Source organism: Curvibacter delicatus NBRC 14919 (assembly GCF_001592265.1).
Lineage (GTDB): Bacteria > Pseudomonadota > Gammaproteobacteria > Burkholderiales > Burkholderiaceae_C > Hylemonella > Hylemonella delicata.
Genome location: NZ_BCWP01000004.1, coordinates 1 through 110,897, shown reverse-complemented (window position 1 = coordinate 110,897; position 110,897 = coordinate 1). Strand labels below are relative to the sequence as shown.

The 110,897-nt window shown below is 64.5% G+C and carries 108 protein-coding genes and 2 pseudogenes (1 of these 110 running past the window's edge); 34 read left to right on the top strand and 76 right to left on the bottom strand.

Annotated elements, in window-relative coordinates:
- Both fumC and CDE01S_RS03440 read right to left on the bottom strand, forming a co-directional pair.
- Positions 1-911, bottom strand: the 5' portion of a protein-coding gene (fumC, locus tag CDE01S_RS03445) for a class II fumarate hydratase (protein ID WP_066703909.1). The gene continues 484 nt to the left of window position 1, outside the view; the window shows 911 of its 1,395 coding nt (coding positions 1-911); the start codon lies at positions 909-911; its stop codon lies off the left edge, out of view.
- Positions 912-1,098: 187 nt separating this feature from the next.
- Positions 1,099-2,751, bottom strand: coding sequence for a DEAD/DEAH box helicase (locus CDE01S_RS03440; RefSeq protein ID WP_066703907.1), 1,653 nt, complete (start codon positions 2,749-2,751; stop codon positions 1,099-1,101).
- A 331-nt stretch (positions 2,752-3,082) separates the two neighbouring features.
- On the opposite strand from CDE01S_RS03440, the gene CDE01S_RS03435 reads away from it, so the two are divergent.
- Together CDE01S_RS03435 and ettA are read left to right on the top strand one after the other, a co-directional pair.
- On the top strand, positions 3,083-5,323 hold the full coding sequence (locus tag CDE01S_RS03435) for a DUF1631 family protein (RefSeq protein ID WP_084382678.1): 2,241 nt from the start codon (positions 3,083-3,085) through the stop codon (positions 5,321-5,323).
- Positions 5,324-5,396: 73 nt separating this feature from the next.
- Positions 5,397-7,058, top strand: a complete 1,662-nt coding sequence (ettA, locus tag CDE01S_RS03430) for an energy-dependent translational throttle protein EttA (RefSeq protein ID WP_066703745.1) — start codon at positions 5,397-5,399, stop codon at positions 7,056-7,058.
- A gap of 34 nt (positions 7,059-7,092) precedes the next feature.
- Here the strand turns inward: ettA and CDE01S_RS03425 are convergent, their stop codons facing one another.
- Both CDE01S_RS03425 and CDE01S_RS03420 read right to left on the bottom strand, forming a co-directional pair.
- Complete coding sequence (locus CDE01S_RS03425; protein ID WP_066703743.1) at positions 7,093-9,507, bottom strand: Lon protease family protein; 2,415 nt, start codon at positions 9,505-9,507, stop codon at positions 7,093-7,095.
- A 123-nt stretch (positions 9,508-9,630) separates the two neighbouring features.
- Positions 9,631-10,638 carry a P1 family peptidase gene (locus CDE01S_RS03420; RefSeq protein ID WP_066703741.1) on the bottom strand — a complete coding sequence of 336 codons (1,008 nt, stop codon included), beginning with the start codon at positions 10,636-10,638 and terminating at the stop codon, positions 9,631-9,633.
- 78 nt (positions 10,639-10,716) lie between these two features.
- Between CDE01S_RS03420 and CDE01S_RS03415 the strand changes: the two genes are divergently transcribed.
- Positions 10,717-10,956 carry an SHOCT domain-containing protein gene (locus tag CDE01S_RS03415; protein ID WP_245636099.1) on the top strand — a complete coding sequence of 80 codons (240 nt, stop codon included), beginning with the start codon at positions 10,717-10,719 and terminating at the stop codon, positions 10,954-10,956.
- Between the two features lie 12 nt (positions 10,957-10,968).
- Here CDE01S_RS03415 and CDE01S_RS03410 read toward each other — a convergent pair whose 3' ends face one another.
- The 4 genes from CDE01S_RS03410 to CDE01S_RS03395 form a co-directional block, all read right to left on the bottom strand.
- Positions 10,969-11,325: a hypothetical protein gene (locus tag CDE01S_RS03410; protein WP_066703739.1), complete on the bottom strand. Its 357-nt coding sequence runs from the start codon at positions 11,323-11,325 to the stop codon at positions 10,969-10,971.
- A gap of 54 nt (positions 11,326-11,379) precedes the next feature.
- On the bottom strand, positions 11,380-11,736 hold the full coding sequence (locus CDE01S_RS03405; protein WP_066703736.1) for a DUF1304 domain-containing protein: 357 nt from the start codon (positions 11,734-11,736) through the stop codon (positions 11,380-11,382).
- A gap of 96 nt (positions 11,737-11,832) precedes the next feature.
- A complete protein-coding gene (locus CDE01S_RS03400) occupies positions 11,833-12,219 on the bottom strand; it encodes a DUF488 domain-containing protein (RefSeq protein ID WP_066703734.1) in 387 nt (128 codons plus the stop codon).
- A gap of 59 nt (positions 12,220-12,278) precedes the next feature.
- Positions 12,279-12,731 (bottom strand): cupin domain-containing protein, encoded by a 453-nt coding sequence (locus tag CDE01S_RS03395; RefSeq protein ID WP_281179338.1) that lies wholly within the window; start codon positions 12,729-12,731, stop codon positions 12,279-12,281.
- A gap of 281 nt (positions 12,732-13,012) precedes the next feature.
- Between CDE01S_RS03395 and CDE01S_RS03390 the strand changes: the two genes are divergently transcribed.
- Complete coding sequence (locus tag CDE01S_RS03390; RefSeq protein WP_066703728.1) at positions 13,013-14,101, top strand: PA0069 family radical SAM protein; 1,089 nt, start codon at positions 13,013-13,015, stop codon at positions 14,099-14,101.
- 11 nt (positions 14,102-14,112) lie between these two features.
- Here the strand turns inward: CDE01S_RS03390 and CDE01S_RS03385 are convergent, their stop codons facing one another.
- The 7 genes and pseudogenes from CDE01S_RS03385 to CDE01S_RS03355 form a co-directional block, all read right to left on the bottom strand.
- Positions 14,113-14,454: a copper-binding protein gene (locus CDE01S_RS03385; protein WP_218016496.1), complete on the bottom strand. Its 342-nt coding sequence runs from the start codon at positions 14,452-14,454 to the stop codon at positions 14,113-14,115.
- A gap of 15 nt (positions 14,455-14,469) precedes the next feature.
- Entirely contained in the window at positions 14,470-14,964 is a 495-nt protein-coding gene (locus CDE01S_RS03380; protein WP_066703722.1) for a DUF411 domain-containing protein, read from the bottom strand.
- Positions 14,965-15,580: 616 nt separating this feature from the next.
- A pseudogene (locus CDE01S_RS18965) lies at positions 15,581-16,060 on the bottom strand (cupredoxin domain-containing protein); the annotation flags it as partial.
- An 8-nt stretch (positions 16,061-16,068) separates the two neighbouring features.
- Positions 16,069-17,448: pseudogene (locus CDE01S_RS03370) on the bottom strand (multicopper oxidase family protein).
- 2 nt (positions 17,449-17,450) lie between these two features.
- Positions 17,451-18,875: a TolC family protein gene (locus tag CDE01S_RS03365; protein ID WP_066703719.1), complete on the bottom strand. Its 1,425-nt coding sequence runs from the start codon at positions 18,873-18,875 to the stop codon at positions 17,451-17,453.
- The gene (locus tag CDE01S_RS03360; protein ID WP_066703716.1) at positions 18,872-19,171 is read right to left on the bottom strand and encodes a hypothetical protein; all 300 of its coding nucleotides are present in this window, start codon (positions 19,169-19,171) and stop codon (positions 18,872-18,874) included. The genes CDE01S_RS03365 and CDE01S_RS03360 overlap by 4 nt, the downstream gene beginning before the upstream one ends.
- 90 nt (positions 19,172-19,261) lie before the next feature.
- A complete protein-coding gene (locus CDE01S_RS03355) occupies positions 19,262-19,687 on the bottom strand; it encodes a hypothetical protein (protein WP_084382675.1) in 426 nt (141 codons plus the stop codon).
- A gap of 52 nt (positions 19,688-19,739) precedes the next feature.
- On the opposite strand from CDE01S_RS03355, the gene CDE01S_RS03350 reads away from it, so the two are divergent.
- From CDE01S_RS03350 to CDE01S_RS03335, 4 genes are all read left to right on the top strand, one after another.
- Positions 19,740-21,572: a hybrid sensor histidine kinase/response regulator gene (locus tag CDE01S_RS03350; protein WP_066703710.1), complete on the top strand. Its 1,833-nt coding sequence runs from the start codon at positions 19,740-19,742 to the stop codon at positions 21,570-21,572.
- Positions 21,572-22,204 (top strand): response regulator, encoded by a 633-nt coding sequence (locus tag CDE01S_RS03345; RefSeq protein ID WP_066703707.1) that lies wholly within the window; start codon positions 21,572-21,574, stop codon positions 22,202-22,204. Before CDE01S_RS03350 ends, CDE01S_RS03345 begins: the two co-directional genes overlap by 1 nt.
- 110 nt (positions 22,205-22,314) lie before the next feature.
- Positions 22,315-22,698: a response regulator gene (locus tag CDE01S_RS03340; RefSeq protein ID WP_169802234.1), complete on the top strand. Its 384-nt coding sequence runs from the start codon at positions 22,315-22,317 to the stop codon at positions 22,696-22,698.
- Between the two features lie 19 nt (positions 22,699-22,717).
- Positions 22,718-24,262, top strand: a complete 1,545-nt coding sequence (locus tag CDE01S_RS03335) for a methyl-accepting chemotaxis protein (protein ID WP_066703700.1) — start codon at positions 22,718-22,720, stop codon at positions 24,260-24,262.
- A 51-nt stretch (positions 24,263-24,313) separates the two neighbouring features.
- On the opposite strand, the gene CDE01S_RS03330 is transcribed toward CDE01S_RS03335, so the two are convergent.
- From CDE01S_RS03330 to CDE01S_RS03255, 16 genes are all read right to left on the bottom strand, one after another.
- Positions 24,314-27,037 (bottom strand): bifunctional diguanylate cyclase/phosphodiesterase, encoded by a 2,724-nt coding sequence (locus CDE01S_RS03330; protein WP_169802233.1) that lies wholly within the window; start codon positions 27,035-27,037, stop codon positions 24,314-24,316.
- A gap of 159 nt (positions 27,038-27,196) precedes the next feature.
- Entirely contained in the window at positions 27,197-27,973 is a 777-nt protein-coding gene (gene soxA, locus CDE01S_RS03325; protein WP_066703694.1) for a sulfur oxidation c-type cytochrome SoxA, read from the bottom strand.
- A complete protein-coding gene (locus tag CDE01S_RS03320) occupies positions 27,970-28,290 on the bottom strand; it encodes a thiosulfate oxidation carrier complex protein SoxZ (protein WP_066703691.1) in 321 nt (106 codons plus the stop codon). The genes soxA and CDE01S_RS03320 overlap by 4 nt, the downstream gene beginning before the upstream one ends.
- Before the next feature lie 2 nt (positions 28,291-28,292).
- On the bottom strand, positions 28,293-28,757 hold the full coding sequence (locus CDE01S_RS03315; RefSeq protein WP_066703688.1) for a SoxY-related AACIE arm protein: 465 nt from the start codon (positions 28,755-28,757) through the stop codon (positions 28,293-28,295).
- Between the two features lie 7 nt (positions 28,758-28,764).
- On the bottom strand, positions 28,765-29,259 hold the full coding sequence (soxX, locus tag CDE01S_RS03310) for a sulfur oxidation c-type cytochrome SoxX (RefSeq protein ID WP_245636098.1): 495 nt from the start codon (positions 29,257-29,259) through the stop codon (positions 28,765-28,767).
- Positions 29,256-31,439 carry a xanthine dehydrogenase family protein molybdopterin-binding subunit gene (locus CDE01S_RS03305; RefSeq protein ID WP_066703685.1) on the bottom strand — a complete coding sequence of 728 codons (2,184 nt, stop codon included), beginning with the start codon at positions 31,437-31,439 and terminating at the stop codon, positions 29,256-29,258. Before CDE01S_RS03305 ends, soxX begins: the two co-directional genes overlap by 4 nt.
- A complete protein-coding gene (locus tag CDE01S_RS03300; protein WP_066703682.1) occupies positions 31,436-31,939 on the bottom strand; it encodes a (2Fe-2S)-binding protein in 504 nt (167 codons plus the stop codon). Before CDE01S_RS03300 ends, CDE01S_RS03305 begins: the two co-directional genes overlap by 4 nt.
- A gap of 118 nt (positions 31,940-32,057) precedes the next feature.
- Entirely contained in the window at positions 32,058-32,402 is a 345-nt protein-coding gene (gene fdxA, locus CDE01S_RS03295; protein ID WP_066703679.1) for a ferredoxin FdxA, read from the bottom strand.
- Positions 32,399-33,628, bottom strand: coding sequence for an NnrS family protein (locus tag CDE01S_RS03290; RefSeq protein ID WP_066703676.1), 1,230 nt, complete (start codon positions 33,626-33,628; stop codon positions 32,399-32,401). Before CDE01S_RS03290 ends, fdxA begins: the two co-directional genes overlap by 4 nt.
- Entirely contained in the window at positions 33,621-34,034 is a 414-nt protein-coding gene (locus CDE01S_RS03285; RefSeq protein ID WP_066703674.1) for a group III truncated hemoglobin, read from the bottom strand. Before CDE01S_RS03285 ends, CDE01S_RS03290 begins: the two co-directional genes overlap by 8 nt.
- A gap of 119 nt (positions 34,035-34,153) precedes the next feature.
- Entirely contained in the window at positions 34,154-34,429 is a 276-nt protein-coding gene (locus tag CDE01S_RS03280; protein ID WP_066703671.1) for a hypothetical protein, read from the bottom strand.
- A gap of 8 nt (positions 34,430-34,437) precedes the next feature.
- Positions 34,438-35,400, bottom strand: a complete 963-nt coding sequence (locus CDE01S_RS03275; protein ID WP_084382671.1) for a Bug family tripartite tricarboxylate transporter substrate binding protein — start codon at positions 35,398-35,400, stop codon at positions 34,438-34,440.
- Positions 35,401-35,402: 2 nt separating this feature from the next.
- Positions 35,403-36,146 carry an amino acid ABC transporter ATP-binding protein gene (locus CDE01S_RS03270; protein WP_066703668.1) on the bottom strand — a complete coding sequence of 248 codons (744 nt, stop codon included), beginning with the start codon at positions 36,144-36,146 and terminating at the stop codon, positions 35,403-35,405.
- 6 nt (positions 36,147-36,152) lie between these two features.
- Positions 36,153-37,256, bottom strand: a complete 1,104-nt coding sequence (locus CDE01S_RS03265; protein WP_066703665.1) for an amino acid ABC transporter permease — start codon at positions 37,254-37,256, stop codon at positions 36,153-36,155.
- A gap of 4 nt (positions 37,257-37,260) precedes the next feature.
- Complete coding sequence (locus tag CDE01S_RS03260; RefSeq protein ID WP_066703896.1) at positions 37,261-38,211, bottom strand: amino acid ABC transporter permease; 951 nt, start codon at positions 38,209-38,211, stop codon at positions 37,261-37,263.
- An 8-nt stretch (positions 38,212-38,219) separates the two neighbouring features.
- Complete coding sequence (locus CDE01S_RS03255) at positions 38,220-39,251, bottom strand: amino acid ABC transporter substrate-binding protein (protein WP_066703662.1); 1,032 nt, start codon at positions 39,249-39,251, stop codon at positions 38,220-38,222.
- A 123-nt stretch (positions 39,252-39,374) separates the two neighbouring features.
- Between CDE01S_RS03255 and CDE01S_RS03250 the strand changes: the two genes are divergently transcribed.
- Positions 39,375-41,072: a long-chain fatty acid--CoA ligase gene (locus CDE01S_RS03250; protein WP_066703660.1), complete on the top strand. Its 1,698-nt coding sequence runs from the start codon at positions 39,375-39,377 to the stop codon at positions 41,070-41,072.
- Between the two features lie 8 nt (positions 41,073-41,080).
- Positions 41,081-41,956: an ion transporter gene (locus tag CDE01S_RS03245; protein ID WP_066703657.1), complete on the top strand. Its 876-nt coding sequence runs from the start codon at positions 41,081-41,083 to the stop codon at positions 41,954-41,956.
- Between the two features lie 19 nt (positions 41,957-41,975).
- On the opposite strand, the gene CDE01S_RS03240 is transcribed toward CDE01S_RS03245, so the two are convergent.
- On the bottom strand, positions 41,976-42,488 hold the full coding sequence (locus tag CDE01S_RS03240; protein WP_066703654.1) for a hemerythrin domain-containing protein: 513 nt from the start codon (positions 42,486-42,488) through the stop codon (positions 41,976-41,978).
- A 144-nt stretch (positions 42,489-42,632) separates the two neighbouring features.
- Here CDE01S_RS03240 and CDE01S_RS03235 point away from each other — a divergent pair, with 144 nt between their 5' ends.
- The gene (locus tag CDE01S_RS03235) at positions 42,633-43,385 is read left to right on the top strand and encodes a 2OG-Fe dioxygenase family protein (RefSeq protein ID WP_066703652.1); all 753 of its coding nucleotides are present in this window, start codon (positions 42,633-42,635) and stop codon (positions 43,383-43,385) included.
- A gap of 64 nt (positions 43,386-43,449) precedes the next feature.
- The gene (locus tag CDE01S_RS03230) at positions 43,450-43,887 is read left to right on the top strand and encodes a universal stress protein (protein ID WP_066703649.1); all 438 of its coding nucleotides are present in this window, start codon (positions 43,450-43,452) and stop codon (positions 43,885-43,887) included.
- On the opposite strand, the gene CDE01S_RS03225 is transcribed toward CDE01S_RS03230, so the two are convergent.
- Positions 43,888-44,433 (bottom strand): hemerythrin domain-containing protein, encoded by a 546-nt coding sequence (locus CDE01S_RS03225; RefSeq protein ID WP_066703646.1) that lies wholly within the window; start codon positions 44,431-44,433, stop codon positions 43,888-43,890.
- Positions 44,433-47,315 (bottom strand): adenosylcobalamin-dependent ribonucleoside-diphosphate reductase, encoded by a 2,883-nt coding sequence (locus CDE01S_RS03220; RefSeq protein WP_066703643.1) that lies wholly within the window; start codon positions 47,313-47,315, stop codon positions 44,433-44,435. Before CDE01S_RS03220 ends, CDE01S_RS03225 begins: the two co-directional genes overlap by 1 nt.
- A 149-nt stretch (positions 47,316-47,464) precedes the next feature.
- Here CDE01S_RS03220 and CDE01S_RS03215 point away from each other — a divergent pair, with 149 nt between their 5' ends.
- On the top strand, positions 47,465-47,869 hold the full coding sequence (locus tag CDE01S_RS03215) for a ribonucleotide reductase subunit alpha (RefSeq protein WP_066703640.1): 405 nt from the start codon (positions 47,465-47,467) through the stop codon (positions 47,867-47,869).
- 221 nt (positions 47,870-48,090) lie between these two features.
- Here CDE01S_RS03215 and CDE01S_RS03210 read toward each other — a convergent pair whose 3' ends face one another.
- The 14 genes from CDE01S_RS03210 to CDE01S_RS03145 form a co-directional block, all read right to left on the bottom strand.
- Complete coding sequence (locus tag CDE01S_RS03210) at positions 48,091-48,399, bottom strand: YqjK-like family protein (RefSeq protein WP_066703638.1); 309 nt, start codon at positions 48,397-48,399, stop codon at positions 48,091-48,093.
- 1 nt (position 48,400) lies between these two features.
- On the bottom strand, positions 48,401-48,802 hold the full coding sequence (locus tag CDE01S_RS03205; RefSeq protein WP_084382668.1) for a phage holin family protein: 402 nt from the start codon (positions 48,800-48,802) through the stop codon (positions 48,401-48,403).
- Between the two features lie 4 nt (positions 48,803-48,806).
- Positions 48,807-49,118, bottom strand: a complete 312-nt coding sequence (locus CDE01S_RS03200) for an ElaB/YgaM/YqjD family protein (RefSeq protein WP_218016495.1) — start codon at positions 49,116-49,118, stop codon at positions 48,807-48,809.
- A gap of 106 nt (positions 49,119-49,224) precedes the next feature.
- Positions 49,225-50,451: an NAD(P)H-dependent flavin oxidoreductase gene (locus CDE01S_RS03195; protein WP_066703631.1), complete on the bottom strand. Its 1,227-nt coding sequence runs from the start codon at positions 50,449-50,451 to the stop codon at positions 49,225-49,227.
- An 86-nt stretch (positions 50,452-50,537) separates the two neighbouring features.
- The gene (locus tag CDE01S_RS03190; protein WP_066703628.1) at positions 50,538-51,278 is read right to left on the bottom strand and encodes a carbonic anhydrase; all 741 of its coding nucleotides are present in this window, start codon (positions 51,276-51,278) and stop codon (positions 50,538-50,540) included.
- Positions 51,279-51,418: 140 nt separating this feature from the next.
- Positions 51,419-52,249 (bottom strand): peptidylprolyl isomerase, encoded by an 831-nt coding sequence (locus CDE01S_RS03185; RefSeq protein ID WP_066703625.1) that lies wholly within the window; start codon positions 52,247-52,249, stop codon positions 51,419-51,421.
- 11 nt (positions 52,250-52,260) lie between these two features.
- Positions 52,261-52,995 (bottom strand): respiratory nitrate reductase subunit gamma, encoded by a 735-nt coding sequence (gene narI, locus CDE01S_RS03180; protein ID WP_218016494.1) that lies wholly within the window; start codon positions 52,993-52,995, stop codon positions 52,261-52,263.
- A 2-nt stretch (positions 52,996-52,997) separates the two neighbouring features.
- Entirely contained in the window at positions 52,998-53,687 is a 690-nt protein-coding gene (gene narJ, locus CDE01S_RS03175; RefSeq protein ID WP_066703622.1) for a nitrate reductase molybdenum cofactor assembly chaperone, read from the bottom strand.
- Positions 53,688-53,689: 2 nt separating this feature from the next.
- Positions 53,690-55,213: a nitrate reductase subunit beta gene (narH, locus tag CDE01S_RS03170; RefSeq protein WP_066703620.1), complete on the bottom strand. Its 1,524-nt coding sequence runs from the start codon at positions 55,211-55,213 to the stop codon at positions 53,690-53,692.
- Positions 55,214-55,229: 16 nt separating this feature from the next.
- Positions 55,230-59,033, bottom strand: coding sequence for a nitrate reductase subunit alpha (locus CDE01S_RS03165; RefSeq protein WP_066703617.1), 3,804 nt, complete (start codon positions 59,031-59,033; stop codon positions 55,230-55,232).
- 31 nt (positions 59,034-59,064) lie between these two features.
- The gene (locus CDE01S_RS03160) at positions 59,065-60,705 is read right to left on the bottom strand and encodes an MFS transporter (protein WP_066703615.1); all 1,641 of its coding nucleotides are present in this window, start codon (positions 60,703-60,705) and stop codon (positions 59,065-59,067) included.
- 29 nt (positions 60,706-60,734) lie between these two features.
- On the bottom strand, positions 60,735-61,991 hold the full coding sequence (locus CDE01S_RS03155) for an MFS transporter (protein ID WP_066703888.1): 1,257 nt from the start codon (positions 61,989-61,991) through the stop codon (positions 60,735-60,737).
- A 154-nt stretch (positions 61,992-62,145) separates the two neighbouring features.
- Positions 62,146-62,838 carry a response regulator gene (locus tag CDE01S_RS03150; protein ID WP_066703614.1) on the bottom strand — a complete coding sequence of 231 codons (693 nt, stop codon included), beginning with the start codon at positions 62,836-62,838 and terminating at the stop codon, positions 62,146-62,148.
- Between the two features lie 9 nt (positions 62,839-62,847).
- Positions 62,848-64,752, bottom strand: a complete 1,905-nt coding sequence (locus tag CDE01S_RS03145; protein WP_066703886.1) for a type IV pili methyl-accepting chemotaxis transducer N-terminal domain-containing protein — start codon at positions 64,750-64,752, stop codon at positions 62,848-62,850.
- Between the two features lie 122 nt (positions 64,753-64,874).
- On the opposite strand from CDE01S_RS03145, the gene CDE01S_RS03140 reads away from it, so the two are divergent.
- Positions 64,875-65,114, top strand: a complete 240-nt coding sequence (locus CDE01S_RS03140) for an HP1242/YdcH family protein (protein WP_066703612.1) — start codon at positions 64,875-64,877, stop codon at positions 65,112-65,114.
- Positions 65,115-65,220: 106 nt separating this feature from the next.
- On the opposite strand, the gene CDE01S_RS03135 is transcribed toward CDE01S_RS03140, so the two are convergent.
- The 3 genes from CDE01S_RS03135 to CDE01S_RS03125 form a co-directional block, all read right to left on the bottom strand.
- Positions 65,221-65,976 carry an SDR family NAD(P)-dependent oxidoreductase gene (locus tag CDE01S_RS03135; protein WP_066703604.1) on the bottom strand — a complete coding sequence of 252 codons (756 nt, stop codon included), beginning with the start codon at positions 65,974-65,976 and terminating at the stop codon, positions 65,221-65,223.
- An 85-nt stretch (positions 65,977-66,061) separates the two neighbouring features.
- Complete coding sequence (locus CDE01S_RS03130) at positions 66,062-66,718, bottom strand: RluA family pseudouridine synthase (RefSeq protein WP_066703885.1); 657 nt, start codon at positions 66,716-66,718, stop codon at positions 66,062-66,064.
- On the bottom strand, positions 66,705-68,774 hold the full coding sequence (locus CDE01S_RS03125) for a PAS domain-containing hybrid sensor histidine kinase/response regulator (protein WP_066703601.1): 2,070 nt from the start codon (positions 68,772-68,774) through the stop codon (positions 66,705-66,707). Before CDE01S_RS03125 ends, CDE01S_RS03130 begins: the two co-directional genes overlap by 14 nt.
- An 89-nt stretch (positions 68,775-68,863) precedes the next feature.
- Between CDE01S_RS03125 and CDE01S_RS03120 the strand changes: the two genes are divergently transcribed.
- From CDE01S_RS03120 to CDE01S_RS03105, 4 genes are all read left to right on the top strand, one after another.
- A complete protein-coding gene (locus CDE01S_RS03120) occupies positions 68,864-69,385 on the top strand; it encodes a GNAT family N-acetyltransferase (protein ID WP_066703599.1) in 522 nt (173 codons plus the stop codon).
- A 127-nt stretch (positions 69,386-69,512) separates the two neighbouring features.
- Positions 69,513-69,686, top strand: a complete 174-nt coding sequence (locus CDE01S_RS03115) for a hypothetical protein (RefSeq protein WP_157077025.1) — start codon at positions 69,513-69,515, stop codon at positions 69,684-69,686.
- Between the two features lie 4 nt (positions 69,687-69,690).
- Positions 69,691-72,342: a chemotaxis protein CheW gene (locus CDE01S_RS03110; protein ID WP_066703593.1), complete on the top strand. Its 2,652-nt coding sequence runs from the start codon at positions 69,691-69,693 to the stop codon at positions 72,340-72,342.
- A gap of 103 nt (positions 72,343-72,445) precedes the next feature.
- Entirely contained in the window at positions 72,446-73,441 is a 996-nt protein-coding gene (locus tag CDE01S_RS03105; RefSeq protein ID WP_066703590.1) for a tRNA dihydrouridine synthase, read from the top strand.
- On the opposite strand, the gene CDE01S_RS03100 is transcribed toward CDE01S_RS03105, so the two are convergent.
- Positions 73,377-74,297, bottom strand: a complete 921-nt coding sequence (locus CDE01S_RS03100; protein ID WP_066703587.1) for a MerR family transcriptional regulator — start codon at positions 74,295-74,297, stop codon at positions 73,377-73,379. The two genes, CDE01S_RS03105 and CDE01S_RS03100, sit on opposite strands and share 65 nt — an antisense overlap.
- Before the next feature lie 212 nt (positions 74,298-74,509).
- Here CDE01S_RS03100 and CDE01S_RS03095 point away from each other — a divergent pair, with 212 nt between their 5' ends.
- The 8 genes from CDE01S_RS03095 to CDE01S_RS03060 all read left to right on the top strand — a co-directional run bounded on the left by CDE01S_RS03095 (position 74,510) and on the right by CDE01S_RS03060 (position 81,469).
- Positions 74,510-75,814, top strand: a complete 1,305-nt coding sequence (locus tag CDE01S_RS03095; protein ID WP_066703585.1) for an NAD(P)/FAD-dependent oxidoreductase — start codon at positions 74,510-74,512, stop codon at positions 75,812-75,814.
- On the top strand, positions 75,811-76,608 hold the full coding sequence (locus CDE01S_RS03090) for a DUF1365 domain-containing protein (protein ID WP_066703582.1): 798 nt from the start codon (positions 75,811-75,813) through the stop codon (positions 76,606-76,608). The genes CDE01S_RS03095 and CDE01S_RS03090 overlap by 4 nt, the downstream gene beginning before the upstream one ends.
- Positions 76,605-77,834: an SAM-dependent methyltransferase gene (locus CDE01S_RS03085; RefSeq protein WP_066703579.1), complete on the top strand. Its 1,230-nt coding sequence runs from the start codon at positions 76,605-76,607 to the stop codon at positions 77,832-77,834. The genes CDE01S_RS03090 and CDE01S_RS03085 overlap by 4 nt, the downstream gene beginning before the upstream one ends.
- A gap of 83 nt (positions 77,835-77,917) precedes the next feature.
- A complete protein-coding gene (locus CDE01S_RS03080) occupies positions 77,918-78,388 on the top strand; it encodes a chalcone isomerase family protein (protein ID WP_245636097.1) in 471 nt (156 codons plus the stop codon).
- A 21-nt stretch (positions 78,389-78,409) separates the two neighbouring features.
- Positions 78,410-79,690, top strand: coding sequence for an MFS transporter (locus tag CDE01S_RS03075; RefSeq protein ID WP_066703576.1), 1,281 nt, complete (start codon positions 78,410-78,412; stop codon positions 79,688-79,690).
- Positions 79,687-80,253 (top strand): DUF3833 domain-containing protein, encoded by a 567-nt coding sequence (locus CDE01S_RS03070; RefSeq protein WP_066703573.1) that lies wholly within the window; start codon positions 79,687-79,689, stop codon positions 80,251-80,253. Before CDE01S_RS03075 ends, CDE01S_RS03070 begins: the two co-directional genes overlap by 4 nt.
- On the top strand, positions 80,250-81,044 hold the full coding sequence (locus CDE01S_RS03065) for an SDR family NAD(P)-dependent oxidoreductase (RefSeq protein ID WP_066703570.1): 795 nt from the start codon (positions 80,250-80,252) through the stop codon (positions 81,042-81,044). The genes CDE01S_RS03070 and CDE01S_RS03065 overlap by 4 nt, the downstream gene beginning before the upstream one ends.
- Complete coding sequence (locus tag CDE01S_RS03060; protein ID WP_066703568.1) at positions 81,041-81,469, top strand: nuclear transport factor 2 family protein; 429 nt, start codon at positions 81,041-81,043, stop codon at positions 81,467-81,469. Before CDE01S_RS03065 ends, CDE01S_RS03060 begins: the two co-directional genes overlap by 4 nt.
- Positions 81,470-81,476: 7 nt before the next feature.
- Here the strand turns inward: CDE01S_RS03060 and CDE01S_RS03055 are convergent, their stop codons facing one another.
- Both CDE01S_RS03055 and CDE01S_RS03050 read right to left on the bottom strand, forming a co-directional pair.
- Complete coding sequence (locus CDE01S_RS03055) at positions 81,477-82,400, bottom strand: hypothetical protein (protein ID WP_157077023.1); 924 nt, start codon at positions 82,398-82,400, stop codon at positions 81,477-81,479.
- Between the two features lie 63 nt (positions 82,401-82,463).
- The gene (locus CDE01S_RS03050) at positions 82,464-83,246 is read right to left on the bottom strand and encodes an NUDIX hydrolase (protein WP_245636096.1); all 783 of its coding nucleotides are present in this window, start codon (positions 83,244-83,246) and stop codon (positions 82,464-82,466) included.
- Between the two features lie 178 nt (positions 83,247-83,424).
- Here CDE01S_RS03050 and CDE01S_RS03045 point away from each other — a divergent pair, with 178 nt between their 5' ends.
- Complete coding sequence (locus CDE01S_RS03045) at positions 83,425-84,336, top strand: SDR family oxidoreductase (RefSeq protein ID WP_066703563.1); 912 nt, start codon at positions 83,425-83,427, stop codon at positions 84,334-84,336.
- Between the two features lie 20 nt (positions 84,337-84,356).
- Here CDE01S_RS03045 and CDE01S_RS03040 read toward each other — a convergent pair whose 3' ends face one another.
- On the bottom strand, positions 84,357-84,566 hold the full coding sequence (locus CDE01S_RS03040; protein WP_066703877.1) for an oxidoreductase-like domain-containing protein: 210 nt from the start codon (positions 84,564-84,566) through the stop codon (positions 84,357-84,359).
- Positions 84,567-84,717: 151 nt separating this feature from the next.
- Between CDE01S_RS03040 and CDE01S_RS03035 the strand changes: the two genes are divergently transcribed.
- The gene (locus tag CDE01S_RS03035) at positions 84,718-85,017 is read left to right on the top strand and encodes a flagellar basal body protein (protein ID WP_066703560.1); all 300 of its coding nucleotides are present in this window, start codon (positions 84,718-84,720) and stop codon (positions 85,015-85,017) included.
- A 153-nt stretch (positions 85,018-85,170) separates the two neighbouring features.
- A complete protein-coding gene (gene gshA / locus CDE01S_RS03030) occupies positions 85,171-86,784 on the top strand; it encodes a glutamate--cysteine ligase (RefSeq protein ID WP_084382665.1) in 1,614 nt (537 codons plus the stop codon).
- Here gshA and CDE01S_RS03025 read toward each other — a convergent pair.
- Positions 86,701-86,937, bottom strand: a complete 237-nt coding sequence (locus CDE01S_RS03025; RefSeq protein WP_066703557.1) for a hypothetical protein — start codon at positions 86,935-86,937, stop codon at positions 86,701-86,703. The two genes, gshA and CDE01S_RS03025, sit on opposite strands and share 84 nt — an antisense overlap.
- A gap of 99 nt (positions 86,938-87,036) precedes the next feature.
- On the opposite strand from CDE01S_RS03025, the gene ylqF reads away from it, so the two are divergent.
- Positions 87,037-88,128, top strand: a complete 1,092-nt coding sequence (gene ylqF, locus CDE01S_RS03020) for a ribosome biogenesis GTPase YlqF (RefSeq protein WP_084382664.1) — start codon at positions 87,037-87,039, stop codon at positions 88,126-88,128.
- 41 nt (positions 88,129-88,169) lie between these two features.
- Positions 88,170-89,084, top strand: coding sequence for a DHH family phosphoesterase (locus CDE01S_RS03015; RefSeq protein WP_066703874.1), 915 nt, complete (start codon positions 88,170-88,172; stop codon positions 89,082-89,084).
- A gap of 22 nt (positions 89,085-89,106) precedes the next feature.
- On the opposite strand, the gene CDE01S_RS03010 is transcribed toward CDE01S_RS03015, so the two are convergent.
- Positions 89,107-89,400: a 2Fe-2S iron-sulfur cluster-binding protein gene (locus CDE01S_RS03010; RefSeq protein ID WP_066703554.1), complete on the bottom strand. Its 294-nt coding sequence runs from the start codon at positions 89,398-89,400 to the stop codon at positions 89,107-89,109.
- 174 nt (positions 89,401-89,574) lie between these two features.
- Between CDE01S_RS03010 and CDE01S_RS03005 the strand changes: the two genes are divergently transcribed.
- Together CDE01S_RS03005 and CDE01S_RS03000 are read left to right on the top strand one after the other, a co-directional pair.
- Positions 89,575-90,165, top strand: coding sequence for an NAD(P)H-dependent oxidoreductase (locus tag CDE01S_RS03005; protein WP_066703871.1), 591 nt, complete (start codon positions 89,575-89,577; stop codon positions 90,163-90,165).
- Between the two features lie 80 nt (positions 90,166-90,245).
- Positions 90,246-91,064: an SGNH/GDSL hydrolase family protein gene (locus CDE01S_RS03000; protein ID WP_066703553.1), complete on the top strand. Its 819-nt coding sequence runs from the start codon at positions 90,246-90,248 to the stop codon at positions 91,062-91,064.
- 15 nt (positions 91,065-91,079) lie between these two features.
- On the opposite strand, the gene CDE01S_RS02995 is transcribed toward CDE01S_RS03000, so the two are convergent.
- The 5 genes from CDE01S_RS02995 to CDE01S_RS02975 form a co-directional block, all read right to left on the bottom strand.
- A complete protein-coding gene (locus CDE01S_RS02995; protein WP_066703550.1) occupies positions 91,080-91,733 on the bottom strand; it encodes a glycine zipper 2TM domain-containing protein in 654 nt (217 codons plus the stop codon).
- Between the two features lie 123 nt (positions 91,734-91,856).
- Complete coding sequence (locus CDE01S_RS02990; RefSeq protein WP_084382663.1) at positions 91,857-92,438, bottom strand: Spy/CpxP family protein refolding chaperone; 582 nt, start codon at positions 92,436-92,438, stop codon at positions 91,857-91,859.
- Positions 92,439-92,553: 115 nt separating this feature from the next.
- Positions 92,554-94,524: a methyl-accepting chemotaxis protein gene (locus tag CDE01S_RS19135; protein WP_066703546.1), complete on the bottom strand. Its 1,971-nt coding sequence runs from the start codon at positions 94,522-94,524 to the stop codon at positions 92,554-92,556.
- Positions 94,525-94,759: 235 nt separating this feature from the next.
- On the bottom strand, positions 94,760-95,086 hold the full coding sequence (locus CDE01S_RS02980; RefSeq protein ID WP_066703543.1) for a TfoX/Sxy family protein: 327 nt from the start codon (positions 95,084-95,086) through the stop codon (positions 94,760-94,762).
- A 9-nt stretch (positions 95,087-95,095) separates the two neighbouring features.
- Entirely contained in the window at positions 95,096-95,482 is a 387-nt protein-coding gene (locus CDE01S_RS02975; protein ID WP_066703541.1) for a VOC family protein, read from the bottom strand.
- A gap of 119 nt (positions 95,483-95,601) precedes the next feature.
- On the opposite strand from CDE01S_RS02975, the gene CDE01S_RS02970 reads away from it, so the two are divergent.
- A complete protein-coding gene (locus CDE01S_RS02970; RefSeq protein WP_066703540.1) occupies positions 95,602-96,477 on the top strand; it encodes a DUF3014 domain-containing protein in 876 nt (291 codons plus the stop codon).
- Positions 96,478-96,488: 11 nt separating this feature from the next.
- On the opposite strand, the gene CDE01S_RS02965 is transcribed toward CDE01S_RS02970, so the two are convergent.
- The 14 genes from CDE01S_RS02965 to CDE01S_RS02900 all read right to left on the bottom strand — a co-directional run bounded on the left by CDE01S_RS02965 (position 96,489) and on the right by CDE01S_RS02900 (position 110,873).
- Positions 96,489-97,613 (bottom strand): DUF2855 family protein, encoded by a 1,125-nt coding sequence (locus CDE01S_RS02965; protein ID WP_066703537.1) that lies wholly within the window; start codon positions 97,611-97,613, stop codon positions 96,489-96,491.
- A gap of 93 nt (positions 97,614-97,706) precedes the next feature.
- Complete coding sequence (locus tag CDE01S_RS02960; protein WP_084382662.1) at positions 97,707-98,141, bottom strand: DUF6691 family protein; 435 nt, start codon at positions 98,139-98,141, stop codon at positions 97,707-97,709.
- Entirely contained in the window at positions 98,138-98,605 is a 468-nt protein-coding gene (locus CDE01S_RS02955; protein WP_066703532.1) for a YeeE/YedE family protein, read from the bottom strand. The genes CDE01S_RS02960 and CDE01S_RS02955 overlap by 4 nt, the downstream gene beginning before the upstream one ends.
- Before the next feature lie 26 nt (positions 98,606-98,631).
- The gene (locus tag CDE01S_RS02950) at positions 98,632-99,255 is read right to left on the bottom strand and encodes a DUF938 domain-containing protein (protein WP_066703529.1); all 624 of its coding nucleotides are present in this window, start codon (positions 99,253-99,255) and stop codon (positions 98,632-98,634) included.
- Positions 99,256-99,356: 101 nt separating this feature from the next.
- Positions 99,357-101,447 (bottom strand): tripartite tricarboxylate transporter substrate-binding protein, encoded by a 2,091-nt coding sequence (locus CDE01S_RS02945; protein ID WP_066703527.1) that lies wholly within the window; start codon positions 101,445-101,447, stop codon positions 99,357-99,359.
- Positions 101,448-101,574: 127 nt separating this feature from the next.
- Positions 101,575-101,823, bottom strand: coding sequence for a hypothetical protein (locus tag CDE01S_RS02940; protein ID WP_066703526.1), 249 nt, complete (start codon positions 101,821-101,823; stop codon positions 101,575-101,577).
- Positions 101,824-101,959: 136 nt separating this feature from the next.
- Positions 101,960-103,132, bottom strand: coding sequence for a GGDEF domain-containing protein (locus CDE01S_RS02935; protein ID WP_066703524.1), 1,173 nt, complete (start codon positions 103,130-103,132; stop codon positions 101,960-101,962).
- A gap of 67 nt (positions 103,133-103,199) precedes the next feature.
- Positions 103,200-103,433 carry a hypothetical protein gene (locus CDE01S_RS02930; protein WP_369406354.1) on the bottom strand — a complete coding sequence of 78 codons (234 nt, stop codon included), beginning with the start codon at positions 103,431-103,433 and terminating at the stop codon, positions 103,200-103,202.
- 85 nt (positions 103,434-103,518) lie between these two features.
- Positions 103,519-104,190 (bottom strand): flavodoxin domain-containing protein, encoded by a 672-nt coding sequence (locus tag CDE01S_RS02925; protein ID WP_066703518.1) that lies wholly within the window; start codon positions 104,188-104,190, stop codon positions 103,519-103,521.
- Between the two features lie 116 nt (positions 104,191-104,306).
- Positions 104,307-105,476 carry a GGDEF domain-containing protein gene (locus CDE01S_RS02920; protein ID WP_084382660.1) on the bottom strand — a complete coding sequence of 390 codons (1,170 nt, stop codon included), beginning with the start codon at positions 105,474-105,476 and terminating at the stop codon, positions 104,307-104,309.
- A 76-nt stretch (positions 105,477-105,552) separates the two neighbouring features.
- Positions 105,553-105,879, bottom strand: a complete 327-nt coding sequence (locus CDE01S_RS02915; protein WP_066703515.1) for a hypothetical protein — start codon at positions 105,877-105,879, stop codon at positions 105,553-105,555.
- Between the two features lie 34 nt (positions 105,880-105,913).
- Positions 105,914-106,195: a DUF427 domain-containing protein gene (locus CDE01S_RS02910; RefSeq protein WP_066703512.1), complete on the bottom strand. Its 282-nt coding sequence runs from the start codon at positions 106,193-106,195 to the stop codon at positions 105,914-105,916.
- 30 nt (positions 106,196-106,225) lie between these two features.
- A complete protein-coding gene (locus CDE01S_RS18060; RefSeq protein ID WP_084382659.1) occupies positions 106,226-108,775 on the bottom strand; it encodes an HD domain-containing protein in 2,550 nt (849 codons plus the stop codon).
- Positions 108,776-108,809: 34 nt separating this feature from the next.
- Positions 108,810-110,873, bottom strand: coding sequence for a glutamine--tRNA ligase (locus tag CDE01S_RS02900; RefSeq protein WP_066703507.1), 2,064 nt, complete (start codon positions 110,871-110,873; stop codon positions 108,810-108,812).
- Positions 110,874-110,897: the final 24 nt, after the last annotated feature.

The window sequence follows — 110,897 nt, the reverse complement described above, 5'->3', positions numbered from 1 at the left end:
GAGCGCGGGCCGGAGGCCAGCCAGCGGATGTCGTTGGCGATTTTCATGAGCGCGGCGGCCAGCGTCTTGAGTGCGCCATGCGCCGACACCAGCGCATCATGGGCGGCGAGTGCGGCAAACTTGTTGGCCGCGCTGGTGAAGGGCAAGCCGGTTGCCCGAGCCAGTTCTGCCGCGACACGCGCGCCGAATTCGGGATGCGTGTTCAGCCCGGTCCCGACCGCCGTGCCGCCGACGGCCAGCTCAAGCAGGGCTGGCAAGGTGGCGCGAAGAGCGCTTTCGGCGTGGGTCAGCTGTGCCACGTAACCGGAGAACTCCTGGCCCAGTGTGAGCGGCGTGGCGTCCTGCAAGTGGGTGCGGCCGATCTTGACGATGCCGGCGAAAGCCTGTGATTTGTTTTCCAGTTGCGTCCGCAGCGTGTGCAGCGCCGGCAGCAGCTGCCCCTCAATCTGCAGGCAGGCCGCCAGGTGCATGGCGGTGGGGAAGATGTCGTTGGACGACTGCCCGAGGTTGACCTCGTCATTGGGATGGACCTGTCGTCCCTCGCCCCGCATGCCACCCAACAGCTCGGAGGCGCGATTGGCCAGCACCTCGTTCATGTTCATGTTGCTCTGCGTACCCGAGCCGGTTTGCCATACGGACAGCGGAAACTCGAGGGCATGCTGGTTGGCCAGCACTTCTGTTGCCGCGGCCACGATGGCATCGGCTTTTTCACGCTGCAGCAGGCCAAGTTCGCCATTGATGCGGGCACAGGCCTGCTTGGTGCGGGCCAGTGCCATGAGCAGTTCGAGCGGCATGCGCTCGGACGAAATGTGGAAGTGCTGGAGCGAGCGCTGCGTTTGCGCGCCCCACAGACGATCGGCCGCCACCTCGATGGGGCCGAAGGAGTCGCGCTCAATTCTGCTGGTCGCCATGTCGAGCCCCTTTCGGTTGCGGACCGGGCAGCCCAGCAAAGCCGGCTTGACCCGTCGACAGGACTCATTATGAAGCGGCTTGATGCGCTCAAGGTGCAAGGGGCCAGCGCAGTTTCAGCCAGGGGCCAAAACGATTCAGTGCAGGCGCCAAGCCGCAGGCAATTTCTTGCCCGCGGTGTGTTCTTGCTTAGCGGCCGTAGGAGCCGCCACCGGAGTTGCGGGGACCACGGCCACCGCCGAAGCCACCCCCACTGCCGCCGCCGTAACCGCCGCCACCACCATTGCGGTTGCGCTGGCCTCCGCCGAAACCGCCACGACGACCACGCTCGGCCATCATGTCGACGCTGGTACGCATCGGGTCAGGTTGGGCTGATGCGCGTTGTGCGTTCTGGCGCGGCTCGTCGCTGCGGGCAGGCCGGCCTTGGCCTTGGGAGCCACGGGCGCCCTGGTTGCCGGGTTGACCGCCACCCTGGTTGCGCGGTTTGCCGCCGCCATTACCACCGGGCTTGCGGGCACCACCGTTGTTGCCGCCACCGGTGCGTTCACCCTGGCCGGCCTTGTTGTCGCGGATGCGCTGCATCATCTCGGTGCGAGCGGCCTTGGCGGCCGCCTGCATGACGTCGCGGCTCGGCGGTTTGCCGGCGCCACCCCAGATGGTCTGGCGGCCCATGGCAATCGGTTCGGCCTTTTCGCCCGGCTCGGGGCCGAAGCCCTCGACCACCTGCACCTCAATCTTCTGCTTGGTGAAGCGTTCGATGTCGGCCATGAAGCCTTCTTCGTCCAGGCACACCAGGTTGACGGCTTCGCCACTGGAGCCGGCACGGCCGGTGCGGCCGATGCGGTGCACATAGTCTTCGCTGACGTTGGGGATTTCGTAGTTCACCACGTGCGGCAGCTCGTCGATGTCGATGCCACGCGCCGCGATGTCGGTGGCCACCAGGGCACGGATCGTGCCGCTCTTGAAGCCGGCCAGCGCCTGGGTGCGGGCGCTCTGACTCTTGTTGCCGTGCAGCGCCATGGCGGTGATGCCGTTCTTTTCCAGGAACTCGGCCACGCTGTTGGCGCCGAACTTGGTGCGGGTGAACACCAGCACCTGGCTCCAGTTGTGCTGCTGGATGATGTGGGCCAGCAGGGCCTTTTTCTTGCCGCGGCCGACCGGGTGGATGACCTGGGTGATGCGCTGCACCGTGGTGTTGCGCGGCGTGACCTGCACGCTCTGCGGGTTTTTCAGCAAGCTGTTGGCGAGGTCGCGGATCTCGTCGCTGAAGGTGGCGGAGAACAGCAGGCTCTGCTTTTCCTTCGGCACCAGGGCCAGCACTTTCTTCACGTCATGGATGAAGCCCATGTCGAGCATGCGGTCGGCTTCGTCCAGCACCAGGATCTGCACCGTAGACAGGTCGAGGAAACCTTGTTGCTGCAGGTCGAGCAGACGGCCCGGGGTGGCCACCAGGATATCGACGCCCTTTTTCAGGCGGCTGATCTGCGGGTTCATGCCGACACCGCCGAAGACGACGGTAGAGGTCAGTTGCAGGTACTTGCCATAGGCCTGAACGGATTCTTCCACCTGGGCGGCGAGTTCGCGCGTCGGCGTCAGCACCAGGGCACGGATGCCGGTGCCGCCAAATTTGTTCTGGGCGCTGCGGCTCATGGTCAGGCGGTGCAGCAGCGGCAGGGTGAAGGCGGCGGTCTTGCCGGTGCCGGTCTGGGCGCCGCCCAGCAGGTCGTGGCCTTCGAGCACCAGCGGGATGGCCTGGGCCTGGATCGCGGTGGGAGTCTCGTAGCCTTGCTCGCGCACAGCCTTCAGGATGGCCGGAGCCAGTTTCAGATCTTCAAAGTTCATTGTGATGGCGCCCATCCGGGCGCAGGGATATCGGCCTGTTCAGGTATCGCAATACCTGGCCAGTCAAAGGCAGATAGGATTCAAAAGAGAGGCCGGATCGATGAGTTGATCAGCGGGAGGGCCCACCAGCAGGGTGCTGGCGTTGCGGGCAACTGGAGCGCCACAACAGACCGTATTGTCGCATGCTTCGGGCGTTTGTGTCGGCGGGTGTCCAAATTCGCTCAATTTGACTCTGCGGTAACAAGTTGTTGCGTGGTGGCTTGGTACGGTCTTGCAACTGGGAGAATTGAAACACCGCCGGCTGGTCCGGCTCTGCCATGCGACCTGGTTGATGAAGAAACACTTGATACGGCGACTCGGCGTGTCGGACGATCCGAACGGTCCGCGCCCCTCACTGCAAGACTGCATTGAGGCTGTGCTTGCGCAGTCCGATGTCCTGATCGAGGATGCCCTCCAAGGGCTGGAAAGTGCATCGGGCCAGGCCAAGCCGAAGGTGGCGCAGATCAATTACCGCCAGATCAGCCAGCCGGCAGTGGCGCAATTGCGGCATGACTTCGATGCCGTGCGCGCCACGTTTGGCGTGCAGTTGCGTCTGGCGATCTACCACAGTGGCGCACAGGATTCCGCCCGTGAAGCGAGCATGCGTTTTGACGACCTGCAACTGCTTGACGAGCAGCAGATCGACGCCAACATCGAGTTTGCGCTGGCACAGCAGGAGATCCAGTTCGCCGTTGATGACCTGCTGCCGCAGTTGCATGCGCTGGTCAGCCGCCTGCTGGGCTGGATGACCGTGCAGCCGCATCTGAACCCGCTCAAGCCGGAGGCCTTTGCCCGCGCCCTGCGCGAAACCCTGCGGCAGCATGTGCCGGATGAGCAGGCCCGCACCGGGCTGATCACTCCGGCGGCGGGTTTCATGGGGGCCAGCCTGCATCGCCTGTACAAGGAGTTGCTTGACTGGTTGCGTTCGCACGGCATCGAGCAGGTGGGCACGCCGCATGCGGCGTCCGGGCGCCGCAAGAAAAGCGACAACCCGGTCAGCCGCACCATGCTCACCTTGCGCAAGCTGCGCCGCCTGTTGTCGGGAGAACTGGACGACACGGCAGAGAATAACGGCGCTGACAGCCGGGCGCTGGAGTTCCCCCACACCGTACCGACGCCGCTGGAAGCGCTCGAAGAAATGCAGATGGTCGAGCCGCTCATGAAACGCCTGAGCCAACGGGCGCCTGTGGCCACGCCGGCCGTGCACGAGGATCGCCCCGCTGCGGGTCACGGCCCACAGTTGGGGCGCCAACTGGGCGAGGAGGTGGTGCGCCTGATGCTGGACAACCTGGCCCAGGACCAGCGCCTGCTGCCTGCAATCCGGGGTCAGGTCCAGAAACTGGAGCCGGTGCTGCTCAAGCTGGCACAGTCCGATCCGCGTTTTTTCAACGACCGCAAGCACCCGGCGCGCCAGTTGCTGGACAAGCTGACCCACCGCAGTCTGGCGTATCTGACCGAAAACGACGAAGGCTTCGATGCCTTCTTCCAGTCGGTGGCCGTGTCGGTGCGCGAGCTGGCTGCCAGTGAAGGCGGGAGTGAAGACTTCGCGCGGGCATTGCAGCGGCTGCAGGCGCAGTGGGCACAGGCCGGTGCGGGGCAGTTGCCGCGGCAGGTCGAGGCAGCACGTGCCTTGCTGCATGCGGAGCAGCGCAACCTGCTGGCACAACGGCTGGCCGCCGGCTTTGAGGCCCGGATGCAGTCGCAGCAGGTGCCGGAACGTGTGGCCCATTTTGTTGGCGGCCCCTGGGCGCAAGTGGTGGCCGAGTCGCAACTGACCAGCGCCGGCGGAACCGAGGATGTCGAGGGTTATCTGGCGCTGGTGGACGATCTGGTCTGGAGCGTGCAGGTGCATCAGGCGCGGCGCAACCGGGCCCGTCTGGCACGGCTGGTGCCGACGCTGCTGGACAAGCTGCGCCAGGGCCTGCAAAGCATTCGTTATCCGGAAGATCGTATTGCGCAGTTTCTGGACGATCTGATTGCCCTGCATGAGCAGGCGTTGGCAGGTTCGTCACCCAAGGCGCCGGGCAACGCTCTGATGGACCAGACCACGTCAGCGGTCAATCCAGCCGCCACGCCGGTGTCGTCGCACGAGCGGGCCCCAGAGGCCGATGCCGAGGACCGTCACAGCGAGCGCCCCGACGAAGCTGCCGATGAAGGCTTCTGGGTGGCCGAGGATGAGGCCAGCGAAGCCGGCTACCTGCCTGAGGACGATGTGGTGCCCCCCAGCCCGGTGGGGGTGCTGGCGCATGATTGGAGCGTGGCCGATCTGGCCGTGGGGGCCTGGGTCGAGCTGATGCTGAGCGAGGAGTGGGTGCGCGCCCAACTGACTTGGACCAGCCCGCACCGCACGCTGTTCATGTTCACCTCGGTCAAGGGCCTGGCGCATTCCATGACCCGCCGCACCATGGACCGGCTGCGCAACCGTGGCCTGATCCGTGTCGTGTCCGACGGCCACGTGGTCGACCATGCGCTGGACGCCGTGGCCCAGGCCGCATTGCGCAACGAACAGGCACAGCCTGCAGACGACGCCTAGGCCGGGCGGGGCTGCGCCAAATGGCCCGGCGGGGGATAATACGGGTTTTATTCCCCCGCAGAACTATTACTAGATGGCCCAATACGTCTTTTCCATGAACCGCCTCGGCAAGATCGTGCCGCCGAAGCGTCACATCCTCAAGGACATTTCCTTGAGCTTCTTCCCCGGCGCCAAGATTGGCGTGCTCGGCCTCAACGGCTCGGGCAAGTCCACGCTGCTCAAGATCATGGCTGGCGTCGACAAGGAATTCGAGGGCGAGGCCATTCCCATGGCCGGCCTGAAGATCGGTTACCTGCCACAGGAGCCGCAGCTCGACCCGAACGAGACCGTGCGGCAGGCCGTTGAAGGCGGCATGGGCGAAACCAAGGCCGCGCAGGCGCGACTGGAAGAGGTCTATGCGGCCTACGCGGACGAGAACGCCGACTTCGACGCGCTGGCGGCCGAGCAGGCCAAGCTCGAAGCCATCATTGCCACCGCCGGCGATGCCGGCGACCACCAGCTGGAAATCGCGGCCGACGCGCTGCGCCTGCCGCCCTGGGATGCCGTCATCGGCAAGCTCTCCGGCGGCGAGAAGCGCCGTGTGGCGCTGTGCCGCCTGTTGCTGTCCAAGCCCGACATGCTGCTGCTCGACGAGCCGACCAACCACCTGGATGCCGAGTCGGTGGACTGGCTGGAGCAGTTCCTGCAGCGCTTCCCCGGCACCGTGGTCGCCATCACCCACGACCGCTACTTCCTGGACAACGCCGCCGAGTGGATTCTGGAGCTCGACCGCGGCCACGGCATCCCGTACAAGGGCAACTATTCCTTGTGGCTGGAGCAGAAGGAAGCGCGCCTGGAGCAGGAGCAGAAGACCGAAGACGCCCGCACCAAGGCCATGAAGAAAGAGCTGGAGTGGGCGCGCCAGAACCCCAAGGGCCGCCAGGCCAAGAGCAAGGCCCGTCTGGCCCGCTTCGAGGAACTGTCGGATTACGAATACCAGAAGCGCAACGAGACGCAGGAGATCTTCATTCCCGTGGCCGACCGCCTGGGCAATGAAGTCATCGAGTTCAAGAACGTCAGCAAGTCCTTCGGCGACCGCCTGCTGATCGACAACCTGAGCTTCAAGGTGCCTGCGGGCGCCATCGTCGGCATCATCGGCCCCAACGGTGCCGGCAAGTCGACCCTGTTCAAGATGATCGCCGGCAAGGAAACGCCGGACAGCGGCGAGGTCAAGATCGGCCAGACCGTCAAGATGGCCTTCGTCGACCAGACGCGTGACGACCTGGCCAACGAGAAGACCGTGTGGGAAGACATCTCCGGCGGTCTCGACATCCTGACCGTGGGCAAGTTCCAGATGCCCAGCCGCGCCTACTGCGGCCGTTTCAACTTCAACGGCGGCGACCAGCAGAAGAAGGTCGGCATGCTCTCCGGCGGTGAGCGCGGCCGCCTGCACCTGGCCAAGACGCTGATCGCCGGGGGCAACGTGCTGCTGCTGGACGAGCCATCCAACGACCTTGACGTCGAAACCCTGCGTGCGCTGGAAGACGCGCTGCTGGAGTTCGCCGGCTCGGTCATGGTCATCAGCCACGACCGCTGGTTCCTGGACCGCATCTGTACCCACATCCTGGCTGCCGAAGGCGACAGCCAGTGGGTGTTCTTCGACGGCAACTACCAGGAGTACGAGGCCGACAAGAAGAAACGCCTGGGTGAAGAGGGCGCCAAGCCGCACCGCGTACGCTTCAAGGCCCTCAAGTAAGCGGCATACCCCCGGGCCGGCGCCGGCCCGGTTGTCAGGACTCGGCGGCGTCGGGTTTGCTGCGGGCAAATTCCCGGCGCAATTGCGCCAGCTTGTCCAGGCCGGCGGCAATGCGGGCATTGACCGAGCCTTCCGGCATGTTGCCTTGTGCATCCGGTGCGCCCGCGGGCAGACCGGTCAACAACGCCAGTGCTTCATCAACGCTGCTCACCGCCCAAATGCGGAAACGGCCGGCGCGCACCGCGTCCACCACTTCGGGCCGCAGCATCAGGTGGCAGACGTTGCTGCTCGGGATCAGAACGCCCTGCTCACCCGTGAGGCCGCGCGCCGCACAGATCTCGAAGAAGCCTTCGATCTTCTCGTTGATGCCGCCCACCGGCTGCACCACGCCGAACTGGTTGACCGAGCCGGTGACGGCCAGCGATTGCTTGAGCGGCACGCCGGCCAGCGCCGACAGCAGCGCCGTCAGCTCGGCCAGCGAGGCACTGTCACCTTCCACGCCGCCGTAGGACTGCTCGAACACCAGACTGGCCTTGAGCGACAGCGGCATGCGCCAGCCGAAGCGCGAGGCCATGAAGGCCGAGAGGATCAGCACGCCCTTGGAGTGGATCGGCCCGCCAAGCTTGACTTCACGCTCGATGTCGATCACCTCGCCGTCACCCACCCGCACGGTGGCGGTGATGCGCACCGGATGGGCAAAGGTGCTCTCGCCCAGCACGATCACGGCCAGGCCGTTGACCTGGCCAATGTGTTCGCCCGCGGTGTCCACCAGGATCTGGTCGCGCAGGATCTGCTCCTGGTAGCGTTCCCGGATACGCTCATGGCGCCGCTGGTGGGCGGTCAGCGCTGCTTCCACATGCGCACGTTCAATCAGCGGTGCTTTGGCTTCACCGGCGACATGGTTCGCCTCGCGCATCAGGTCGTCCAGCGGCTGGGTCTGCGTGGACAGGCGCTGTGCGTCACTGGCCAGGCGTGCCGCGTGCTCGATGATGCGGGCCACTGCGGTGCTGGAAAGCGGGCGCAGCTGGTTGCGCCGCGCCAGTGTGGCGATCAGACGGGCGTAGGCGGCGGTGTTGTCCGGGCTACGCTCGATCTCGCTTTCCATGTCGGCGTTGATCTTGAACAGGGCCGGGAAGTCCGGGTCGTACTGGCTGAGCAGGTAGTACACCAGGCGCTCGCCGATCAGCACGATCTTCAGATCGATCGGCACCGGCTCCGGCTCCAGTTGCACGGTGCTGGTCAGGCCGATCAGGTCGGACAGCGATTCGATGCGCACCGAGCCGGACTTCAGGCAGCGCTTCAGCCCTTCCCAAGCATAGGGCTGCGACAGCACTTTCATGGCATCGAGCACCAGAAAGCCGCCGTTGGCCCGGTGCAGCGCACCGGCGCGGATCAGCGTGAAGTTGCTGATCAGCGTGCCCATGTGCACCACGTTCTCGATGCGTCCGAGCAGGTTCTGCAGGGTCGGGTGGTCTTCGTAGACCACCGGACGGGCACCGCTGGCCGGGTTCTCCACCAGCAGGTTGACCAGGTAGCGTTGCACCGAGATCGAGCCGGAGTAGGTGGTGGTTTCGGTGTCGCCCTCGCTTTGGGAGGAGGCACGCAGCGATTCGCCGCTTTCGATGATGTCCTGCAGCACGGCGTCGAGGTAGCTGCCGACCTCGGGCAGATCGGTGTAGGGCGGCTTGAGGTCTTCCACCATGTGTGTCACGGTGGCACGCAGCGCATCGCTGCCCGCCTCCTTCATGCGGCTGAGCGCTTCCTGACGCCAGCGCGGGAACTCGCTCAGGAGCTTGTGCAAGCGCTCATGCAGCATCTTCATGTGCTCGGCGAATTCATTCTTGCGCTCTTCCGGCAGCTTCTCGAACTCCTCCGGCGAGTAAGGTGTCTCACCATCCTTCATCGGCGCCATGACAAAACCGTTCGGTGTGTGCACCAGGCCGATGCTGAGTTGTGTGGCCTCGTCGCCCAGCGCCTTGAGGGCCGCCATCTCGCGTTGCTTAGCTTCTTCCTGCAGGGCCTCGATGCGGGCGCGGTAGGCATCGCTCTGGAAGACGGCGTTGATGGCTGGCGTCAGCGCCTCGACGAACTGCTGCATGTCGTCACGCAGCCGTGTGCCGCGGCCACACGGCAGGCGCAACAGGTCCGGGCGTGTGGCATCGGTAAAGTTGTAGACGTAGCACCAGTCGGCTGGCGGCTGGCCGCTCTGGCGCTCGGCCTCCAGCAATTGCTGGATGATGGCGTGGCGGCCGCTGCCGGTCTCGCCCAACACAAACAGGTTGTAGCCCGCGTGCGGCATGTCGAGGCCCAGGTGCATCGCTTCCATGGCACGGCCGTGGATCTGCGCGGCATCGAGATCCGGCAGTTCCGCAGTGCTGGCAAAACGCAGCGTGGCGGGGTCGCAGGCGGTGTACAGGACCTCAGGCAGGAGCGGCGCGGCAATGGGCATCGTGGGCTTGGCGCAGTTCAGTCGTTGTGTGCAAGCATAAACCCACGATGGCTTTGGGACCACGCCTGTGTGGCCTGGAATCAACAGGCTGTCGCCCGTCTGCCATGTCGGCCTGCCCTGCGCTCAGGAGGCAGGGAGCAGATCGACAGCGGCAGGCCAGGTCTGCTCGTTCACCGTCAGGCTTTGCGCCGCGCGCGCGGCGTTCACGACGGCACGTGCCGTGACCTCGGCCGCCAGCGTGGCCAGCAGCAGCATGCTGGCGTTCTTGCCACTGCGGCCGGTGGCCAGCGCAAACAGCGTGTCGCCGTCAAGCATGGTGTGTACCGGGTTGATGGCGCGCGCCAGTCCGTCGTGGCTGACCTGCGCCAGGCGCTGTGCCTGCGGTTTCGTCAGCACGGCATCGGTGGCCACCACGCCGATGGTGGTGTTGGTGCCGGCCAGCAGATTCTGCGGCAACTCGCCTTTGACCATGGCGTCGCGGCTGCCCAGCAAGGCCTTGCCATCTGACGTGCGCGCGCCGGCTATTGCCTGGCCGGTGCTCGGGTCGATCACATCGCCCACGGCATTGCAGACGATGAGCGCCGCCACGGTGATGCCCTCCACGCAAAGGGAGGCGGTACCGATGCCCCCCTTCATGGCGCGCGGCATGCCGAACAGCTTGCCGACCAGGGCACCGGTGCCGGCACCCACATTGCCTTGGGCCGGCGGCTGGCGGCTGGCCACCAGGCAGGCCTGGTAACCGGCTTGTGCATCGGGGCGAATGCGGGCATCGCCGACGCCGAGGTCGAACACCACCGCGGCCGGCACGATGGGCACCAGGCCGTAGCCCGTGCTCAGGCCAATATGGTTCTCTTCCAGCCAGCGCATCACGCCGCTGGCGGCATCCAGCCCCCAGGCGCTGCCGCCTGACAAGGTGATGGCGTGCACCTTGTCCACCAGGTTGGACGGCTGCAACAAGTCGGTTTCGCGTGTGCCCGGCGCGGCACCGCGTACATCGACACCGGCCACCGCGCCATCGCGTGCCATCACCACGCTGCAGCCGGTAGGGCGGCGTGTCTCGGTGAAATGGCCGACCTCGATGCCGGCGACATCGGTGAGAAAGCCGGGGTAGAGGGGGTGGGCAGTGCTCATGACGCAGATTATGCGCAGTCCGTGTTTCAGGCGTAGAGTAGGCGCTGTGCCACGGTGCGAGGCAAGAGGAGTTCGGACATGTTCAATGGCTATGACTACTACTACGGCCACATGGCCGGCATGCACGCCTTCTGGTGGATCTTCTGGATCGTCCTGATCGTGGCGTTGCTGTTCTGGCGTCGCGATCGTTGGCGGGGACCGCACAGGACATCGCGTGAAACGCCGCACGAGGTGCTGCGCCGCCGGCTGGCAGCAGGGGAGATCACCCCCGAAGACTACGAGCGCCGCAAAACCCTGCTGGACCGCGACGGCGCTTGAACCTTCCGGTGCCTACCGGTTACCCCGGTCTTCGTCCCAATGGAAGCGATGCAACAGCCGGTGCACCACCGGTGTCAGCATGATGCCCATGACGGCAATGAAGGCCAGGCCGGCATACAGCGCATACAGGCCGGCAAAGAGCTTGCCTGCTTCGCTCAGGTCGGCTGTCTTGACCGGCCCCATGCCACCCAGCAGCATGGCGGCGTTGACGAAGGCATCCAGCCACGACATCTGTTCGTAATGGTGGTAGCCCAGCATGCCCGCCAGCAGGGAGACGGCGATCAGTGTTGCGGCCAAGGCCGCATGCCCCAGCAGCCGCAGGGTGAACTGTTTCCTGGGGATGGGGGGAATGTGGCGTGGCTCGTACATGTGGTGGGTGTGTGACGGATGCGTGCGGGTAGCCGGAGCAGATCCGTCGCGCCATCAGGACAGGAGGACAAGGAGCAGTCCGATGGTGGCGGGCACTGCCTGGATGAAGAGGATCTTGCGGCTGGCGGTGGCGGCACCGTACAGGCCGGCCACCAGCACGCAAGCGAGGAAGAACACCTTGACCCCCAGGCCGCCGGCGCCGAGGCTCAGGCCCCAGAACAGGCCGGCCGCCAGAAAGCCGTTGTACAGACCCTGGTTGGCGGCCAGGACCTTGGTGGCTGTTGCCGCCTCCTGGGTCTGGCCGAAGGCACGCAGCCCGGCGGGCTTGTCCCACAGAAACATTTCGAGCACGAGGATGTAGACGTGCAGGAGGGCAATCAGGCCGACGACGATATTGGCGATGAGGGACATGGTGGTTCCTTGGGTTGTTGCGCTTGAGGTGAACGGTGGTTGAAAACAGACGTTGAGGGTGGTCCGGTACGGGGACACGATCGATCCAGGGTTGACCTAGCCGATCTTGGCACCTTTTTCGGCCAGCAGGGCGCGAAGTACCGAGCGATGGCAGTGGGCTTCGTCTTCGCAATAGCAGCCAACGGAAAAGTTGCCGGTGTGAGACAGGGCCGCAAGCACCTCCAGCGTGCGCGTCGCCTCGGGCGTGGCCATCTCGGCCCGGTACTTCTTGCTGAAGGCAGCCCACTGCGCCGGCGTGTCGGCCTGTTGTCCCAGTTTCATGGTCTCGACACTCGGCGCCAGGTTGGGGTACCAGACGTCGTACCAGTTCTGTGACGCAAACTCGGACTTGGGGACCCCGCGTGGCGGGCGGCGCACGGTGCCGATGCGCACGCCTTCGTCGGCGGCACGGTCACTGCCCAGTTGGACGATGCGAACGGTCATGGTGGTTCTCCTGTCTGTGGTGCCTGACGCCTGGCGGGGCCTTGTGGCGGGCGTCTACCTCATGCATACGGTGTGCCGTCCTTGTGGACGAATTGCCACTTCCCGGCGACGAGCATGGCCTTGAGATCGTCATCGGGGTAGCTGACTTCATCACCCGGTGTCCGGTCACCCACCTCAAGGTACACCACTTCCTCGCCAGTCTCATTGACCAGGCAGTGCCCGTTGCCTGTGCCGGCCTTGAACCCTGCGCACATGCCGGGCGACAGCTGGGTTCGCCCTTCGTCGGTGTGCAGCGTCGGCCGCCCCTGCAGGATGTAGATGAACTCGTCCTGCCGGCTGTGCGCATGACAAAGCGCCGACGTGGCGTGGGGTGCCAGACGCGTGAGGTTGACGCCAAAGTTGCCGAGGCCGAAGACATCGCCCAGCTGGCGTTTCTCCCGGCCGGCCATGCGCGAGGCGAAGGGCTCGGGATAGGCCGAGGGTTTGCTGCGTGGCATGACGTCGGTCGCCATGATGGCGACGGGATGCTGCTTTTCTGGCCTGTCTGACATGTGACCTCGCGAGACGAACGGTAAAAACCGGAAGTATGGATTCTGCCGCCTGCGATGGCCTCTGACCTGACGCTGGTCATCATTCGCAGGCTCTTCTGGAAGCCGGCTTGTTGCCTGGGAAGTTGATCGATATACTGTACAAATAAACAGTATCAAGGCAACCATGAAAACCGGTCACCCCTTCCCGCACTACCTCTATCGCCTGGCTCTGACCACCGCGTGCCATCCCCTGCAGTGACGCCATGGCCGAGTTCACCCTCCCGTTGACCGCCCTCAAGGGGCGCGGCGCGGCCGCGCGTGTGGCGCACCGCTTCGAGCAAGAGGCACGCGCGGCGTTCGACGATGGCTGGTTGACCTGGGATGAAACCTTGCAGGGCGAGGCCACCAAGCCGCAGACCGAGGTGCGCTGGGAGGACGCGCGCAGCGCCATCATGGCCAACGATTCGCCGGACATTGCCTTCGACTATTCCATCAACCCCTACCGCGGCTGCGAGCACGGCTGCAGTTACTGCTATGCGCGGCCGACGCACAGCTACCTCGGGCTGTCGCCGGGGCTGGACTTTGAGACGGTGATCATTGCCAAGCGGGGGCTGGCGGCGCTGTTGCGCAAGGAATTGATGCGGCCCGCATATCGACCGAGCATGATCGTCATCGGCTCGGTGACCGACTGCTATCAGCCGGTGGAGCGCGAGCTGAAGATCACGCGCTCGCTGATCGAGGTGCTGCAGCAGGCGCGCCATCCGTTTTCACTCGTTACCAAGTCCAGCGGCGTGGAACGCGACCTGGACCTGATCGCGCCGATGGCGGCCGACCATCTGGTGGCGATCTACGTCACCATCACCACACTCGACGGTGAACTGGCGCGCCAGCTGGAGCCGCGCGCTGCCTCGCCGCAGCGACGGCTGCGCACCATCCGCACACTGGCCGAGGCCGGCGTTCCGGTGGGCGTGAGTGTGGCGCCGCAGATCCCCTTCATCAACGACGACATGGAGCAGGTGCTGGAAGCGGCAGCCGCGGCCGGCGCGAAAAGCGCCTTCTACACCGTGCTGCGCCTGCCGTGGGAGCTGAACGAGGTGTTCCAGCAGTGGCTGGCCGTGCACTACCCACAGCGCGCGGCGCGCGTGATGGCGCGCGTCCGCGAGATGCGCGGCGGCCAGGACTACGACAGCAACTTTGCCACCCGCATGACCGGCAGCGGCCTGTGGTCGGAGCTGATCCACCAGCGCTTTCACAAGGCCTGTGCCCGCCACAGCCTGAACCGCGAGCGTCTGGCGCTGGATCTGTCGCAGTTCCGCCCCGGCCTGGCGGCGGGGCAGGGTTGCCTGTTCTAGCGCGGTGTGCGCTAGTTCTTCACCGGCTCCAGGGTGAGCACGAGGTAGGCGCCGCCCACCTTGTCGGCCGTGAAGCGCACCTTGTCACCGGCCTGTACCTGCTCCAGCAGCGCTGCATCTTTCACCTGGAACACCATGGTCATGGGCGGCATGTCAAGGTTCTTGATCTGACCATGCTTGAGCGTGATCTTCTTCGCCGCCTTGTCCACCTTGCGCACTTCGGCTTCTGTCATGTCGCTGGCGCTGCTGGCAGTGGTGTGGTGGCTGTCATGTCCGCTGTCTTGGCTCTGCGCCAGGGCGTGGCCAGTGCCCAGCAAGAGAGCAAGGCTCAGGGCAAGGGTGTGTGCTTTCATCTTCATGGCGTTCCTTCAACGGTAAGACTGGTAAACGGAGGCGCTGCCGCTGCGCTGCACCAGCAGCACGTCATACGGGTCTTTGCGGCCGCCGTATTCGGGGCCGTCCATGCCGGGAGAACCCACCGGCATGCCGGGCACGGCCAGGCCCAGGGCACGCGGTTTCTCTTTCAGCAGGCGCTGGATGTCGCGCGCCGGCACATGGCCCTCGAGCAGGTAGCCGCCTACCAGCGCGGTGTGGCAGGAGCCGAACTTGTCGGCCAGGCCCAGGCGCTGGCGGTAATCGCGCTTGGCGGCGTCGCTGACGTCGTGCGTTTTCACCTCGTAGCCGTTGCTTTGCAGGTGCCGGATCCAGTCGTGGCAGCAGCCGCAGGTGGGCGTTTTCCAGACCTCGATCACGGGTTGGCTGCCGGTGGCGCTGCGGGCCAGCAGCGGCAGGGCGCCCAGCGCGGCGGCCAAGCCCCCTTGCAGCAGTGTGCGGCGGCGCAGGTGTTCAGTGGTGTTGACCATGGTTCATCTCCATCATGGGGTGGTGTTGCATGTTGTGCTGTTTGCCCGGGTGCATCGGCATGGCGCTGCCGTAGCCGCGCAGCGTCTGGTAGCGCTCGATCTGCTGTGGCGTCAGCAGGGCGGCTTGCGCCAGATGGGTTTGCAGATGTTCCGCGCGCAACTGTGCCAGTTTCTCGCCAGCCGTGCGGGTGAGCTGGTTCAGCAAATCGGGGTTGATGCTGTGGTTGGCAAAGGCCTGGTCGAGCGCGCGCTCGGCCTCGATCAACTCGGCGCCCAGGCGGCGCGCCTCGGCCTTGTGCTGCGTCAGCAGCGCCTGCGATTGGGTGCGCTGTTCGTCGCTCAGCTTCAGTTCGCTGGCCAGCTCCAGCGTGTGCAGGGGGCCGGGGTAGCCATTGAGTTCGGCTGCCTTGGCAAAGCCGTGGCCCTGGCCATGTTGATAGGCTTTCATGTCGTCATCGGACAGCGCCTTGATCTCGCGTTGCTGCTGGCCGGCGTAGGGTTGGCTGTGCATGCCACTCGACATGCCGCCGTGCATGCCGTGCTGCATGCCATGGATGACAGGTTGGGGCACGGCCGCGGCGGGTGGGGTGGCCGGTTTGTTCTTGCCCGCCTTCGAAGCGAGAACGCGGATCGTGCCCTTCATGCCGGCCTGGTAGTGGCCGTCGATCAGGCAGGCGAATTCGAAGTCGCCGGCCCGGTTGAAGGTCCAGACCAGGTGGCCGGTCTTGCCCGGTGCCACGTGCACCATGTGCGGCTCGTCGTGTTCCATGCCCGGGTGCTTCTGCATTAGGACTGCGTGTTCCGCCAGTTCCTGCGGCGTGCCGAGCACCAGCTCGTGTTGCACCTTGCCGGTGTTGCGCAAGGCCAGGCGCACGGTCTCGCCTTCCTTCACCTCGATGCGCGCGGGCGTGAAGCGCATGGTGTCCGACATGCGGAGGGTGATGGTGCGCGTGACGGCCTTGGTCTCGCCGGCGATGCCCCAGGGTTTTTGCTCTGCTGCCGCGTGCATCGGCTGCCCGTGTCGGGGTTCATGGCCAAACGAGGCGTTGGCCCCCGTCAATAATGCGCAAATAGCTATGAATTTGATAGCATTCATGGTGTTCCTCAGTGCTCTGAATGTGAATGGGGTTTGACCGCCTTGAATTCGGCGGGTGCCGTGCTGGCGGCCGGGGTCGTCTGGCGTTTGGGTTCGGGCAGGGTGGCACCCCACTCGTAGGCCCGGGTGCCGGCCGGCTGCTTGAACCAGCCCGGGTCTCGGTAGTCACCGGGCTTCTGGGTCTTGCGCACCTTCACGGTGGTGAACATGCCACCCATCTCGAGCGGGCCGTAGGGGCCGGCGCCGGTCATCATGGGCAGGGTGTTGTCGGGAATGGGCATTTCCATCTCACCCATGTCGGCCATGCCGCGTTCGCCCATCACCATGTAGTCGGGCACCAGTTTCTGGATCTTCTGTACCAGACCGCGGTGGTCGACGCCGATCATGGTCGGCACGGCGTGGCCCATCGGGTTCATGGTGTGGTGGCTCTTGTGGCAGTGGAACGCCCAGTCGCCTTCCTCGTCCGCCACGAACTCGACCTGCCGCATCTGGCCGACGCCGATGTCGGTCGTCACCTCCGGCACGCGCGCGGCCAGCGGCCAGGGTCCGCCGTCGCTGCCGGTCACGCTGAATTCGTGGCCGTGCAGGTGGATGGGGTGGTTGGTCATGGTCAGGTTGCCGACGCGGATGCGCACCTTGTCGCCCAGCCGCACGTTGAGCGAGTCGATGCCGGGGAAGGCGCGGCTGTTCCAGGTCCAGAGGTTGAAGTCCAGCATGGTGTTGACCTTCGGCGTGCTGCTGCCGGGCTCGATGTCGAAGGCATTGAGCAGGAAGCAGAAGTCGCGCTGCACCTCGCTGATGAGCGGATGCTGGCCCTTGGGGTGCGTGACCCAGAAGCCCATCATGCCCATGGCCATCTGTGTCATCTCGTCGGCATGCGGGTGGTACATGAAGGTGCCGGGCCGGCGCGCCACGAACTCGTAGACGAAGGTCTTGCCGACCGGGATCTGCGGCTGCGTCAGGCCACCCACACCGTCCATGCCGTTGGGCAGGCGTTGGCCGTGCCAGTGGATGGTGGTGTGCTCGGGCAGCTTGTTGGTGACGAAGATGCGCACACGATCGCCTTCCACCACTTCGATGGTGGGGCCGGGGCTCTGGCCGTTGTAGCCCCACAGTGTGGCGCGCATGCCGGGGGCGATTTCGCGCACCACCGGTTCGGCCACCAAGTGGAACTCCTTCACGCCCTAGTTCATGCGCCAGGGCAAGGTCCAGCCGTTGAGCGTGACCACTGGGTTGTAGGGCCGGCCCGTCGTCGGGTGCAGCGGCGGCGCCGTGTCGGGTTTGTCCATCACCACCGGCTCGGGCAAGGCGGCCATGGCCACCTTGCTGACGGAGGCAGCCGCGACGGCTGTCATGGCAGCGCCACCGAAAAATTTGCGTCGATTCATGTTCAGTGTCCTTGGGGTGCAGAAGCCATCGATGCGCCACTGCTGCGCGGGCGGGTCAGAGGGCCGGGCGAAGTACCGGTCAGCGTCAGCTGCAGGTCGGCCTCGGCCAGCCAGAAGTCGCGCTGGGCTTCGATGGCGTTGTTCACACTCATCGTCTGCTGGCGCATGTCGCCCAGCAGCTCCCACACGCTGGCGAGCATGCCGTTGTAGCGCAGCAGCATTTCGTCGCTGATGGCCTTGCGCAGCGGCACCACCTCGTCGCGATAGTGGCGCGCCAGGTCGTAGGCGGTGCGCCAGCCGTGGTACGCCTCGCGCGCCTCGCTACGCGCCTTCACCGCCACGTCGCGCACGCGCGTGGCCGACTGCATGTACAGCGCCTGCGCACGTGCATTGCGCGCCGTGCCCCAGTCGAAGATGGGCAGCGGCAGCTCCAGCTCCCAGCCGTGCTTGATGTCATTGCTGCCGGCGACGTTGTCGCTGATGCTGGCATTCTTGTAGCCCAGCGTCAGGCCATTGAGGTAGCCGACCGCCTTGGTCATGCCCAGCGAGTTGGCCACGTAGCCGGTTTCGGCCACGGCCGAGCGCACGTCCAGCCGCTCGCGCAGGGCGCGCGCTTCCATGTCCTGCAGCTCGGCCGCTTGCGGCGGCAGGTCGGGCAGGCGCGGTGCCAGGGTGAACTGCGTCTGTGTGCCCCAAAGGCCCATCAGGCGGGTGAGCTTTTCACGCTCGCTCATGGCGCTTTGCTGCGCGCGTGCCAGTTGGGCCGCAGCATCGGCCAGGAAGACCTGCTCGCGCGCCTGCTGCAACCGGCTCCAGTTGCCCACGCGCGCCATGCGCCGCGCCAGTTCAGCGCCGGCTTCGGCGGCTTCCTTCACTTGGCCCAGGTAAGCCACTGTCTGCTGTGCCGCCACGGCGTTGATCCAGGCCTTGCGCGTGTCGGTGGCCAAACGGATGACTTCCTGTGCGGCCTGCAGCTTGGCCAGCTCGTGCTGCTGGCCCTGCCATTGGGCCTTCCAGGGAAGGAACAGCAGGCCGACCACGTCAAAGCGCAGCACGCGCTCGATTTCCAGCTTGCTGCCTTCGGCGTATTCGGCCACCGAGACATGCGGGTTGGGTGCACGCCCGGCCTGCACACGCTGGGCGTCGCTGATGTCGAGTTGCGCCAGCGCGCTGTGCAGGCCCGGGTTGTTGAGCAGGGCGATGCGCACCGCGCTCTCGGCCGTCAGCGGGGCCTTGAGCAACTCCGCCACGGCTGCATCGATCTCGCGGGTGTTGCGCTGCAGGGTGACGTTGGCGCCGGCCGTGCGGCCTGCGGTGAGTTGCTGCACGTCGTTCAGGTTCTGCTCGGGCGTGAGCGAGGCACAGCCGGCCAGCAGCACGGCCGAGAGCACGATGGGGATGCCGCGCTGAAAAGAGGATCGGCTCATGGTTGGGCTCCAGGTGCTGGCGCATCGGGCTTGGCGGGTTGCCCTTGCGCCTGCTCGGCTTTCAGGATGTCGGCATGGCCGCGTGCGAACTGGCCAACGCGTGCGTTGGCGGCCGCCCAGTCATCGGTGCCCTGTGTCACGCCGCGTGGGCTGTAGACCAAGGCTGACTGGTAGTGCAGGGCGGGCACCGGCGCGGCAGGGTCTGCGGCGGCGGTGGTTTTTTCCGGCGCACTTTGCGCCAGGTTCAGTGCCGGCCAGGCCAGGACGGCCAGGGCCAGCAGGGTGGTTTTTGTCACGAATCTGCTCCAAAACAGCGTTCAGGGAACGGTCTGGCGCCGCCCTGCACCCGGTTTCGGGCCACGGCAGACGCACTACGGCTGTCAGGATCAGAAAATGGGCGGTTTGAAGCCCGGTGCGCGCTCGGCGCTGGCGAAGAAGTGGGAAGAGGTCTGCGGCTGGGCGGCCGGCAGCAAGGCCGCTGCGATGTGCAGCGAGACCGGCGTCAGCGCCACCGTGTGGCAAATCTGGCACAGGGCACAGGTGGCGCAGTCGGCCCCTTCTGTCTGGGGCAGGCTGTCCATCGGCACGTCGGCCCGGCTGGCATGGCCCGGGCAATCGGCATGGGTCATCGCTGCGTGATGTACGTCAATTTCGGCCTCATGGCCCGCCATATCAGCGCGAGGTGCTATTGAATCTGTAGCTATTCCCGGTGCCTGCAGGGTCGGGTTCACCATCTGCATGGCCATGGCATCACCCACCCAGCCGCGCAGGGGCAGCAGGGCGATCATGAGGGCGAGCAGCAGAAAACGCATGGGTGAATGATAAATGGAACAGAAAAAGTTCAGTTCATGCAAAATCAGTTCCATGTTGAGCGATATCCAGCGCACCAAATCGCGCGTTCTTGTGGTCGACGACGGTGACGACAACCGGATGCTGCTGTCAATGATTCTCGAGACGGCCGACTACGAGGTGCAGACGGCAGAGGACGGCCCGACAGCGCTGGAGATGGTCCGGCGTGACCCGCCCGACCTGATCCTGCTGGATGTGATGATGCCCGGCATGGATGGCTACGAGGTCTGTGCCCGCCTCAAGGCCGACGATGCCAGCCGCGCCATTCCGGTGATTTTCGTCACGGCCTTGAGCGAAAGCGAGGCCGAAACCCGCAGCTTCGAACTCGGTGCCGCCGACTTCGTGACCAAGCCCATCAGCATGACGGTCCTGCTGGCGCGGGTGAAAACCCATCTGGCCTTGTACGCACAGCGGCGCAGCCTGGAGGGCATGTTCCGCGACGTCATCGAATTCGCCCCGGACGCCTTCGTCCTGACCAATTCCCAGGGGGTGATCACGCAGATCAACGCCCGGGCCGAAGAGCTGTTTGGCTACCCCCGCAGCGAGTTGCTCGGCCAGCCGGTGGAGATGCTGGTGCCGCAGCGCTTGCGTGCGGGACACCAGGCGCATCGGGAAGACTATGCGCACAAGACGCACAGGCTGAAGATGGGCTCGGGACTGAAATGTTTGCGCAAGGATGGCACCGAGTTCCCGGCCGACATCAACCTCAGTCCCCTGCAAACCAATCGCGGCCGTCTCCTGATGGCCGTGGTGCGTGACGTGAGCGAGCGCCAGCGCCAGGAAGACGAGTTGCGCGAAGCCGCACGCTATTCACGCAGCCTGATCGAGGCAAGCCTCGATCCCATGGTGATGATCAGCAGCCACGGGATGATCACGGATGTCAATGCGGCGGCTGAGCGCATCACCGGACTTGGCCGGGAGCAACTGATCGGCAGCGAGGCGGCCAGCAAGTTCACGGAACCCGAAAGGCTGTACCAGGGTTTCCATCGGGTGGTGCTTGAAGGACAGGTGACCGATTACCCAATGGCGATACGCCATGCGTCGGGGCGGGTCATTCAGGTGATGTGCAATGCCAGCGCCTACCGGGACGGTCGCGGCGAGATCGTCGGTGCCTTTGCCAGCGCGCGCGACGTGACGGAAAGCCTGCGCATCCAGGAGAAGATCAGCGCGTCAAGGCAACGTTTGCGTGACATGGCGGCCCAAAGCGAAGCAATGCGCGAGAAACAGCGCATGCATCTTGCACGTGAGGTGCATGACGAACTGGGCCAGGTGTTGACGGCCCTTCGCATGGACCTCTCCTTCATCGAGAAGCAGACCTGTGCCGACAACCCGCAACTCCAGTCCAAGGTCCTGGCCATGAAAGCCTTGGTGGATCGTGCGATCCAGGGGGTGCGCAATGTGGTTGTCAGTCTGCGGCCCGCAGCGCTGGACATGGGCCTGGGCCTGGTCGCCGCGCTTGAATGGCTGTGCAGCGAGTTTTCCGAACGCAATGGCATTACCTGTGAGTTTCATGCCGGGCAGGAGGTCATCGAAATGAGCGAGGCGCGTGCCGTGGTCCTGTTCCGCATCGTGCAGGAGTCGCTGACCAACGTCACGCGTTATGCGCAGGCCAGCCGGGTGGATGTGTCCATGGGCCAGCAGGACGGCACATTCTGGCTCGAGGTACGCGATAACGGAAAAGGCTTCGATCCGGAGACCGTCAGCAAGACCTCCTACGGCCTGCTGGGCATGCAGGAGCGTGCGCTTGCGCTGGGCGGCGAAGTCGCCGTTGCCAGCGCGCCGGGTCGAGGCACGTCGATCCGTGTCACCATTGCGCTGGCAGATGACAGTACGGAGAAGGACAGTTGATGATCAGGCTGGTGATCGCTGACGATCATGCCATTGTGCGCAGTGGCTTGAAGCAGGTGTTTTCGCTGGCGCCGGACCTGGCAGTGGTCGGTGAGGCCGTCAACGGCAACGAGGTGCTGGCGTTCCTGCGCCAGCAGGTTCCCGACCTGTTGCTGCTGGATATCAACATGCCGGGTCTGAGCGGTCCGGACCTGATCACCCGTGTCAGGGCCCACTGGGCTGACTTGCCCATTCTGGTGCTGAGCATGCACAACGAGGTGCAGGTGGCGGCCCGTGTGCTCAAGGCGGGCGCCAACGGCTATGTGACCAAGGACAGTGAAATGGACGTGTTGCTGGGTGCCATCCGCCGGGTGGCTGGCGGCGGCAAGTTCATCGCCCCGGAACTGGCCGAGAAGTTGGTGTTTGACATGTCTATCGCAGGCGAGAAACCTGCCCACATGAGCTTGTCGGATCGTGAGCTCGAGGTGTTCCGTCTGCTGGTGGCCGGCAAGGGCATCAATGACATTGCCGGGCAGCTGTGCATCAGCAACAAGACCGTGAGCACATACAAGACGCGGCTGATGGAAAAACTCAACCTCTCCGGCGTTGCCGAATTGACGCGTTATGCCATGCAGCACGGCCTGCTGAGCTGACGAGCGGCTTGCGCCAGGGTAGGAAATTTCCTACCCGCTTCATCTTTTCCTGACATTCAAACCGGCGTTGTCCGATGGCGCCGAAGGCATGCACCCGGCACCATGGCGGCATGTTGAACCTGCTGGTCGCCGATGACTCCGAACTGATCCGTACACGCTTGGTGGGTGTGCTGCATGGCATTGCCGGCGTCGACGAGATCGACACGGCCGACACCATGACGCAAACCTTGCGCTGTGTGGAGCAGAAGCCCCCGACGCTGCTGATCCTGGATCTGCATCTAGCCGACGGCAACGCCCTGCGGATCATTCCGACCCTCAAACAGCTCGCCCCTGGCATGGAGGTGCTCGTACTGACCAGCGATGACAGTCCGTTCAACCGTGCCCGCTGCCTGCAGGCCGGTGCCGACTGGTTCTTCGACAAAGCGACCGAATTCGAAAACGCACTGTTGGTGGTGCAACTGAATGCCGCCTGCGAAATCGCATCCAGACATTGACACCTGAAGCAAGATAAAAATGAGAAACAACCACCCCGTGACCCAGCGCGAGTATGTGTTCCGGGATGGCGTGACACTGATGTCGACCACCGACACGCAGAGTCATGTCACCTATGCCAACCAAGCCTTTGTCGAGGTCAGCGGCTACGAGCGTGATGAGATCCTGGGACAGCCGCACAACATGGTTCGCCATCCCGACATGCCCAAGGAGGCATTTGCCGACATGTGGGCCACACTCAAGGGTGGTGAGTCGTGGACGGCACTGGTCAAGAACCGGCGCAAGAATGGTGACCATTACTGGGTGCGTGCCAATGCCACCCCGATCAACCGCGACGGCCGTGTCACCGGCTACATGTCAGTGCGCACCAAGCCGGAAGCCAACGAAGTTGCTGCGGCTGAAGCGCTTTATCAAAAAGTTCGCGAGGGCCATGCCAAGGGCCTGGCTTTCCACAAAGGCATCGTCGTACGTTCCGGCCTGATGGGCTGGACCACGATGTTCCGGGTCATCTCAGTCGGTTCGCGCATCCGGTTGGCCAATGCCCTGGGGGTGCTGGTGGCGCTGGGCGTGGCGCTTGCAAGCGGGATCACCGGTGCACCCCTCGGCATGGTCGCGGGTGGTCTGCTCGCAGGCGCGTTGGTGAGTTGCTTCACGATTGAGCGTCAGATTGGCCGGCCGTTGCGCCTGATCCTGAAACAGGCCCAGACCGTGGCCAGCGGCCAGGCAGGCCAGAACATCAGCCTCAACCGCGTGGACGAGATCGGCATGCTGCTGCGTGCCATCAACCAGTCGGGCCTGAACCTGCGTGCGCTGGTGGACGATGTGGCAGCACGTTCCCAGGTGGTCGCTTCGGCCAGTGTCCAGATCGCCTCGGGCAATCTGGATCTCAGCGGCCGTACTGAAAGCCAGGCCAGCGCGCTGGAGGAAACCGCCGCTTCGATGGAGCAGTTCAGCTCCACCGTCAAGCAGAATGCCGACAACGCACGCCAGGGCAATGAGCTGGCCCAGAATGCCAGCACCGTCGCTGCCAAGGGCGGTGAAGTCGTGGCGCAGGTGGTCGACACGATGAAGGGCATCAATGATTCGAGCAAGAAAATCGCCGACATCATTGGCGTCATCGATGGCATTGCCTTTCAGACCAACATTCTGGCCCTCAATGCGGCCGTCGAGGCGGCACGGGCCGGCGAACAAGGTCGCGGTTTTGCCGTGGTGGCCAGCGAAGTCCGCTCATTGGCCGGTCGCAGCGCCGAAGCTGCCAAGGAAATCAAGGCGCTCATCGACGACAGCGTGCAGCGCGTTGAGCATGGCAACACCCTGGTCGATCAGGCGGGCACCACCATGAACGAAGTGGTGAGTTCCATCCGCCAGGTGACGGAGCTGATGAGCCAGATCACGATTGCCAGTACCGAGCAGGCGCAAGGTGTGGCCCAGGTGGGCGAAGCCATCACCTTGCTCGACCAGACCACGCAGCAAAACGCGGCACTGGTTGAAGAGAGTGCGGCCGCGGCTGACAACCTGAAGATGCAGGCTGACCAACTGGTGCATGCCGTGAAAGTTTTCAAGTAATCCAAGGCGAGCTCAAGGTGCCCGCCAATTCCGCTGGCGACCGGGCAACCCTTAGCGGTCTTGCTGGTCCGAGATGAAACGTGCCATGTCGGTTGCCGGCATTGGTCGGGCGAACAGGAAACCCTGGACTTCGTCGCAGCCGAAGGCGCGCAGTTGCGTCAGCATGTCTTCCGTTTCGACGCCTTCGGCAATCGTGCGCAGGTTCAGGCTGTTGGCCATCTGGATGATGGCGCGCACGATGGCGGCGTCGTCCGGGTCAGTGGCGAGGTCGCGCACGAACGTGCGGTCGATCTTGAGCCGGTCGATGTCAAAGCGCTTAAGGTAGGCCAGGCTGGAGTAGCCGGTCCCGAAGTCATCGATCGAGAGCTGCACGCCCAACCGCTTCAGGTTTTGCAGGCTGACCAGCACGCCATCCACGTTCTGGATCAGGATCGACTCGGTCAGCTCCAGCTCCAGCAGCGCAGGCGGCAGTCCGGACTCCTCCAGCGCGCGCCGGACGGACTGTTCCACGTCGCCACGTTTGAACTGGACGCCGGAAAAGTTGACGGCCATCGTCAAGGGCGGCAAGCCGGCCTGTTGCCAGGCCATGGCCTGGCGGCAGGCTTCAAGCAGAACCCACTGGCCGATGGGCACGATCAGGCCGCTTTCTTCGGCGACCGGGACGAAACGCTGCGGCTCGATCAGGCCCAGTTCGGGGTGCTGCCAGCGCAGCAGCGCTTCAACGCCGATCACCTTGTTGCTGGCTAAGTCAATCTGGGGTTGGTAATAGAGCGTGAATTCGTGGCGCTCCAACGCCCGACGCAGCCCCCGCAGCAACTGCAGGTGATCGATGGTTTCAGCATTCATTGCCTCATCGAAGAAGCGATAGGTGTTGCGACCTGCTTCCTTGGCGCGGTACATGGCCAGGTCGGCCTTTTTCAGCAAGGTTTCGAAATCGTTGCCATCTTCGGGGAAGATCGTTGCCCCCATGGAGACAGAGGTGGTGACTTCGTGGCCATCGGGGGTAAACGGCTCCTGCAGCCGCTCCATCACCTTGGTCATGACCTCGGCCGCGACGTCGGCGTCTGGCAGGTCGCGCAGCACGATCAGGAATTCGTCGCCACCCTGGCGGGAGATGGCGTCGGTGTCGCGAACACACTCCTTCAGGCGTTCGGCAACCTTCTTGAGCAAGGCGTCACCGCAATGGTGGCCGAGGGTGTCGTTGATGCTCTTGAAACTGTCAAGGTCGAGAAACAGCAGGGCGACCCGGCTGTTGTCGCGCTGGGCCTGGGCAATGGCCTGTTCGAAGCGGTCCTGCAGCAGCAGGCGATTGGGCAGGCCGGTCAGGGGGTCGTGGTAGGCCAGGAATTCGATGCGCTGCTCGGCCGTCATGCGGTCGGTGATGTCGGTGCCCACGCCGCGATAGCCGCGGAACCGGCCCTGCTCGTCCAGTATGGGCGTGCCGCTGATGGAGAAGGTGTGCAATTCGCCGTTGTCGGCACGGACCTGGTAGACGAAATTCTTGAACGGTTCGTGCCGTTCCAGTTGCTTGCGGTGCTCGGCCCATTGCACCGGTGTCACGCCTTCCAGAGGCAGTTCCCAGCGGGTCTTGCCGATGAACGGTTCAACATCGGCGCGGATGCGGCCAATCGACATCTGGGTGAAGCGGAATTCGGCATCCTGCTCCCAGTACCAGTCGGTCGACAATTCGGTCAGGCTGCGAAAGCGGGCTTCACTGTCGCGCAAGGTCTGCTGCTGCTGATCCAGCGTACGGACCATGGTATTGGAAGCCAGCATCAGGGTGTCGATCTCGGTGCCGCCGCCGTTGACCGACAACAGGCGATCCGCGCCAGTCTTGCCGGGAAGCTCCTGAACATGCCGCGTGAGCGTCGCCAGCGGGGCCATGAACCGGCGCATGATCAGCCAGGCGACCAGCAGCACGATGCCGGTTCCCAGCGCCAAGGCCAGCAGGAAATAACGTTGGGCCTGGCGCAGCGGCGCTTCGGCTTCGGCAACGGGATAATTGGCCGCGAGGATCCAGCCGGTGGTGGACAGCCGTTTGAAACTGCTGAACATGGCCTGGCCATGGGAGGTGACGGTCGGGCCGCTGCCTTCGAATCCTGCCAATGCCCGATCGTAGAGTTCATTCTTGCCGGGTCGCGCAGCCTCCATCATGAGACGGATGGAATCGGGGTGCATGATCACCGTCCGCTCCTGGTCGGTGATGAAGATGTAGCCCGTGTGGCCGATCTTGATCTGGTTGAGGTTGGCCAGGAAGTTGCGGCCCAGCAGGTCAAAGCTGCCTTGCAGAATGCCGATGAGTTCGCCACGATCGTTCAGCAGCGGTGAGGTCATCATCAGGGCAGGTTGTCCCGGCAGGTAGGACGACAGATAGGGCGAGGAGATGTGCGGCTTGAGGGTGGCTGCGGTGATCTGGAAGAACTTGCGGTTGGTGATGTCGCGGCCGCGCCGGTCGGGCTTGTAGGGGCTCTCGGCAATCACCTTGCCTTCTGCCGAGATCAGAAACAGCCCGTTGTCGAACAGGGAGTGCAATGCGGCCATGCGATCGAGCAAGCGTTGCGCCAGTTCTGGGTCGGACAGGGCTTCGTGTGGGAGGTGCTGCGCCGAGAGGTTCAGCGCGTCTTGTGTGATCCGGATTTTTTCGTCGACGCTGGTGGCCAGCGAGGACACCAGGGTGTATTGCTGGGCGTACAGGCTGTTGCGGAACTCGGCTTCGAAGTAGCGCAAGCCCAGCAAGGCCATGGCGCCGACCACGCCGATGAATAGGACACTCATCGCCAGCGCGACGCGTGTTTTAAGGCTGATATGGCGAGGTTTGGGTCGCGGCATGATCATGCGAGCTGTCATCGAAATCCGTTTGTTGTTGTGATTGGAGTCGAAACAGCTGGCACGAACTCCCCCCTTAGCGGCCGATGTTAACAGCTGTAAGGGCCCTCAAGGCCGAACGGCGGGGCTCTCCAGTGCCATGCCGCTGGCCTGGGCCGCCAGATACAGCTCCAGCTCCACCAGTTCCTGTGCCCCATAAGGCCAGGGTTGGGCGCGCACGCCGCTCAGGCAGTTGCGCAGCCGGCGTTGCAGCGAACCCAGCCCCTGCCATTCGAGCCGGTACAGTGGGTAGCCGGTGGGATGGGCCTGGGGGATGACGGTGCCGCCCAGGCGTTGGCCCCAGCGCTGGTCATGGCATTGGGCGCATGAGAGGTCGAGTTGCCCCAGGCGTTGCTGGTAGCGTGCCCGGCCGCGTTCCACGAAGGGTTGCAGCCGTGCATCGGCCAGCGGTGCCATGGGCAGGCCGCGCGACTGCAGGGCCACGAAGCTTTCCAGGCTCAGCAGGTCCTGGCTTTCCAGTCGCCAGGGGGCGGCCTGTTGCCGGTTCTGCCGGCACAGATTGATACGCTGTGCCAGGTTGACGGGCCGTTGCAGGCCGGCATCGAAGGCCGGAAAGCGCGCGGCGACGCCGTGCAGGCTGCTGGCGGCGCCATGGCAGCTGGCGCAGGCTTTGCCGCTTGTTCCCGCCGGTGTTTGCCACAGGGCCTCGCCCTGCTTGACCCACAGCATGGCCGGGTTGAGGGCATCGTCACGCTGCATGGCCTGCACTGCCGTGCCCATGAAGTCGAAACCCGAATGACGCGGCTCGGTCGGTGCCACGGGCTGTGCCTGCGCATGGCATGCCAGCATGGCACCGAAAAGAAGAGCGGCCCGCCAGTGCTTCATGTCACGTCGAGGGTCACGCTTTCCGTATGGCTGAAGCCATGGTCGCCTTCCCAGCGCATGCGCAGCGTGCCGCTGGCCGTGGCCACGGTGTGGAAGGCAATCAGGGGGTTGGCGGCAATGGCGGAGAACAGTTCGGCACTGAACACCAGTTCGTCGTTGTAGTGGCAGGTGAAACGCCGGATGATGTCGCGTGGCAGTACCTGCCCATCGGCGCCAGGGCGAAAGCCGGTTTCCATCGGATGGCCGATGATGGTGCTGATGGCGATGATTTCGCCGCGCCGGGCGCTGGCCGGCACCTTGATGAGGGTGCGCGCCATGCTCAGCTCTCCTCGCCTTCCAGGCAGGCGGCCAGCGTCACGATCACGTCAACCGTGTGCGACCAGTAGCTGCCGTCGTTCATGCGTGCCACCGCTGCCAGTTTTTGCGTGGTGGCCAGCCGGATGCGTGTGGACACCGTGGCACGGCCGGCACGCGGGCCCAGCGTGAAGCGGGCCACATCACGCTGCGGATTGCGCTCGTTGAAGATGGCAATGGCGGTGACGTGATCAGTCGCAGTCATCGGGCTCTCCACGCTGATGCTGATCGGCACCGTGTTGCCGTTGTCCACCAGCGGCGCGATGTCGAGCTTGACGCGGCCGCGCTGCACCGCGGCGCCGTTGCTCCAGGCACTGATGGCCGCCGCCAGTTCGTCTGGTGCGGCAGCAGCAGGGCGCACCAGCAGCCAGGTGCCCAGGCCTGCGCTGCTGGCCAGCAGCTGGCGTCGAGTTGGGAAGATTGTGTTCATGGTTGATTCAGTCGTTCAACGTGCGCAGGTAAGCCACCACGTCCTCCATCTGCTGCGCTGACAGCAGGGTCTTGCCCTGCCAGGCATTGCCAACGCGGGTCAGCCCCTCGCTGCGGTAATAGGCCGGCATGATGCTGTCGGGGTTGAGGCGACGTGCATCGGCCAGCCGTAGCCGCAGCTGCGCGGCCGTCCAGCGGCGGCCGGCCCCGGCAAGATCGGGTGCCAGCGTGCCCTGGAAGCGCTCCTCCGGCAGGGGGCCATGGTGGCACAGCAGGCACAGGCCCAACTGGCGGTTGGCCACGATGCTGCGCCCGCGCGTTGCATCCCCCGGCTCGCTGCTCAGGGGCTCGGGGATGCCGTCGTCCACCACATGCAGACCGGGTGAGGGCTCGGTTGTCTGGGCGATGGCCGACGTAGCAGTGAGAGACAGCCAAGCCATGACAGCGACCGTCGGGAACAGGCGGCACACCCGTGACAGGCAGGCCGCCATGCCTTGCCTCATGCCCGCTTCAGGCTGTGCTGCTTCAGGGGCAATTCGCGGATGCGTTTGCCGGTGGCAGCAAAGACCGCGTTCAGCACGGCGGGTGCCGCCACCGCGATGGTGGGCTCGCCGACGCCGCCCCAGAAACCGCCGGAAGGCAGCACGATGGTCTCCACCTTCGGCATGTCGGCCATGCGCACCACGGGATAGCCGTCGAAGTTTTTCTGCTCGACCGCACCATCCTTGACCGTGATTTCGCCGAACAAAGCGGCTGACAGACCATACGAGAAGGAGCCTTCAACCTGTGCTTCGATCTGTTGCGGGTTGACGGCATGTCCCGGGTCGGTAGCGGCCACGATGCGGTGGATCTTGAGCTGGCCGTCGTCACTGACCGATACCTCGGCGCAGGCGGCAACATAGCTGCCGAAGCCCATGGTTTGTGCCAGCCCGCGGAACACCCCCTTGGGTGCCGGCTTGTCCCAGCCAGCGCGCTCAGCGACTGCATTGAGCACCGCGAGGTGCTTGGGGTGATTGGCCATCAGCTTGCGGCGCAGTGCCAACGGGTCCTGGCCGGTGGCGTGGGCAATCTCGTCGATGAAGCTCTCGAGGTAGATCGCGTTCTGGTTCAGGTTGACGCCGCGCCAGAAGCCGGCCGGCACATGCGGGTTGCGCATGGCGTGGTCGATCAGCAGGTTGGGAAAGCTGTAACCGATCGAGGCTTCCGGGCCGGATGGGTTCAGGCCCTGGAACACCAGCATGTCGCGACCGTCCTTGATGGTCTGCGGCGCCACCGTGGCCAGGATGGACTGGCCCGAAATACGCATGTGCAGGCCGGTGATGTTGCCTTGCGCGTCCAGGCCGGCGGTGAGCTTCGCACTCGTGACCGGGTGATAGGAACCGTGCTGCATGTCCTCCTCGCGCGACCAGATCATCTTGATCGGCGTGCCCGGCATGGCCTTGGCAATCTGAACCGCCTGGGTCACGAAGTCGGAGCGGCCGCGACGGCCGAAACCGCCGCCAAGGTACAGCTTGTAGACCTCGCATTGGGCCGGCGGCAGGCCCGAGGCCTCGGCCGCGGCAGCCAGCGCCGCCTCGCCGTTTTGTGTCGGCACCCAGACTTCGCAGCGCTCAGGCGTCCAGCGCGCCGTCGCGTTCATGGGCTCCAGGGTGGCGTGGTTCTGGAAGGGGTAGGCATAAACGGCTTCGATCTTGCGCGCAGCCGAGGCAATGGCAGCCGGCGCGTCGCCGTTGCTGTTGCCCACCACGGTCGGTCCGCTGAACACCAGTCCCTCCTTGAGTGTTTTCTGGATGTCCGCTTGCGAGACGCTCGCGTTGGGGCCATAGTCCCATTCGATCGGCAGCGCCTCGAGCGCTGTTTTGGCGCGCCACCAGGTGTCGGCCACCACGGCCACGGCGCTGTCGCCGACCGGCACCACTTTCTTCACACCGGGACGGCCTTCGATGGCTGCAGCATTAAAGCTCTTGAGCTTGCCGCCGAAGACCGGGCAGTCCTTGATTGCCGCGTTGAGCAGACCGGGCAACTGCAGGTCGATGCCATAGTCTTGGGCGCCCGTGGTTTTCTTGACCGTGTCCAGCCGTGCCAGCCGCTTGCCGGCGAGTTTCCAGGTCTTCGGATCCTTCAGCGTGATGCTGGCAGCATCCGGCGGTGTGAGCTTTGCAGCGGCGGCGGCCACCTTGCCGTAGGTGATCTTGCGGCCGGAAGCCTTGTGCGTGATGACGCTGTTGGCCGCCACGCACTCTGCGGCGGGCACACCCCAGCCATCGGCAGCGGCCTGCACCAGCAGGATGCGCGCCATGGCACCGCCCTTGCGCACATAGTCGTGCGACTCGCGGATGCCACGGCTGCCGCCGGTGGCGAAGTTGCCCCAGACGCGCTTGCGCGCCAGATTCTGGCCCGGGGTCGGGTACTCGGTGGTGACCTTGGCCCAGTTGCATTCCAGTTCCTCGGCCACCAGTTGGGCCAGGCCGGTGAGTGTGCCTTGGCCCATTTCGGAGCGGGCGATGCGGATCACCACCGTGTCATCGGGTTGGATGACCACCCAGGCATTGACTTCCGGTGTGCTGTCCTGGGCGTTGGCAAATGGAATGTGGAAGCTCACCACCAGGCCACCGGCGGCAGCGCCCGTGCTGGACAGAAAGCTGCGGCGGGAGAGTTGGGGCTGCAGGGGGCTGGTGCTCATGTGGTGCTCCCGTCGGCGTGCTGGATGGACAGCTGGGCCAGCTTGGTGGCGCCGCCCTTGGCCACGACCTTGATGGCGGCGCGCACCCGGTTGTAGGTGCCGCAGCGGCAGATGTTGGTGACGGCCGCATCGATGTCGGCGTCACTCGGGTTGGGCTTGGTCTTGAGCAGGGCCGAGACAGCCATGATCATGCCGCTCTGGCAGAAGCCGCACTGCGGGACGTCCAGCCTGGCCCAGGCCTTTTGCACCGGGTGCGAGCCGTTCTTCGACAGGCCCTCGATGGTGACGATCTTTTCCTGGCCCGAGAGCGAGGCCAGCGGCCGTACACAGCTGCGTACCGGTGCCCCGTCGATGTGCACGGTGCAGGCACCGCATTGCGCGATACCGCAGCCGTACTTGGTGCCGGTCAGGCGGAGCTGTTCGCGCAGCACCCACAGCAGCGGGGTGTCCGGCTCGGCCTCGAATTCACGCACCTTGCCGTTGACGTTGAGTTTCGCCATGTCGTGTCTCCTCGAATTATTTGCCGGCGTGGCCGGGTGATGCCGGTCCACGACGGTTTATAAATCTTTTCGCACGACCTTGCACAAGGCCCGCAGGGCAGCGGCCTGGCTGAAGGACTCAATCCTTCTGGTTGTCGGCCCGTTCGTCGAGCTGATCCAGCTTGTCCTTGACTTTGGCCCACTCCTCGGCGTCGGGCAGGGCCAGGCGGCTGCGGATGATGACCGGCCATTGCTTGGCCAGCCTGGCGTTGAGGTCGATGAAGGTTTGCTGGTCGGCCGGCACGTCTTCTTCCACGAAGATGGCGTCCACCGGGCATTCCGGAATGCACAAGGCGCAGTCGATGCAATCGTCCGGCTCAATCACCAGCATGTTCTTGCCGGCGCGAAAGGCGTCGACCGGGCAGACATCGACACAGTCGGTGTATTTGCAGCGGATGCAGGATTCGGTGACAACGTGTGTCATGGCCGTTTGCCCCTCACGAGGGTGGCTGGCGCAGCAGCGCGGTCGGGGCGCGGCCGGATCATCCACGGGACGAAACGCCAGAGGTACAGCGCCAGGGCCGAGATCCAGGCCAGTGCTGCACCTTGCAACAGCAAGGCGCTGAGTGTCGAGGGATGCAGTGCCGCCAGTCGCAGCCCAAACGCCACCAGCATCAGCACGTAACTCGTCGTCATGCTGCGGTCGACCGTCAACGGCCGTCCCAGGTGACCGAGCGCCGTGCGGGTGACCATGCCAATGATCAGCACGGAGAAGCCTCCCATGGCGATCACGTGCACATGGACGGCCGTGCGCAGGGGCAGGCCCGCTGCCTGGGCGGCCGCCACCAGCAGGCCGATGCCAAGACCGGCATAACCGGCGTACAAAATCCACAACAGCGGTTTGTGGCGGACGGCCCAGGGCTTCCATGTCAGCAGTTGCCACAAAGGCACGACACCGGCTGCCAACAAGGCCAGTGCCAGGGGCAGCTGCCATTGCAGCAGCACGAACAGCACGGCCAGCGCACCGGCGCCCAGCTGCACCAGACCGCTGCGTTCCTGCATCGGGATGCTGAGGCCGGGCACGGCCCGCATGGCGAAGAAGGGGATGACACGCCGGCTGACCAGGAGGGCGATCACGGCCATGCACAGCAAGCCGGCATTAAAGCGTTGCATCAGCAAGGTGTAGTCGCCGCCCAGAGCCGCCAGCAGGTACAACACGTCCGTGGCACCCAGGCCGAGCAGCAGGACGGGGACGGCATAGTTGCGGCGGTTGCGTGTGCCGTACACGGCGCGCGCCATGGTGGTGCAGGCCAGCAGGAAGAAGGCCGCTTCGGCGCCAAAACCGAGCCAGAACATGGCCGCTGTACCGGCCAGCAGGCCCACGCGGGCGGCCAGCCACAGCAGGCAGGCGGCCAGCAGGATGGGGCCTGGCATCGGGTTGACACCGGTCCAGTTGGCGCCTGCGGTCATCAGGAAGCCGACGGCAATGGTGGCCACGAAGCCCCACATCATCTCGTGGGCGTGCCAGGCCACACCCGCCAGCGGGCCTTGCAGCAGCTGGGGCCAGAAGATCCAGAGCGCAACCGCCACCAAGGCCCAGGCGGTGCCGGCCAGGTACAGCGGGCGAAAGCCCATTTCAAGAAACGCCTGTAGCGAAGGCGCGATGCGTTCAGGCGTTTCGGGTTCGTTGATCTGCAGCAGCTTATTCATGCAACAACTCCTCGATCTGGGCTGGTTCGTGCTGCCTGAGGTTGGCCATCTGGTAGCCGTACCACAGGCTTTGCGCAATGCGTTCGGCCAATGCGGAGGCCCGCTCACGCAAAGCCTGGTTCGGCAATTCGGCAACGGTCGTCTCAAAGAGCTGCAGCCAGTGCTGGAACAGCGCCGCCGTCAAGCCGGGCAAGGCAGCATGCACCGGCATGGGGGTACCGCGAAAGCGCCGCGTGCCACGCAAAGCGGAGGACCAGAAGTCGGTCAGTTTGACGAGGTGGGCATCCCAATCCTGCACATGTGTGTTGAAGATCGGGCCCAGCTGCGCATCGCGCCTTACCCGTGCGTAGAAGTGGTGCACCAGTGCAGCGAGCTCGTCTTCGCTGCACAGTTGTGGATCGGGCATGGGCGACTCCTGGCCGGAGCGGGGCCGGCTTTAAAGATTTAAATTAAATATATCTTATAAAAAACACTGCACCTTGACCAGCATGGGCCTGTCAATCACAGGGTCAAGCGGTGGCGGCGTCAGTGGGTCGCCAGTTGCTGGCTGGCCTTGTCCAGCCACAGCTGCAGGCTGTCCAGCAGGTCCTGCTGGCTGAAGGAGCAGCTTTCTTCTGCAAACAAGGCGCTTGACTCCAGTCGGTCGAGCAACTGGTGCAGGACGTCGGCGTAACGCGGCGGCAGGTTCAATTCCACGGTGTGGGCGCGGGCGGCCTGACTGAAATCGGCCGCCCGCAGTCGACCGCCGCGCAGGGCGTCGAGTTGCGATTGCAAGGCAGCCAGCGGGGCGGGCGTTGACATGGTGCGCTTCAGTCCAGTTTGGCGCCGGATTTCTGCACGGCGGCGGCCCAACGCGGCATTTCAGCCGCCAGGAACCTGGCGAAGTCGTCGGCGCCCAGAAAGGCCGGATCGGCGCCCTGCGTGATCATGCGATTGCGGATCTCGGGCAGTGCCAGCACCTGGCGGAAGGCCTCGCTCAGTTTGGCCACCACATCCTTCGGTGTGCCGGCCGGCGCAAGAAAACCGTAGAAGCCGACAACTTCGAAATCCTTGATGCCGGCTTCCATCACTGTCGGAATGTCGGGCAGGGCCGGGTTGCGTGTGCGACTGGTGACGGCCAGCGCGCGCACCTTGCCCTGCTTGTGGTAGTTGGCGGCCTGGGGAATGCTCTCAGCCATGAACTGGACCTGGCCCGCCATCAGGTCGGTGAACGCCGGGGCGCTGCCACGGTAGGGAATGTGCACCATGAACAGGCCGGTGGCATTCTTGAACATTTCGGGTACCAGGTGGCTGATGCTGCCATTGCCGGCCGAGCCGTAGTTGATCTGGCCGGGGCGCTCACGTGTGTAGGTGATGAACTCCTTCAGGCTGGTCACGGGCAGCTTGGGGTTGACCAGCAGCGCCAGCGGCTGCATGGCCGTGCGTGCCACCGGCGTGAAATCCTTCAGCGTGGCATAGGGCAACCGGCTGTAGAGCGCGGGGTTGATGACCATGACGCCGGTGTTGGCCAGCATCAGCGTGTGGCCGTCGGGTGCTGCCTTCATGACTTCCTGGGCGCCCACAGTGCCGCCGGCACCGGCCTTGTAGTCGATCAGTACCGGCTGGCCGAGGATGGTTTGCAGCTTGTCGCTCAGCAGCCGGGCATGTTGGTCGAGTGGGCCGCCGGCCGGAAAGCCGACCACGATGCGCACCGGCTTGGCGGGAAAGGTCTGCGCCGTGACACCCAGAGCCAGTGTCAACGCGGCAAACAGGGCGGCGAATTGTTTCAGCATGGTCAGTGTCCGAGGATCTTGGAAAGGAAATCGCGGCTGCGCTCGCTCTGCGGGTGGTTGAAGAATTCGTGCGGCGTATTCTGCTCGACGATCTGGCCCTGGTCCATGAAGATCACGCGGTCCGCCACAGCGCGGGCAAAACCCATCTCGTGCGTGACGCACAGCATGGTGATGTCCTGGGCCGCCAACTCGCTCATGACGTCGAGCACTTCCTTGATCATCTCCGGATCTAGCGCCGAGGTCGGCTCGTCGAACAGCATGATCTGCGGTCTCATGCACAGCGCGCGCGCAATCGCCACGCGCTGCTGCTGGCCGCCGGAGAGCTGCAACGGGTACTTGTGGGCTTGTTCGGCGATCTTGACGCGCGCGAGCTGCTCCATGGCGCGTTCTTCGGCCTCGCGCCTGGACAGCTGGTTGACCTGAATCGGCGCCAGCGTCAAGTTCTCCAGCACACTCAGGTGCGGAAACAGGTTGAACTGCTGGAACACCATGCCGACCTGCCGACGCACCGTGTCGATCACTTTCACATCGTCGCCGAATTCCAGCCCGTTGACGAGGAGTCGGCCTTGCTGATGTTCTTCCAGCCGGTTGATGCAGCGGATCAGGGTGGATTTGCCCGAGCCGGACGGGCCGCAGATCACGATGCGCTCGCCTTTGACCACCGACAGGTCGATGTCGCGCAGCACGTGGAAGTCATCGCCGTACCACTTGTTGACTTGTTCAAAAACGATGATGGGGTCGGACATGGAGCTTCAGCGGACCTGGCCGCGGTTGAGTTGCTGTTCCACCCACAGGCTGTAGCGTGACATGGCCAGGCAGAAGACAAAGTAGATCAGTGCGACAAACAGGTAGCCTTCGAGCTTGAAGGGGCGCCAGTCGGCATCGGAATTGAGCGCCAGGCTCAAGGCACCGGTCAGCTCATACAGGCTGACGATGGTCACAAGAGACGTGTCCTTGAAGATGGCGATGAAGTTGTTCATCAGCCCCGGCAGCACCGCGGCCAGCGCCTGCGGCAGTACCACGCGTCGCTGGGTCTGCCACCATGACAGGCCCAGCGCTGCAGCGGCCTCCAGCTGTCCGCGCGGGACGGCTTGCAGGCCACCGCGGATGACCTCGGCCATGTAGGCGGCAGCGAACAGCGTGATGCCCACCAGCACACGCAACAGCACATTGATCGAGAGACCTTGCGGCATGAACAGCGGAAACAGGAACGACGCCATGAACAGCACGGAGATCAGTGGCACGCCCCGCACCAGCTCGACGTAGACGGTGCAGACGGCGCGGATGGCCGGCAGTTCGGAACGTCGGCCCAAGGCCACGAGCAGGGCGAGCGGGAAAGCCAGGGCGATCGAAAGCGAAGACAGCAGGATGGTCAGTGGCAGGCCTCCCCACTGGTCGGTGTCGACCGGGCTCAGGCCGAGAGCCCGGCCGTGCATCAGCAAAAAGAAGACGGCAAGCACACCCAGCCACAGCAGCACCAGCCAGCGCCGCCAGAATTGCCGGATGCAGCTGATCACCAGCAGCGCCATCATCAGCCCGGTGGCCAGCAGCGGACGCCATTGCTCGTCGAACGGGTAGCGGCCCATCAGGATGATGCGGTATTTCTCCGCCACCACGCCCCAGCAGGCACCTGCCCGGTCGGCCAGGCAGGCGTCGGCGTTGGGACGCCAGCTGGCGCGCAGCACGGCCCAGTCCAACAACTGGGGGAGCCAGTACAGCAACGCGGCGCCAATCAGCAGCGAGGTGAGTGCCGTGCCCCGGTCGCAGAACAGGCGGCTGCGCAGCCAAGTCCATGGGCCAGCTGGGCGCGCAGGGGCTGGGCGGGGCGGGATGGGGTGGAAGTGCTGCGGCGTCATCGTGTCAGCGTTCCTTGAGCGCCACGCGGGCGTTGTAGACGTTCATCAGCAGCGAGGTGGCCAACGAGAGGCAAAGGTAGATCGCCATCACGATCAGCAGGCATTCCACCGCGCGGCCGGTCTGGTTGATGGCAGTGTTGGCGATCGAGACCACATCCGGGTAGCCGATGGCCACTGCCAGCGAGGAGTTCTTGCTCAGGTTCAGGTACTGGTTGGTCAGCGGCGGGATGATGACGCGCAGTGCCTGCGGCAGCACCACACGCCGCATGGCCTGATGTTGGTTGAGACCCAGCGCGGCGGCGGCTTCGCTCTGGCCGCGCGGCACGGCGGTTATGCCGGCGCGCACCACCTCGGCGATGAAGGCGGCGGTGTACAGGCTCAGGCCCAGCGTCAGCGCCAGGAATTCGGGGCTGAGGGTGAACAAGGGCTCGGCATCCGTCGTGGCTTGCCAGACCAGCCCGCTTTTGCTGAGCGTCAGCACACCCAGTCGGCCCGGGGCATCGAACGCGGGCAGTGCTTCAGCCAGCAGCAGGTACCACATCAGCAACTGCAGCAGCAGCGGAATGTTGCGGAACAGTTCGACATAGCTGGCACACAGGCCACGCAGCAACGCACTGCGGGAGAGACGGCCAATACCCAGCGCAGTGCCCAGCACCGTGGCCAGTACGCTGCCGACCAGGGCCGTGCGCAGGGTGTTGCCCAGGCCGGTGAGGAACGCGAGCCAGTAGGCCTGCGAGGCCTCGAAGCCGAACAGGCCCTCGCCGATCTCGAAGCCAGCAGGCTGCAGCAGGAAATCGAAGCCGCTCTGGATGCCGCGCTGCGCCATGTTACGCGCGATGTTGCCGGCCAGGAACCAGAGCAGCAGCGCCAGCAAGGCCAGCAGCAGCACCTGCCAGGCCAGGCCGCGCACGGCCTGGCTGCGCCAACTCCAGCGTTTCCGGGACGGAGACGGCAAGGCGGCCATCAGCGAATAGGCGGCGCGTACATCAGGCCGCCCTTGCTCCACAGGTTGTTGGCGCCACGCGGCAGCTTGAGGGGCGAGCCGGTGCCGACATTGCGCTCGAAGATTTCACCGTAATTGCCGGTGGCACGGATGGCGCGGGCCAGCCACTCGCGATCGAGGCCGAGCAGCTTGCCCATGTCCTCGCCACTGCCGACGATACGCTGTACCGCCGGGTCGGTGCTGGTCTTCAGCTTGTCGACATTGGCCTGGGTGACGCCGTACTCCTCAGCCTCCAACAGGCCGTAGACCACCCATTTGACGATGGCAAACCACTCATCATCGCCGCGGCGCACCATCGGGCCGAGCGGTTCCTTGGAGATCAGTTCGGGCAGGATCACATGGTCGGCCGGGTTCTTGGCTTCCTTGGCACGGATGGAGGCCAGACCCGAGGCGTCGGTGCTGTAGGCCTGGCAGCGGCCTGCCAGGTAAGCGCCGTTGGCGGCCTCCAGCTTGTCGAACACGACCGGCTTGAGCTTGAGGTCGTTGCTGCGCGAGTAGTCGGTCATGTTCTTTTCGGTGGTGGTGCCGGCCTGCACGCACACGGTGAAACCCTTGAGCTGCTTGGCGCTGCGGATCTTGCTCTTGGCCGGCACCATGAAGGCCTGGCCGTCGTAGTAGGTCACGGCGGTCGTGTGCAAGCCGAGCGAGGCGTCGCGTGTCAGCGTGAAGGTGGTGTTGCGCGACAACAGGTCGATCTCGCCCGACTGCAGGGCGGTGAAACGTTGTTGCGCATTGAGGGCGACGTACTTGACCTTCTCGCTGTCGCCCAGCACGGCGGCGGCCGTGGCGCGGCAGATGTCGACATCCAGCCCGGTCCACTTGCCCTTGGAGTCGGTGGCGCTGAAGCCGGCCACGCCGGTGTTGACGCCGCAGACCAGCTGGCCGCGCGCCTTGATGCCGTCGAGTGTCTTGCCGGCATGGGCGGGCAGGCCCAACAGGGTGGCCGCTGCGGCCAGAGCCAGGGTGCTGAGCTGGATAAAGGGGCGTTTCATGCGCTGAGCTCCGTAAAAATCGATCGGTTGAGGGCGTCACATCGGCGACTGGCCTTGGGGGCTACCCCAATGCGATTGTGCCCTCGCGGCGCTAGGCTTGCGGCATTCGAGGAGTTTTTCTGCATGCGCGCCCATTACAAATTCTGGCCCCACCGTCTGCCCCATGCCATCACCCCGCCTGCCACCTCGTTGTGGGATAACCTGGCCGTCAGTGCCCGCCGCTATCCCGACAAGGCTGCACTGGTGTTCTTCGGCAGTGTACTGAGCTATGCCGATTTGCTGCAAAAAGCAGAGCGCCTGGCGTCGTACCTGCAAGGGTTGGGGGTCAAAAAGGGTGACCGTGTGGTGCTCAACATGCAGAACTGCCCGCAACTGGTGATCGCCCACTTCGCCATCCTGCGCGCCAATGCCGTGGTGGTGCCGGTCAACCCGATGAATCGGGCCGAGGAGCTGAAACACTACATCACCGACCCGGACGCCAAGGTGGCCCTCACCACCGCCGATCTTGCGCCTGAACTGGCCCGCGCCAGTGACGCCTTGCCGGTCGGTCAGGGGCTGGCCCATCTGGTCGTGACCCAGTTCACCGATGCTTTCGACGCCGAGGTCAGCGGCGAGGAAGCGCCACCGGCAATCTGGCGGGACTGGCTGCTGACGCAGCACGCGCTCCCGATTCTGCAGGGTGGCCAAGTCCATGGCTGGGAGCAGGCCCTGGCCTCTTGCCTGCCCTTGCCCGAGTTGCAGGTCGGACCGGCCGACCTGGCCCTGCTGCCCTACACCAGTGGCACCACCGGCCTGCCCAAGGGCTGCATGCACACGCATGCCAGCATCATGCACAACGCGGTGGCCAGTGGCTTGTGGGGCAATGGCACGGCGGAGAACGTGACGCTGGCGGTGGTGCCGATGTTCCACATCACCGGCATGGTCAGCCTGATGCATGCCAGCATCTACATCGGCGCCACCTTGATCGTCATGCCGCGGTGGGACCGTGACCTGGCAGGGCGCCTGATCTCGCGCCGTCGTGTGACGCACTGGACCAACATCCCGACCATGATGATCGACCTGCTGGGCAGTCCCCATTTTGAGCAATACGACCTGTCCAGCCTGGTCTACATCGGCGGCGGTGGTGCGGCCATGCCGCAAGCGGTGGCGCAGCGTCTGCTGGACCAGTTCGGCTTGCGTTATGTCGAAGGCTATGGCCTGACCGAGACGGCCGCCCCCTCACATACCAACCCGCCTGATGCGCCCAAGCAGCAGTGCCTGGGCATTCCGTTCATGAGCACCGATTCGCGCGTGATCGACCCGGAAACGCTGGCCGAACTGCCGGTGGGCGAGGCGGGCGAGATCGTGACCCATGGGCCCGAGGTCTTCCAGGGTTACTGGAAGCGGCCGGAGGCCACCGCCGAAGCCTTCATCGAGATCGAGGGCAAGCGCTTTTTCCGCACCGGCGACCTGGGCCGGGTCGACGAAGACGGTTACTTCTTCATGACCGACCGCCTCAAGCGCATGATCAACGCCTCCGGCTTTAAGGTCTGGCCGGCCGAGGTGGAGGCGCTGATGTTCAAGCATCCGGCGATCCAGGAAGCCTGCGTCATCTCCACCAAGGACAGCTACCGTGGCGAATCGGTCAAGGCGGTGGTGGTGCTGCGCTCTTCCCACAAAGGGCAGGTGAGCGAGCAGGCCATCATCGACTGGTGCCGCGACAACATGGCGGTCTACAAGGTGCCGCGTGTGGTGCAGTTCGTCGACGCCCTGCCCAAGAGCGGCAGCGGCAAGGTGATGTGGCGGGCGCTGCAGGAGGCTGAGGCACAAACTGGCCCATAATTTCGCGCATGACACCGTCTGCGCCTCAGGATCAGACCGGCTGGCCCCAGAGGGGCTGGCGGCTTCGTCTGTACAACATCATCTTCGAATCCGATACCCGGGCCGGCCGGCAGTTTGACTTCTGGCTGATCGCCATCATCCTGCTCAGTGTGCTGGTGGTCGTGCTCGACAGCCTGCCTGGCCTGCCGGCGCACTACCAGTCGCTGTTTGACCGGTTGGAGTGGCTGTTCACGGCCCTGTTCACGCTCGAGTACCTGGCTCGTCTGGCCTGCGTGCGTCACCCCTGGCGTTATGCCACCAGCTTCTACGGCATCATCGACCTGCTGGCCCTGCTGCCGACCTACCTGGCCCTGCTGGTGCCGGAAATCCATGTCCTGATCGATGTGCGCGTGCTGCGCCTGCTGCGTGTGTTCCGCATCTTCAAGCTCACCGCCTATTTCTCCGAATACCAGGCGCTGGGACAGGCACTGAGCGCCAGCCGGCGCAAGATCCTGGTCTTCATTTCGGTGGTGCTGATGATCGTGCTGGTCATGGGCACCGTCATGTACGTGGTGGAAGGGCCGGTCAATGGCTTCACCAGCATTCCGACGGCCGTGTACTGGGCCATCACCACCATGACCACGGTCGGCTTCGGCGACATCACCCCCAAGACCGAACTGGGCCGCCTGATCTCCTCGGCCATGATGCTGCTGGGTTGGGGCACGTTGGCCGTGCCGACCGGTATCGTGACGGCCGAGATGACAGCACAGCGCATGACGCGGGGGCCGATGACACGCACCTGTCCGGAATGCCTGAGCGAAGGCCTCGCGTTGGAGGCGCGTTATTGCCAGCATTGCGGCGCCAGCCTGACCGCCGTTTCACCCGGCACCGACGCGCAGCATTGAGCTTGCCGCGGCGGGCAGGCTACCAGGTACTTACCAAGGCTGGTTCCTTGCGCGGGGTGTCATCGGTCGAGCAGCTGTCGCCGCAGCCGTGGATCATGTCGGCCGGCAGCGCCTGCGGCGCCGATACGATGCCGGTCAGCGGGTCGTAGCCGACGCGACGCAGATGCAGCGCCAGCGCCGCGTCCATGCTCTGCGCATGCTGCGGAAACCAGATGCCCAATTCGCTGGCCATCTGCCGCACGGTTGCCAAGTCGCCGGTCTGGCCGCGCGTGAGGCCTTCGCGCATCACCTTCAACACCACCTCATGCTGCATGCTGTGGCAGTTGGAGGACGCGAAGCGCGTGTTCTTCATCCACTCGTCCTCACGGCCGAAATGGTCGTCGGTATGGGCGATCAGTGTCTGCCAGGCATCGAGCAGGGTGGCGTCGTCGGACGCCTCGACGCGGGCCAGCAGCTCGACGAATTCGCGGTGGGTGTCGTCCATCAGGGGCAAGTCCAGCGCCAGGGCGTCGGACCATTGCAGGGAAGGCATGTCAAAACTCCGGAGTTGAGCCGGCAGGGTAAGTGCAGTGCCTTCGGTCAGGCTTGACGCAGGTCAGGAAACCGGCGGTAAATCCCACGTACTCACGGCGGCGAAAGACCCATGGCCACGGCACGCGGTAAGCTTGAGGCCGTCATGAGCCATTCCCTGTTTTCGCCGCCCGCTGTTTCTCCCGCTGAACTCGATGCCACCTTGCGCCGGCGCGGTTATGCCGTGCTGGATGCTGCGGGTGTCAGTGCCGCCAGCGGCTGTGCGCCTGACGTGCTCAAAGCCCTGCTGCCGTTCTGGGACGATCTGCCGCCCGATGCCTTCCTCAAGGATGGTGGCCGCTACCGGCGCCGGCGCCATTCCTGTTTCGTGGTCGATGGTGAGCGCGTGACCCAGTCACCGCACCGGGCCCACTGGCAACCGTTGGAATACAACGCCCTGCATGGCGGCATGCAGCGTCTGTTCGCGCCCATGCAGCCGGCGCTGGTGGAGCAAGCGGCCTGGCCGCGCCTGCTGCGCTGGCTGGGGGCTGTGTGCTCGGGCCTGAAGGGGGCGCAGCCCTGGTATGTGGAAGCGCATCCTTTTCGCATCGACACCACCGACGGCATCGGCCGCCCCACGCCCGAGGGGGCGCACCGCGACGGTGTCGATCTGGTGGCCGTGTTCCTGCTGGCGCGTCAGGACGTCAAGGGTGGAGAAACGCGCGTGTTCGAGGCCGACGGCCCCAATGGCCAGCGTTTCACCCTGAGCGAGCCCTGGTCCCTGCTGCTGCTCGACGATACGCGTGTGATCCATGAAACCACGCCGATCCAGCCGCTGGGCACGGCAGGCCACCGTGATACGCTGGTGGTGACGCTGCGCGCTGGCGGTTTCCAGGGCGACGACGAAAAACGGATCTGATGGAATCCCGGGAAGGACAACCGAGGCAGCGCCGATGCCCAGTTAACCAAAGAGAGGTGACCCCATGTTCAAGCACATTCTGATTCCGGTGGATGGTTCCGAGACGGCACAAAAAGCCGTGGAGAAGGCGGCCGGTCTGGCCAAGGCTTTTGGCAGTGCCGCGACCGTGATCTACGTGATCGATCCCTATCCCTTCACCGGGCTGGGCAGCGATTTCGCCTACGGGCAGGCCGAGTACCTGAGTGCGGCCACGGCCGAAGCCGAGCAGGCGATTCAGGCGGCAAAGCAGCTTCTGGAACAGTCAGGTGTCGTGCCGCAGACCCGGGTGGTCGAAGAGCATGCGGCCTGGCGCGGCATTCTGGAGGCAGCCAAGACAACGGGCGCCGATCTGATTGTCATGGGCTCGCACGGCCGCCATGGCATCGAGAAGATCGTGCTGGGCAGCGTGGCGCAACGTGTGCTGTCCCATTCGCACCTGCCGGTGTTCGTGGTGCGTGACTGATCAGCCTTGGCGGCGGGCCTGCATCTGCCGGCCCATGGCCACCAGACCGGTGGCGTCCATCCGCGAGCGAGCCTGCGGAAAGACCAGGCCTTCTTCGGTTTTGAGATGGTCGGCATAAAGCGCAGAAAAGCTCGTCGCGTCCGCTTGTGTGGAGGCCGTCAACGTCGCCGGTGCCTCGGCATCACGCCAGTTCAGCAGCACAAGGCGCAGCCGAAGCCAGAGGTGCCCCATGGCGACGTGATCCTGCTGAAGGGACTGAACGGCTTCGCGCACGGCCGCATCCCCTTGTTCCAGCAGCAGCGGAAAGACGTGCGTTTCCTCATCCAGGTGGTGCAAAGGCGCCGCCAGATCGAAATAGCGCAGCACGTCAGCCGCAGCGGAACGGCTTTGCGCATCGTGCCCGTGGTCTGCAACGTACGCCATCAGTTTGCCCAGCAGCGCCAGGCTGCGCCGCACCCGGTCATGACAGGCTTCGAGCATCTCGAACGGTTGCTCGAAGCCGACGGCGGGTGAGTTGAAGCCAGGGAGTGCGCTGCTGGGGTTCATCAACCACACTGTCCCACAAAACCGCAGGCGGTGCAGAAATCGCAACCGTCCTTTTTGATCACCGTGGGATTGCCACATTCAGGGCAAGGACGGCCGGCCAGTGCGGCGGTTTCCTCGTCGGCGCCCGGGGCTTCGAGCACCCCCATTTCACGCAGCGGGAAACCCTCTTCGTCGAGCACGCCCAGCATGGCGTAGCGGTGGATGATCAGGCGCGCCATGTAGGCCACGGTAGAGGGCCAGATCTGCTGGCGTCGCTCACCGTGTGGCAGACCGGGCACAAAGGCCATGAAGTGGCCCAGCGGTTCCGCGTAGTTGAGCAGCTTGCGCAGCTTCATGCCGATCCAGGCCGGGTCGATCACGCGCATGTCGAGCGAAAGCAGACGCGCCAGACCATCGAGTGCGCGCGGGTAGTTGCCCGACAGGCCGACCGCACAGGGCCGGTTCACCGGGTTGCCGTCGGGGCCAGGCAGGCTGACCTCTTTCAGGGTGAGCGTGAAGGCTTCGCCGGTGGCCGGGTTGTCGATGTCCACGGCCCAGGCCAGCGTCCCGGAAGGACCGGTGATGGGCTCATCCCGGCTGAACATGGCGTCGATCACCGGCGTGGCCAAGGGGTGTACGCGCTCACGCCACACCCCCAGCTGTTCACAGCGCCAGCGGATTACCGCCGCCGTCGCAGCCACAACGCCGGGGAACAGACGGCGCTCACCGTGCGGGGGGAAGGGCATTTCAAACGAGCGCTCCTCGGCCACCGTGGCCAGGGCGTCAAGCTTCAGGCGCAGCCAGGCCGGGTCGTTGGCACGCAGGTCCATGGACAGCGTCTTGGCCAGCGCACCCAGGCCGCGCGGCTGCTCGGTGCCGTTGACCCAGACCTCGAAAGGTTGAGTCGGCGCACCTTGCTCGGCCGCCAATTCGCCGACGAACAGTGCGAACTCGCCGAAGGGGTGGTGCACCATGAAGCTCCAGGCCGGGTTGCCGCCGGGCAACTCGGGCCGGCCTGGCCAGCGCAATGAAGACAGAACCGGTGCCGGCAGGCGCTCCAGGGCCAGACGCTGGTTGGCATCATCGATCTGCAGTGGGGCGGCCGTGGGCGTGACGCTGAGCACCGAACCCAGCACCGCGTTGGGACGGTAGGTGGCCAGGCCCTTGAGGCCCGCCTTCCAGGCCTGCAGGTAAAGATCCTGGAAGTCGGCATAGGGGTAGTCGGCCGGCACATTGACGGTCTTGGAGATGGCGGTGTCGATGCACGGCGCCACAGCCGCAACCATGGCGGCATGGTCCTGCGCGCTCATCTCCAACGCGGTCACGAAGGCGGGGGTGAGCGGTGTGTTTTCGCCCTTGAGGTGGCGATACAGGCGCCAGGCATGGTCTTCCACCGCGTATTCCTTCAGGCTGCCGTCCGGCATGCGCTTCTTGCGCGTGTAGTGCCAGCTGAAGGCTGGTTCAATGCCATTGCTGGCGTTGTCGGCGAAGGCCAGGCTGATGGTGCCGGTGGGCGCGATGGACAGCAGGTGCGAGTTGCGCAGGCCATGCTTGCGGATCTTCTCCTTCAGCGCCGCCGGCAGCCGCGAGGCAAAGCGCGGACTGCTCAGGTACATGTCGGCGTTGAAGAGCGGGAAGGCACCGCGTTCGCGGGCCAGTTCGTTGGAAGCCTCGTAGGCCGCATCCCGCATGGCTTCGGAGATCTTGCGGGCCATGTCGCGCGCGGGCTGGGTGTCGTAGCGCAGGCCCAGCATGACCAGTGCATCGCCCAGCCCCGTGAAGCCCAGACCGACGCGGCGCTTGTTGCGCATCTCCTGCTGCTGTTGCGGCAGCGGCCAGACCGTCACGTCTAGCACGTTGTCGAGCATGCGGGTGGCGATGCGGCAGAGTTCGGAGAAGCCGGCAAAGTCGAAATGGGTCTTGTCGTTGAAGGGCTCACGCACGAAGCGCGTCAGGTCGATCGACCCCAGGCAGCAGCAACCATAAGGTGGCAAGGGCTGTTCGGCGCAGGGGTTGGTGCTGGTTATGGCCTCGCAGTACGAGAGGTTGTTGTCGCGGTTGATGGTGTCGATGAACAGCACGCCGGGTTCGGCGTGGTCATAGGTGGAACGCATCACCTGTTCCCACAGGTCGCGCGCGCGCACCTTGCGGTAGACCCACAGGCCACGTTCACTGGCGTAATAGGCCCCGGCGTCTTTCTGGGCCATACCGGCTTCCGCGCGGTGGACCAGCTCAAACTCGGTGTCGTTTTCCACCGCCTGCATGAAGGCGTCGGTTACACCAACCGAAATGTTGAAGTTCCGCAGGTCACCGCCATCCTTGGCATGGATGAATTCCTCGATATCCGGGTGGTCGCAGCGCAGCACGCCCATCTGCGCGCCGCGCCGGCTGCCGGCCGACTCCACGGTTTCGCAGGAGCGGTCGTACACGCGCATGTAGCTGACCGGGCCGGAGGCGCTGCTTTGCGTGCTGCCCACCCAGGCACCGCGCGGCCGGATGCGGGAGAAGTCGTAACCCACGCCACCGCCGCGGCGCATGGTCTCGGCCGCTTCCATTAACGCCACGTAGATGCCAGGGTGGCCTTCGTCATCGTGCGCGATCGAGTCCCCCACCGGCTGCACAAAGCAGTTGATCAGCGTGGCCGTCAGGTCCGTGCCGGCTGCGGACTGGATGCGTCCGGCCGGCAAGAAACCCTGCTGCAGGGCATGCAGGAACCGGCCCTCCCAGTGTGTGCGTTGCTCCGGTGCCTCAATCTGGGCCAGCGCATGCGCCACGCGCTGGTTGACCTGCAGGATGCTGTGTTCATCGCCTTTGGCGTACTTTTCCAGCAGCACTTCTTCGCTGATGGACTGGGGGGCAAGGGTCTGGGTGCTGACTTGCGGGCTCTGCGTGGTGTCGGTCATGAATCATTACTCCTCATCATTTCTGCACGATGCTAAAGTGAGGTCAGCTTTGCTGTTTGACCTGTCACAAACCTTGTTCGCCTTGTGCGAACAGCCTGTTTTGCGGCGGCCTTTGTGTAAGTGTGGCACTGCCTTGACGAAAATCAAGTATGAATATTTCCTCTTTTGATGACCTGCTGTCCGCTGCACGGCAGCAGCCCGAGCCGCAGCGTCTGCTTTTCGTTTTCGCCTCGGCCGAACTGCCGGAAGACAGCACGCCCGAGCAGTCGGCCAGATTTGAGGCGGGTCAAGGTGGTGCGCTGGTGCCGTTGATGTGCGTGGACAAGACACCGGAAGAAATTGTCTCGTTTACGGCACTGGCCGATGAGGCGCGTCAGTTCGGCCAGCCTTGGGCACTTGTTTTTGTCGCCGGCATGTCGGGCAGTGGCGGCCGTGCGCCCAGCAGCCAGGATGCCGATGCGCTGCTCCAGCGCATGGTGGAAGACGTCAAGCGCGGAGCGCTGGACAGCTACCTGCCTTTCGATGTACAAGGGTTTCCGGTGCGTTTGGGATAGGTCGCCGCTTGTCGCACGTGGCCGATGGCGTGCGAGCCGAGTGACGGTGCCGCATGAATGGATGGCGCCCAGTGGCCTCTGAACGCGGGCGGCAGTGTGACGTTGACCAATACCCGCACTGTTTGTTGCACGCCAAGAGTGCTCTATCCCAAGGGCGGTGACTGATTTTCGGCTGAGCCGATCCGAAGTCTGGTGGCTGGGCTGGTTGCCGTGATTGGACTTCAGTGCTCGCCGCGTGCTAGCCAGCTGCGCGCCCGTTTGTACAGGCCCCAACCCCACCACAGTCGCCCCGCCCAGGCCAGTGCCCGGCGGGGGCGCAAGACCGCCAGCAACAACAGGGCGCCCAACGGCCACTGCGGGTGGCTGCGTAGCCAGCGGGTGCCACTGACAGCCTGGTCGGCCAAGGCCAACGGTCCTTGCAGGGTTTGGGATTGATGCGCCAAGGTGACGCGCAGTTCGGCACTGCGGATCAGCAGTTGCTGCTTGCGTGCCACCAGCTCCGTCTCGCGTGAACGCATCGCACCCGACATGTCATTCCGCCTCATCCAGGCCGGCTCGTTCGCGGGCCAGTTCGGAGTGGTCACGAGCCAGTTCGGCCACGCTGCTGGTGAACAGACCGCCTGGGGCGCGCAGGCGCGCGCGTGCGATCTGCAATACCCAGTAGCCGCAACCAAGAAAGATCACGGTCAGGCCACCCAGGGCGAGCAACCGGTGGTGGTCCCACAGCAGGACCACGATCAGGCCACACAGGAACAGCAGCCCCATGCCCAGCAGCAACAGGGCCAGGCCGGCCCAGAGCACAGCATCGAACAGGCGAAGTTTTTCCTCTTCAACTTCGGTACTCAGCAGTTCCAGCCGGACACGCAGAGTCTCCACCCCGGTCGCCAGCAACTGGCGCACCGAGGAAAAAAGCCCTCCGTCAGGGTTCGTCATGAGGTCAGCGACGGCCGATCAGCAGGCCGATCACCAGACCGATGCCGGCAGCGACACCAACCGATTTCCAGGGGTTCTCATGCACGAATTCATCGGCGGCATGGCCGGCCGCCTTGACCTGGGCCACCGCTGCACCCTGCAGTTGCGCCAGTTCGGCGCGCGCCTGCTGCAGGCGACCCTGGATGCGGCCGCGCACTTCGGCGGCGTTGCCGCTGGCCTGGTCGGCCGTCACGCGCAGCAGTTCTTCCGCATCGGCAATCATGACGCGCAGATCGGCCATCAATTTATCTTTGTGGGCAGTGGTGAGTTGGGGCACGCTCGTTCTCCTTAAGTGACAGGGTGAGAATTCGAATCAAGCATAGCGCGTTCTCATACCACTTTCATGACGAAGATCAAGAAAGGGGTGCCGCCAGAAGCATGCCTCAGGCGTGCTGCAGGGCGCCTTGACGTGTCAACAGTCGTTCGACCAGGTCACGCACGCTTCGAATCTGCTCACCAAACGGCAGGGTGCCGACGCCGCGGAAAAACAGGCCTTTTTTCACATCACCACGCAGGGCGGCTGCCAGCTGATTGTCGATGCAGAACTGTCCCCAGCCCGGCAGACCGTCACGCAGGCCACACTGGGCCAGGCAGTCGAAGTATTTGGTGCAATGCGCCTTGTGGTGCACCACGGCCTGCAGCTTGCTTTCAATTTTCAGGTAGGCGCGCAGCCAAGGCGTGGCCACGGCGCGCGCCGGCAGGCCGGCAACGCTGGTGAATTCCAGCATGTCGTCTTCTTTGGCTTGTGCCAAGACGCGCTTGAACTCGGGGTGGGCATCGCCTTCTTCGGTCACGGCAAAGGGCGTGCCGAGCTGGACGGCCGCCGCGCCGAGCGACTGCAGGCGCGCAATGTCTTCGAAACTGCGAATGCCACCGGCGGCGATCAAGGGAATCTCTTTCTCAATGCCAGCGGACTTCAGGAATTCGATCGATTGCGGAATGACATTCTCGAAGTCAAAGCGCGGGTCGTTCAGGTCGGCGATCCTGGCCGCACCCAGATGACCGCCTGCCAGTCGAGGGTGCTCGATCACGATGGCGTCAGGCAGGCGCTTTTTGCGCTCCCATTTCTTGACGATCAACTGAACGCCGCGCGCATCGGACAAGATGGGAATCAGTGCGGCTTGCGGATGGTCCTGTGCCAGGTCGGGCAGGTCCAACGGCAGGCCGGCGCCCACCACCACGGCATCGATGCCGCTCTCCAGTGCACAACGTACCGTAGGGGCATATTCACTGACGGCGCGCATCACATTGATGGCCAACAGGCCGCGGCCCTGGGCCAGTTCGCGTGCCGCGCTGATTTCCCGCCGCAGGGCTTCTAGGTTGGCAGCGTCAATCAGGCGTTTTGTGTCTTCGCCGGCACCAAGGTGCCCGGTCTGTGCCATCAGATCAGGGTGATGGCGGCGCAGGTCCACCGATGACAAAGTCCCCACACCGCCCAGTGCGGCCACGCTGCCGGCCAACCGGTGGGCCGAGACCCCGATGCCCATACCACCTTGCACCACAGGCAGCAGCGTACGCCCCCCCAGGTTCAGGGCGCGCAGGCCGCTGCGTGCCAGCCAGGTGGCGCTTTCTGCAGAGATGGCGGGGGAGAAGGCGGAAGAAGCATGCATGTGGAGAGCAACCGCTGTGGGCGGCCATGGGTACGTGACAAAGCGCGTAGCTTAGGGACGTCCGGCCGCGCGTGTTTTGAGCGGGGTCAAGTTTTGCCGCATGAGCAGTCAGGCGTGGCGACTGGCTGCAGCTGGCGGTAGCTCTCATCGATTTCGTTGAACAGCGGACTGGACATCGTGTCCTCCGGCATGGCGTACGGGCCGGTACCGCTGTGCGAGGCGCTGGAAGCCGGCACGAACTCGCCGCTCTTGACGTCGAACACATGCACCTCCCCCTCTTCGATCACGTAATGCCAGCCATGCAGGGCCAGTTTGCCCTGTTCGACCCGTTCGCGCACCATGGGGTAACCCATCAGGCGTTCCAGCTGGAGGATGACGGCGCGCTGTTCGGTGCGGCGCAAGGCCTCGGGGGTGACCTGGACCGGCAACGCCGCTTCGCGGCCCAGCTCCAGCCAGGCCGTCAGATTGATGGCCTGGGCTGGGGCACCTTCGTAGAGTGCGCGAATGCCGCCGCAGTGGCTGTGGCCGCACACCACGATGTGCGAAACCTGCAGGTTGATGACCGCAAACTCGATGGCGGCGGCGGTGCCGTGAAAACCGGCAGAACCATCGTAGGGTGGCACGAAGGCACCGACATTGCGGACCAGAAACAGATCGCCTGGCCCGGTGCCTGTCAGCAGGTAGGGCACCAGCCGCGAGTCGGAACAGCCGATGAACAGGATGGTCGGATGCTGTCCTTGCGCCACCAGATCCTGAAACTGCTCCTGGATGCCTGGGAAGGTGTGATCGTGGAAACGGCGCAACCGATCCAGCAGTTCGTCAGGCATAAATTTTCAACTCAGATTTTCGCATGAGGCAGTCTAGCCGCGGAACGCCGTGGAACCGGCTCCGCCGGCCCACTGGCGTTGCCCCCTGCAAGGGGGGGGGCGTAGCGACACGAAGTGCGCGTAGCTTGGGGGTGTGCCACTTATTGCACCAAAGGCGTATCCGCACCGTCAAGGTCAATGCCTTCCACGTGGGCCTGTCCGGCCAGCAGACTCAGGAACTGGCGTAGCGCGGTTACGTAGGATTGCTGGCGAAGCGCCATGGCTACCGCGCCGCGCACGGTTTCAAAGGGCGGGTCTTCACCCGCCTCGCGCTCCAGTACCTCGACCACATGCAGGCCGAAGCGGCTGTGCACCAGGCGCGGCAGCACGCCGACTTCTGCGTGACCGAAGATTTCGCGTGCGAATTCGGGTGCACAGTCCTGCGCTGTCAGCCAACCCAGTGAGCCGCCTTCCTGCCCGCTCGGACAGTTGGACAGCTGGCGCGCCGCGTCGGCAAAGGGGTCGGCCTGGCCGTCGTGGCTGCGCACGTCCAGCAGGGCGCTTTCGGCGCGCAGACGCAATGCCTTGACATCAACGCCGGGTGTGACGGCAAACAGGATGTGGCGCACGTTGGCACGTTCGCCCACCCGGTAGCTGGCGGCATGAGCGACATGATGGCGGCGGCAGGCCTCGTCCGATGGCTCAGGGATCTGCAGGCTTTGCTCCAGCAGTTGTTCGATGGCGCTGCTCGCAGCCTCACTGGCAATGCCGTCAGTGCCGGCCACATCGTCTGCCGCCAGCAGGCCGCGGCTTTGGGCCGCCTGGCGCAGCAGTTCGGTGTAGGCCCGTTGACGCAGTTCGTCGACCGACAGCATCTGATCAGCGCTGTGCAGCGCCACGCCATTGATGCGGGCCACAACAAGATCTGTCACGGCAGTTGCACTGGTCTCAGCGCTGGCGCAACCGCAGGAAGGAGAGCAGGACGCGCTCATGGTGCACTCCTTCAGACGCCGGCGCCTGGGCGGCGCGGCATGTTGTGACCGGCTGGCAGGTTCAGACGGCGGCTGCGCACCACCTGGTAGGGCCGCACCAGATAGGCAACCGAGGCAAAACCACTCCAGACATGGACCAGCCGCGTGAACGGGAAGATCAGGAAGATGCTCATGCCGAGGAACATGTGGGCCCGGAAAACCCAACTGGCTTCCACCAGCAGTTCGGGGGCGCCGGCGCGGAAGGTGACGATGCGCTGTGCCCACTCGGCCAGCTTCATCATCATGCCGCCGTCCAGGTGCTGGGCCGACAGCGGGATGGTGGCCAGGCCGAGTGCGAACTGCAGCCACAACAAGATCAGCAAGACGATGTCGCTGGTTTTGGAGGTGGCGCGGATGCGCGGTTCGGCCAGACGGCGGTGCAGCAGCAGCGTGACACCCAAGAAGCCCAGCAGGCCGAACAGACCGCCTGAGATCATGGCCATCAACTGCTTGGCGCCAGCCGTCATGAAGGGCTCATAGACGAAGTGCGGCGTCAGCATGCCCACCGTGTGGCCGAAGAACAGGAACAGGATGCCCAGATGGAACAGATTGCTGCCCAGGCGCAGCTGGCCGGCCTTGAGCAACTGCGACGAGTCGCTTTTCCAGGTGTACTGGTCGCGGTCGAAGCGGATCAGACTGCCCAGCAGGAAGACCGTGAGGCAGATGTAGGGATAGATGCCGAAGACAAACTGGTTGAGGTAGCTCATGATCACACTCCTTGCACAACGTTGTGGCGTTGGGCTTCGTTTTTGACGATGCGAATCGGCTGGGGCTGGCCCGGCTTGGCCTGGCCTTCCGTGGAGCAGCCACCGAAGACGGCGGGCTCTTCCCAGCTCTGGTCCAGCGGTTCGTCCTCGGCCACCTTGACGGCCTGGGCCTTCTCGCCGGCAATTTCCAGCAGCGCGCCCAGCACGCTGGCGTAGGCGCTCTGGCGCTTCACCAGGGCACTGAAGATGGCGTTGAGAATGTGCGCCATCTCGCCGAGGAAGGCCCGGGCCTCTTTGGGCGGCTGCGTGGAGACGAACTCCAGCACCACCGGCAGGTAGTCCGGCAACTCGCCTTCGGCCAGGTAGAGGCCGGCTTGTTCGTAGGTCTTGGCCAGGTCAATCATGGCCGGCCCACGGTCGCGCGAGTCGCCGTGCACGTGCTCGAACAGATGCAGCGACGTGGCACGACCACGGTCGAACAGCTGAACATACTCTGCTTCCACCTCCAGCGGATCCTGTGCCGTCAAACTGCGCATCAGGGCATCCAGCTCGGCCAGACGAGGCGCACCCAGGGCGGCCTCACTGTGCAGCGCATCCCGCATTTCCGACAGGTGGCTGCGCAGCTCGGCGTCCGGATAGGACAACAGGCGCGCCAGCACCCGCAGGCTGAGTGTTGCGTTGGTCAGTGCCATGGTCAGACTCCTGCCTTGATGGGGATGGTGCGGCGTTTGGTGCCGCCGAACAGGCTGGTCTCGCTGGCGCCATCAGAGCAGCCGTTGCCGAACGAGAAACCGCAACCGCCGCGCATGTCAAAGGTGTTTTCGGCGTACTCGCGGTGTGTGCTCGGAATGACGAAGCGGTCCTCGTAGTTGGCAATCGCCATCACCTGGTACATGTCCTCCACCTCGGCCTGCGTCATCTGAACCTGCTGCAGCGCTGCGGTGTTGATGCGGCCTTCCACGTGCTTTTCACGCTGGTAGGCGCGCATGGCCAGCATGCGTTCCAGCGCGCGTTCCACCGGCAGGGTGTCGCCGGCGGTCAGCAGGTTGGCCAGGTACTTGACCGGGATGCGCAACTGCTTGACGTCCGGGATCTCACCGTTGATGCCGATCTGGCCCGCATTGGCGGCTGCCGTGATGGGCGAGAGCGGTGGCACATACCAGACCATGGGCAGGGTGCGGTACTCCGGGTGCAGCGGCAGCGCGATCTTCCAGTCCACGGCCATCTTGTAGACCGGGCTCTTGCGTGCGGCCTCCATCCAGGCATCCGGAATGCCGTCGATACGGGCCTGCTCGATCACCTTCGGATCGTTCGGGTCCAGGAAGATGTCCAACTGGGCCTGGTAGAGGTCGCGGTCATGTTCCACACTGGCGGCCTCAGCGATGCGGTCGGCGTCATAGAGCAGCACGCCCAGGTAGCGGATGCGGCCCACGCAGGTTTCCGAGCACACGGTCGGCTGGCCGGCTTCGATGCGCGGGTAGCAGAAGACGCACTTCTCGGCTTTGCCTGACTGCCAGTTGTAGTAGATCTTCTTGTAGGGGCAGCCGCTGACGCACATGCGCCAGCCGCGGCACTTGTCCTGGTCGATCAGCACGATGCCGTCTTCCTCACGCTTGTAGATCGAGCCCGAGGGGCACGATGCCACGCACGCCGGGTTCAGGCAGTGCTCGCACAGGCGCGGCAGGTACATCATGAAGGTGTTCTCGAACTGGCCGTAGATGTCCTTCTGCACGTCGTCGAAGTTCTTGTCCTTCGAGCGCTTGCTGAACTCGCCGCCCAGGATTTCCTCCCAGTTCGGGCCCCACTCGATCTTCTCCATGCGCTGGCCGGTGATCAGGCTGCGCGGCCGGGCAGTCGGTGCGGCCTTCATTTCCGGTGCTGACTGAAGATGGTCGTAGTCGAAGGTGAAGGGCTCGTAGTAGTCGTCGATCTGCGGCAGGTTGGGGTTGGCAAAGATGCGCATGAGCAGCTTCCACTTCGCCCCCTGACGCGGTTCGATCTGGCCATTGGTCTTGCGGACCCAGCCGCCATTCCATTTGTCCTGGTTTTCCCATTCCTTGGGGTAACCGATGCCGGGTTTGGTCTCGACGTTGTTGAACCAGGCGTATTCCATGCCGGAGCGGCTGGTCCAGACGTTCTTGCAGGTGACCGAACAGGTGTGGCAGCCGATGCACTTGTCCAGGTTGAGCACCATGCCGATTTGAGCGCGGATTTTCATGTTCGTTCTCCTAGTCTCAGGCGTGCGCGCCCGTGCTGGTGGTTGTGGCGGCGGTGCCATCCAGCCAGTCCACTTTGTTCATCTTGCGCACCACCACGAACTCGTCGCGGTTGGTGCCGATGGTGCCGTAGTAGTTGAAGCCGTAGCTGAACTGCGCGTAGCCGCCGATCATGTGCGTGGGCTTGAGCACGATGCGGGTCACCGAGTTGTGAATGCCGCCGCGTGCCCCGGTGATTTCCGATCCCGGGGTGTTGATGATTTTTTCCTGCGCGTGGTACATCAGGACCATGCCCGGGTTGACGCGCTGGCTCACCACCGCCCGCGCTGCAATGGCGCCGTTGATGTTGAACAGCTCGACCCAGTCGTTGTCCACAATGCCCGCTTTCTTGGCATCGTCTTCGCTCAGCCAGATCACCGGGCCACCGCGGTTGAGCGTGAGCATCAACAGGTTGTCCGTGTAGGTGGAGTGGATACCCCACTTCTGGTGCGGCGTGATGAAGTTCAGCAGGATCTCGGTGTTGCCGTTGGACTTCACGCCATGGATGCCGGCCGTGGTCTTCAGGTCCACCGGCGGGCGGTAGCTGGTGAAGTTCTCACCGAAAGCCGTCATCCATGGGTGATCCATATAGAACTGCTGGCGGCCGGTCAGGGTGCGCCATGGGATCAGCTCATGCACGTTGGTGTAGCCGGCGTTGTAGGACACCGTTTCGCTCTCGATGCCGCTCCAGGTCGGTGAGGAGATGATCTTGCGCGGCTGGGCCTGGATGTCGCGGAAACGGATCTTCTCGTCTTCGCGGTACAGGGCCAGGTGCACGTGATCGCGCCCCGTTTGTTTGCTGAGCGCTTCCCAAGCCTTCACGGCAACATGGCCGTTGGTCTCGGGGGCCAGTTGCAACACCACTTCGCAGGCGTCGATGTCGGTCTCGATTTTCGGCATGCCACAGGTCACGCCTTCGGCCCTCACCACGCCATTGAGTTCGCCGAGCTGCTTGACCTCGGTCTGGGTGTTCCAGGCAATGCCCTTGCCGCCGTTGCCCACCTTGTTCATCAGCGGCCCCAGGGCAGTGAAGCGTTTGTAGAGATTGGGGTAGTCGCGCTCGACCACCATCATGTTGGGCGCGGTCTTGCCCGGGATGAGGTCGGTCTCGCCCTTCTTCCAGTCCTGCACACCGAAAGGCTGGGCCAATTCGGCCGGTGAGTCGTGCATCAGCGGCGACAGCACCATTTCGCGTTCCACGCCGAGGTGGCCGACGCACAGTTCGCTGAACTTCTTGGCGAACCCCTTGTAGATCTCCCAGTCGCTCTTCGATTGCCAGGCCGGGTCCACCGCGGTGCTCAGGGGGTGGATGAAGGGGTGCATGTCACTGGTGTTGAGGTCGTTCTTCTCGTACCAGGTGGCCGTTGGCAGCACGATGTCCGAGTACAGGCAGGTGGTGCTCATGCGGAAGTCCAGCGTGACCAGCAGGTCCAGCTTGCCTTCCGGCGCCTGGTCATGCCACACCACCTCGGTCGGTTTGGCATCGTCTTTGCCGAGGTCCTTGCCCTGCACGCCGTGGCTGGTGCCCAGCAGGTGCTTGAGGAAGTATTCGTGACCCTTGCCGCTGGAGCCCAGGATGTTGGAGCGCCAGACGAACATGTTGCGCGGCCAGTTGGCCGGGTGGTCCGGGTCCTCGCAGCTCATTTTCAGAGAACCGTCCTTCAGGCCCTTGACGGTGTAGTCTTTCGGGTCCATGCCGGCCGCCACGGCGTCCTTCACCACCTGCATCGGGTTGGTCTGCAGTTGCGGGGCGGAGGGCAGCCAGCCCATGCGCTCGGCGCGCACGTTGTAGTCGATCATGCTGCCGCCGTACAGCTTCTTGTCGGCCAGGGGCGAGAGCACCTCTTCCATACCGAGTTTCTCGTAACGCCACTGGTCGGTATGGGCGTAGAAGAAACTGGTGGAGTTCATCTGGCGCGGCGGACGGATCCAGTCCAGCGCGAAGGCCAGTGCGGTCCAGCCGGTCTGCGGGCGCAGCTTTTCCTGACCCACGTAGTGAGCCCAGCCGCCACCGCTTTGCCCGATACAGCCGCACATCATCAGCATGTTGATGACTCCGCGGTAGTTCATGTCGCTGTGGTACCAGTGGTTCATGGCCGCGCCGATGATGACCATGGACTTGCCCTTGGTCTTGTCGGCGTTGTCGGCGAACTGGCGTGCCACGGTGATGAGCTGTTGGCGCGGCACGCCGGTGATCTTCTCCTGCCAGGCCGGGGTGTAGGGTGTGTCATCGTCAAAGCTGCTGGCAGCCAGCTCGCCGGCGATGCCGCGGGCCACACCGTAGTTGGCGGCTTGCAGGTCGAACACGGTGGCCACCAGGGCTTCGCGCTTCTCGCCTTCCTTGCCCAGCGCAATGCGCTGGACCGGCACCGTGCGCACCAGCACGTTGCTGCTGGCCGCACCCGTGGTGTTGTTCGGAAAGTGCTCGGATTCAATGCCGCCGAAATAGGGGAAGCCCACTTTGGCGGTCTCGCTGCTGGGGCTGTCGCCTTCCAGCACCGAGAGTTTGAGCTTCACATCACCACCGTGACGCGCTTCCTTGGATTCCAGATTCCACTGGCCGGCATCGGCACGGCCATCCGGGCCCCAGCGGAAGCCGATGGCACCGTTGGGCAGTACCACCTTGCCGTCTTCGTTGAAGGCCACGGTTTTCCACTCGGGGTTGTTGGCCTGGCCGAGCTTGCCGTTGAAGTCGCTGGCCCGCACATAACGATCCGGAACCAGAATGGTCTCGCCGTTCGGTGCCTTCTGCTCCTTGAGCATCACCAGCATGGGCAGGTCGGTGTAACGCCGTGCGTAGTCATCGAAGTAGGCGCTGCGCTTGTCGAAGTAGAACTCCTTCAGGATCACATGGCCCATGGCCATGGCCAAGGCCGCATCCGTGCCCTGCTTGGGGTGCATCCAGATGTCGGCCAGTTTGGAGATTTCGGCGTAGTCGGGCGTGATGGCAACGGTCTTGGCACCCTTGTAGCGCACCTCGGTGAAGAAGTGGGCGTCGGGCGTGCGTGTCTGCGGCACGTTGGAGCCCCAGGCGATGATGTAGGTGGAGTTGTACCAGTCGGCCGATTCGGGCACGTCGGTCTGCTCACCCCAGATCTGCGGACTGGCGGGGGGCAGGTCGCAGTACCAGTCGTAGAAGCTCATGCAGACGCCGCCCAGCAGCGACAGGTAGCGCGAGCCGGCGGCGTAGGACACCATGGACATGGCCGGAATCGGCGAGAAGCCGATCACGCGGTCCGGGCCGTGTTTCTTGACGGTGTAGATGTTGGCGGCAGCCACCATCTCGTTGACCTCGTCCCAGCTGGAGCGCACGAAACCACCGAGGCCACGCACGCTCTGGTATTCCTTGCGCTTGGCATTGCTGTCGGCAATCGAGGCCCAGGCATCCACCGGATCATGCGAGAGGCGTGCCTCACGCCAGAGCTTGAGCAGGCGACCGCGCACCATCGGGTACTTGACGCGGTTGGCGCTGTACAGGTACCAGCTGTAACTGGCGCCGCGGGCGCAGCCGCGCGGCTCGTGGTTGGGCATGTCCCAGCGGGTGCGCGGGTAGTCGGTCTGCTGGGTTTCCCAGGTGACGATGCCGCCCTTGACGTAGATCTTCCACGAGCAGGAGCCCGTGCAGTTCACGCCGTGGGTGGAGCGCACGATCTTGTCGTGTGCCCAGCGGTCGCGGTAGGCGTCTTCCCAGGTGCGGTCTTCACCCGTGGTGATGCCGTGGTCGTTCGAGAACGATTCCTTCGGCTGCGAGAAGTAGCTCAGTCGGTCGAGAAAGTGACTCATGTTGGTCTCCGGTCAATCAGGTTCGGTGCGTTCAGGGGTTCTTCACGTAGGCGTTCTTGCGCAGGTAGAACCACCAGTTCAGGATCAGGCACAGGGCGTAGAACACCGCGAAGCCGTACATTGCGTATTGCGGCGTGCCGGCCTTGATCTGGTCGCCGATCACGATGGGCGCGACAAAGGCGCCGTAGGCAGCGATGGCCGAGGTCCAGCCCAGCACGGGGCCAGCCTGGGTGCGGTCGAAGATGACGCCGATGGTGCGGAAGGTCGAGCCGTTGCCGATGCCGCTGGCGAAGAACAGCACGATGAACAGGCCCAGGAACATGGGGAAGTACTGCTCTGGTGTGGCTGAACCGTAGGCTTGCATCATCACGTAGCCCACGGCGACCGAGGCCAACACCATCACGGCCGAGATGATCTGGGTGACGATGGAGCCGCCAACCTTGTCGGAGATCCAGCCGCCGATGGGACGCACGGCCGCGCCGACGAAGGGGCCGATCCAGGCATAGGCCAGCACGGTCGGCGCGTTCGGGTTGTTGGCATGAACCCATGCATTGGTGGCCGGGTTGAACACGTGGGTGCTGCCGAAAATCACCTTCATTGCCAGCGGCAGTGCCATCGAGAAGCCGATGAAGGAACCGAAGGTCACGATGTACAGCGCCGTCAAAGACCAGGTGTGCTTGTCCTTGAAAATCGCGAACTGCTTGGCAACGTTCTCCTTCATCGGGCCGAAGGCGGCGAGCTTCATGATCAGCAGCGCGCTGACCACGTCCAGGGGAATCGCCACCCACATGCTGATCAGGCCCAGGCCCGTGGGCTTGGGCAGGTACAGATAAAGGCCGAGTATCGAGGGGATGAAGGCCAGCGTATACAGCCAGGTGATCTTGGCGAAGGCCACGATCGGGTTGCCGCTGTCAGGCGTGACCGTCTTCAGGTTGTTCATGCCGAACCAGCACAGGATGGACAGCGGTACCAGCGACAGCACCCAGGCAAAACCGGCATTCTGGATCCAAGTGGATGTGCCAGCGGCAATCTTGCCGAAGATCCACCCGCTGTCCTTTGCCAGCGTCATGGGTTCGCCGCCGAGGGCGCCTAGCAGCGGCACGGTCATCACCAGCGGGATAACGATCTGCATGGTGGTCACGCCGAAGTTGCCCAAGCCGGCGTTCAGGCCCAGCGCAGTTCCCTGCAGACGCTTGGGAAAAAAGGTGCTGATGTTGGACATGCTGGAGGCAAAGTTGCCGCCGCCCACGCCACACCACAGCGCCATCAACTGGAAGGCCCACAGCGGCCACTCGGGATGTTGCAGCACAATGCCGGTGCCGATGGCCGGCGCCAGCAGCATGGCCGTGGTCAGGAAAATGGTGTTGCGACCACCTGCCAAGCGGATGAGGAAGGAGGCCGGAATGCGCATGGTGGCCCCGGCAATGCCGGCAATGGCGGTCAGCGTGAAGAGTTCGGCCTGGGTGAAGGGGAAACCCAGGTTGAGCATCTGCACGGTGATGATGCCCCACATGCCCCAGACCGCGAAACCACACAGCAGGGCGGGAATCGAGATCCACAGGTTGCGGTAGGCGACCTTCTTGCCGGTGTTTTCCCAGAACTGTTCGTCTTCTGGCCGCCAGTCGGTGATGGTGGCGCCACTGTCCTGGACAGCTTTGCTAGTCGTATTCATATTGCGTCCTTGGTATTGAAGGGAGAGGCTCAGCCTTGCAGGCTGAAGTCCTTGGCATGAGCGCCCATGACTTCGGCACGGCGGACTTCGGTCCAGTACATCCAGATCAGCGAGACCCAGACCACGCCGTACATCAGCATGAAGGCGCTGGAACGGATGCCGGTGATGTCCACCAGTGCGCCGAACATGATGGGCAGCACGAAACCGCCCAGGCCACCGGCCAGGCCGACGATGCCGCTGATGGTGCCGATGTTGCCGGTGTAGTCGTCACTGATGTACTTGAAGACGCTGGCCTTGCCGAAGGCAAAGGCGATGCCCAGGATGAACATCAAGACGGTGAAGGCATAGACGTTGAGGCCGATGTGGAAGGTCTTGGGGCCGTTGGTGGTGGCCACCGTGAAGTCGAACTGCGGGTAGCTCAACAGGAACAGGCAGATCCAGCTCACCCACATCACCCACCAGGTCACGCTGTGGGCGCCGTATTTGTCGGACAGCCAGCCGCCCACGGCGCGCAGGACGCCGCCGGGCAGCGAGAAGCAGGCTGCCAGCAGCGCCGCGGCACGGATGTCCAGGCCGTATTCACCCACGTAGTACTGCACCATCCAGAGCGACAGCGCCACATAGCCGCCGAACACGATGCTGTAGTACTGGCAGTACTTCAGCACTTTCGGATCTTTCAGGGCCCGGAGCTGGTCGGTGAACTTGACGTTGCTGGGCACCAGATGGGTCGGGTCGCTGTAGCTGAAGAACCAGAACACGATGACCGTGCCCAGCATGATGGCGGCATAGACCTGCGGCACCATGGTCCAACCGAAGGCCACTACCAGTGCCGGCGCGATGAACTTGTTGACTGCAGCACCCGAGTTGCCGGCCCCATACACACCCATGGCAAAACCTTGGCGGTTCTTTGGGAACCAGCGCGCCACATAGGGCGTACCGACCGAGAACGAACCACCGGCCAAGCCGACGAACAGACCGATCACCAGGAAATGCCAATATTGCGTGGCATGGGCCATCAACCAGATGGCCGGCACGGTGCAGGCCATCAGAATGGTCATGACGATGCGGCCACCGAACTTGTCGGTCCAGATGCCCAGTGGGACGCGGATCAGAGAGCCGGTCAGCACCGGCATCGCGGTGAGCAGGCCGAATTCGGTGGCGTTGAGGTTGAGCGCCTTCTTGATCGGGATGCCGATCACGCCGAACATCATCCACACCATGAAACACACGGTGAAGGCCAGCGTACTGACGATCAGCACCGAAAGTGCTTGTCTGTTTTTTTCCATGTCCATACTCCTTTTAAGGATGGACTGACTCTAGGGTTCAGGCGCCGTGGGCGCCATCCTTCGCTGGCAGGTGCGGCATAGTTCGAAAGAACTATGTGAGACTGGAATTCGTTGCCTGTTTGATGCAGGTCAAAAGATAGCCCGGATGGGCGATTCAGGTCAAGCCGTTTTCGGTGGCCAGTACGGCGGCCTGGACGCGCGAACTCACGTCGAGTTTGCGCAGCACGTGCTGCACGTGGATCTTGACTGTGGTCTCGGCGATGCCCAGTTCGCGGCCGATTTCCTTGTTGCTGGCGCCGCGTGCGATGCCGCGCAGGATGTCGCGTTCGCGCGGCGACAGGCTGTCCAGCAGCGGGGAGCTTGCCGGGGGGGGCGCTGAGACCGTGGCCGTGGCGGGGCGCATGCCGTTGCTGGCGCCCTGGAAGGCCGCCACCAGCTTGCTGGTCATCTCCTGCGCCAGCACGCTTTCGCCGGCCATGACGCGGCGGATGGCCGCCGCCAGGGCGTCGCCCTCGATGGTCTTGAGCAGATAGCCGGCGGCGCCGGCTTTCAGGGCATCGGCCAGATCCTGTTCGTCCTCACTGACGGTGAGCATCAGCACCCGGCTGCTGGGCGCTGCTTCGCGCAGGGACGGCAGCGCATCCACGCCCCGCACGCCGGGTAGGTGGTTGTCGAGCAGGATCAGGTCGGGCTGCAATTCCTGGGCGCGGCGTTGGGCTTCGCCGGCGTCGGCGGCATCGCCCACCACCTCGAACTGCGGCTCGCGCGAGAGCAGGGCCATCAGGCCGCGGCGGAACAGGGTGTGGTCATCGACGACCAGGATGCGGATGGTTGCAGACAAGGCCATGGTAAATATTCAATGCGGATCAAGCGCGACGGCCGTCAGCAGGGGGGCCGAGGGTGTCAGCTGGGCCGGCAAGATCAGCACGATGGAGGTGCCGCGCCCAGGGGTGGAGATGACGTCAATCCGGGCGCCAATGCGTTCCGCCCGTTCGCTCATGATGCGCAGGCCGACATGGGTTTCGTCGAGACGGCGATCGCTGACGAAGCCGATGCCGTTGTCGCGGACCTCGAAACGCCATTCGGGTTGTTGCTGCACGTCGACCCAGACCTGCGACGCACGGGCATGCTTGCGCACGTTGGAGAGGGCTTCCTGGATGATGTGCAGCACCTGGATCTGCAGGTCGGGCGACAGCGGCAGGCCGTGGCCCTCGATCTGCAGATGGGTTTGCAGGCCGCTCTGGTGTTCGAACTTGCGCAGGGTGGTGGCCAGCGCCGGCTCGATGTCTTCTGTGTTGGCGCGGGTGCGGAAGTGCAGCAGCAGCTCGCGTACGTCGCCATAACTTTCGCGCACGCCGACGTCGATTTCCTCCAGCACCTGCTCGATCGCCTTCTGGTCGCCGCCCGCCAGCGCATCGCGCATGAGCTGGACCTGGATCTTGAGGAAGGCCAGCGACTGTGCGATCGAGTCGTGCAGTTCGCGCGCCAGCAGGTTGCGCTCCTGCGCCACGGCGGCTTCTTTTTCCAGTGCGTTGAGACGCAGGTTCTCCATCGCGCTGGCCAGGTGGCTGGCCAGTGCCTCCAGCAGCGAGCGCTCCGCCGCGGAGAGGGTGATCTTGGCGTGGAAGAATAGGTCGACCTCGCCCATCAGGCGCTCATGCAGGCACACCGGGATGTTGACGAGGGTCTCGAAACCGGCCTTGCCGCAGAGCCGCTCCTTGGTGTTGCCCAGTGCATGGATCGGGATGACGCGCAAGGCCGCCGGTCCTGTGGAAGAACCGCAATCACAATCGCCCTTGTGGATGCAGTGCTCGGCTTCCAGCATGTCGGTCGGCAAACCGTTGGCGGCCAGCATGAGGTAGCGCTGGTTGGCCTGGTCCGACCAGCGTAGCGCCACGCCGTCGGCATGCGCGATGCGCATGATGCTGCGGGCAAAACCCTGCGCCAGTTCATCCAGCGTGGTGACGTGTGCCACCAGCGTTGTGACCTCGTACAGACTTTCCAGTCGTTCGCGCTTTTCTTCCAGTTCAGCGGTCTTTTCCGCCACCTTGCCTTCCAGATTGCGGTACATCGACTGCAGGTTCTCCGCCATGCCGTTGAAGCCCTGGGCCAGCGTGCCGAATTCGTCGCGCGTGAGTTTCTCGACGCGGGCGTCGAAGTCGCCGCCCTGGATCTTTTCGATCGCCTGCTTGAGCAGCCCCACCGGCTCCAGCACGAACAGATGACCGGCATACAGCAGCACCAGTGCGCCGAGCACGACCACGGCCATCATGGTGGTCTGCAGCAGGTGCAGGATGGCGGTCCAGCGCGAGATGTGGTGCTCGATGCCCTGGACGAAAGCCTCGATGTGCTCGACAAAGGAGATGGTCCGCGTGCGCAGCTCCTGCGGCGATGTCGGGGTGGCTGCCAGCGAACGGAAAACCTTCCAGTCCTGCTCGATGACGTTGAAGCGTCTCTGCACGGTGTCGTCCCACGGCACGAACAGGGGACGTTCCGGGTCGCCATGGCGCAGCACGGCCAGGCTGTCCTCGAATTCGCGTACCTGGGCCGGCACGGCGGCCATTTCCCCGGTGCCCAGCGAGAGCGAGAGGCGGTAGGCCTGCATGCGCATGCGACCGGCCTCGTTGACGGCGGCGGCGCCTCCGTCGAGCTGCCACGACACCCACAGCGTGGCCGCCGTGGCCACCAGGGCCAGAAGCAGGAAAGGCGTTGCCACCAAGGCGAGCTTGGCGCTCAGGCTCCAGTGCTTGCGGCGTGTCATGGCTGGCATCTTAGCTTCAGGGCCTGACGCGCCGGCCCTGCAAGCCGGAGTAAATTGATCTGGATCATGACTTTCTGGCCCCAGCCTCTTAGACTGGGAGCATTCTGAAACGGAGACCCACCATGGATTTGCTCAAGCACGACATCGCCACCGAATTCCCTCAGCTGAAAGACAAAATCCATACCCTGAAGACGACGCACCACCATTTCGCGCGTCTGTTCAACGATTACGACGAGGTGAACCACACCATCACCAAGGCCGAGACCGGCGGTGCCGTCATGACCGACGAAGCCCTGGAGAACCTCAAGAAGCAGCGCCTCAAGCTGAAGGACGAGATCGTGCAGATGCTGCACGCGGCCTGACGCTTCGAACGCTTTCCCCGCGAGCCGCCGGGGCCGGCCCCGCCGGTGCCACGGCGTTGACGGCGCTCAGATGGCGCGCATCACCTTGCTGGGCCGGTGTATTGGGTCAACCGCGCACGTCGGCCACCGGCTCGGTGCCGAAATCGGGCCGGGCCAGATAAGCCAGCACCTTGCGCGCGGCGGTCTCTGGGCTGTCAAGCTGGTCCCCGCTTTTGAGTTGTTCAAAACGGCCGCGGTCCGGGAAGGCGGTGGGGTCGGCATTGCGCAACTGCACCTGCATGTCGGTGTCGATCACGCCCGGGGCCAGTGAGCAGACCCTGGCGCTATCCGGCTTCCGGGCTTCTTCCAGCGCTAGGCAACGCGTGAAATGGTCCATGCCGGCCTTGGCGGCGCAGTACGGGGCCTGCGAGGCCATGGGGCGCCGTCCCAGGCCCGACGAGATATTGAGCACTCGGCGCGGAATGCCCCAGCCCTCGGTGGCGCCGAGGAAGGCTGCGCTCAGCAGCAGGGGGGCTTCCAGATCCACGCGCATCACCTGCGCCAGTTCGTCCGGGTCAGCGGCCGACAGGGGGCTGACGCGTGGAATCACCCCTGCGTTGTTGATCAGCGTGGCGCTGGCATAACGCGCAGCGGGGCGGCCCAGCCATTGGCGCAGCATGGCGGCGGCCTCACGGCTGTGGGCCAGATCCAGCGGCCATTGCTCCAGTTGACAAGCGCTTGGCCGCGCCTGCGCGGCCAGGGTCTCACTGGTCTGGCGTGCAATGCACAGCAGAGCGTGATCCGGCTGCAGCAGTTGCCGGGCCATGGCCAGCCCCATGCCGCGCGAAGCGCCGGTGAGGATGTACAGATGGGGGTGAGACATGATGAGCTCCCTGGAGTGCCAAATGTGCTGGTTTGTCTTGTGGAATATGTGCCAACAGCTATTGTTTTTATAGCAAAAAACGATGTCAGAACGGTGGCGGGCTGCTCAGCTGCAGAGGCAGCCCGGTGAGCGGGTGCTGCAGGGCCACTGCACTGGCGTGCAACAGCAAGCGTGGGCTGCGCGCCTGAACCTCGGCGCTGGCATACAGCGCATCCCCGACGATGGCGTGGCCCAGGGCCTGCAGGTGCACGCGCAGCTGGTGCGAGCGGCCCGTCACGGGCTCCAGTTCCAGCCGGGTTTGTGGCAGGCCGGCTGCATCGGCTTCATGTGCCAGCACGCGCCAGCGCGTCAGGCTGGGCTTGCCGCGCGGATCGATGATGTGCAGCGGCCGGCGCGGCCAGTCCAGCAGGATGGGCAGCTCGATCACCTGCCATGTGTCAGCGGGTGGTTCAAGGTGGCCGTCGACCACGGCGACGTAGCGTTTGTGCACCATGCGGTTGGCAAAGGCGATGCTGAGTTCGCGCTGCATGGCCGCGCCGCGTGCCATCAGCAGCAGGCCGGAGGTTGCCATATCCAGCCGGTGCACGATGAGGGCGTCGGCAAAGTGGCGTTGTACGCGGGCACTCAGGCAGTCCTGTTTGTCGGGGCCGCGGCCAGGCACGGAAAGCAGGCCGGCCGGTTTGTCGAGTACCAGCAGGGCCTCGTCGGCATGCCTCAGGGTGATGCCGTCAAGCGCTTGCATCGGGCGCGGCAGTGGGCTCACCCCGAAGCAGGCGCTGCACGGTTTCGCACATCTCCTCCACGTCATTGGGCTTGTGGATCAGGGCGCGTGCACCGGCAGCCTGGGCGGCCTGTTCGATCTCGGGCGTGACATAACCGGACGCCAGTGCCACCGGCAGGCCGGGCCGGATGGCGGCCGCATCGCGCAGCAGGTCCACGCCGCTGTAGCCCGGCATGTTGTAGTCGGTCACCAGCAGGTCGATGTCGGCCGGGTTGTCGCGCAGCGCGGCCAGGGCCTGCTGCGGATCGGTGTAGGTGCTGACCTTCAGGCCCTTGCGGCTCAATGCGCGCTGCATCAGGAACACCAGGGCCTGGTCGTCGTCGACATACATGACATGGCCGCTGGCGGTGTTGCCGCTGGCCGGGCGCCGCGTCTTGACGGGCGCGGGCTCCACCGGCTCGACGGCCTCGTCGAGTGCCGGAAAGTACAGCGTGAAGGCGCTGCCCGCGCCGGGTGTGCTCTGCACATCGACCGTACCCATGTGGGTGCGCATGACGCCATGCACCACGGCCAGGCCCAGGCCCGTGCCCTGGCCGACCTGCTTGGTGGTGAAGAAGGGTTCGAACAGGCGTTGCAGTGTGGCCGGGTCGATGCCGGTGCCGGTGTCGCGCACGGTCAGCGTGGCGTAGTGGCCGGGCAGCAGCCCGAGCGGCTCGGCCTGCAGGGTGTCGAGGTGGGCATGGCCCAGCTCGATGCGCACCGTACCGCGTTTGCTGCCCATGGCGTGGATGGCATTGGTGCACAGGTTGAACAAGGCCTGCCCGACCTGGGTGGAATCGGCCAGCACGTCGGGCGTGTCGGCATCGATCTGGGCCTGCAGCTTCAGATTGGTCGGCAGTGTCACCTTCAGCAGGCGCTTGCATTCCTGCACCACGTCGGCGAGCTTGACCGGGTCGCGGCGCGGCGCCTCGTTGCGGCTGAAGGTGAGGATCTGGCGCACCAGGTCACGGGCGCGCTGGCCGGCCTTTTCGATCTGGGCCAGGCTGACCTGCGCCGGCGAGTCCGGTCCGGCATCTTCCATCGCCAGCGCCGCGTTGCCGAGGATGGCGCCCAGGATGTTGTTGAAGTCGTGCGCAATGCCGCCGGCCATGGTGCCGATGGCCTGCATCTTGTGCGACTCGCGCAGCTGCGCCTCCATGGCCTTGCGGGCCGTCAGGTCGCGCGCAAACAAGGTTGTGATGTTGCCTTGAGGATGGCGCTCGCAGGAGACGCTGACCTCCAGGGTCAGCGGCTGGCCATTGGCCGTCAGGCCGCTCACCTCGTCGAGCCGGGTGTGGCTGGAGACCTGCGTGGCGGCAATCGCGGGCATGGCGTCCGGCAGGAAGCGCGCCAGCGAGCTGTTCATGGCCTCCATGGCCGGGCACTGGAACAGGGCCGCGGCAGCCGGGTTGAAAACCGAGATGCGCTGGTCGGCATCGACGCAGATGATGGCGTCGAGCGAGGAGTTGATGATGGCCGCCATGCGGTTCTCGCTCAGGTGCAGGGCCTCGTTGCGCTGGCGCAGCGCCTCGGCGCTTTCCTGCAGTGCGTGGCGCTCGGCCAGCAGTGGGCCCTGATCGATGACGGCGCAGATGAAGTGCGCCATCTCGTCGTCCTGAGAGTACTCGATGCGCGCCATGTGCAGGTCGCCGGTGAGCGTGCCTTCCGAGCCGCGCAGAAAGACCACCTCGGTCACTTCACTGTTGCCGTTGCGGCGCGCATCGTTGAAGCAGCGTCCGACGCGCTCCAGGTGCGCCTCGTCGACCAGCGGCAGCAGGAAGTTCAGCGGCGGGTCGTATTCCTGGGGCCGGAACAGGCGCAGGGCCATGGCATTGCTCTGCACCACCATGCCGAGTTCGTCCACCACCATCAGCGCCAGTGGCACATTGGAGAACAGCGACTCGAAGCGTTCCGAGGCGCCTTCGGCGGCAATACGACTGTAGCGCAGGGCCTCGTTCTGGGCTTCCAGCTCGGCCTGGTAGCTGCGCAGTTCCTCGACCAGCTGGGACAGTGATTTCTGGGGTGTCTCGTTGCTCATGGGCGTGGGGGTATCGCGTGCGCTATTATCGCCCGCTTGCTTTCGCGGCGTGCCTGCCGCCCGGTTTTTCGAACGAGTCTGTCTTTTCCATGTCCAGCTACACCATCCGCCCCGCCACATTGCGTGACGCCAAGGCCATTGCCACCATCCACGCCAGCACCAGCGAGACCATCTACCGCGAACTCATTCCGGCCGAGTTCCTGAAGCCCCAGGGCGCCGATGCGCGTCTGGCCTTCTGGCGCGAAGCCATCGAGTACGCCGAGCCGCAGGTGCAGGTGGCCGTTGACGAGAACAACAAGGTGATCGGCTTCGTCGGCTACGACCGCTCGCGCGACGAAGGCACCAAGCCGACGGTGGGCGAGATCTGGGCCATCTACGTGCTGCCTTCTCATTGGGACACCGGTGCCGGCCTGGCACTGTGGGATGCCGCGCGCGACGGCCTGCAGGAAGAAGGCTGCACCCAGGTCACGGTCTGGTTGCCGCTGGGCAACGAGCGTGCCCTGCGTTTCCACGAACTGGCCGGCTTCAAGCGCGAACTCACCACGGCCAAGACCGTGCCGGTGGGCGGTTTCCGCCTGGAAGAAATCCGCCTCAAGCGCGCCACGGCCTGAGCGTTCAGGGCAGGTCCACCGCGGACCTGCCTGTCTTTGCGGGGGCCTGCGCGCTGCCCCCCGATGCAGTGATGGCCCCGCCGGGCCTTTCCCGACGCCCATTGCACCGATGGCGTGCATGGAGGGCATGCAAGATGCACTCTTGGTGCGGCATGCCATCGAAATGGGCAGATGCCAGGCCCTGATTCCGTTTTTTTCTTCTTCTGCCTTGCCGCGCCGTCCTGGCGCACAACTTGCGTGCATGGGTGCTGATACACCGGTGTTTCATGCTTCGTGGAAGGGCGAGCAGTTGCTTGAATGACAGGATGAGTGAGCTTTTTTCAAATCTGGGGCGTTTGTTGCGGTACATGCCGCGGGTGCAACTCCGGCGCCAGGAGTTGAGACTGGTGGAGTCGGCCTGGGACAACCTGGCCTTGCTGTCGTCGCTGTCGCGGCTGTCGTCGGATGCCTCCTCCGGCAGCGACCTGGGGCGGGCACGGCAGGAATTCGCGTCCTTGTCGGACGCGATGATGCGCGGGCTGGAGTCCGAGAGCCTGAAGAACGCCCTCGATCATCTGGCTTCCCGGGCGCAGGTGTGCATTGACATTCTTGTGCGCAATTTGTTTGAACGCACGGCGGACATCAGTTTTCTGGCCACCGATGACATCATCGCCCGGTACCTGGCGCAGACTGATCCGCTGACGCGCACCGACGTTGAGGCCCGGCTCTACGAATACGCAAGCAAATACTCGGTCTACTGTGACATCTTCCTGTTCGATGTGCAGGGACGCCTGCGAGCCAGTCTCAGGGCGCGGCCGGATGAGCCGGCGCCTCTGCCCGATCCGCGCGATGCGGTCTTTCTGCAGGCGGTGCAGACCAGCACGGCACCCTATGTCGAGCACTACGCGCAGCACCACTTCTGCATGGATTCGGCCGGGTCAGGGCCGTCCACGCTGATCTATGCGCATCGCGTGGAGTCGGGGCGGACGGTCGTCGGGACACTGTGCCTGCAATTCAATCTGGCGGATGAGATGCCCGCCATCTTCAACGCGATTCAAGGCGCCGCGGCCGCGGACGATGGCATCGTGCTGGCACTGGTCGATGCGCAAGGTGGTGTGATTGGCACCAATGACCCCTTGCAGCTTCCCCTGGGTTGGCAGATCCCGCAGTCGGGCCGGGCCGGGATGAGCACGGTGCGCCATCTCGGACGCGAGTACCTGCTGGTGGTGCGCGACACCCACGGGTTCCAGGGCTATACCGGCCCCGGCTGGCGCGGTCTGGCCATGATCCCCATGGACATGGCATTCGGGGACGATGACGAGCAGGCGGGTTCACCGTTGATGCTGGAGGCGGCCCGCAGCACCGATCTGCTGGCGGCGAACCTGCGTGACATCCCCCGCAATGCGGCCGCCATCCAGGCGGCGCTGGAGCGTTCGGTCTGGAACGGCCTGCTTGACATCAACCGGATCGAGTCGGACGGGTCGCCGGCCCACGCCCGGGAATTGGCGTTTGCCAGGACGTTGTTGTCCGAGATCGGCAATACCGCGTTCAAGACAGCCCAGGCCTTCTCCAGCACCCTGCACGACCTGCATTTCGTTGTCATCCAATCGATGCTGAGGGATGTGCAGGATCGTGCTTCACTGGCGATGCAGATCCTGGACCGCAACCTGTACGAGCGCGCCAACGACTGCCGCTGGTGGGCCCTGACACCGCAGTTTGTGAGCACGCTGCGTGCGGGAACGGTCGGGTGTGCCGATGCCACGCGCGTGTTGCAGTACATCAATTCGCTTTACACGGTGTACGCCTCCCTGGTGCTGTTTGACCGGCATGGCACGGTGGTTGCCGTGTCAAAACCGGAACTGGTGCCGCAGATCGGGCAGCCGATCCGGGCGGACTGGGCCGTGCAGGCCCTGCACCTGAGCAGCAGCCAGGACTATGTCGTGAGTGCCTTCGAACCCAGCCAGTTCTCCGGCAGCAGCCCGACCTTTGTCTACGCGGCGGCGGTCCACGATCCGGATGCGGCCGCTGCCGCCGTGCTGGGCGGCATCGGTATCGTCTGGGACGCGAGCAGCCAGCTGTCATCCATTCTGGCTGACTGCGGGGAAGGCTCCGCTGCCGATGACCTGCTGATGTTTGTGGATGCCGACGGCCACCCGATCAGCGTGCATGGCAATGATGCACTGCTGTCGGGTCAACAGGCGCCGCAGGCCTGCCTGCAGGGCGAGCGCATCGTGGAGCTGGCGGGCGCCTTGTATGGTGTCGGCATGCATCGCGGGCAGGGGTATCGGGAGTTCCGGGTCAGCGACGGTTATGCGCATGGCCTGGGTTGCATGGCGCTCAGGAGCCTGTGCAAGCCGCAGTCGCGGGCCCGGGCAGAGAGCAGCAGCCGGCCATCCGGCCGCAGCAGCCGGATCGAGGCCGGGCATGGACTGCAAGTGGCAACGTTCTGCGTGGCCGGACATTGGCTCGGCTTGCCGGCGGCGCAAGTCCTGCTGGCGGCGCCGGATGCCACCATCGCGAACGCAGGGGGCATTCAGCCCCCTTTTCTTGGCATCACCCAGATCGGCAGCAGGGCCTACCCGGTGATCGACTTGCGCAGTGTGATTGCCGCCGGCAAGGAGACAACGTCGACCGGTCTGCGGCCCGTTTCGCGAAACAGCGATCATTCGCGCCAACTCATCGTGGTGCTGGTCCAGACTGAATCCGGCAAGCTCCAAGAGCTGGCCTTGCGGGTGGATGCCCTGGGTGCCGTGCTGGAAGTCGACAGCCGCAAGGTGCAGGAGATCGCTTTGCCCGGGGGGCGCAACGGCGTCGGGTTGGTGGACGCGGTGGTCTCTGTGGCCAGTGGCGAGGGCAACCAGTCGGCGGCGACTGCCTTGCTGAGCCGTTTGTCAGGCCGCTGGCTTGAGTCCTGTGTTGCCGGGTTGCTGCGCGACTTTGCCCCGCAGGACCTGAGTACCCTGCCGACCTTGCGCTGATCCCGGTCGCGACCGGCCCAGGCTGTCGAAGCAGTGCAGGGCCGGCGTGTAGGGCTGGCGTGTAGGATACGCCGGCTCCGCCAGAAGTTCGTTTCCCCCTGTCATGCAAATTCTTCTCGCCCCAATGGAGGGGCTGCTCGATTGCGCTTTGCGCGACATCCTCACGCGTGTGGGCGGGGTCGACCGTTGTGTCTCCGAGTTCATTCGCGTCACCGACCGCCTGCTGCCCGACCGCGTTTTCACCCGCATCGTGCCCGAGCTGCGCAACGGTGGGCGCACGCTGGCCGGCGTGCCGGTGCGGCCGCAGTTGCTGGGCTCCGACCCGGCCGTGCTGGCCGACAACGCCGCGGCGCTGGCCGCACTTGGTGCGCCAGGGGTGGACCTCAACTTCGGCTGTCCGGCCAAGGTCGTCAATCGCCATGGCGGTGGTGCTGCGCTGCTCGATGAGCCGGAACTGATCGCCCGCATCGTGGCTGAAGTGCGCCGCGCCGTGCCGGCCCAGGTGCCGGTGTCGGCCAAGATGCGCCTCGGTTTCAATGACGACAGCCGCGCCGAGGAATGCGCCCAGGCCATTGCCGACAGCGGCGCCGATGAACTGGTGGTGCACGCGCGCACCAAGGCGCACGGTTACCGTCCGCCGGCCTACTGGGAGCGTATTGCGGACCTGCGCGCGCGGGTCAGCGTGCCGATGGTGGCGAATGGCGAAATCTGGACGGTGCAGGACGCACTGCGTTGCCGCGAAGTCACCGGCTGCGACAGCCTGATGCTGGGCCGCGGCATGGTGGCCGACCCGGGGTTAGGCTTGGCGGTGCGGGCGGCCGTTGGCGTGCAAGCCGCAGCGCCGGTGGCCTGGTCTTCCCTGTTGCCGCTGATGGCGGATTTCTGGCGGCTGGTCAGTGGCCGTGTCGAGCGCCGCCACCGTGCTGGGCGCCTCAAGCAGTGGCTCAACTACCTGCGTCGCGTCTATCCTGAGGCGCAGGAGGCCTTCATGGCCTTGCGCACCATCAACGATCCGGTGCTGGTCGAACAGTGGCTCAATGCACAGCTGGCCACTGCGCCAGCAAGGGCTGAATGTCGGCCAGGTCGGCAACCGGCGTGATGCCGTCGAGGTCGCGCCTTTTCAGCGCTGGGTGATGGCCGCCGGCCCAGATGCTGATGTCGGCGGGCAGCTTGGCACGCAATTCCTGCAGGCCGCGCAGCATCTGGTTGGTGTTGACGCTGGCGCTGAAGCTCAGGCCCACGATCTGCACCCGGTTGGCCTGCGCCGCCTGCGCAATCTCCAGCAATGGGGTCTGCACCCCGAGCGAGACGCAGTTGCAGCCCTCCAGCACCAGCATCGCCTCGGCCATCAGCAGGCCTAGCGCATGCGGCTCCTGCGGGAAGGTGGTGAGCAGAACACGCGGGCGCCCCGGCAGGGGCGTTGCGGGCGTGCTGCCGATGGCGCTGCGCAGCACCGCCGTCACGCTCTCGGTGTACATGTGTTCTTCGAACACCTGAATCTCGCCCCGCACCCAGGCCTCGCCGACCAGCACATTCAGTGGCGCCAGCAGTTCGGTGACGAAGCGGCCCAGGCCCATGCGCAGCACAGCCTGGTTGAGGGCGCGGCGCAGGCCGACGACATCGTGTTCCTTGAGTCCTTCGAGGATGGCCCGCTGTTCCGTGCTGGCCGCTGCGTCGCCGCTGGCGCCTGGTGCCACCTGCTGCACCAGTTGCTGCAGCGCCGGCATGGGCAGTGACACCACCCGGCCCGGGCGTTGCCCGCTGTTGAGCAAACGTGCAATCAGGCGCAGCCGCTCCACCTGGTCGGCCGGATAGACACGCTCGTCGAAGGCATCTCGCACCGGCTGCGGAAAGCCGTAGCGGCGCTCCCAGACGCGCAAGGTGTCCTTGGACAGGCCGGTGTCGCGTTCGACGGCCGAAATCGGCAGGGCAGCGGGTGAACTGGGGACGTTCATGGCGGGCAGGTTGCTGGCTTCAATGCTTGATCGATGAGTGTGGTCTTTAGTGCAGTCCATTTATTTGTCTAGGACAAATGCAATAATTTTCTTCAATTATTCGAATGTTACTCGTTTATTTTGATATTTGTCCATGTCAGATATTCGGTTGGATGCGCCTGCTGAGTGGCTGGGCAAGACGGCTGACAGGACGCCAAAACTGCAGGCAAGTCATGAAAATAGCAATTGTCGGTTCAGGCATTTCGGGGTTGGCCGTGGCCCATGCCCTGCGCGGGCGCGCCGACATCACGCTGTTCGAGGCAGCCGACTACTTTGGCGGCCACACCCACACGGTGGATATCACGCTGCCCACGGCGCAAGGGCTGCGCACCTGGGGTGTGGACACCGGTTTTCTGGTGTTCAACGAACGCACCTACCCGAACCTGATCCAGCTGCTGGCCGAACTCGGGGTGGCCACCGCCAGGACCGACATGAGCTTTTCCGTCAAGGCGGCGGACGCGACCCGGGGCCGCACCCTGGAGTGGAACGGCGCCAACCTCAACACCGTGTTTGCCCAGCGCGGCAACCTGCTCAACCCGCGTTTCCTGCGCATGCTGCGCGAGGTGCTGCGTTTCAACCAACTGGCCACCCGTCTGGCCGAGAGTGGGCAGGAAGACGAACTGGTGCAGCCGCTGGGTGAGTTCCTCGATGCCCATGGCTTCAGCGCCGAATTCCGCGACTGGTATTTCCTGCCCATGATGGCCTGCATCTGGAGCTGCCCTACTGCCCAGATGCTGCAGTTCCCGGTTTCGACCATGATCCGCTTCTGCCATAACCACGGTCTCATCCAGGTCAACGGCCGGCCGCAGTGGTGGACGGTGACAGGCGGCGCGCGCCATTACGTCGACAAGATCGTGGACCGCATTGCCGACAAGCGGCTGGCCACGCCGGTGCGCCTGATCGAGCGTGATGCGGATGGCGTTACCGTCTTCACCGACCAGGGGCCCGAGCGTTTTGACAAACTGGTGCTGGCCACGCACTCCGACCAGGCGCTGCGGCTCTTGCGGCACCCCTCCGAACTGGAGGCGCGCACCTTGGGCGCCATCCGCTACCAGGCCAACCGCGCTGTGCTGCACACCGATGCCGCGGTGCTGCCGGCCAGCCGCCGTGCCTGGGCGGCCTGGAACTACGAACGCGCGCCGGCCACCGAGCAGGAGCACAGCCGCGTCTGTCTGCATTACCTGCTGAACAAGTTGCAGCCTTTGCCCTTCACGCAGCCGGTCATCGTCTCGCTCAACCCGGTGCAGGCCATCGCCGCGCAGCACGTGCTGGGCGACTACGCGTACGCGCACCCGGTGTTCGACGTACCCGCCATCCGTGCCCAGGCTGACATGCCGCAACTGCAGGGCCGGCAGCACACCTGGTACTGCGGTGCCTGGATGGGTTACGGCTTCCACGAAGACGGCCTCAAGGCCGGGCTGTCGGTGGCGCGCCAGCTGCTGGTGGACATTTCCTTGCGCGAGCCGAGTTACCCATGAACACGGTCACCCCGCTCATCGGTTTTGGCCAGGTGCGCCACACGCGGCTGCGGCCGGCACGTCACGCCTTTGCCTACCCGACGTTTTTTCTCATGCTGCCCTTGCGCAGCATGCAGCGGCAGGGCGGGGGGGCGCTGGCTTTCAACCGGGCCGGCTGGCTGAGTTTTCACGACGTCGATCACGGCGATGGCCGCAGCGCAGCGCAAGGCGGGGCGCTCGGTTGGCTGGAGGAGCTGCTGCGCAGCCACGGCGTCGTTGATGCCGATGGCGAGATCTGGCTGCACTGCTACCCACGCGTGCTGGGTTACACCTTCAAGCCGGTGAGCTTCTGGTACTGCCATGCGGCTGACGGCAGCCTGCGCGCGATCGTGGCCGAGGTCAACAACACCTTCGGCGAACGCCACTGCTATTTGCTGGAGGCGCCGCGCTACGGCCAGGAGCTGCGTGCGACCAAGGTGTTCCACGTCTCGCCCTTCTGCCGTGTCGAAGGCGACTACCGCTTCCGTTTCCTGCGCACGGTGCGTGCCGGTGTGCCCCACACCGTGGTGCGTGTCGACCTCGATGACGCCCAGGGCCCCTTGCTGCAGACCAGCGTCAGCGGTGTGCTCGAACCGGTGACGCCGCAAGCCATCCGCCGGGCCCTGTGGCGGCACCCGGCCATGACGCTGGGCCTGATCGCGCACATCCACTGGCAGGCCTGCCGCCTGTGGTTCAAGCGTGTTCCGTTTTTTGCCAAACCGGCACCACCGCCGGCGTTCGTCACCCGTTCCAACCCCAGGTCCTCCACGCCATGAACACCACCACCGCACCGACCCTGATGCTTCCGCGCAGTGCCCCGGCCAGCGCGCGCACCGTCTTCAAGCTGCTGCAGCGCCTGCGCCATGGCACGCTGACCCTGCACCTGCCCGACGGCACAGTGCCGCAGTTCGGCCGGGGCGAGCAGCCCGCGGCCACCCTGGTGCTGCACAACTGGGCCGTGTTCGGTGCGACACTCAAGTCCGGCGACATCGGGTTTGCCGAAAGCTACATGGCCGGCGACTGGAGCACGCCGCAGCTGGCCGAGCTGCTGCGCCTGTTCGTGCGCAACCGGCAGGAGATCGAGGGCGTGATCTACGGCAGCTGGCTCGGCAGCCTGTGGTACCGGCTGCGTCACCTGCTGCATCGCAATACCCGAACCAACAGCCGGAGAAACATCCACGCCCACTACGACCTCGGCAACGCCTTCTATCAGCTCTGGCTGGACGAGACCATGAACTACTCCTCGGCCTGGTTCCAAGGCAGGCTGGACGGTGACATGGTGCCGGCGCAGCAGGCCAAGGTGCGTCGTGCGCTGCGCATGGCCGGCGTGGGGCCGGGCGACCGTGTGCTGGAGATCGGTTGCGGCTGGGGCGCACTGGCCGAGATGGCCAGCACCGAGTTCGACGCCCGTGTGGTTGGCGTCACGCTCAGCACCGAGCAGCTGGCCTGGGGGCAGGCGCGCCTGGCCCGACTGGGGGTGGGGCAGGGCGCGGGCCAGCGGGCCGACCTGCGCTTGCAGGACTACCGCGACATCAACGACGGCCCGTTCGACGCCATCTGCTCCATCGAGATGGTGGAGGCCGTGGGCCGCGAGTACTGGCCGCAGTACTTCGAGACCGTGCACCGCCTGCTCAAGACCGGTGGCCGTGCCTGCATCCAGAGCATCGTCATCGACGACGCGCTGTTCGAACGCTATGTGAACTCGACCGACTTCATCCAGCAGTACATCTTTCCCGGCGGCTGTCTGCCGTCTCCCGGCGAGTTCCGACGCCAGGCCGAAGCGGCCGGCCTGAAGGTGGTGGACGAGCTGGCTTTCGGCCCCGACTACGCCGAGACACTGCGGCGCTGGCGCCACCAGTTCCTGGCCGAGCAACGCCGCATCCTGCAACTGGGTTTTGACGAAAGGTTCATGCGCTTATGGGAGTTCTATCTGGCTTACTGCGAAGCGGCTTTCGACGAGGCGAACATCGATGTGGTGCAGTTCACGCTACAAAAAAAATAGCGGCTGGCGCATTGTTGATAGGGTCTGCGACCATTTTTGGCCTTCAATCGACAGCGTCGGCACAAACGGCCGCACCGCCACCGGTGGTCACCGAGCTGGTGCAGCCGCGGCTGGCCGGGGTGTCGCGTTTCACCTTCTGGGGCTTCGACGTCTACCAGGCCAGCCTGTGGGTCGAACCCGGCTTCGACAGCACCACGCTGGCGCGGCAGCGTTATGCGTTGGAGCTGCGCTACCTGCGCGGCTTCAAGGGGCGCGACATCGCACAGCGCTCCATCGACGAAATGCGCCGGCTCGGCCGTTTTTCCGAGGCGCAGGCGCAGGCCTGGCTGCAGGCCATGACGCAAGCCTTTCCTGATGTGGAACCCGGCGATCGCCTGTTGGGCATCTACCTGCCGGGGCGGGGTGCGCGCTTCCTGGCCAACGGCCGGCTCACTGCCGAGGTGATGGACGCCGAATTCGCCCAGCTCTTTTTCGGCATCTGGCTGTCGGACAAGACGTCCGAGCCGCGCCTGCGCCAGGCCTTGCTGGGGCAGGCCGTGGCCACCAGCAACTGAGGCCGGGTTCCCACGCATCCCATGTCCACCGCCCACACGCTCACCTTCGGCCAGGGCTGGCGTTACGGCCTGATGGGGCTGCCGCTGGCCTTTGTCGCCCTGCCGCTGTACGTGCTGCTGCCCAACCACTACGCGCGCGAGTTCGGTGTGCCAATGGCCGCGCTCGGTGCCGTGCTGCTGGTCACCCGCCTGATCGACGCCCTGATCGACCCGCTGCTGGGGCGTTGGTTTGATCATCTGTTCCGTCGCTCGGCGCGTACCGTTCTGGCGTGGGCGGCAGCAGCGTGTGGCTTGCTGGCGTTGGGTTTTCTGCTGCTGCTTTTCCCGCTGACCCAGCAACCGCAGGCTTTGCTCTGGTCCAGTGCCGTGCTGCTGATGCTGACCTATGCCAGCTACAGCGCAGTCATGGTGGCGCACCAGTCCTGGGGTGCGCTGCTGGCTGGCGATGCGGTACAGCAAAGCCGGCTGGTAGCCTGGCGCGAAGGCTTGGGTCTGCTGGGTGTGCTGTTGGCGTCGCTGGTGCCGGTCCTGCTCGGGCTGGCGCCCACCGTGATGCTGTTCTGGCTGGCACTCGTGCTGGGTTGGTTGGCCTGGCTATGCGCGCCGCGACCTCAGCTGCAGTACCAGCCCGCAGCACCGCGGGCGGCTGCACTGTGGCTGCCCTGGCGTCGCGCCTCCTTTCGCCGTCTGCTGGCGGTCTTCATGCTCAACGGCATTGCCAGCGCCATACCGGCCACGCTGGTGCTGTTTTTCGTGCAGGACCGCCTGCAGGCACCGCCGTCGCTGGAGCCGCTGGTCCTGGGCAGTTATTTCCTCTGTGCCGCACTGTCCATGCCCCTGTGGCTGCGCGGCGTGCGGCGTTTCGGCCTGGCGCGCTGCTGGCTGGCCGGCATGCTGCTGGCAATAGGCGTGTTTGTCTGGGCCAGCGGGCTGGGGGCCGGTGACACGCTGCCTTTTCTCCTGATCTGCATGCTGTCCGGCTTGGCGCTGGGGGCGGACCTGGCCCTGCCCGGCGCCCTGCTCAGTGGCCTGATGGCGCGCGCCGGTGACCTGGGCCAGGCGCAAGGCGCCTACTTCGGCTGGTGGAACTTTGCCACCAAGCTCAACCTGGCATTGGCCGCCGGCCTGGCGCTGCCGCTGCTGGGCCTTTTTGGTTATGTGCCGGGCACACGCGAGCCGCAGGCGCTGCAGGCGCTGGGCCTGGCCTATGGCCTGCTGCCTTGTGTGCTCAAGCTGCTGGCGGCCGGCCTGCTGTATCGGTTCTTCATCCGCCATGCTGGCGGCACGAAAGGAAGCTCATGAAACGACGTCTCCTGCTGGCCGGCTCGGCCGCGCTGGGCACTGGCCTGCTGGCCGGGTGCTCGGCACCCAGGATTGCGGATTACGCCAACGAAAAGCCGCAACTCGACCTGCGGCGCTACTTCAATGGCACCATCGACGCCTACGGCGTCTTCACCGACCGTGCCGGCAAGGTGGTCAAGCGTTTCACCGTGGTCATGCAATGCCGCTGGCAGGGTGAAGCCGGGCGCGAGGAGGGGGTGCTGGACGAAGACTTTGTCTATTCCGACGGCACGACCCAGAAACGCATCTGGCGTCTCCAGCGCGAGCCCGGCACGGGCGGGCAGGGGCGCTACAGCGGCCGTGCCGACGACGTGGTGGGCGAGGCCGTGGGCGAAGAGCAGGGCAATGCCTTCTACTGGGCCTACACGCTGAGCCTGCCGGTGGATGGCCGCCTCATCGAGGTGCGCTTCGACGACTGGATGTACCTGATGAACGAGCGCGTCATGCTCAACCGCGCCACCATGAGCAAGTTCGGTGTCACCCTGGGCGAGGTCACACTGTCCTTCAGCAAGCGACAGCCATGACCTTCAACCCCTCGCTTCGCGACTGGCACGGCAAGACCGTCTGGCTGGTGGGTGCTTCCAGCGGCATCGGCCGTGCCACGGCTTCGGCATTGCACGCGCAGGGCGCCAGCGTGTTCGTCTCGGCGCGCAGTGTGGCCGCCTTGGAGGCGTGGGTGGAACAGCACCCGGGCCACGATGGACAAGGTCGCGCGCGTGCCGTGGCCCTGCCGCTGGACGTGACGGACCTGGCGCAGGTGCAGGCCGCCGCGCGCAGCATCGAAGCCCGACAGCCGATTGACCTGGTGCTGTACTGCGCGGGCCATTACCGCGCGCTGCGGGCCGATGCTTTTGACCTCAAGGAGATGCTCACCCACCAGCGCATCAACTACCTTGGCGCGCTGTATGTGCTTGATGCCGTGCTGCCGGGGCTGCGCACCCGGGGCAGCGGCCACATCAGCCTGGTCAGCAGTGTGGCGGGTTTTCGCGGCTTGCCGCAAAGCCTGGCCTATGGCCCGACCAAGGCAGCGCTCATCAACCTGGCCGAGACGCTCTACCTCGATCTGCAGCCGCTGGGCATCGGCGTCAGTCTGGTCAATCCGGGGTTTGTCGAAACGCCGCTGACGGCCCAGAATGAATTCAGGATGCCCGGCCTCATAAAGCCCGAGCAGGCGGCGCAAGCCATGCTGGCCGGCTGGGCACGCGGCGACTTTGACATCCATTACCCGAAGCGTTTCACGCGCTGGATGAAGCTGCTGCGACTGCTGCCCTATCGCCTTTATTTCCCGCTTGTGCGAAAGTTCACCGGACTATGAGTCACGCCATCGAACGCATCGTGGTCTTCTTCGAAACGCTGACGCCGCACAGCATCGAGCGCTTCGGCGAGTTCTATACCGAGGACGCCTGGTTCAAAGACCCCTTCAACGAGGTGCGTGGCATTCCGGCCATCCGCCGCATCTTCGGCCATATGTACGAGAACCTGCATGAGCCGCGTTTTGTCATCACCAGCCGCGTGGCCGATGGCGGGCAATGCTTTCTCACCTGGGATTTCCATTTCCGCTTCCGCAAGTTCAGCCCGGACGTGCAGCAGATCATCCGCGGCGCCACGCAGCTCCAACTGGCGCCGGACGGGCGCATCTGCTTTCACCGCGACTACTGGGACGCGGCGGAGGAGCTGTACGAGAAGCTGCCGGTGCTTGGCACGCTGATGCGCTGGTTGAAGCAACGCGCCAACAGCTGATGCCGCATCAAGGCATGTGGCTTTCGATGAAAGCCAGCAGGCCGGTCGCCACCTTGCGGTAGCCCTGCGGCGTGAGGTGGATTTCGTTCTGCCAGTCGCCGCTGGCGCCGGTCGAACCCGGCACGGCGGCCGCCAGCGTCACGGCGCCTGAGCTGTCGAAGACATACACGCGGTCGCTGTCCGACGCCACGCCGAGCAACGCGCTGCGAAGGCGGCCGAACAGCTCTTCCCCCACCAGCTGCCAGTGCGGCTCGGGGACCTGGTAGTGCGTGACCGCCTTGTAGAGCCAGGGACCCAGCGGGCCAGCCGGGGCATTGCGCACGGTGGGCTGGTGGTAGGTGTGAAGAAAGATCGGCGCCTTCCAGCCCAATTGGGGTGCGCAGCTGGCGCTGTGATCGCGCCGCTCGATCAGGGTCCTGATGTTGGCCTGCAGATAAGACAGGAAAAGCTGCCAGCCCGTTTCGGACACATAGTCGCTGCCCAGGCTGGGTTGTGCCGGCCGTTCGTGCGGCAAGAGCAGCAGGCGTTTGTGGCTGGGCTCGCTGCCGGCCACCAGGCTGGCATCGATCAGGTCATTGCCCCCGGCGGACAGCAGGATGGCGTCCCAGGGCCGCTGGATCGGGCCGTCCAGCAAGCCGGTGAAATTGGCGTCGTGCCACATCTCCACCATATGGGTGAGGGTGTCGCCCTGGTGCGCGCAGTTGACGATGACGTCGTTCTTTAGGCTGCTTTGCCGCAGTTCGAACAGCAGGTTGGAGGTGGCCCAGGGCGGCAGTTCGCCGATCGAAAACCAGGAATCGCCTTCGGCCAGGAAACGGTAACGGTAGGAGGCCAGACCGCCGCTGAGTCCGGGCAACTCCCAAGGAGCCTTGATGTCCATCGTGCGCCTCCCTTGTGGCAGCAGTGACTTGCCGCTGCTGAGGGATGGCATGCTAGTAGTCGCGCTTCACGGGCGCAAGCCCGCTCGTCGCCCGGTGGTGCCGGGCCTGCCGCCTCAGGCGAACAGGCCTTCGAAACCGCTGTGCGGCTCGAAACGCCGGTTGCGGAAGTGCAGACGCGTCGGGCCGGGCAGGGCGCGGACCGCGACCGGGTGGCGTTCGTCACCGGGGTAGCAGATCACGCGCATGCCGTTGTCGTCAAACGATTCGGGCAGGATCACCGGCGGCAAGCGGCGCTGCGCCTCAGTCAGCACGCTGGCCACCGACGCATGCCGTGCCAGATGCGCCAGGCTCATGATCTGTGGCGGCGCCAGCGAGATCTGCCCGTCCCAGTACTGCTGCAGTGCCTGGCGCGGCGCCAGCCAGATGCTTTCCGTCGCTTCGTAGTCATCATGGCGTGCCGTCTGCTGCGCCGGCACCGCCGCCACAAAGAAGCGCGTGTCGAAGCGCTTGTTGCTGACCGAGGGCATGCGCGGCGTGATCCAGCGTGACCAGGGCAGCACGCTGCGCGTGTCCAGCCGGAGCGTCAATTGCGCCAGCATGTCGCCGAAGGACTGGCCTGCGCGCAGCAGTGCCGCGGCCTGTTGCAACTGTGCGGCGTCCGCGTCGGTGGCAAACAGCACGCCCGACTCTTCGAATGCTTCACGCAGCGCCGCCGCATAAAAACTCGTGGCTGTCGGCAGGTCCAGTTCGGCTTCACCCAGTGCGGCGTGCAGCTCGGTGGGCGACTGGTTCAGGTGGGCGGCCAGGCCGGCATCGGCCGCATCCACCTTGCCGCCGAGAAAGACATAAGCGCCACCCAGCACGTCCGAATTGCCGTGGCGTTTGAGCAGGAACACCTCCAGCCCGTCAGGGTGTCGCGCAGCATGACCACGGTGGCAGCGGCGCGCGGCGGCGCGGTAACGACTTCGGAGTTCAGTTCCATGGTGCTGTCAGACAGGTGACCCGTGACGAAAAAAGGGTGAATTAAGATTTGACCGTTTCAAAGCATACGCTGACAGCAACCAAGGAGACAGCATGATCGATTTCAAGGGCCGCGTGGCCATCGTGACCGGCGCCGGCGGCGGACTGGGCAAACAGCATGCGCTGGCATTGGCCCGACGCGGTGCCAAAGTGGTGGTCAACGACCTCGGTGGTGCCCGTGACGGCTCGGGCGGTTCTGCCTCGGCCGCGCAGGCGGTGGTGGACGAGATCCGCGCCGCCGGTGGCGAGGCGATTGCCAACGCCGCTTCGGTGACCGACTTCGCCGCCGTGCAGGCCATGGTGCAGCAGGCGGTGGACACCTGGGGCCGCGTCGACATCCTGGTCAACAATGCCGGCATCCTACGCGACAAGACCTTTGCCAAGATGGACCTGGCCGACTTCCGCCTGGTCCTCGACGTGCACCTGATGGGCGCGGTGCACTGCACGAAAGCGGTGTGGCCCCTCATGACCGAGCAGAAATACGGCCGCATCGTCATGACCACTTCGTCCACCGGCCTGTACGGCAACTTCGGCCAGTCCAACTACGGCGCCGCCAAGCTGGCGCTCGTCGGCCTGATGCAGACGCTGGCGCTCGAAGGCGCCAAGCATGACATCCGTGTCAACTGCCTGGCCCCGACCGCCGCCACGCGCATGACCGAAGACCTGATGCCCGAGGCCGTGCTGCAGGCCCTGAAGCCCGAAGCCGTGGTGCCAGCCATGCTGGTGCTGGCCAGTGCCGATGCGCCAACGCGAACCACGCTGTGTGCCGGGGCCGGCAGCTTCGAGGCGGCCCACATCACCATGACACAAGGGGTCTGGATCGGGCTGGACCAGGACGCTGATTCGCGCTTGGCTGAGCAACTGGCCGTGGTGACCGACCGTGCTGGCGAAACCGTGCCGCCCAATGGCAGTGCCCAGGGCACGCACGAGGTCGGCCGCGCCATGGCCAAGCTCGGGAAAAGCTGAAGAGTGCTTAAGGTGGCGCCTCAGGGCGCCAGCTGCAGCAGCGCTTCCTCGCGCCAGTACGCGGCTGCCGCGTAAAAGCCTTCCCAGACACAGCCGTTGCAGCCCCGGCCGCAGCAGGTGGTGGGGACGGGCGGCGGCTGGCGCAGGGTCACGCCGGCCTCCAGCGCCCGTTGTTGCAATTCGGCAAAGAGGGTTTGGACGGTTTCAAGCGGGGAGGGCGGGGCGGACATGCGGGCCAACAGGGTGTGGGTTCGGGAAATCTGACGGTTTTTTCCGACGGCGGCCATTATCGGCGCCGGTTTGTACGAATTGTTACAAACCGGGGTGCCCGAGACACCCTCAGGTTTGTTAAATTGCAAGTTCAGGTCCCAAGGTCCCAGCATGAACGTCGCCTCTGCCATTGCCCAATCCGGTCTCAACGCTGCACAGCGTCGCATGGACTCGTCGGCCCACAATATTGCGAATGTGGAAACCGGCAACTTCCGTCGCGAGGACGTGACGCAGGAAGCCGTAGCCGAGGGCGGCGTCAAGACCCATACCCGCCGCGCGACAGTGCCGGGCGAAGCACTGGCCAAGGATCTGGTGGACCAGAAGAGCGCTGGTTATGCCTTTGATGCCAACCTCAAGGTCATCCAGACCGAGAAAAAGATGATGGGCCGCCTGCTCGACGAGCAGGCCTGACCTCCCTCAGACCGGCAGGCCTCGCTGCCGCCGGTCTCTTCCGATCCGGCCCTCCCGGATCGTGATGCCTGATCCACCTCAAAACCTTACGCCGGACGGCTTGGCCCGTCCGTGTTAATTTCCGGGTCCGATCAGAAGAATGAGATAGCAGCCATGACTATTGCGCATGCGGGTTTGGGCGAACGGCTGGGCGCCTTGACGCCCGAACGCTTGCGGGGCATCCGCCGCGGCATCGAGAAGGAAAGCCTGCGTGCCCTGCCCGACGGCATGTTGGCATTGACACCGCATCCGGCGGCGCTGGGTTCGGCGCTCACGCATCCGCACATCACCACCGACTACAGCGAGTCCCAGCTCGAACTCATCACCGGCGTACACGCTGGTGTGCAGGCCTGCCTGGACGAGCTGACCGAGGTTCACCAGTACACCTACCGCGTGCTGCGCGAGGCCGGTGACGAAATGCTGTGGGTCTCCAGCATGCCCTGTGGCCTGCCGACCGACGAGACCATTCCGATCGGGCGCTACGGCTCGTCCAACATCGGGCGCGCCAAGAGCGTCTACCGCATGGGCCTGGGCCACCGCTACGGCCGGCGCATGCAGACCATCTCGGGTATCCACTACAACTGGTCGCTGCCTGGTGTCACCAGCGAGCAGTACTTTGCGCTGATCCGCAACTTCCGCCGCCATGCCTTCCTGCTGCTGTACCTGTTCGGCGCCTCGCCGGCGGTGTGCTCGAATTTCGTGCTCGGTCGTTCACATGAACTGCAGCCGCTCACCAACAACACCCTGTACATGCCGCACGGCACCTCGTTGCGCATGGGGCGGCTGGGTTACCAGAGCGACGCCCAGGCTTCGCTGGCGGTGAGCTACAACAGCCTGGACGGTTACGCCGCCTCGCTGCATGACGCGCTCACGCGCCCCTGGCCGGCCTACGAAGGCCTGGGCATCCTCAACCCTGGTGGTGACTACATCCAGCTTGCCACCAGCCTGTTGCAGATCGAGAACGAGTTCTACGGCAACATCCGCCCCAAACGCACCATCTTCCCGGGTGAGCGGCCGCTGCACGCGCTGCGCGAGCGCGGTGTCGAGTACGTGGAGGTGCGCCTGCTCGACCTGAACCCGTTCGAGCCAGTGGGCATCAACGCGCAGACCATGCGTTTCATCGATGTCTTCCTGCTGCATTGCCTGCTGAGCGACAGTCCGCCCGATACACCGCAGGAGATCGCCGAACTGGCGCACAACCAGAACCTCACTGCCGCCCGCGGCCGCGAGCCGGGCCTGCAGCTGCGGCGCGACGGGCACGAGGTGGGGCTGGTGGACTGGGGCGGCGAGTTGCTGCAGGCCTTGGACCCGGTGGCGCAAGCGCTGGACGCGGTACACGGTGGCCAGGACTACAGCCAGGCTGTGCGGTCGGCCCAGGCCATGCTGCAGGATGCCACGGCACTGCCGTCGGCCCGCGTGCTGGCGGCCATGGCCGAGCATGACAACTCCTTCCTGCGCTTCACGCGCGAACGTTCGCGCCACACGCGCGAGGTGTTGCTGGCACAGCCGTGGTCGGCTCCGCAGCAGGCGCGCTTCGAGGCGCTGGCCGAGCAGTCGCGGCGCGATCAGAAAGCGATTGAAGCGGCCGACAGTCAGCCGTTCGAGGTCTTCCGGCAGGAATACGTGTCGCCCCGGCGGCTCGGCCTATTTGCCGGCGCGGCGGCGCAGCAGGTGCTGCACGATGAAGGCGCCGCCCAGCACCAGCGCGAACCAGCCGACCAGCGTTGAGCCGGCCAGGATGGCCTGCAGCTCCGGCGACTTGCTGAAGTAGGGCGCCAGCAGCACCGCCAGCCCGATCAGGGCGACGACGATGCCCTTGATCAGCAGGTCGTTGGCGTTCTTGTCGTGCTGGCGGGAAGGAATGCGGGGTGGGTGGGCCATGTGCCGATTATCGGTGTCGTGGCGGCCGGCTTGTGCGGTGGGTCACAATTCACCCTGTTGAATTCATCTTTTCCCTCCCAGACAGAAGAAAAACAAGCCATGGCCGTCCAGTGGTTCCCGGGTCACATGCACCTGACCCAAAAGGCAATCGAAGAGCGCATCAAGAACATCGATGTGGTCATCGAGTTGCTCGACGCGCGCCTGCCCGGCTCCAGCGCCAACCCCATGCTTGCCAAGCTCACGGCGCACAAGCCCACGCTCAAGGCCCTGAGCAAGCAGGACCTGGCCGACCCGCAGCGCACCGCGTTATGGCTGGACTATTACAACAGCCTGCCGGAGACCCGGGCCGTGGCGCTCGATGCTGGCATGGCTGCACCGGCCAAGGCGCTCATCGCTGCCTGCCAGGTGCTGGCCCCCACGCGCGGTGGCATGGCCAAGCCCCTGCGCGTGCTGATCTGCGGCATCCCCAATGTGGGCAAATCCACCCTCATCAACACCATGGTCGGCCGGCGCGTCACCAAGGCGGCCGACGAGGCCGGCGTCACCCGCATGGAGCAGCGCATCACGCTGGCCAGCGATTTCTATCTCTACGACACGCCGGGCATGCTGTGGCCGCGCATCATCGTGGCCAAGAGCGGTTACAACCTGGCGGCCAGCGGCGCCGTGGGCCGCAACGCCTTCGACGAGGAAGAGGTCGCGCTGGAATTGCTGGACTACATCAAGGCACCCTATGCTGCTTTGCTGGCGGCGCGCTACAAGCTCGATGCCGTGGCGGGCTTGAGTGACGAGCAGTTGCTGGAAGAGATTGGCCGCAAGAACGGTGCACTGCTCAGCGGCGGGCGCGTCAACACGCAAAAGGCGGCCGAGGTGGTGCTGACCGATTTTCGTGCCGGGCGCATCGGGCGCATCACGCTCGAAACCCCGGAGGAATTCGCGCGCTGGCTGGCCGAAGGCAAGAAGCTCGATGCCGAGCGCCAGCTGCGCAAGGAGGCGCTGGCCAGCGAGGGGCTGATCCGGGTGAAAAAACCATCGGTCAAAACACCGGCGGCGAAGAGCCCCGCCAAGACCACCGGCAAGCCGTCCGTGAAGAGTGGTGTGAAGACGTCGGCCAAGACACCCGGCAAGGCGTCCGGCAAAGCCCCGGCCCCCGGTCCGGCGCGCAAGCCTTCGACGTTCAAGGTCAAACGTTAGGGTGCCTGAAAAGCGGGGTGACAGCGGCGACAATGGAGGCCATGAAAAAAACGATTCTTCCGTTGGCCCTCCTCATTTCGCCTGACCGTCACGATCCCCAACCGCTCATCCTGTACCACGCCCGCTGCCCCGACGGTTTTGGCGCCGCGCTGGCGGCCTGGCTGTTTTATGAAGGCCGCGCCGAATTCCACGGCCTGGACCATGGCGACGTCAAGACCGTGGCCGACCTGCCGGCCCTTGACGGCCGCGCCATCTACATTCTCGACTTCTCCTTCGACCCCGAACTGATGCGGGAGATTGAACAGCGCGCCGCCAAGCTGGTGATGCTGGACCACCACAAGAGCGCCGCCGAGAAGCTCACCGGCTTTGCCTGCCGTTGTGGTGTGGTGCATTTCGACATGGGCAAGTCCGGCTCGCGTCTGGCCTGGGAGTTCTTCCAGGCCGATCGCACGCTGCCCGATCTGGTGCGCTACATCGAAGACCGTGACATCTGGAAATGGGAGTTTGAAGAAAGCGCCGGCTTTCTGGCGGCACTCGACATGGAGCCGCAGACGTTCGAGCGCTGGGCCGAGATTGCGTCTTTCTCGCCTGCGCAGCTGCAAGCCTTCATGGCGCGTGGCCAGGCCATGGACGAGAAGTACCGCAAGCTGTGCGCCGACATCGCCGCCGGTGCCCAGCCGCTCACCTTCAACGGCCAGCAGGGCCTGATGGTCAACGCCCCTGGCATGTTCCACAGCCTGGTGGGCGACATCCTGTCCAAGCAGAGTGGCACCTTTGCGCTGATGTGGAGCGCGGCCGGCAACGGCGTGGTGAAGGCCGGCCTGCGTTCGCAGCGCGACTACGACTGCATTCCGCTGGCCGAAAGCATGGGCGGCGGCGGCCACGCACAGGCCTGTGGTTTCCGCATGAGCGCCGACCGGCTGCCGGAGTTGCTGCGCGGCACGCTCAACGCCTGAGCAGTCTCAAGGCGGGGGCGGGTCAATAGCCCTCGCGCAGCACCACGTCCGAGCACGGGTGCGCGACGCAGGGCAGCACGGAACCCTCTTCCTGCTCTTCCTTGGTGAGGCCAGGCCACTCGATGGCGTAACGCACCTGGCCGCTGACCAGCTGGCCGATGCAGGTGCGGCAGGTGCCGTTGCGGCACGAACTCGGCCAGTCGATGCCGCCTTGCTCCATGGACAGCAGCAGCGGCTGCTTGGCCCAGGCATCGAATTGCTGGTCGAAAGGCTCGGTGCGGCCGATGAAAAACTCCGGGGTATCGGTGGGGTTCATGCAGGTAAGTGGGATGCTGGCAAAACTGCCCCCGATTGTATGAGGCATCATATTGGCAGGTGGCCCTTGTGGAATATGCGCAAGCAGCTATCAAAAAGATAGCGTTTAGATGCGTCATGGACACGCTGCGCGCGCCGTGCCACCATGGCGCCTGATCCACTGCCGGAGCAACACATGGCTGGCCAACGCATCCTCCTGATCCAGGGCCACCCGGACGCCGTGACCCCACACCTGTGCCATACCCTGGCCGAGGCCTACGCCGAAGGCGCAGAGGCGGCCGGTCACGAGGTGCGCTGGACCGATGTCGCCCGGCTCGACTTCCCGCTGCTGCGCAGCCAGCAGGCCTGGGAACATGGCGAGCTGCCGCCTGCGCTGCAGAGTGCGCAGGACGACATCGCCTGGGCCGAGCACCTGGTGCTGTTCTTTCCGCTCTGGCTGGGTGACATGCCGGCCTTGCTCAAGGGTTTTCTGGAGCAGGTGGCGCGGCCCGGTTTTGCCTTCACCGCCGAGGGCGGCAACCCCTTCGGTCGCAAGGGCCTGACCGGACGCAGTGCGCGCGTGGTGGTCACCATGGGCATGCCGGCGCTGGTCTACCGCTGGTACTTCCGGGCCCACAGCCTCAAGTCACTGGAGCGCAACATCCTGGGTTTTGTCGGCATCGCGCCGGTGAACGAGACGCTCGTCGGCATGGTGGACAAGCTGGGCGAGGCCGGCGTGACCAAGTGGCAGGGCAAGATGCGTGCGCTGGGGCGGGCGGCGTCCTAACGCGCATCGTGTGGCGGCAGGCCTGTAGTAGAGTGGTTGCGCCTTCAGGCACCACAAAAATCAAACTGCAGGAGACCACCATGCCTTCACTGTTCCCGGCCCGTCTGCGCGGCCTGCTTGCTTTTGCCCTGCTGGCGCTGGCCGTGTGCCAGGCTGGCGCCCAGACCAAACCCAAGGTGCTCGATGCCGGCATTGCCAACCCGGCCTCGGCGATCTACATCGGCAACAGCTTCTTTTATTACAACAACAGCCTGCACGGCCATGTGGGCCAGCTCATCACCGAAGGCCTGCCGGGCTTTCGGCACCGTGCCACCTCGGTCACCATCAGCGGCTCGGGCTTCGACTGGCACGATGTGGATTCGTATTTCCGGCCCAACGCCATCGGCGGCTATTCCTTCGGCCCCAACAATGTCGTCTCGTTCAACAAGCTCGACAAGTTGTTCGACGTCGCCATCATGATGGATTGCAGCCAGTGCCCGCTGCATCCCCAGCTCAAGAGCGTGTTCACCGAGTACGCCCGCAAGAACAGCGAAACCGTGCGCAAGCATGGCGCCAAGCCGGTGTTCTTCATGTCCTGGGCCTACCAGGATGCGCCGGAGATGACGGCCCAGCTGGCCGAGGCCTACACCCGGGCCGGCAACGACAACAACGTCTTTGTCATTCCTGCCGGTCTGGCCTTCGCCCGTTCCATCCAGCAGATGCCCGCGCTCAACCTGTACGCACCCGACAAGCGCCACCCCAGCCTGGCCGGCACCTACCTGGCAGCCTGCACGGTTTATGCCTCGCTGTTCAAGAAGTCGCCCGTGGGGCTGACGTACAACGCCGGCCTGTCGCCGGAGATCGCCCGCCATCTCCAGACTGTGGCCTGGGAAACGGTGCAGGCCTACCACCAGCCCTGAGCCAGCGGCCGTGCCTCAGTGCCAGTGCCGGGGTCCGCGGTAACCACCCCAGTAACCAAAGCCCAGCTGAATGCCGATGGGCGGGTAGTAGGGCTGCGGGTAGTAGACCGGGTAGGCCGCAGGCGCGACCACCACCGGCGCGGGCTGCACATACACCGGCTGCGGTGCGATGGCGTTGCTGGCCGGTGTCGTCATCGTCGGGTTCGTGCCGACCGGGGTGATCTGGATCGCCACCGTGCGGCCCGGGTCGTAGGGCAGCTGTGCCGTGTACTGCTTGCCGGCGTATTCGTAGACCACGTGGTAGACCGTGCCGCGGTTTTCGTAGACGGTCTGTACACCGCAGCGCTGCACGTTCTGCAGTTGCGGTGCGGGGCTGCCTTCGATCTTGTCGCCAAGGGCGGCACCGCCGACGAGGCCGATCATGGTGGCTGCGGCCTGACCCGCGCCACTACCGACTGAGTTGCCGATGGCCCCGCCGGCAATGGCGCCCATCACGGCACCTGCGCCCGATTTGGGTGCCTGCACCGCCACCTGTTCGGTGGTGCACACCTGCCGCGGCACCGCCATCTGCTGCACGATCGGGGTGGTGGAAATCACGCGCCCGACTTCCTGCGCCAGACACAGGCCGCTAGCCAGCATGGCCGCAGTCAGTACCACTTGTTTTTTCATTGGCTTCAACCTTTCCGTGAGCACAGGCAGACAGCATGCACGATGGCCTTCGTGGGCGGATTTCGCTTCTGTAAAGCTGCGGTAAAGCGTGCTGGATTTCAGGTGAAGGACGGGCCGGTGGCGTCAGAAACCACCGCGGCTCCAGCCCCCTTGGCCGCCGCTGGTGCCACCACTGCGCGCACGCATGTCGCCACCCCGCCGTCCGCCCGGGCTGTGGCTGTCCTGTGCCGGGCCCGCCGTGTTGCCGGGGCCGGCAAAGGTGGGAATGGTCGAGAGCAGCAGCTGGTTGGCGGTCTGTTGCTGCTCGGGGTTCAAGGCCGCGTACAACTGTTTCGCAGCTTGCTCGATGTCTTCCAGCGCGGTCAACCGGTTCTGCAGGTTCTGCACCAGACCGACGACCTGCTGGGGCGCCGGTGTGTCCGCCGATGGCATGACCGGTTTCTCGCGGTAGTACTGCGCGGTGTAGGCGTCCACCTTGCCCGCATAGGTCTGCCACAGGGCCTGTTGCTGCGGCGTCAGGGCCAGCTTGTCGTGCAACTGCGCCAGCGTGTTGGGGTACTGGCCGGTGGCTCCCGGGTACTGCAGGGCGCTGACGGATGCTGGTGGTGCGTGCTCGCCAGCAGGCGGTGCCGGCGGCACCTCCGTCTGCGCCTGGACCACCCACGGCGCCAGCATGAGCAGAGGCCAAAGGGAACACTTCTTCATTGCCACTCCTTGTCTTGAGACCGGGCACGAGCCTAGCCCGGCCAGGTGTCACGACACCGGTCAGGCTGGCAAAGAAGTGTGAAGTTGCATGAGGCGGTGGTGCGACCGCCGCCGCTCAAGACGCGGTCAGCAAGGCCGGCCGCTGACCGTGCGACAGCTTGAACACGGCCACGGCCTGAACCAGTTCCTGGGCCTGCCCGCGCAAGCTGGAGGCGGCCGATGCCATCTCTTCCACCAGCGAGGCGTTCTGCTGTGTCGACTGATCCATCTGAACCACAGCTTCACCGATCTGCGCCACGCCGGAACTCTGCTCCGAGCTGGCGGCACTGATTTCGCCCATGATGTCGGTCACGCGCCGGATGCTGCTGACCACCTCGCTCATGGTGGTGCCGGCCTGGTCCACCAGCGCGGTACCTTGTTCGACACGCTCCACGCTGTCGGTGATGAGCGTCTTGATTTCCTTTGCCGCTTCCGCACTGCGGCCGGCCAGACTGCGCACCTCGCTGGCCACCACGGCAAAACCGCGGCCCTGTTCGCCGGCACGCGCGGCTTCCACCGCGGCGTTCAGTGCCAGGATGTTGGTCTGGAAGGCAATGCCGTCAATGACGCTGATGATGTCGGCAATCTTGCGTGAACTGTCGTTGATGCCCTTCATGGTGTCCACCACCTGGGCCACCACCTCACCGCCCTTGACGGCCACCGTGCTGGCGCTTTGCGCCAGCTGGTTGGCCTGGCGGGCGTTGTCGGCGTTCTGTTTGACGGTAGAGCCCAGTTCCTCCATGGAGGCTGCGGTTTCTTCCAGCGCGCTGGCCTGGCTTTCGGTGCGGGCCGACAGGTCCTGATTGCCCTGGGCGATCTGGTCACTGGCGGAGGCCAGTGCCTCGGAGCTCTGGCGAACGGTGCCAACCACTTTTTGCAGGGAGCTCTGCATGGCCGCCATAGCGCCCATGATGCTGGCCTGCGCGTCTTGCTGCAGGCGGATGCGGGAGCTGAGGTCGCCCTCGGCAACCGCATTGGCGATGGCCATCACCTCGCTCGGCTCGCCACCCAGCTGCTGCGTGATGGAGCGTGCCGCCACGATGCCCACCATCGCCCCCAGCACACCCAGGGTCAGCAGCACGCCGATCAGCACCAGCAACTGGCGCTGCAGGCTGGTGACGCGGCCGTCGAGCAGCTGCCCCAGCACGTCCATGGCCATGTCGTTGAGCTTGACCTGCACATCAATCGTCTTGGTGAGCAAGGCGAAGTAATCCCCCGGCGCATAGCTCAGCTCTTCCGGTGTGATCACCTGCTCGGTGGTCAGCTTGATGGCCTGCTGCGTCAGCGACACCATCTCCTTCACCTGTCCGTCTAGGGCCTGCTTGACGTTGCCGTTGGCTGCGGCCGACTTGCCGTAGGCCAGAAGCACACGCTCCTTCTCCGCCCCGATGCGTGCCATGAAGACGGCCAGCGCTTGGCGTTCGGCCGGTGAGGCCCCCTTGTTGCTCAGCATGACGCTGCCGCGGGCGCGCGACTTGCCCAGCTCTTCGCTGAGAACCGGCAGGGCATACAGCACCGACTGGATCAACTGGTAGCTGTCAAGCTCCGGGTCCAGCGACAGGCCGAAGGCATCGGCCAGCCGGTCGGTCAGCGCAAGCAGTTTTTCAATCACGGCGGTGTGGGCCGCAAAGCTCTGCGGCGCCACCAGGTTGCCGGCGGCCACCTGGCTGCTCAGGGCTTTCCAGTCCTTCTGGATCGTCTGCCATTCGGATTTCAAGGCCGCATCCAGCAGGCTTTCACCTTCGATCAGCGTCGCCAGCGCCTGGTAGGCCTTGTCGGCCTCGCTCTGCTTGTTGCTGCGATCCGACTGCGCCGCTGTGTTGCCGCCCAGGGCCAGCGCGCTCAAACCGCGGTGTTGCTGCGTGAGCTGGATCACCTTCAGGGCTGCTTTGGTGAACGGAATGCCGTGCGCTTCGACTTGCGCCAACTGCATGTTCTGGTAAGCCATCCGCATGTACAGCAGCGTGGGGGCGAGCGTCAGCACGAACCCGATGGCGCCGAGCAAGGCAAAGCGGTTGATGACTTTCAGATTGCCAATGAATTGCATGTCGAGATCCTCTTTGTTGGTGCTGAGAGGAACGTCGATGCCTCACATCTCAGTCAAGGACCTCGCTCCTGCAGCTTGTTTTTTGATGACCCACCTAAATGTCGACATACGATCATGGGTATCCATTGGGAGTAACCCTCGATTTCCATCGGGGGGCAGAAGGCTGAAACAGCCGTTAGAACACCAACCGTTGATGCGGATCAAACCCGTCAACGCGAGGCGCCGAGGTTTCGCGTCACTTCGGCGGCAGGCTGCCCACGCAGCGCATGGCCAGCTCGACCCAGCGCTCCAGCCCTTCGTCGAGCGCGGCATCGGCATCCACCCAGATGAAGCCGCTCATGGGCCGGCCGCTGGACGCCATGCGCGTAGCGCCCGGGCGTGCCAGCGCCTCGGCTTCCAGTGCCTTGCCCACACGGAACAGGTAGCGCCCCACGCCCGCGCCGCACACCAGGTGCCCCTCCCACATCCAGCACCAGGTGCCGAACATGCGTTTCTCGGTGAAGTGGTGTCGTTGCCGCAGCGCGCTGCGCATCAGATCGACGAGATGAGGGTCGAAGGCCATGGGCTGAGTTTATTGGCGCGAGTGCAGGCCGATGGCATTGCCTTCGGTGTCCTGCACGATGGCGATGAAGCCGTATTCGCCAATGCTCACCCGGGGCTGGCACACCGTGCCGCCGGCCGCGGCCGCCCGAGCCGCTTCCACGGCGCAGTCCAGGCACGTGAAGTAGACCATCGTCCCGCCGTTGCCCGGCTTGTTGCGCGGGCTCTTCACCAGGGCGCCGGCGCAGCCGGGGACGGACATGTCCATGGCGAAGAGCGCCATCTGCGTGTCGCCGCTCGATGCGGCTGGCAGGTCGGCCAGAGGGCGCTGGAACACCGTCTCGTAAAACTTCCTGGCGCGCGCCATGTCGTCCACGTACAGCTCAAACCAGCCGACCGGGTTGAAGTTCTGGCTCATGTTGTCCTCCCTGATGTGCAGCCTGCAGTGTAGAAGGGCCTGCGGGCCGCCGCAATCCTTGTTGGTGAGGGTGCGGTGCTAGCATGGCTGCGTTTCAACGTGCATAGCGGGAGGAAACCGTGAACAAGTCCAGAGTCGTGCTGGTCCTCATTCTGGTGGCGGGTGTGCTGGGGGCAGCCTACTTCGGCTGGATGCGCCCGAGCGAGGTGGCGCCCGAGCCGGCTGAGCCCCCGGTGCCCGTGCCAGCTGCTGCGCCTGCGCCCGCACCGGTGGCATCCCAACCCGCCATCCAATACCCACTCCCTGCTGCCGAGCCCGAAGCGCAGCCCAAGCAGCCGTTGCCGGCCCTGGCCGACTCCGACGCCTATGTGCAGGCCGTGCTGACCGATCTGCTGGGCAAGAAAAACGTGCTCACCTTCCTGCAGCTCGACAGCTTTGCCCGCCGCGTGGTGGCCACGGTCGACAACCTGGCACGCGAACACGCGCCGCCCATGGTCTGGCCGGTGAACCCCACACCCGGACGTTTCAGCACCCGCGGCCAGGCGGGCAGCGAGACCATCCACCCTGACAACAGCCAGCGCTACACCCCGTTTGTGCTCTTCGTGGAATCGGTGGACACGGCGCAGGCCGTCAGGCTCTACGTCAGCCTGTACCCGCTGTTCCAGCAAGCGTATGAAGAGGTGGGTTTTCCCAAGCGTTACTTCAATGACCGGCTGGTGGCGGTGATCGACCAGCTGCTGGCCGCACCGGTGCAGGACGGCCCGGTGGGTGTGGGCCTGGTGGACGTGAAAGGGCCGGTGCCTTCCGAACGCCCCTGGGTGCGTTATGAATTCACCGACCCGAAGCTCGAAGCCCTCTCTGCCGGGCAGAAGATGCTGATCCGCACCGGCCCTGTGAACCACCGGCGCCTGCGTGCCAAGTTGCTGGAGGTGCGCAAGCTGGTCACAGGGGCTGCCGTGGCCCCGGCGTTGGCCGCCAGCGCGCCACGGCCGTAGCGCGTAAGCACTCAGAGCGCCAGCATCAACCCTTCGCGCGCATCGCTGCGGCCGGCCAGCAGTTGCTGGTAGGCGGCGGTCACGGCTTCGGTGCCTCGGGCTGTGCGGATCGTGAGCCAAGGCTGGCTGGGGTTGTTCACGGTTTGCAGGAAGGCCTTCCAGGCCAGTCCCAGATGTTGTTCAAAGCCGCTGGGCCCCCAGCCCTCGGGCGGTGGTGCAACGCGCTTCTTGACTTGGGCCGGGGCAAAAAACAATTCGGGCTTCGGTCCGGGCAGCCGACCACCGCTACCGAGCGACTCCCAGTGGCTGCCGCCAACCGAGCAGCTGTAGGTCAGCGCGTTGCCGAAGTGCTCATGGATCGTGCGGCGTAGCCCGGCATTGCCCGCGAAGTCAATGTAGACCGTGGGCACGCTGGGGTCCAGCGCGGTCACCTGCTCATAGGTGCTCACCGCGCCATAGCAGCCCAGCCCGTGTGTGAACGCCAGATTGGCATCCGATGTGAGGCCGTGTACCCGGGGGGCACCGTCGCGTCGCGAGAGACAGAAGGCCGTGCCGTAGGCTGTCTTGCTCGACGCGCTGGACAGCAGCAGTTGGTGCGCACCAAAGAACCCGTGCTCGGCCATGAAGTCGTCGATCAGGAAGGACGTTGTGAACAACGGGCGCAAGACGGCCTGTTGGCCTTCGAACGCCGGGTCGTAGCCTGGGTCGGTGGCACAAAACACCAGTTGGTTATAGACGGCGGCCAGTTCGCGCCGGTGTGCAGCGCCGTCCATGAAACCGTGCCGGTTCACGCGCGCGGGCTGAACCACCAGGTAGTGGCCCATGGGCAGGTAGCCATAGACGCGCTGGCCGGTGCTCACCTCCGCGCAGCGCGACTCCACTATCTCGGCGAAGCCCCAGACCGGGATGCAGCCCCAGCCCTCGGCACCGCTCGGGAAGAACTGCCAGTATTTCATCTTGTCGCCGAAGGCCGCGTAGGTGATGTTGTTGGCCGTCAACGCGAAGTGGTCCACGCGCAGGCGCACCTCGCCCTCGGCCAGCGGGCGCGCGGCCGGCGCATCGGGGTCGCTCAGCAGGCGGGTGGCGTGCAGGTCGGTGCGGCCGACGCAGAAACGGAAACAGGTGCTGGCATCCATCGGGGCTTCTCCAAAACGATGCGTGAGCATGCCTGCACCCAGCCGGCGCCGCAGTCACCCAAGCGATAAGCGTCGACGCCCCGCGCCGCCGGCTTAGCGGGCCTTGCGCGTGGCCACCAGCCCCTGTACCAGCGCACCGAGCGCAATGCCGCCCAGCGCCCACAGCAGATCGAGGTTGCCGGTACCCAGGCCGGCAATGGCCGGGCCGGGGCAGACGCCGCACAGGCCCCAGCCAATGCCGAACAGCGCCGCGCCCACGGCGGTGTCGCGGTTCCATTCGCTCGGGTGGGTGTGAAAGTAGTCGCCCAGCAGCGGGCGGTTGAGTAGGCGCGGTACCACTTTGTAGGCCAGCACCACCACCAGCACCGCGCCGCCCATCACCAGCATGAGGCCGAAGTCGGAGAAGTGCAGGAAGCTCAGCACCACCTCCGGCCGCACCATGCCCGAGAGCGAGAGGCCGAAGCCGAACAGCGCACCCGCGGCCAGCGTGGCCAGAACGCGCGGCAGGGAATTCTGTTGCATGCTCATGCCAGCCACCTCGCAGCCAGGTTGGCGGTGAGGAAGGCCGTGGCCATGAAGGTCAGCACGGCCATCAGCGACGGCCATTGCAGCGAGCCCAGCCCACAGATGCCATGGCCCGAGGTGCAGCCGTTGCCCAGCCGCGCGCCGTAGCCCACAAAGAAGCCACCCAGCAGCAGTTGCCAGGCCGGCACATGGGTGCTGAGCGGTGTGCCATCGGTGAAACCCAGCCACCAGAGGGCGGCGCCCACAACCAACCCTGCCGCGTACACCAGGCGCCAGCCGCGTGAGCCGGTGAAGCGCGGCTGCTGGAAGAACGGCCCTTTGACGACGTAAGACCAGGTGCTGGAAAACACCGTGCTCATGCCGCCGATGCGGCCGGTGAAGACAAACAACAGCGCCGTGCCGAGGCCGATCAACAGGCCGCCCAGCAGGTAGTGCTGCCAGCCCAAGGGGAAAAGAGAGGTCAACATGGGGCCGGATTATCCCCGCGTCGCGCTCAGCTTGCCCGTGTCCACACCAGCAGCAGGTTGTTGGCCGGCATGGCGTGGCGCGCGGCCAGCCGCAGGCCGGCGTGCTGGGCCTCGCGTTCCACGTCTTCGCGCCGGCGGATGCCCCAGGCCGGGTCTTGTGCGCGCAGGCTCTGGTCGAACGCCAGGTTGCCCTCCGACGTGGGCACCCCGTCTTCCAGATACGGGCCGTAGGTCGCGAGCTGGCCACCCGGCGCCAGGTGGCGTGCAGCGCCGCGCATCAAGGCCGCACAGCAGGCCCAGGGCGCGATGTGCAGCATGTTGGCGCAGTAGATCAGGTCGAACAGCGGGGCTTGGCCTGATGCGTCATCGGGCAACCAACGGTCTGACAGCACGTCCAGCAACCGGGGCGGCTGCACATTGCGCAAGTGCGCTGCGGTCGCGTGGGCGGTGATGGACGGAAAGAGATCAACCTGCGCATCGCTGGGCAGCCACGTCCATTGCGGCATCTGGGCGGCGAACCAGGCCGCGTGCTGGCCGGTGCCGCTGGCAATCTCCAGCGCGCGGCCCTGCATGGGCAGCAACTGGCGCAGCATGTCAAAGATGGGGTGCTTGTTGCGTTCGGCGGCGGGGCTGAAGGCGGGTTCGGTCATGGAGTCGGTGACGGTTCTTTTATGGAAAAACAGGTTGTTTTGCTCTTGGAATATGCGCGGCAAGCTATCGAAAATATAGCAATCTTGTTTCGGTGAAAGGTCTAGTTCTTGAATTTCCAGTATTGCGTGCCGCTGGGCGCGGGTACCGGCTCCAGTCCGTATCTGGAGGTGGCATGCAGACCCTTGACGATGAGATAAGAAAGGTCGGACAGGATGTTCCGGCTGTCCGCGACATAGGCATGGCCGAGGCCCCAGAAGAGATTGGTATCGACGTTGGTGGCATCAATGGTCTCGATGCCTTTGACGACGACCAGCCCTCCCTCCGAATCGCCAGCACGGGGCTCGCCGTTGATTTTCTTGGCGGCAGCCAATGCCCCGTCGCGCGATGACGCATACAAAGTGACCGAGGACTTGCTCGCCACAAGTGCCGGGACGATATTGTTCTTGAAAACGTCGGCGTCAATGTCTGGTGCCGCGAGGATGATCTCCTTGAAGACCCGCAATTTCGTGGTGTCAATCTCGTTCTTCAGCGCGGCGAAGGCCTGTGTCAGTACCCGGTTGCCCATGCTGTGCGCCAGCAAGGTGATGGAGGTGAATTTTGAATTGACCGCAAGATCCTTGAGAAAGGCTTTGAGGTACACGATGGCCTGGTCCGCATCGTTGCCATCCGTGACGTAGGAAAGCGTGGCGCCGTTCGAGGGCCAGCTGTAGAACATGGGAACACCCGGAAATTCGATGTCATGTGCAATCTGCGCAGTACGCCTGGCGGCATCCTCGAACGTGTTGTTGTAGCCATGGATGAACACCAGCGCGGAGTTTGTCTTTTTCTCTGCGATCGTGCTGTTGAGGTCGCTCATGAATTCGTTTCTGTTGCGCAGGTTGAGCCGCAGCAGAACCACATGCTTGGCCGGGTTCTCAAGATATTTCCGCAGCAACGAAGGAGCTTCCAGTTCTCCAGTTTTGTGATCCCGCGGAATGCTGACTTCGCAATGGCCGTAGCTGATGGCTCGCCCGCGTTCCGACGCAAAGAAATCGCGCGGTGAACTGGCGGTGGGGACCAGCTTGCGATCCGTGCCAAAGAAGACCTTGACAACCTTGTAGGGAGCGACTGGGCTCGGTTGAGCGGGCGTGGGCATGGCTGCGGGCTTGGCCGGGGGCGGGATGACAATCGGCGCCGTGACCACCGGGGCCGGTGCAGCCGCCTTGGGCTGGTCTGCAGGCGCCGCGCCATGTTTCACCAGAGCGGCCCACCGAGCCGAACCGCGCGATGTCTCCAGGATGGTGGCCAGTTCCTGGGGGCTGGAGCCAACCGTTTCAATGCCATATTCAGCCATCTGGCTCTGGAACTCGGGTGACTGGACGATTGCCGTGAGTTCCTTGTGCAGGGTTGCCACGATGTCTTGCGGTGTGCCGCGCGGCAGCAGCACCGCGTACTGGGACAAGGCATCAACCCCCTTGATGCCTGCTTCCGCGAACGTTGGAACGCCGGGCGCCAAGGGCGAACGATGGTTGCCTGTCACCGCCAGGGCACGAATCTTCTCTTTGGGTCTGAAGAACGCCACGCCATCCAATGTGGCAAAGGCCACCTTGACATCGCCGGATGCCAGTGCGGTGAGTGTGGCTGCATCCGTGCGGAATGGCACCCGCGTCATCGTCGTTTTCGTGTCTTGCCTGAACTGTTCACCGGCCCGGTGGCTGGGGCTGCCGGTTTCCGAGGTGCCGTAGGCAACCTGGCCGGGCCGGGCGGCGGCGTAATCCAGCAGTTCCTTGGCCGAGTTGACCGGAACGGACGAATCGACGATGAGAGCAACGGGAAGCTGCGCCAGCAGCGAGACCGGTACGAAGTCCCGCTGCAGGTCGACCACGGGCGTGAGCTGGCCGGCTGTGTCTGGGAAGCTGCCAATATTGCCCAGCACCATGGTGTAGCCATCAGGCGCTGACTTGGCAACGCGTTCGAAACCGATTTGCCCCATGGCTCCGGCGTGGTTCTCAACCATCACCGACTGACCCAACCGCGTACTCAGCCGCTGGGCAACCATGCGCGCCAGACCATCAGTAACCCCGCCTGCGGCGTAGGGAACAACCAGAAGAAGGGGTTTGGCGGGATAGGGCTGGGCGATGGCGCCCAGCGGGCATGCAATCGCCATGATCACGGCGCCCAGTTGAGCGCGCCATTGCCGAAGTGTCTTCATCGCTGCCTCCCTTGCTGGCTTGTTGCAAGCGCATTGGGGGCAAAGCATGCGACGGATGCCGGCAAGTGTCAAACCGTGCCGAGGCCTTCCCGATTGAAGCCTCCGCCAACCTGTGCCGCGGCCGGGTTCAGTCGGCCACGAACTCGTAAGAGACTTCTTCGCTGTCTACCATGTCCAGAAACTCGTTCAGTTCGTCTTCGCTCTCGGTGCCGCTCCAGGTGCCTTCCGGGTCGGCGGTGTAGAGCGGTTCCACCGCCAGATCGAGGTAGGTGCCGCCGGGCATGCGGATCATCGGCGTGCCTTCGGAGGTTTGCACCAGCTCCCAGCCGTCGGGCACGGACATCTGCAGCTGGATGGTGACGTTGAGTTTCTTCATGGCGGATGTTCCTTGTGTGTTGCTTGTGGGTGAGGGCGCGAGCTTAGCCCAAAGCCAGCCACTCAATGCCGCTCCACAGAGAAAACGTTGACAACGTGGCGGCCGCGGGGCGGCAGATGGCCGCAGGCGGGCCGCGTCAGGTGATGGTGTTTTCGTACAGCACCAGCCGGCTTCGGCCGCTGTTCTTGGCGCGGTACAGCGCAGCGTCGGCGCGCGCCATCAGCGACTCCAGTGTCTCGCCCGATGGGCGGTACTGTGCGTGGCCGCTGCTGAAGTCCAGCGTGCAGGGCAGGCCGGCCGCGCTCGCATGGGTGGCCAGCTCGGTGCGCAGGCGGGCATCAAAGGCCTGCGCCGCGGCGGCGTCGGTGTAGGGCAGCAGCACGCAGAACTCCTCGCCGCCCACGCGCGCGCTCACGTCGCCCCCGCGCTGGCAGCGCTGCAGCAACTGGCCGATGAGCTGCAGCGCCGCGTCGCCGACTTCGTGGCCGTGCGTGTCGTTGATGCGCTTGAAGTGGTCCACGTCCAGCATCAGCAGCGACAGCGGGTGCCCGTGGCGCTGCGCCTGGCGCAGCGGGTGGCGTGTCTGCATCGTCCAGCCGTGGCGGTTGAGCAGGCCGGTCAGGGTGTCGGTGCTGGCCAGCTTGTGCAGCTGGCGTTCCGCTTCTTCGCGCCAGGCGCCCAGCATGGCAATCGTGCCCAGCACCAGCGACATGTTGGCGCCGATCAGCGCCGCAATGTTCACCGGCGTGGGGGCACGGAAAAACGGGTACAGCTCGGTGAACCACGCGCCCAGGATGCCGCGCGCCGCGGTGAACCCGGCCATCACGGCCAGACAGCCGAACAGCGGGTAGCGCCAGGCGCGCCGGCCGAAGTTGCGGCTGGTGGGGTAGAGGCAGGCGCGCGCCACGATGAGCAGCTGTGCCGCCAGCACCAGGTTGGCCCAGCCCACGCGCACCGGGTAGCTGGAGAAACTCAGCACATAACCCACCGGCATGATCCACACCAGCAAGCGCAGCAGGCCGCGCAGCGGGCGCGGGCCCAGCCAGTTCTCCAGCGCGCGGTACACCATCCACTGGCTGGCGCAGATGAAGGCCATGGCCAAGGTGGACAGGATGAGGTCTGGCGTCTGCCCGTACCAGAGGCTGGAGGCCAGCAGGCAGATCCAGGCGGCGGCATTGAGGAGCAACGAGTGCCGCGCATGGCTGGCAGCCGGGCTCAGGCCCTGGCCCATGACGAAAGGCAGCGCCGTTGCCATGACCAGCAGGTTGGCAACGTTGACGATGATGAGCGAAGTGGGATCGATCTGCACGGCAGGCGGGGCCCAGGGGGCACAGGCTGTTGCCTAGTGTACTTGCCGCCGGTGACGGGGCGCCGGTTCAGCGCACGCCCAGCCGGGTGCTGAGCTCGGTTGCATCCGGTGCCGCCATGGCTGTGTTGTGCTGGTCCGTGAAGGGCCCACCGCCGGGCACGAGCTGGCCAGCGGCGTCGTAGCCGATGGCCTTGAACTTCCACACCGCGCCCACGCGCTTGAGGTTGCCCACGTGCGCGCCGTCGGGTGTGTGCACGCTGTAGACGTCGGCATTTACGGGGCGCAGGGTGAGGTCGGTCACGGGCGGAACCTTGGGAAGGCCATGAATGAAAATGGGCTCTAGCCCAGGTGGAATATGCGCGAACAGCTACTAAATCAATAGCATTTTACTTTGCAAGGGGCGACGCCTCCGCCCAGGCGTGGATGGCCTTCCAGTCGCGGAAGTCGCCTTCCGGCTGCGCCTTGGACTGCATGATCTTCTTCGTGGCCCAGGACAGGTTGCCGTAATCCAGCGCGCCGGCAAAAGCGCCCACGCCCACCGGCTTGAGCAGTGGCGCAGCCTTCAGCACCGGGTCCAGGTAGGCGAGGGCCTTGGCCATGTTGTCCGGGGTTGGCTCATGCAGCAGCATGCAGACCACAAAACACGCCAGCGGAACCCGGCCCAGCGCTTCGGCATTCTGTTTCACGAAGTCGGCCGCCTCCGGCAGCCACTTGCCCATATACACCGGGGCCCCCAGGACCACGCCTTGGTAGGCTTCCAGGTTGCGAACGTTCTTCATCAGCCGCACGTCCACCGTCGCACCCTTGCCGCACAGTGTCTGGCCGATGGCATCTGCCACACCGCCGGTGGAGCCGTACTTGCTGGCGTAGGCGACCAATATCTTCCGGTCCGCCAGGCTCTTGTCGCCACATTGCGCCTCAGTGAAGGCGATGGGTGCGGCATGGCTTGGCGTTGCAGTGAAGCAGGCCCCCAGCGACACGGCACCGATGAGCCCTTCTGCCAGAGTCAGGACGTCCCGACGGCGCACGCCCTCACGACCACGCTTGTTGATTGCCATTACCGGGCCCTCCCTGCCTTCAGATTTTCATTCTGTTCCAACGTGTCAGGGGCGTCAAACAGGCTCGGCGGCTCCTCTATGAAACGTTCACCCGGGTCAGGGTGAGGATGCTCATTTCAACTGGCTGGTGCCTCGGCCGAAACCAGCTGGCTGCGGCCCGCGTTCTTGGCGCGGTACAGCGCCGTGTCGGCACGGGCCATGAGCGACTCCAGCGTCTCGTCCTTGCCGTTGCACAGGGCATGGCCGGTGCTGAAGTCGATGGTGCAGGGAATCGCCTGCGGCGCAGCCTCGGCCAGTGCGGCACGCAGGCGCTGGTCAAAGGCCTGCGCCGCCGTGGTGTCGGCGTGCACCAGCAGCACACAGAACTCTTCGCCACCCAGGCGGGCGTTCACGTCACCCGCGCGCAGGCACTGCCTGAGCAGGCCGCCGAAAAACGCCAGCGCCGTGTCGCCCACCTCATGGCCGTGCGTGTCGTTGATGCGTTTGAAATGGTCCAGGTCGAACATCAGCAGCGAGAGCGGAAACCCGTGGCGCTGTGCATAACGCAGCGCCTGGTTCGCCTGTTCAGACCAGCCGTTGCGGTTGAGCAGGCCCGTGAGCGTGTCCGTCACCACCAGCGTGCGCAACTGCTGCTGGGCTTCTTCGCGCCAGGCGGCCAGCAGGGCGATATTGCCCAACACCAGCGCAACATTGGCCGCGACCAGCGTCAGCGCGATGATGGGCGAAGGCGTGGTGAAGCCGGGGCTGAGCTCCGGGACAAAGGCGCCAAAGATGCCGCGAAAGGCCATCAGCACCGCCATCAGGAACAGGCAGCCGAACAGCAGGTAGCGCCAGCCACCGCGGCTGTTGCTGTCGGCGGCGGGCAGCAGCGTCGCCCGCGCCTGAATCAGCAACTGCCCGGCCAGCGCCAGGCTGATCCAGGCCACCCGCACCGGGTAGTTGTGAAAACTCAGCGCAAAGCCGATCGGCGTGGCCACGGCCAGCACCACCAGCAGCCGGCCCATGGGCCGCGGCCCCAGCCACAGGCTCAGCGCACGGAAGATCAGCACATGGCTCAGCGACATCAGCGCCAAGGCCAGCGTGGCCAGTACCGGTTCGAGCCACTGCCCGGCCAGGCGTGTGGTGAGCGCCAGCAGCACCCAGGCCCCGGCCTTGAGCATGAGCGAGGTGCGGACATGGCTGGCAGCGCGGCTCAGATTGAGCCCCATCACCAAGGGTAAGGCCAGTGACATCGCCAACAGGTCGGCGATATTGATGAAAATCAGGGTGGAGGTGTCGAGATGCACAAAAAGAAAGAAATCGCAAAAACTACTATGAGTTTATGCGACATTCAGCACGCTCATAAGCATGCATACCACCGGCTCAGGCCTGCCAGACACCAAACCCGGCCGAGCGCAGGTCAATGCCCACTTCCACCTCGCGTTCCTGGGCATCTTTGTAGCTCATGGGGTTGAAGCCCTCATACAGGTCGGGCAGCAGGCGCAGGCCGTACTTGGTGACGTAGCGGTTGGCCTGGATGCCGGCCTTGTGCTTGTCAAAGCGCACATCTGGGTCCAGCCCCGTCATGCCGACGTAGACACAGGGCTTGCCTTCCACATAGCCCGGGTTGTTCTTGCGGAACTTGGGCTCGTACAGCACGTCTTTGGAAAGCTCGATGACGTAGACGTGGTAGTGCGGGCGGCGGGCCATGCTGTGTGTGCAACGCCAGCGCAGGGCGCGCTGCTCACTCCTCGATCTTCACACCCTTCCAGAACGCCACGCGGCCCTGGATGAGATGGGCTTCGGGGGTGGGCTCGGGGTAGAACCACACGGCGTCGGGCAGCATGTCGCCGTTGACCATGAGCGAGTAGTAGTGCGCCTCGCCCTTCCAGGGGCAGGTGGTCTTGTGGTTGCTGAAGGTGACGTACTCGCGCTTGAGCGTGTGCTCGGGGAAGTAGTGGTTACCTTCCACCAGCACGGTGTCGTCACTCTCGGCGATGACGGTGTTGTTCCAGGTGGCTTTCATGAGGGTTGCGAGGATTTTCCTCGGATTGAGTCATTTCTTTGTGAAGACGAGTACGTCGCGATCAATGTTCTGTAGCATGACTTCTCCAACCGCATGTTCTTTACGCTCCCAATCGTAGCCAGAAGGCCAAGCTGCACTCATGATGGACTCGATTTGCGGAAGGTAATCGATGGTTGGAATTCCCAGATACTTTGCTAGGCGGTCAATGTCTCGCGGCATGAAAACCACCTCGGATGCGGGTTCAAAGAACGTATCGAAGCTATGACGTGAAACCTCATCGAAGCTTTCATGTTCGAGTTCAAAGTCATAAACGTAAACAACGGACTGAGTTGAAATCCATTTCTCTAGCTCCTGCTTGTTAAGCGATGCTCCATTCCGATTAAAAACCGGGAGATCTAGATCTGGACACAAATGGTGAAGAGCAGTTAATGCGTCGGTATCCTCATTGTCGATTTCATTAAGATGGTTAACGGCCCATGTTTTCCACGCTTCCAGTGAAGCGAGGGGGTGTGCAACTTTACGAGCAAGATCGACATTGTTTTCGGCTTGAATAACACCCTCCGTGAGTGGCACGGTTCCACATTGAATCCCTCGGTGAGTCGCAATGCCCTCGCTGAAGTATCCATCACGGTGTCGTAAGCGCCCTTTGACTTCGCCGCTTTTCTCCACTAAGTCAATTAGCTCGTTTGTTGGTTGTCTGTGTCGATAGTGGGTCGGATATAAGCGCTTCAGAAGCGAGGCTGAATCTAGACTTAGCCAGTCATTAGGCTGAATGATCGTCCTCGGCTCATTAGTACCGATTTTCACGTTCACAGATATATCCAATGTCGGGCACAGTAATCCTATAACTGCATTAAGACTTGCTGTCGGGGGATCGTCTTTTTTGGTTGCAGCCTCATCAATATCTCCGTATACATGGGTGATGCCGGGGACAGTCCATGTTTTTTCTCGGATTCCCAGAAGTCTCTTCAAGACTTCATCTTCAATGTGGACGGAAATTCGTGTACCAGTTCTCCTCAACTCTTCTGACGTAGATGGTTGCCGCAGCATTGGCCGGCTATCAAGTGAGTCTCCAAATTCAAGAAGCCATTGGTCGCTTCTGTCCGCTGTGGCCCTGCGATAGCGCCGTGTATTAACAATAACTTTGTCACCCAGCATGAATGTGGCGAAGAAGCCAATGCCGAATTGGCCTACGGACTTAAATCCGCTGGCGGCGAGGCCAGGTATTTCAGCGCGCGACTGTTCGCTACTCCAAAATGATGTTCCAAAATCCAGAAGTACTTCTGTAAGTACATAGCGGCTCATGCCAATTCCGGTATCGGTAACATGCAACCAGTTTTGCCCATTTTTGCGCTCGAGTGCAACTTCGATTTGGCCTTCTTCTGGGCCAAGACCGCCAATTGCCCTAAGCGCACGGACTGCATCAGCAGAGTTTTGCAGTAGTTCACGTAGGGCGAGAGATGGGTCGTCGCCGTACAGCTTCTTGCCGCCCAGATTCGCGATCACCTTTGGAACGTCCTTGATCTTCGGGGCAACATTGACCGGTTCCCAGTTTTGCACTTGTACATCTTTGGCGAAGGATGACGGGTCTGCAACTCGCGCAATTGAAGTGGCTGCAAAAGTCCGCCGCCCAAGGTCCCGCATGATCAGTTGTGCATCACGTAACTCTCGGTCAATCATGCATGCGGTGTCATACGCCAACCACCATGCTTTCCTCTCGTCGGGCTCAAATGGACTACCAGAGGTAAGCCGAAGTTCGCCGTTATCTGACCGCGTTGGTTGCCCTAGCTTGGCTTGAAATCGCCAGTGGTCACTTGATATGCCTTTAGGTTGTCGCAGGGCGAATAAAAACCAAGGTGCTCGTTGAGCGTCGATGTGTGCTGCATCGGCAGTACGCAGCAAAAATGCGATCTTTAGAGCATCGACTTGCCATGTGGCTGGTGCTAGAAATGCTGGAGCATTGACATGACGAGTTTCAAAAGACTCACCTACTTTCTTTGTTGACCAGTGATGGCTTTCGGCTAGCTCTCCGATTAATGGACCGTAGTATTCGCAGAGTTGGGGTTGAGAAAGTAATCTAAATCTGCCGCCAGTAGTTTTCTCAGAAACCTTCCATTCCATGGTCGGTAGAAGGCGTGCTTGCTTCGCGTGAAGGAGACGTAGCACTTGGAATAGTGCATCTCTCTGGTCGGCTGATCCATCTGATGGCTCCCTCCCACCAAATTGTTGCGCAATTAAATCCTTCCATTCCGTTGTCGCCTTGACTCCTATGATGCGATTTTCATATGCGGCAAGTACATGTGCTGAGTCATGCAACAGAATTGCTCCGCCTAGAACAAAAGCTTCGGCTGGATTCAGTGGGTAATCGGGCCCTGCTATTTGATCCGCGATACGCCATAGAGCATCCAGATGGGTAATGTCGTGAACAGTTAGATCTGGAAGAAGCCCACCGATTTCTTGGACGAGCTGTGCGACATTCGATCGGAATTCAAGAAATGCTTGTCGAAGAATTGATCTTTGTGCATCGAGTGAGTCGCCTTGGTCTGCGAGAGTTCGCCTCCAAATCGCGAATTCGTCCATGTCAACTTCCCCCCCCCCCTTGTGTTTCTATGAGCTATTTTCCCCAACTATCCTTCAATCCGGTCACCCGGTTGAATACGGGCTTACCCTTTGCATGGTCCTTGCGGTCGGCCACAAAGTAGCCATGGCGCTCGAACTGGAACTTGTCGTCCGCCGCGCAGCTGGCTAGCGCCGGCTCCACGTAGGCCGTCACCGTCTTCAGGCTGTCCGGGTTCAGGCTGGCCAGGAAGTCCTTGCCGCCGGCATCGGGTTGCGGGTCGGTAAACAAACGGTCGTACAGGCGCACTTCGGCGGCCACGCCGTCGTTCACGCCCACCCAGGTGATGACGCCTTTGACCTTGATGGCATCGCTGCCCGGCGTGCCGCTCTTGGTGTCGGGGATCAATTCCGCGTGCACTTCCGTGATGTTGCCGTTGGCGTCTTTCAGCGCGCCCTTGCATTCGATCACGTGGCCGTATTTCAGGCGCACCTTGTTGCCGGGGTAGAGCCGGTGGTAGCCCTTGGGCGGCACCTCTTCGTAGTCGGTGCGCTCGATCCACAACTCACGGCCGAACTTGAAGGCGCGCTTGCCCAGGTTGGGGTGGTGCGGGTGCACCGGGGCCGAGCAATCATCCAGCGCGCCGGCGCCGTGCAGTTCGTCCCAGTTGGTGATGACCAGCTTCACCGGGTCCAGCACGGCCATGGCGCGCGGGGCCTGCACGTCCAGGTCTTCGCGCAGGCAGCCTTCCAGCGTGGAGTAATCAATCCAGCTGTAGTCTTTGGTGACGCCAATGCGCTCGGCAAAGTTCTGGATGCTCTCGGGCGTGAAGCCGCGGCGGCGCAGGCCGACTATTGTTGGCATGCGCGGGTCGTCCCAGCCGGTCACATGCTTGTCGTTCACCAGTTGCGCCAGCTTGCGTTTGCTGGTGATCACATACGTGAGGTTCAGCCGTGCAAACTCGTGCTGGTGCGGCAGTAAAAAGACGTTGGGGCGCTGGCCGTCCAGCGCGTGTTGCAGCAGCGGGGTAAACTGCGCGGTTTCTGTTTTCAGCAGGGTGAAGAAGGCGCCCAGGTCTTTGAGCACGGCGTCGCGGTCGTGTTCCCACTTGGCAAACAGGGCACGCATCTGGCCTTCGGCCGCGCTGGCAAACAGCTTGTCGGCATGGTTGAAACAATGAAGGGCAAATTCCTTTTGTGCTTCCAGGCCTTGCGCTTCGATCTTTTCAATCAAAGCCTTGGCCTGGGCGAACTGCGGCGCGCGCAGCACGGGCACGATGCGCTCCAGCAGCCAGTCGTAAAACGGGCGCTGGTCTTCAAACTCCAGCGTGCAGATGCTGTGGGTGATGTTCTCCAGCGCGTCCTCAATGGGGTGCGCGAAGGTGTACATGGGGTAGATGCACCACTGGTCGCCGGTGTTGTGGTGGGTGGCGCGGCGGATGCGGTAGATGGCCGGGTCGCGCAGGTTGATGTTAGGGCTGGCCATGCTGATCTTGGCGCGCAGCACGGCGGCGCCGTCGGCCAGTTTGCCGTCGCGCATTTCGCGGAAGCGCGCCAGGTTCTCGGCGGGTGTGCGGCTGCGGAAGGGGCTGTCCTTGCCGGGCGTCACAAAGTCGCCGCGGTTGGCGCGCATCTCGTCCGGCGTCTGCTCGTCCACATAGGCGTGGCCGGTTTCGATCAGGTATTCCGCTGCGCGGTACATGAAGTCGAAGTAGTTGCTGGCGTAAAACAGGTGCTGGGTGTTGTGGGCGTCCCAGCTGAAGCCGAGCCACTTCACCGCGTCCAGAATCGAATCGACGTACTCCTGCTCTTCCTTCTCGGGGTTGGTGTCGTCGAAGCGCATGTGGCACACGCCACCGTAGTCGCGCGCCAGGCCGAAGTTCAGGCAGATGCTCTTGGCGTGGCCCACGTGCAGGTAGCCGTTGGGCTCGGGCGGGAAGCGGGTGCGGATGCGCGCTGGGTCGGGCTGGCCCTGTTCGTGGTGCGTGGCGTCGCCGGGCGTGCCGCCCCAGCGGCGGCCGGAATAGGTGCCGTGCGTCAGGTCGTTTTCGATGATCTGGCGCAGGAAGTTGCTGGCCTTGGCAGGGGCCTTGTCGTTGTCGGTAGGGCTGGCGTTACTCATTGGACGATTTTAGGGATTTGCTGA

Bases quoted from the DNA above. Each gene is read 5' to 3' on its own strand.
- CDE01S_RS03440 (WP_066703907.1), bottom strand. From the start codon at position 2,751: ATGAACTTTGAAGATCTGAAACTGGCTCCGGCCATCCTGAAGGCTGTG.
- CDE01S_RS03075 (WP_066703576.1), top strand. From the start codon at position 78,410: ATGTCCACCGCCCACACGCTCACCTTCGGCCAGGGCTGGCGTTACGGC.
- CDE01S_RS03420 (WP_066703741.1), bottom strand. From the start codon at position 10,638: ATGAGCACTGCCCACCCCCTCTACCCCGGCTTTCTCACCGATGTCGCC.
- CDE01S_RS03145 (WP_066703886.1), bottom strand. From the start codon at position 64,752: ATGACACGCCGCAAGCACTGGAGCCTGAGCGCCAAGCTCGCCTTGGTG.
- CDE01S_RS18060 (WP_084382659.1), bottom strand. From the start codon at position 108,775: ATGGACGAATTCGCGATTTGGAGGCGAACTCTCGCAGACCAAGGCGAC.
- CDE01S_RS03195 (WP_066703631.1), bottom strand. From the start codon at position 50,451: ATGCATGCTTCTTCCGCCTTCTCCCCCGCCATCTCTGCAGAAAGCGCC.
- fdxA (WP_066703679.1), bottom strand. From the start codon at position 32,402: ATGACACACGTTGTCACCGAATCCTGCATCCGCTGCAAATACACCGAC.
- CDE01S_RS03010 (WP_066703554.1), bottom strand. From the start codon at position 89,400: ATGAACCCCACCGATACCCCGGAGTTTTTCATCGGCCGCACCGAGCCT.
- CDE01S_RS03270 (WP_066703668.1), bottom strand. From the start codon at position 36,146: ATGTCCGACCCCATCATCGTTTTTGAACAAGTCAACAAGTGGTACGGC.
- CDE01S_RS02940 (WP_066703526.1), bottom strand. From the start codon at position 101,823: ATGAAGAAACTCAACGTCACCATCCAGCTGCAGATGTCCGTGCCCGAC.
- CDE01S_RS02915 (WP_066703515.1), bottom strand. From the start codon at position 105,879: ATGGCCCGCCGCCCGCACTACCACGTCTACGTCATCGAGCTTTCCAAA.
- CDE01S_RS03340 (WP_169802234.1), top strand. From the start codon at position 22,315: ATGTTGAACCTGCTGGTCGCCGATGACTCCGAACTGATCCGTACACGC.
- CDE01S_RS03330 (WP_169802233.1), bottom strand. From the start codon at position 27,037: ATGAGTGTCCTATTCATCGGCGTGGTCGGCGCCATGGCCTTGCTGGGC.
- CDE01S_RS02900 (WP_066703507.1), bottom strand. From the start codon at position 110,873: ATGAGTAACGCCAGCCCTACCGACAACGACAAGGCCCCTGCCAAGGCC.
- CDE01S_RS03400 (WP_066703734.1), bottom strand. From the start codon at position 12,219: ATGACCGTTCGCATCGTCCAACTGGGCAGTGACCGTGCCGCCGACGAA.
- CDE01S_RS03255 (WP_066703662.1), bottom strand. From the start codon at position 39,251: ATGAAACGCCCCTTTATCCAGCTCAGCACCCTGGCTCTGGCCGCAGCG.
- CDE01S_RS03065 (WP_066703570.1), top strand. From the start codon at position 80,250: ATGACCTTCAACCCCTCGCTTCGCGACTGGCACGGCAAGACCGTCTGG.
- CDE01S_RS03410 (WP_066703739.1), bottom strand. From the start codon at position 11,325: ATGTACGAGCCACGCCACATTCCCCCCATCCCCAGGAAACAGTTCACC.
- CDE01S_RS03250 (WP_066703660.1), top strand. From the start codon at position 39,375: ATGCGCGCCCATTACAAATTCTGGCCCCACCGTCTGCCCCATGCCATC.
- CDE01S_RS02910 (WP_066703512.1), bottom strand. From the start codon at position 106,195: ATGAAAGCCACCTGGAACAACACCGTCATCGCCGAGAGTGACGACACC.
- CDE01S_RS03245 (WP_066703657.1), top strand. From the start codon at position 41,081: ATGACACCGTCTGCGCCTCAGGATCAGACCGGCTGGCCCCAGAGGGGC.
- CDE01S_RS03390 (WP_066703728.1), top strand. From the start codon at position 13,013: ATGGCCGAGTTCACCCTCCCGTTGACCGCCCTCAAGGGGCGCGGCGCG.
- CDE01S_RS03085 (WP_066703579.1), top strand. From the start codon at position 76,605: ATGAACACCACCACCGCACCGACCCTGATGCTTCCGCGCAGTGCCCCG.
- ettA (WP_066703745.1), top strand. From the start codon at position 5,397: ATGGCCCAATACGTCTTTTCCATGAACCGCCTCGGCAAGATCGTGCCG.
- CDE01S_RS02955 (WP_066703532.1), bottom strand. From the start codon at position 98,605: ATGTTGACCTCTCTTTTCCCCTTGGGCTGGCAGCACTACCTGCTGGGC.
- CDE01S_RS03345 (WP_066703707.1), top strand. From the start codon at position 21,572: ATGATCAGGCTGGTGATCGCTGACGATCATGCCATTGTGCGCAGTGGC.
- CDE01S_RS03005 (WP_066703871.1), top strand. From the start codon at position 89,575: ATGGCTGGCCAACGCATCCTCCTGATCCAGGGCCACCCGGACGCCGTG.
- CDE01S_RS03380 (WP_066703722.1), bottom strand. From the start codon at position 14,964: ATGGTCAACACCACTGAACACCTGCGCCGCCGCACACTGCTGCAAGGG.
- narJ (WP_066703622.1), bottom strand. From the start codon at position 53,687: ATGGCACTGACCAACGCAACACTCAGCCTGCGGGTGCTGGCGCGCCTG.
- CDE01S_RS03060 (WP_066703568.1), top strand. From the start codon at position 81,041: ATGAGTCACGCCATCGAACGCATCGTGGTCTTCTTCGAAACGCTGACG.
- CDE01S_RS03025 (WP_066703557.1), bottom strand. From the start codon at position 86,937: ATGGCCCACCCACCCCGCATTCCTTCCCGCCAGCACGACAAGAACGCC.
- CDE01S_RS03090 (WP_066703582.1), top strand. From the start codon at position 75,811: ATGAACACGGTCACCCCGCTCATCGGTTTTGGCCAGGTGCGCCACACG.
- CDE01S_RS03235 (WP_066703652.1), top strand. From the start codon at position 42,633: ATGAGCCATTCCCTGTTTTCGCCGCCCGCTGTTTCTCCCGCTGAACTC.
- CDE01S_RS03120 (WP_066703599.1), top strand. From the start codon at position 68,864: ATGTCCAGCTACACCATCCGCCCCGCCACATTGCGTGACGCCAAGGCC.
- CDE01S_RS03415 (WP_245636099.1), top strand. From the start codon at position 10,717: ATGTTCAATGGCTATGACTACTACTACGGCCACATGGCCGGCATGCAC.
- CDE01S_RS03215 (WP_066703640.1), top strand. From the start codon at position 47,465: ATGAATATTTCCTCTTTTGATGACCTGCTGTCCGCTGCACGGCAGCAG.
- CDE01S_RS03285 (WP_066703674.1), bottom strand. From the start codon at position 34,034: ATGCCCGATCCACAACTGTGCAGCGAAGACGAGCTCGCTGCACTGGTG.
- CDE01S_RS03355 (WP_084382675.1), bottom strand. From the start codon at position 19,687: ATGCGTTTTCTGCTGCTCGCCCTCATGATCGCCCTGCTGCCCCTGCGC.
- CDE01S_RS03110 (WP_066703593.1), top strand. From the start codon at position 69,691: ATGAGTGAGCTTTTTTCAAATCTGGGGCGTTTGTTGCGGTACATGCCG.
- CDE01S_RS03225 (WP_066703646.1), bottom strand. From the start codon at position 44,433: ATGAACCCCAGCAGCGCACTCCCTGGCTTCAACTCACCCGCCGTCGGC.
- CDE01S_RS02990 (WP_084382663.1), bottom strand. From the start codon at position 92,438: ATGAAGAAGTGTTCCCTTTGGCCTCTGCTCATGCTGGCGCCGTGGGTG.
- CDE01S_RS03405 (WP_066703736.1), bottom strand. From the start codon at position 11,736: ATGTCCCTCATCGCCAATATCGTCGTCGGCCTGATTGCCCTCCTGCAC.
- CDE01S_RS03070 (WP_066703573.1), top strand. From the start codon at position 79,687: ATGAAACGACGTCTCCTGCTGGCCGGCTCGGCCGCGCTGGGCACTGGC.
- CDE01S_RS03220 (WP_066703643.1), bottom strand. From the start codon at position 47,315: ATGACCGACACCACGCAGAGCCCGCAAGTCAGCACCCAGACCCTTGCC.
- CDE01S_RS02960 (WP_084382662.1), bottom strand. From the start codon at position 98,141: ATGAGCATGCAACAGAATTCCCTGCCGCGCGTTCTGGCCACGCTGGCC.
- CDE01S_RS03240 (WP_066703654.1), bottom strand. From the start codon at position 42,488: ATGCCTTCCCTGCAATGGTCCGACGCCCTGGCGCTGGACTTGCCCCTG.
- CDE01S_RS03365 (WP_066703719.1), bottom strand. From the start codon at position 18,875: ATGAGCCGATCCTCTTTTCAGCGCGGCATCCCCATCGTGCTCTCGGCC.
- CDE01S_RS03000 (WP_066703553.1), top strand. From the start codon at position 90,246: ATGCCTTCACTGTTCCCGGCCCGTCTGCGCGGCCTGCTTGCTTTTGCC.
- CDE01S_RS03160 (WP_066703615.1), bottom strand. From the start codon at position 60,705: ATGAATACGACTAGCAAAGCTGTCCAGGACAGTGGCGCCACCATCACC.
- CDE01S_RS03315 (WP_066703688.1), bottom strand. From the start codon at position 28,757: ATGAACACAATCTTCCCAACTCGACGCCAGCTGCTGGCCAGCAGCGCA.
- CDE01S_RS03205 (WP_084382668.1), bottom strand. From the start codon at position 48,802: ATGACGAACCCTGACGGAGGGCTTTTTTCCTCGGTGCGCCAGTTGCTG.
- CDE01S_RS03155 (WP_066703888.1), bottom strand. From the start codon at position 61,991: ATGGAAAAAAACAGACAAGCACTTTCGGTGCTGATCGTCAGTACGCTG.
- CDE01S_RS03100 (WP_066703587.1), bottom strand. From the start codon at position 74,297: ATGAACGTCCCCAGTTCACCCGCTGCCCTGCCGATTTCGGCCGTCGAA.
- CDE01S_RS03350 (WP_066703710.1), top strand. From the start codon at position 19,740: ATGTTGAGCGATATCCAGCGCACCAAATCGCGCGTTCTTGTGGTCGAC.
- CDE01S_RS03335 (WP_066703700.1), top strand. From the start codon at position 22,718: ATGAGAAACAACCACCCCGTGACCCAGCGCGAGTATGTGTTCCGGGAT.
- CDE01S_RS03300 (WP_066703682.1), bottom strand. From the start codon at position 31,939: ATGGCGAAACTCAACGTCAACGGCAAGGTGCGTGAATTCGAGGCCGAG.
- CDE01S_RS03040 (WP_066703877.1), bottom strand. From the start codon at position 84,566: ATGTCCGCCCCGCCCTCCCCGCTTGAAACCGTCCAAACCCTCTTTGCC.
- CDE01S_RS03305 (WP_066703685.1), bottom strand. From the start codon at position 31,439: ATGAGCACCAGCCCCCTGCAGCCCCAACTCTCCCGCCGCAGCTTTCTG.
- CDE01S_RS03095 (WP_066703585.1), top strand. From the start codon at position 74,510: ATGAAAATAGCAATTGTCGGTTCAGGCATTTCGGGGTTGGCCGTGGCC.
- CDE01S_RS03055 (WP_157077023.1), bottom strand. From the start codon at position 82,400: ATGCCATCCCTCAGCAGCGGCAAGTCACTGCTGCCACAAGGGAGGCGC.
- CDE01S_RS03045 (WP_066703563.1), top strand. From the start codon at position 83,425: ATGATCGATTTCAAGGGCCGCGTGGCCATCGTGACCGGCGCCGGCGGC.
- CDE01S_RS03165 (WP_066703617.1), bottom strand. From the start codon at position 59,033: ATGAGTCACTTTCTCGACCGACTGAGCTACTTCTCGCAGCCGAAGGAA.
- ylqF (WP_084382664.1), top strand. From the start codon at position 87,037: ATGGCCGTCCAGTGGTTCCCGGGTCACATGCACCTGACCCAAAAGGCA.
- CDE01S_RS03125 (WP_066703601.1), bottom strand. From the start codon at position 68,774: ATGAGCAACGAGACACCCCAGAAATCACTGTCCCAGCTGGTCGAGGAA.
- CDE01S_RS02975 (WP_066703541.1), bottom strand. From the start codon at position 95,482: ATGAGCCAGAACTTCAACCCGGTCGGCTGGTTTGAGCTGTACGTGGAC.
- CDE01S_RS03265 (WP_066703665.1), bottom strand. From the start codon at position 37,256: ATGACGCCGCAGCACTTCCACCCCATCCCGCCCCGCCCAGCCCCTGCG.
- CDE01S_RS03190 (WP_066703628.1), bottom strand. From the start codon at position 51,278: ATGCCTGACGAACTGCTGGATCGGTTGCGCCGTTTCCACGATCACACC.
- CDE01S_RS03115 (WP_157077025.1), top strand. From the start codon at position 69,513: ATGCAAGATGCACTCTTGGTGCGGCATGCCATCGAAATGGGCAGATGC.
- CDE01S_RS02965 (WP_066703537.1), bottom strand. From the start codon at position 97,613: ATGGATGCCAGCACCTGTTTCCGTTTCTGCGTCGGCCGCACCGACCTG.
- CDE01S_RS03150 (WP_066703614.1), bottom strand. From the start codon at position 62,838: ATGGCCTTGTCTGCAACCATCCGCATCCTGGTCGTCGATGACCACACC.
- soxX (WP_245636098.1), bottom strand. From the start codon at position 29,259: ATGAGGCAAGGCATGGCGGCCTGCCTGTCACGGGTGTGCCGCCTGTTC.
- CDE01S_RS03385 (WP_218016496.1), bottom strand. From the start codon at position 14,454: ATGAAAGCACACACCCTTGCCCTGAGCCTTGCTCTCTTGCTGGGCACT.
- CDE01S_RS03185 (WP_066703625.1), bottom strand. From the start codon at position 52,249: ATGAGCGCGTCCTGCTCTCCTTCCTGCGGTTGCGCCAGCGCTGAGACC.
- narI (WP_218016494.1), bottom strand. From the start codon at position 52,995: ATGAGCTACCTCAACCAGTTTGTCTTCGGCATCTATCCCTACATCTGC.
- CDE01S_RS03035 (WP_066703560.1), top strand. From the start codon at position 84,718: ATGAACGTCGCCTCTGCCATTGCCCAATCCGGTCTCAACGCTGCACAG.
- CDE01S_RS03130 (WP_066703885.1), bottom strand. From the start codon at position 66,718: ATGCAAGCGCTTGACGGCATCACCCTGAGGCATGCCGACGAGGCCCTG.
- narH (WP_066703620.1), bottom strand. From the start codon at position 55,213: ATGAAAATCCGCGCTCAAATCGGCATGGTGCTCAACCTGGACAAGTGC.
- CDE01S_RS03015 (WP_066703874.1), top strand. From the start codon at position 88,170: ATGAAAAAAACGATTCTTCCGTTGGCCCTCCTCATTTCGCCTGACCGT.
- CDE01S_RS02925 (WP_066703518.1), bottom strand. From the start codon at position 104,190: ATGGCAATCAACAAGCGTGGTCGTGAGGGCGTGCGCCGTCGGGACGTC.
- CDE01S_RS02980 (WP_066703543.1), bottom strand. From the start codon at position 95,086: ATGGCCTTCGACCCTCATCTCGTCGATCTGATGCGCAGCGCGCTGCGG.
- CDE01S_RS19135 (WP_066703546.1), bottom strand. From the start codon at position 94,524: ATGCAATTCATTGGCAATCTGAAAGTCATCAACCGCTTTGCCTTGCTC.
- CDE01S_RS03395 (WP_281179338.1), bottom strand. From the start codon at position 12,731: ATGGCGACCGACGTCATGCCACGCAGCAAACCCTCGGCCTATCCCGAG.
- CDE01S_RS03230 (WP_066703649.1), top strand. From the start codon at position 43,450: ATGTTCAAGCACATTCTGATTCCGGTGGATGGTTCCGAGACGGCACAA.
- CDE01S_RS03435 (WP_084382678.1), top strand. From the start codon at position 3,083: ATGAAGAAACACTTGATACGGCGACTCGGCGTGTCGGACGATCCGAAC.
- CDE01S_RS03135 (WP_066703604.1), bottom strand. From the start codon at position 65,976: ATGTCTCACCCCCATCTGTACATCCTCACCGGCGCTTCGCGCGGCATG.
- gshA (WP_084382665.1), top strand. From the start codon at position 85,171: ATGACTATTGCGCATGCGGGTTTGGGCGAACGGCTGGGCGCCTTGACG.
- CDE01S_RS03290 (WP_066703676.1), bottom strand. From the start codon at position 33,628: ATGAATAAGCTGCTGCAGATCAACGAACCCGAAACGCCTGAACGCATC.
- CDE01S_RS02945 (WP_066703527.1), bottom strand. From the start codon at position 101,447: ATGAAGACACTTCGGCAATGGCGCGCTCAACTGGGCGCCGTGATCATG.
- CDE01S_RS03425 (WP_066703743.1), bottom strand. From the start codon at position 9,507: ATGCCCATTGCCGCGCCGCTCCTGCCTGAGGTCCTGTACACCGCCTGC.
- CDE01S_RS03275 (WP_084382671.1), bottom strand. From the start codon at position 35,400: ATGCTGAAACAATTCGCCGCCCTGTTTGCCGCGTTGACACTGGCTCTG.
- CDE01S_RS02995 (WP_066703550.1), bottom strand. From the start codon at position 91,733: ATGAAAAAACAAGTGGTACTGACTGCGGCCATGCTGGCTAGCGGCCTG.
- soxA (WP_066703694.1), bottom strand. From the start codon at position 27,973: ATGAAGCACTGGCGGGCCGCTCTTCTTTTCGGTGCCATGCTGGCATGC.
- CDE01S_RS03280 (WP_066703671.1), bottom strand. From the start codon at position 34,429: ATGTCAACGCCCGCCCCGCTGGCTGCCTTGCAATCGCAACTCGACGCC.
- CDE01S_RS03320 (WP_066703691.1), bottom strand. From the start codon at position 28,290: ATGGCGCGCACCCTCATCAAGGTGCCGGCCAGCGCCCGGCGCGGCGAA.
- CDE01S_RS02950 (WP_066703529.1), bottom strand. From the start codon at position 99,255: ATGACCGAACCCGCCTTCAGCCCCGCCGCCGAACGCAACAAGCACCCC.
- CDE01S_RS03210 (WP_066703638.1), bottom strand. From the start codon at position 48,399: ATGTCGGGTGCGATGCGTTCACGCGAGACGGAGCTGGTGGCACGCAAG.
- CDE01S_RS03140 (WP_066703612.1), top strand. From the start codon at position 64,875: ATGGATTTGCTCAAGCACGACATCGCCACCGAATTCCCTCAGCTGAAA.
- CDE01S_RS03105 (WP_066703590.1), top strand. From the start codon at position 72,446: ATGCAAATTCTTCTCGCCCCAATGGAGGGGCTGCTCGATTGCGCTTTG.